This window comes from Pseudomonas sp. RC10, assembly GCF_038397775.1.
Lineage (GTDB): Bacteria > Pseudomonadota > Gammaproteobacteria > Pseudomonadales > Pseudomonadaceae > Aquipseudomonas > Aquipseudomonas bambusae.
In genome coordinates, this window is the sequence record NZ_CP151650.1 from 5590009 (window position 1) to 5704363 (window position 114355).

The following is a 114355-nucleotide window of genomic DNA, read 5'->3' on the forward strand; positions in this document are numbered from 1 at the left end:
GATCACGAATGAGCGCCGCCAACTGGTCGAGTTCGGCGCGGGTGACCAACGCACCGCTCGGGTTGTGCGGGGTATTGATGATGATCATGCGGGTCTTCGGACTCAACGCGGCAGTGAGCTGCTCCCAATCGATGGAGAAGTCACCCGCCTTGAGTTGCACGTGCACGCAACGGCCACCGGCCAGCTCCACCGAAGGCTCGTAGCTGTCGTAACTGGGGTCGAACACGATGACTTCGTCGCCAGCCCGAACCACGGTCTGAATGGCACAAAAGATGGCATGGGTCGCGCCGGGGGTGATGGTCACCTCGGTGTCGACGTTGACGTCACGGCCGTATGCACGCGCGATCTTGGCAGCCACTTGCTGACGTAGCGCGGGCAGGCCCGCCATCGGTGCGTACTGGTTGAAGCCGTCCATGGTGCGGCGACAAAGGGCTTCGCGCAGTGCGTCAGGCCCGTCGAAGTCGGGAAAACCCTGGGAAAGATTGATCGCGCCGGTATCGGCTGCAAGCTGGGACATCACGGTAAAAATGGTGGTGCCAACGTTCGGCAATTTGCTGGTGATCATCGGGTTTTCCTGCTCCACACCCGGCTCCAGAACGGCACGGGGACCCGCAGAATAGCCCATCCTTGACGCATAAAAAAAGGCGCCATTGGCGCCTTTTCGAAGAAAGTCCGTTACCGAATCAACGCTTGTCCTTGCGCTTCTTCTCGGCTTTCTTGTGGTGCGACATCAAGCGACGCTTCTTGTTGACCTGGCGGTCGGTCAGCGTGTTCTTGTTGCCTTCGTACGGGTTATCGCCACCCTTGAACTCGATGCGGATCGGCGTACCGACAAGCTTGAGGACGCGGCGGTAGGTGTTCTCCAGATAGCGCACGTAGGACTTCGGTACGCGCTCAACCTGGTTCCCGTGGATCACGATGATCGGCGGGTTCGCGCCACCCAGGTGAGCATAACGCAGCTTGATCCGACGGCTGTTGACCATTGGCGGCTGGTGCTCGGTGACCGCGTCTTCGAGGATCTGGGTCAGGCGGCTGGTCGGCCAGCGGGTGACCGCCGACTTGAACGAGTTCTGCACCGATTGGTACAGGTTGCCGACGCCCGTGCCATGCAGCGCGGAAATGAAGTGGATGTCCGCGAAGTCGACGAAGAACAACCGGCGCTCCAGCTCGGTCTTCACGTAGTCGCGCTCGCTCGGCACCATGCCATCCCACTTGTTCAGTGCGATGACCAGTGCGCGACCAGCTTCCAGCGCGAAGCCCAGCAGGTTCAGGTCGTGATCGACCACGCCTTCGCGGGCGTCCATGACGAAGATCACCACGTTGGCGTCTTTGATCGCCTGCAGGGTTTTCACCACCGAGAATTTTTCGACTTCTTCGTGGATCTTGCCGCGCTTGCGCACGCCGGCGGTGTCGATCAGCGTGTACTTCTCGTCGTTGCGTTCGAACGGGATATAGATACTGTCGCGGGTGGTGCCGGGCTGGTCGTAGACGATCACGCGGTCTTCACCGAGCATGCGGTTGACCAGCGTCGATTTACCAACGTTCGGACGACCGATGATCGCGATCTTGATGCCGTCCTTCTCGCTAGGACCCGGAATGCGCTTGGCTTCCTCGCCTTCGGCGACGTCTTCCTCTTCGCCCTCTTCCACTTCATCAGCGTCTTTGGGGAATTCGCGCAGGGCGATGTCCAGCATCTGCGTGATGCCGCGACCGTGGGCGCCAGCGATCGGGATCGCGTCGCCCATGCCCAGTGGCGCGAACTCGGCACGTGCCATGTCAGGGTCGATGTTATCGACCTTGTTGGCGATCACGTACGAGGTCTTGTTGCGCTTGCGCAAGTGCTCGCCAATCATTTGGTCGGCAGCGGTGAAGCCGGCCTTGGCGTCCACCAGGAACAGCACGACATCGGCTTCTTCGATGGCCAGCAGCGACTGCTCGGCCATCTTTTCGTCCATGCCGTGTTCATCACCGGAAATACCGCCGGTGTCGATCACAATGTAGGTGCGCCCTTGCCACTTGGCCTCGCCGTACTGGCGATCACGGGTCAGACCGGACAAGTCGCCGACGATGGCGTCGCGACTACGGGTCAGGCGGTTGAACAAGGTGGACTTGCCGACGTTCGGTCGACCCACCAGGGCGATTACGGGAACCATGCGGCTCTCCACTTCGTTATTTCAGAAAATACAAAAGCCGCTGCAAGGCAGCGGCCGGAGTTCGGAGCGGCATTCAACACGCCGCAAGCCCCGTCAACGCGGGGCCGCCAGAGGAAAGCCGCCGAGCGGCCTCCTCTAGCATAGACAGCCACTACTTGATCGTCAGGGCTTCCAGCTTGCCGCTGTTGCCAAAGACGTAAATAGTGTTGCCGGAGACCAGCGGACGCGCACGCAGGCCGTCGCTGTCGATCTTTTCACGCCCGACGAAGTGACCGTCGACCTGGCTGAGCAGATGCAGATAACCTTCGAAGTCACCGACCGCCACGTAGCTGGAAAACACTTCCGGAGAGCCCAGTTGACGACGGGCCAGCGAGTCGTTGCTCCACAGCGCCGTGGAAGAACGCTCATCGACGCCTTCAACGGTGCCGTTGGCCAGCGAAACGTAGACGCTGCCGAAGCCTTGTGCCACGCCGGAGTAGCTCGAGGCATCACGCTGCCACAGCACGCGGCCGCTTTGCAGCTCCAGACCGGCTACACGACCTTGGTAGGTCGCCACGTACAAGGTGCTGCCGGACAACAGCAGGCCGCCGTCGATATCGACCACGCGATCCAGCTCCGAGCGACCTTGGGGAATCGCAACGCGCTGCTCCCAGACCGGTACACCGTTGGTGGTGTCGAGGGCTACGACCTTGCCGGTCGAAAGGCCAGCGACGGCCAACTGGCTGGTCACGATCGGGGCGCCGGTGCCACGCAGCGTCAACACCGCAGGACTGCTTTCGTAAATCCAGCGCTGGTTACCGGTGGCGGCATCGTAACCGATCACTTTGTCGTCCTGAGTCTGGGCGACAACCACATCACCATTGGTGGCCGGAGCGGACAGCACTTCGCTGGTCGCCTTGGCTTTCCACTTCTGCTCGCCGGTGGATTCGTCGAGGACGATCACTTCGCCACGCAGGGTACCGACCATGACCAGACCGGAACCTACGCCGACCGCGCCGGAAACAGGTTGCTCCAGCTCTTTCTTCCAGACCACGTCGCCGTTGCTGCGGTTGATCGCCATGATCAGACCTTTAGCGTCGGCAGCGTAGATGTTGTCGCCGTCGATGGCTGGGACGAGCATGTTGTAGATATCGCCCTGGCCGTCACCGACCGAGCGGCTCCACAACTTCTGCAGGATCACTTCTTCCTTGAAGCTGGTGAGCTCGGCCGGAGGCAATTCCTTTTTGCTGTTGCTGCTGCAACCCGCGGCCAGAACGGCCAGAGCCAGCAATGCTGCATGTTTCCAACGAATCACGTCACGCATCCCCTTTCGCCAGATCGTCGAGCTTCATTTGCAGGCCGCCCACTGCCGATTGCTCGGACAGCGCAGCCTTGGCTTTCTTGTATGCAGCGTACGCATCATCAGTACGACCCAACTGAACCAGCAGGTCGCCACGCAGTTCTTCACGGCTGGCTTCGAAAGACTTGTCGACCTGACCGTCAAGCAGCTTCAACGCATCTTCCGCCTTGTTCTGGGCCGCAAGCACGCGAGCCAGACGTTGACGGGCGATTTCGCCCAAGGTCGGGTTGACCGGTTTGTCGTTGACCGCTTTCAGTTCACTGACCGCATCGTCCAGCTTGCCAGTGTCGACCGCGACCTTGGCCACGAACAGGCTGCCGTACTGAGCGTAGGCCGTGCCACCGAAATCGCTTTTCAGCTTGCCAGCGATGGCCGCCACTTGACCCGCATCCGCCTGGCCACTTGGCGTCAGGGCCGTTTCCAGCAATTGCTGGTACAACGCCGAAGCACCTTGTGCCTGGTTGTTCTGATAGCGATGCCAGGCCTGCCAGCCCAACACCACGATCACCGCGAGCAGACCGCCGGTGACCAAAGGCTTGCCGTTACGCTGCCACCAGTCCTTTACCGCCGCCAGCTGTTCATCATCGGTACTCGACACGCCACTACTCCTATCCAATCCGGCTATTTATTCGCTTCAGCCCTGCACGATGCAGGTGGCCAGGTGCTCGGAAAGAGCATCCCATGCAACAGTTTGTTGTTCGCCTTGACCGCGCAGCGGCTTGACGCCCACTTCCTTGCGGGCCAGTTCTTCGTCTCCCAGGATCAGCGCAAACAATGCGCTGCTCTTGTCAGCCTTCTTGAACTGGCTCTTGAAGCTGCCTGCTCCAGCGTTGACCTGCAGACGCAGGTTCGGCGCCTGATCGCGCAGGCGCTCGGACAAGGCCAGTGCCGCCAGTTCAGCCGCTTCACCGAACGCGCAGACGTAGACGTCAACGGTACGGGAGATTTCTTCCGGGATTTTGTCCAGGGTTTCCAGCAGCAGGACCAGGCGCTCGATCCCCATGGCGAAACCGACGCCCGTGGTGGGCTTGCCGCCCATTTGCTCGACCAGACCGTCGTAACGGCCACCCGCGCAGACGGTGCCCTGAGCCCCGAGCTGATCGGTGACCCATTCGAAAACGGTCTTGCTGTAGTAATCCAGACCACGGACCAGCTTCGGGTTGATCACGTAAGGAATGCCAACAGCATCCAGACGCGCTTTCAGGCCTTCGAAGTGAATCCGCGACTCTTCATCCAGATAATCCGCCAGCTTCGGTGCATCCACCAGAACAGCCTGGGTCTCAGGGTTCTTGGTGTCCAGCACGCGCAGCGGGTTGGTTTTCAGACGGCGTTGGCTGTCTTCGTCCAGTTGGTCGTGACGCGCCGACAGGTACTCGACCAGCGCCTCGCGGTAACGCCCACGGGCTTCGCTGGTGCCTAGACTGTTGAGTTCAAGCTTCACCGCACTGCGAATGCCCAACAATTCCCACAGACGCCACGTCAGCACGATCAGCTCGGCATCGATGTCCGGACCGTCGAGGTTGAACACTTCCAGACCGATCTGGTGGAACTGGCGATAACGGCCTTTTTGTGGACGTTCGTGGCGGAACATCGGGCCGATGTACCAGAGCTTCTGCACTTGGCCACCGCCGGTGATCCCGTGCTCAAGTACCGCGCGCACGCAGGCCGCTGTGCCTTCAGGGCGCAGGGTCAGCGAATCGCCGTTGCGGTCTTCGAAGGTGTACATCTCTTTTTCGACGATGTCGGTGACTTCGCCAATGGAGCGTTTGAACAGATCGGTGAACTCGACGATCGGCATGCGGATCTGGCGATAACCGTAGTTATCCAGCAAACGCGATACGGTGCCTTCGAAGTAGCGCCACAGCGGGGTCTGGTCCGGCAGGATGTCGTTCATGCCACGAATGGCTTGCAGAGACTTACTCACAAAAATTCCTTGGAAAACTGGGTTAGCCGCGAACGATCAGCGCTGCGTCGGCCTCGACCTTTTCGGCCGCTTTCTGACGGATCAGGCGTTCAAGCTCGTCCACCAGATTGTCATTGGTCAGCTTTTGCGATGGCTTGCCATCGATGTAGATCAGGTTCGGCGTGCCGCCCGTCAGGCCGACATGAGCCTCCTTGGCTTCGCCCGGACCGTTAACCACACAACCGATCACCGCCACATCCAGCGGGACCAGCAGGTCTTCAAGTCGCCCTTCCAGTTCGTTCATGGTCTTGACCACATCGAAATTCTGCCGCGAGCAGCTCGGGCAGGCGATGAAGTTGATGCCACGGGAACGCAGGTGCAGCGACTTGAGGATGTCGTAGCCGACTTTCACTTCTTCAACAGGATCGGCGGCCAGCGAGATACGGATGGTATCGCCAATTCCTTCGGCCAGCAGCATACCTAGGCCGACGGCCGATTTCACTGTGCCTGAACGCAAACCACCCGCTTCGGTGATCCCGAGGTGCAGCGGCTGGATGATTTGCTTGGCCAGCAGGCGATAGGCTTCGACGGCCATGAACACGTCCGACGCCTTGACGCTGACCTTGAAGTCCTGGAAATCCAGGCGATCGAGGTGTTCAACGTGGCGCAAGGCCGACTCCACCAGGGCAGCCGGGGTCGGTTCGCCATACTTTTTCTGCAGATCTTTTTCCAACGAACCGGCGTTCACGCCAATACGGATTGGAATGCCCCGGTCGCGTGCTGCATCGACCACCGCGCGTACCCGGTCTTCGCGCCCGATGTTGCCCGGGTTGATGCGCAGGCAATCGACGCCCAGCTCAGCCACGCGCAGCGCAATCTTGTAGTCGAAATGGATGTCGGCCACCAGCGGCACTTTGACCAGCTGTTTGATACGTCCGAACGCTTCGGCGGCGTCCATGTCGGGGACGGACACACGAACGATGTCCACGCCCGCCGCTTCCAGACGATTGATCTGGGCAACGGTTGCGGCGACATCGTTGGTGTCGCTGTTGGTCATGCTCTGTACCGCGATCGGCGCATCACCGCCGACCGGCACGGAGCCGACCCAGATTTTACGAGATTCGCGACGTTTGATCGGAGATTCGCCGTGCATGACTTATTGCCCCAGCTTCATGCGAGCCGTCTGGCCCGATGTGAAAGGTGTGACGTCCACCGGCTGGCCGTTGTAGCTGACCTGTGCGGCACGGGCCACGCCCAGACGGACCGACAAAGGCGGCTTGCCGCTGACGCTGACATTGTCGCCCGAATGCTTGAGGCCGGTGCTGAGCACCTTGCCGTTGGCGTCGGTGATCTGAAACCAGCAATCGGCGGTGAACTGCAACTGTACCTGTCCGAAACCAGCCGGGGTCGGCGCTGTATCGGCAGGATTAGGAGCTGGCGCAGGGACAGCCGCTGTGGCGGGTGCGGAGGTTGCACCTGGCATCGGAACCGTGTGCGCAGGCACAGCAGGCGTCGCAGCAGTGCCGTGAGCTGGAGCGACCGGTGCAGTAGTCACCGGCGCAGGCGTAGTCGGCGCAGCAGCGGTATTCGGTGCGGTGGAGGAAGAATCGGTGTTGTTCAGTGGCAGTGGCGCCGTGTTGTTCTGCCCTTCTGCGACTGCCTGATCTTCTGGCTCGTCCAGCGGGTGAATCTGGGTGGTGCCGTCGGCGCTTTCGACTTCGACGTGCTCCATGCCGAGGCTGGTCGGTTCCTTGCCACGCAAAGTCGCCTGATCCTGCCACCACACGAAACCGCCACCAATCAACGCAACCAGTAATAACAGGCTGACGATACGCAGAATATTGTGGGACAGACGCACAGGCTCTTCGATACGGCCCAAGGCGTGAACGTTGCTGCCCTGTCCGTCGGTGCCGGTGTATTGATCGAACTGAGCGACCAGCGCGGTCTGGTCCAGGCCCATCAATTTCGCGTAGGCACGGATGTAGCCCCGAGCAAACGTGTGGCCCGGAAGCTTCTCAAAATCGCCCGACTCCACATAACCCAAGGAAGTCGCGGTGAGGTTCAACCTCAAAGCCACATCTGGCAGCGACCAGTTTTTACTCTCGCGAGCCTGGCGCAAGGTTTCACCAGGATTCGTACGAGTGGCTGCTACAACTTCGGGATGCGCCGCTTTCATCATTGCTCCGACAGGTATTGCTGATATTCCGGCGTGCCGGGATAGAGTCTTTTTAGTTGCAGGCCATAACTGGCTGCCTTGTTGCGATCGTCATAGATCTTCGCCAGGCGCGTACCCAGCAACAGGCTACGTGCATTCTGCTCGCTCAGTTGGCTGAAACGGTCATAGTAATCACGCGCCGGCACATAATGCCTGTCTTCGTAAGACAACTCAGCCATTTCCAGCAACGCACGTGGCTGTTGGGCGTCGAGCCTGAGGGCCTTGGTGAACTCGTCGAGCGCCTGATCCCGATTGCCCAGCATCACGGAGGTCATGCCGAGGTTCTCGAAGACCCGGGCACGCTCGGCATAGAGATTGTCGTCCGCAGCCTGCTGGAAGCGCTCGTAAGCGGCTTTGTAGCGTTTTTGCTGGTAGAGAAAGCTGCCGTAATTATTGAGGATGCGAGCATCCTTGGGGCGAGAGGACAACGCTTTCTTGTAATACTGATCTGCAAGCTCAGGCTCGGCCTCGGCCTGAAACACCAGCCCCAGCGCAGCATTGGCATCGGGGTCGGAGCTGTCCAGCTCCAGTGCTTTTTTCAATGGCGCCTTCGCACGCTCCATCTGCCCCTGCTGCAGATAGCCGATCCCCAACTGCACATAAGCCTGACGAGCATCTTCACGTCCCTTGCCGGTACTCATCGGATCGACGTTGCCGGTGGAAACACAGCCAGCCAGCAGCGTGACAAAACACAGCAGCAGCGCAGCGGGCAGGGACATAGAGATCCTCTCAGTCAATTTCGCAGTCAGGTGCGAGCCGCAGCGACCTGAGCCCCTTCGGTCTCGGCACTGAGCTCGCGCACAGCAATGTAGCGTTCGCTGCGGCGAGTGCGGTCCATTACCTGCCCGACCAGTTGGCCACAGGCAGCATCGATGTCCTCACCGCGCGTGGTGCGCACAGTGACGTTGAATCCAGCGTGGTGCAGCAGATCCTGAAAACGACGGATCGCGTTGTTGCTCGGACGCTCATAACCAGAATGCGGGAACGGGTTGAATGGAATCAGGTTGATCTTGCACGGCGTGTCCTTGAGCAGCTCGATCATCTCCACGGCATGCTCAGGCTTGTCGTTGACGTCCTTGAGCAGGGTGTATTCGATGGTCAGGACGCGCTTCTCACCCAATGCCGACATGTAGTTGCGGCAGGATTCGAGCAGCATTTTCAACGGGTATTTCTTGTTGATCGGCACCAACTGGTTGCGCAGCGCGTCGTTCGGCGCGTGCAGCGAAAGCGCCAGCGACACGTCAATGTGCTGTGCCAGCACGTCGATCATCGGTACCACGCCAGAGGTGGACAGCGTCACCCGACGTTTGGAGATGCCATAGCCGAAGTCGTCCATCATCAGACGCATGGCGGCAATGACATTGTCGAAGTTCAGCAATGGCTCGCCCATGCCCATCATCACCACGTTGGTGATGGCACGGTCGACGGTCGCCGGGACACTGCCGAAAGATTTGTTGGCAATCCACACCTGACCGATGACTTCGGCGGCGGTGAGGTTGCTGTTGAAGCCTTGCTTGCCGGTGGAGCAGAAACTGCAATCCAGCGCGCAGCCCGCTTGGGAAGAGACACACAAGGTGCCGCGTTTGCCCTGCGGGATGTAAACAGTCTCGACGCAGCTGCCGGACGCCACGCGCACGACCCACTTACGGGTGCCGTCGGTGGAGATGTCCTCGCTGACGACTTCGGGACCCCGAATTTCGGCACGACGCTCAAGCTTTTCGCGCAGCGCCTTGCCGACGTTCGTCATGGCTTCGAAATTATCGACGCCATAGTGGTGAATCCACTTCATGACCTGACCGGCACGGAAGCGTTTCTCCCCGATGGACTCGAAGAATTTTTCCATTTCCTGCAGGGTCAGACCCAACAGGTTGATTTTGCCAGTCGTATCAGTCATGGATTCACCCTCACTCGCAGCAGCAGCTTAGCGAGTGGTTACCTCCGTAGCAGCGAAGAAGTAAGCGATTTCGCGAGCAGCAGCAGCTTCGGAGTCCGAACCGTGAACGGCGTTGGCGTCGATGGACTCGGCGAAGTCAGCGCGAATGGTGCCGGCAGCAGCTTCTTTTGGGTTGGTAGCGCCCATCAGCTCACGGTTTGCCAGGATGGCGTTTTCGCCTTCCAGCACCTGAACAACAACCGGACCGGAAGTCATGAAAGCAACCAGGTCGCCGAAGAAACCACGGGCGCTGTGCTCAGCGTAGAAACCTTCTGCTTCGGCCTTGGACAGTTGCTTCAGTTTCGAAGCGACGACGCGCAGACCGGCTTTTTCGAAGCGGGTGGTGATCTCGCCGATTACGTTTTTAGCAACAGCATCAGGCTTGATGATCGAGAAAGTACGTTGAACAGCCATGGTGTAACTCCAGAAACGGTGATTATTGCGAAAAATTAAACCCGCGAATTATACGCGGGTTCTGGTGTATTGCCTAACGTGCAGAGATGATCAGTCTATTTCATCGGCCCAAAGGGTCTGGACCGCTTCCAGTACCTTCTCGCCAACCCGACCCGACGTGTCATCGAAATCAGGCAATTGCTGGATCATCTGTTGCAGTTTTACGAAGCCTACCGAATAAGGATCGAGCCCCGGATGGGCCTCGGCCAGCTCTTCAGCAATGCGTTGTACGTCATTCCAACCGTAGCTCATGACAATCCCTCAGTCAGTCAGTGCGGCGCTTCGGCGGCATGGTTAAGCGAATATTTCGGAATCTCGACGGTCAGGTCTTCGTTGCCGACCTTGGCCTGACATGCCAGGCGGGAAGTCGCTTCCAGGCCCCACGCACGATCAAGATAGTCTTCTTCCAGCTCGTCGGCCTCTTCCAGCGAATTGAAACCCTCGCGGATGATGCAATGGCACGTGGTGCACGCGCACACACCGCCGCACGCGCTTTCCATCTCGATATGGTGCTCATGAGCCAGTTCGAGGATGGATGTGCCTGGCGCGGCCTCGACCACCAACCCGTCCGGGCAAAACTCCTTGTGGGGGAGAAAAATCACCTGCGGCATCAATTATTCCTCAATCTCATTCAGGTTGCGTCCTGACAGGGCGGCTTTCACCGTCGAGTCCAGGCGGCGGGCGGCGAACGCATCGGTCACCTGCGACAGACGCTTGGTCTGCTGCTCGATGGCCGCACCGTCGGTGCCCTTGATCAATTCGCGGAGTTCGTCGACCTGCATCTCGATGACCATGCGCTCCTCTGCGTCGAGCAAACGCTCACCGTCAGCCTGCAACGCGCCTTCGACGGCCTCGACCAGGCGTTGGGCATCGACCTGCTGCTCGCGCAGCACACGCGCGACTTTGTCGTCACCGGCGTACTGGAACGAATCCTTGAGCATGCGGGTGATTTCACCGTCGGTCAGGCCATAGGAAGGCTTGACCTGAATGCTCGATTCCACGCCCGACGCCAGCTCGCGAGCGGAAACGCTCAGCAGACCATCGGCATCGACCTGGAAGGTGACACGAATTTTCGCCGCGCCCGCGACCATCGCGGGAATGCCGCGAAGATCGAAACGCGCCAGCGAACGACAGTCGCTGATCAGTTCACGCTCACCTTGCAAGACGTGAATCATCATGGCCGACTGGCCGTCTTTATAGGTGGTGAACTCTTGGGCGCGAGCCACCGGAATCGTGGTGTTGCGCGGGATCACCTTCTCCATCAACCCGCCCATGGTCTCAAGACCAAGGGACAGCGGGATCACGTCAAGCAACAACAGTTCGCCGCCGTCACGCTTGTTGCCCGCCAGTGTATCGGCCTGAATCGCCGCGCCGATGGCAACCACTTGATCCGGGTCGATTTCAGTCAACGGCTGACGACCGAACAGCTCGGCGACCGCTTCGCGCACACGCGGCACGCGAGTGGAACCGCCAACCATGACCACCGCTTCCACTTCGTCCAGCTCGATGCCGCAATCGCGTACGGCACGACGGCAGGCTTTGAGGCTGCGGGCAATCATCGGCTCGACAAGGGCGTCGAACGCGGCGCGGGTCAGCACGCCAGTCCAGGCGCCGTGAACGACGTCCACGGAATCGGTATCGGTGAGGGCTTCTTTGGCTGCGCAAGCCGTCTGCATCAGACGGCGCTGGGCCGAAGGGTCGAGGTCGTCGGACAGACCGGCCTCGGCAATGATCCAGCTGGCAATCGCATGGTCGAAATCGTCGCCCCCCAGGGCGCTGTCGCCGCCGGTAGCCATGACCTCGAAAACGCCGCCGGTCAGGCGCAGAATCGAGATATCGAAGGTGCCACCGCCGAGGTCGTAAATGGCGACAACGCCTTCGGCGTTTTGGTCCAGGCCGTAAGCCACTGCCGCCGCCGTGGGCTCATTGAGCAGGCGCAACACGGTCAGGCCCGCCAGCTTGGCGGCGTCTTTGGTGGCTTGCCGCTGTGCGTCATCGAAATACGCAGGCACGGTGATCACCGCGCCCACCAGCTCGCCACCCAATGTCGCTTCCGCGCGCTGACGCAGCACCTTGAGGATGTCAGCGGAGACTTCAACCGGGCTTTTCGCGCCCTGAACGGTCTCGATGAATGGCATGTGCGACTCGCCGCCGATGAAGCGGTAAGGCAGCTGCTCACCCAAATGCTTCACGTCGGAGATGCCGCGCCCCATCAGACGCTTGACCGAGATAATGGTGTTCAGCGGGTCAGAGGCGGCGGCGTCCTTGGCGGACTGGCCGACTTCGACACGATCAGCGTGATAACGCACCGCCGACGGCAGGATGACCTGCCCGTTCTGATCGGGAAGAGGCTCACTGATGCCACTGCGCAGGGCAGCGACCAGCGAGTTGGTGGTGCCGAGATCGATCCCGACGGCCAGACGACGCTGATGAGGTTTTGGACTTTGGCCGGGTTCGGCGATCTGCAGTAGAGCCATTGCTTTTCTGATATCACTGGCGCGCCGCCCAAAAGGCGGCGCGGGGTTAATCGTCGAGGCGCTCTTCCAGCTGGCGCACTTCGTAGGAAAGCTTGTCGAGGAACTGCATGCGACGCATCAGGCGTTCGGCCTGTTCGCGCTGTGCAGCATCGTCCCAACAGGCTGCGAAGCTATCATTCAGTTCTTCCTGCGCCACCTTGAGCCGACGCTTGAAGGTCGCGACACCGTCCAGATCCGCCTCGTCTTGCAGGTCTTCTAGCTCTTCGCGCCATTGCATCTGCTGCATCAGGAACTCGGGGTCGTGAACCGTGACCTCCAGCGGCACCTCACCTTTGAGCGCCAACAGATAACGCGCCCGTTTAGGCGCGCTCTTCAGCGTCTGGTAGGCATCGTTCAAGCTCGCCGAGCGCTCCAGCGCAACGCGCTGCTCACGCTCGGAAGCGTCAGCGAAGCGGTCGGGGTGCACGCCACGGGCAAGCTCGCGATAACGCGTAGCCAACAGGTCAAGATCCAGACGGAAACCCGGCTGCAGATCGAATAGAGCGAAATGACAAGGAGTACCCACGATAAGCCTCAGACGTTGAAGCTTTCGCCGCAGCCACATTCACCGCGCGAGTTGGGGTTGTTGAACTTGAAGCCTTCGTTCAACCCTTCCTTGACGAAATCGAGTTCGGTGCCGTCGAGGTAAACCAGGCTCTTGGGATCGATGATCACCTTGACGCCGTGGTACTCGAAAACGGTGTCTTCGCTTTCCGGTTCGTCGACGAACTCAAGTACGTACGCCAGGCCGGAACAGCCTGTGGTGCGAACGCCCAGACGAATACCATCACCTTTGCCGCGCCCATCAAGGGAACGACGTACGTGATTGGCGGCCGCTTCGGTCATGCTGATAGCCATCGTGACTCCTTACGTGCAAGCGGGATGAAGACTGCTCAGAGCAGGCCTTTCTTCTGCTTGTAATCGCGAACGGCGGCCTTGATGGCGTCTTCGGCGAGTACGGAGCAGTGAATTTTCACCGGCGGCAGGGCCAGTTCTTCAGCCAGCTGAGTGTTCTTGATGGTCTCTGCTTCGTCCAGAGTTTTGCCTTTCATCCACTCGGTCGCCAGGGAGCTGGAGGCGATGGCCGAACCGCAGCCGTAGGTCTTGAACTTGGCGTCTTCGATGATGCCTTGCTCGTTGACCTTGATTTGCAGGCGCATGACGTCACCGCACGCCGGAGCGCCGACCATGCCAGTGCCGACATCAGGGTCTTCCGCGTTCATCTTGCCGACGTTGCGCGGGTTCTCGTAGTGGTCGATGACCTTTTCGCTGTAAGCCATGGTGCAATCCTCATCAGTTTGTCGCTCTGGCGACACTTCAAAAACCCGGTTTTCAAAGCGCCGCATTCATATGGCGACTTTAAATTAGTGTGCGGCCCACTCGATTTTCGAGATGTCGACGCCGTCTTTGAACATGTCCCACAGCGGCGACAGAGCGCGCAGCTTAGTGACGGCTTCACAGACTTTCTGCGCAGCCCAGTCGATCTCTTCTTCGGTGGTGAAGCGGCCGAAGGTGAAACGGATCGAACTGTGTGCCAGTTCGTCGTTGCGACCCAGGGCACGCAGAACGTAGGAAGGCTCCAGGGAAGCCGAGGTGCACGCAGAACCGGACGACACCGCCAGATCCTTGAGCGCCATGATCAGCGACTCGCCTTCGACGTAGTTGAAGCTCAGATTCAGGTTGTGCGGTACGCGGGCTGTCAGGCTGCCGTTGACGTACAGCTCTTCGAGATGCTCGACCTGCTTGTAGAAGCGGTCACTGAGCGCCTTGAGGCGAACGTTTTCAGCAGCCATCTCTTCTTTCGCGATACGGAATGCTTCGCCCATGCCGACGATCTGGTGAGTCGCCAGGGTGCCGGAACGCATGCCGCGCTCGTGACCGCCACCGTGCATGGTCGCTTCGATACGGACGCGAGGCTTGCGGCTGACGTACAGCGCGCCGATGCCTTTAGGACCGTAAGTCTTGTGCGCCGAGAAGGACATCATGTCGACTTTCAGCTTGGAAAGGTCGATCTCGACCTTGCCAGTGGACTGAGCAGCGTCAACATGAAACAGCACGCCGCGCGAACGGGTCAGTTCGCCAATCGCAGCGATGTCGTTGACGGTGCCGATTTCGTTGTTGACGTGCATGATCGAGACCAGAATGGTGTCGTCACGCAGCACGGCTTCGATCATGGACGGCGTGATCAGACCGTCTTCGGTCGGGTCCAGGTAGGTGACTTCGAAACCCTCACGCTCCAGTTGGCGCATGGTGTCGAGGACTGCCTTGTGTTCAATCTTGCTGGTGATCAGGTGCTTGCCTTTGGTCGCATAGAAATGCGCGGCGCCCTTGATGGCCAGGTTGTCGGACTCGGTGGCACCGGAGGTCCAGACGATTTCACGCGGGTCTGCATGAACCAGATCAGCGACCTGACGACGAGCGTTCTCAACCGCCTCCTCGGCTTTCCAGCCAAAGACGTGGGAGCGCGACGCCGGGTTACCGAAGTTGCCATCCACCAGCAGGCAATCGCTCATTTTCTGCGCAACACGCGGGTCGACCGGGGTCGTCGCGGAATAATCGAGGTAAATCGGCAATCTCATTGAATATCTCCTATCGGGCAGGCGCGCCGCGCGTTCATCTGCGTTCACTCAACGGCGGATGTTTCAATCTTGTCCAGAAACTGCGTCTTGGTATTGCAGCGACGCAGGTCCTGACGTTGGGCGACTTCCTGCACTTCACGGCGAGTGACGAGGTCGGCCAGGCTGATACCGCTTAGAAATTCATGAATCTGCTGGCTGAGGTCGCACCACAGATGGTGGGTGAGACAGGTATCGCCAGCATGGCAATCACCGAGCCCCTGACAGCGCGTCGCATCGACCGATTCGTTGACTGCATCGATCACTTGCGCCACCTGGATACCCTGCATGTCGCGGGACAACTGGTAGCCGCCACCTGGACCACGCACGCTGGACACCAGATTGCTGCGACGCAGCTTGGCGAACAGTTGTTCGAGGTAGGAAAGGGAAATCCCTTGCCGCTCGGAGATATCGGCCAGAGACACTGGCCCATGCTGCGCGTGCAACGCCAGATCAAGCATGGCAGTGACGGCGTATCGGCCCTTTGTAGTCAGTCGCATGACGTGTACCGCGGAGGTTCGGAATGAGGGCGAGTATGCTATTCCCGAGTATTTAAGTCAACTATAAGACCTAGCAAAGCAGTCGGGATTACCCGCAAAGAGCGGGCGGCATAATAGCAAGATCAGAGGTCAAATGGCATGTTCCAACGACCCTTTTAGAGTCGTTTGCGTCAAATTCCTTGACCCACTTTGGTCGCGTTGCGCTCTTCAATGCAGTCGAACACGTCTTTTCGCAGCTCCGGCAGCTCCTGTTCGCGGTACTCGCAACCGAGGCTCTTGAGCGCCTTACCCATGTCTTCCATGCGCACGTCGACCGCCTGAAGGTGATCGAGCAACTGGCCGATCGCCTTGGCCACCGGGTCCGGCATGTCCTCACTGACGCCATACGCGTCAAAGCCGATTTTTTCGGCGATCGCCTTGCGCTTGGCATGGGTCTCGTCTTCATCCGCCTTGACGATGATGCGCCCGGGAATACCGACGACCGTCGCACCTGCCGGTACCGGCTTGGTGACGACCGCATTGGAACCGACTTTGGCACCCGCACCGACGGTGAACGGGCCAAGCACCTTCGCGCCCGCCCCCACCACAACACCGGATTCCAGCGTCGGATGGCGCTTGCCTTTATTCCAGCTGGTGCCGCCCAGCGTCACACCCTGATAGAGCGTCACGTCGTCGCCGATTTCAGCGGTCTCGCCAATGACGATCCCCATGCCATGATCGATGAAGAAGCGTCGCCCCACCTTGGCCCCCGGATGAATTTCGATGCCCGTCAACCAGCGCCCGAAGTTCGAGACCATGCGCGCAGGCCATTTCAGGTCCTTGTGCCACAGCCAGCCTGATAACCGATGCAGCCAGATCGCGTGCATGCCGGGGTAGCAGGTCAGCACTTCGAATGCGTTACGGGCTGCCGGGTCACGGTGAAACACGCTTTGAATGTCTTCTCGCAAACGCTCGAACATCACTGATCCTTCCGCTTGTAGGGCTCACCGTTGGCCGTTTTCTGGGTCTCGGTGAGGATGCCACGCAAAATGTTCATTTCGGAACGACTGACAGCAGAGCGACCATAAAGCCGACGCAACCGCGCCATCAGATGACGAGGCTTCTCGGGATCAAGGAAGCCAATGCTGACCAACGTCGCTTCCAGATGCTCATAGAATTTTTCCATCTCATCCATGGTCGCCAGCTCATTACTACGTACGGACGTCACTTCGTATTTCTCGACCTTGCTCGCTTGCCCTTCCGCCGCCAACCACGCCATGCGTGCCTCGTAGCTCAGCACCTGAACAGCGGCCGCCAGGTTGAGCGAGCTGAATTCGGGGTCGGACGGAATGTGCACATGGTAATGACAGCGTTGCAGCTCCTCATTGGTCAGGCCGGCGTATTCACGGCCAAACACCAGAGCGATCTCTTCACCCTGAGCAGCGTGCTCGATGGTCTTGACGCCCGCTTCACGAGGGTCGAGCAAGGGCCAGGGGATACGACGATCCCGTGCACTGGTGCCCATGACCAGATTGCAGCCAACCAGCGCATCTTCGAGTGTCGCGACCACCTGGGCGCTTTCCAGAATGTCGCCGGCCCCGGAGGCACGGGCATCGGCTTCGTGATGGGGAAAATGCGCAGGATCGACCAATACCAGCCGCGACAGCCCCATATTCTTCATGGCACGCGCCGCACCACCGATATTCCCCGGATGACTGGTTCCGACCAGAACGACACGAATGTTTTGCAGCACTGGGGCAGTCTCGCTAGCAGCTGGAAAGGGGGACGAATCTTACAGAAGCGCCCGGCCCAAGGCTATGAACCCTTGCACCAACGCCCCTGGGCATGCCCTGAAACCGACACGAATCCGCAACCGCCCGTCGCGCATGAGGCGACGAGACGCGGAGGAAAGGCCCTCTTCGCGCTGGAAATCATCGACAAGAACCCCTAGAATGCCCGGCTCTCTTTAACGACCTAGGTGATTACATCCATGCAGCCCATGCTGAATATCGCGCTGCGCGCCGCCCGCAGCGCCAGCGAATTGATTTTCCGCTCCATCGAGCGCCTGGATACCATCAAGGTCGACGAAAAAGACGCGAAAGACTACGTAACCGAGATCGATCGCGCCGCTGAAAAAACCATCATTGAGGCGCTGCTGAAGGCTTACCCGAATCACGGCATCCTTGGCGAAGAAAGCGGCCTCAAAGAAGGCACCGGCGAAGGCGCCGATTACCTGTGGGTCATTGACCCGCTGGACGGCACCACCAACTTTGTACGCGGCGTGCCGCATTTCGCAGTCAGCATTGCCTGCAAATATCGCGGTCGCCTGGAACACGCCGTGGTTCTCGACCCGGTTCGCCAGGAAGAATTCACCGCCTCCCGTGGTCGTGGCGCTCAGCTGAACGGCCGCCGCCTGCGTGTCAGCCCGCGCAAGAGCCTGGAGGGCGCCCTGCTCGGCACCGGCTTCCCGTTCCGCGAGAACCAGCTCGACAACCTGGACAACTACCTGAACATGTTCCGCTCGCTGGTCGGCCAGACCGCAGGCATCCGTCGCGCAGGCGCCGCAAGCCTGGACCTGGCTTATGTTGCAGCCGGTCGTTTCGACGCGTTCTGGGAGTCGGGCCTGTCCGAGTGGGACATGGCCGCGGGCGCCCTGCTGATTCAGGAAGCAGGCGGCCTGGTCAGCGATTTCAACGGTGGCCACGAATTCCTTGAGAAAGGCCACATCGTTGCGGGCAACACCAAGTGCTTCAAAGCCGTGCTGACCTCGATCGCACCGTTCGTGCCTGCGTCGCTCAAGCGCTAAGCGTTGATGCTGCAAAAAAACCGGCCATGTGCCGGTTTTTTTATGCCTGTGAATCTCCACGGCGCTAACGGCTACAAACGGACCTGTAGGAGCGAATTCATTCGCGAGACGGCGGTTCAGGCGATAAAAATGTGTCGTCTGCATGGACGCCTCGCAACTGAATTCGCTCCTACAGGTTGATCATCGGCGGTGGCGCCTCCCGCTCAACTCTCGGGACAAACCAATGAAGTTCTGCAGCGGTGGCAGCTGATTGAAGCTGCGACACACCAGCGTGATCGGCGCATGCAGTCGGGGCTTGGCGTCGACGATCGGGCAATAGACAACGCTCTCTTTGTGCACGTCCTTCATCGACGCGGGCACGATGGAAATCCCCGCACCCGCGGCCACCAGACTGACGTTGGTCAGCATTCGCTCAACCTCAAAGGCGATCTTCGGATTGAAGCCCGCGTTCTGGCAGGCCTTGATGAGGTTGGCGTACATCCCCGGCGCTCCGGGACGACGGACGAGAATGAACTGCTCGTCGGCCAGATCGTTGAGCGAAATGGAAGGCGCCCCGTTGCCCGTATCGCGCCCCGCCAATAGACGATGACCCACCGGCAATGTCAGCAACATCTCCTCGTTAAGCAAGCGGTGGAACTCGATGCTTTGATGCCGGCCCACCGGCGCACGCAGAATCCCGACGTCGACGCTGCCCTCAATGGCCGCTTCGGTCAGTTGCTGGGCGCTGCCTTCTTTGAGCATTACGGCAACGCCAGGAAAGCGCTCACGGTAGGCGCGGATGATGCGCGGGATCAATGGGTGGGCTGCGGCCGAACTGGTGAATCCCACCCCCAACTGTCCCTCGATGCCGTGGGCTGCGCGGGAAGCCTTGAGCGATCCTTCTTTGACCCGCGCCAGAATGTCCTGCGCTTCCTGCAGGAAGACCTGCCCGCCCGCCGTAAGATCCACTCCCTTGGGATGGCGTTTGAACAGCTCGAAACCCAACTCCTCTTCCAAAGCCCGGATCTGCTGGCTCAACGGAGGCTGCTGCATGTTCAATCGCGCAGCCGCACGGGTGAAATGCCGCTCTTCGGCCACCATGACGAAATAGCGCAGATGACGAAGCTCCATGGTGGTCTATCCCGCAGCGAGGTTTTATGATTGCCGCCCGGTCATTGCGACAGCAGGCCGGCAAGCGTGCCCAATCGCCATCGTGCTGACAAGCCACGCTCATGACAATAAATACAACATCTCCGGAACGCCGATGCCGACAAGGCTTTTGAGCAGTGCCACGTTGCAACTTCTATTGGCCATCTTCTGTGGCGCGCTGTTGGGTGTCTTAGATCCGAAGCTCGCCGTTGAGATGAAACCGCTAAGCGACGGGTTCATCAGGGTCATTGGCTGGTTAATGCCGTTCATGATGTTCCTGCTGATCGCTTCGGGCGTTGCGGGTCTCAAGGTCAGGCAACGCGGGTTGGCGGGCAAGGTGTGGATTTACTTTCAGGCGATGGCGCTGCTGTCGCTGTGCCTCGGTTGCCTGATCGCGGAACTCACTCATCCCGGCGGGGGCGCCCCGCTTGGCACCTCGAACGCTCCCCTGTACCTCGGACACATTCCTCCAGCGACGTCAGGCTTTTCCTGGTCCGCTGTCGGTTCCATTCTGTTCCGCGCGCTCACTCAAAACCCGATCTTGCAGGTCATGCTCGCGGGCTTGGTGACAGGCTTTTTGATGATGCGCGCCAGAGGCCATCCCCAGGCTGACCGCTTGCACGCATTGCTGGAAAAGCTGGTAGAGCTGCTGTTCAAGGGCTTGAGGATCATTCTGCGTTTCGCACCCCTCGCCGCGTTTGGCGCCATCGCATTTACCCTCGGGAAATTTGGTCCTGCGTCAGCGCTGCCGTTGCTGAAGTTCGTCGCGGTGATGTACTTGGCCAGTGGCGCCTTTGTTGTACTGGTGCTGATACCGGTGGCGCAGTTGTCCGGCGTGTCGCTCTGGTCGCTGGTGAAACACGTCAAAGATGAACTGCTCCTGGTCACCTTCACCGGATCGTCCGTCGCCGCCCTCCCCGGCCTGATCGAGAAAATGCAGACACTGGGTTGCGAGCGACAATTGACTCGACTAGTCCTGACCACGGGTTACACCTTCAACCTGAGCGGCTCGAATATCTACTTGATCACGGCAGTCCTGTTTCTGGCTCAGATGTCGGGCATCGAACTGACAGGTTCGGATCTGCTGACCCTGCTGTTGATTTCGCTGGTGACGTCGCTGGGTTCGACCAGCATGGCAGGCTCGGCGTTCTTTACGCTGATCGCCACGCTCAATATGTTGCACATCGTGCCGGTGGAGGGGGTGGGTTTGCTGCTGGGGGTGGAACGCCTGATGAAGTGCCGCGTACTCACCAACGTGCTGGGCAATTGCGTAGCGTGCCTGGCAATTGCCCGGTGGCAGAATGCACTAAACCTATGGGAGCGAATTCATTCGCGAGACGGCGGCATGGGCGGCAATTCGCTACCGCCCAAGACATCGAATCGCGAATAAATTCGCTCCCACAGGATTTTGGTCAATCTATCAGGCAGTTTTCCAGAGGCTGACCTCAGCCCTTGGACGACAACAGCTTCTCGAAAGCCCGATCCAGATTGCCTTCCGCCTGAGTCAGCTTGTCCCGACGCTCACGCAGCCAGGTCTGATCGCCTTCCAGATTTTTGTGCGCCTCCGCCAGCATGCGCTTGACCTCTTCCGGTTGCGGGCCGCCGGTGCCCTTGCGGGTCTTGACCATGTTTTCCGGTGACAACGACCCGCGGAAAGTCGCTTCATCCAACGGCAGAGTGTTCGGTTTCCACTGGTACTTGTCGGCGGCTTTGGTGTAGAGCTTCTGCGCGTCGGCGTACGGGAAGGTCTTTGATGTCAGCCCCTGATCGCGAGCCTGTTCGACGATCAGCGAAGCGAAGCTGTGGCCGATTCGAAACGGTACTTTCTGCGTGCGCTCCAGCGTGTCCGCAAGCTCCATGGAGGTAGTCCATTCGTTCTCCAGTTCTTCCCGCGCGCGCTGCGGATTGACCTGCAAAGCATCGAGCACGGCGTCCATCGCACCGAACATATCCTTGGTCGAATCAAAAACGCCCAGCGAGTCGAACGCAAACTTGTAGTCGGTCATGCCGGTGGTGACGTTATGGGCGCGCAAGGTCACGGTCTGTGCCAGGCCTACCACATCGGACGCCGTTTCACGCGCACGCATCAGAAGACCCGGATTGCGCTTCTGCGGCATGGCACTGCTGGTGTAGGTCTTTTCCTCGTCCAGCAACAACCAAGGACGAATCTGGTGATATTGGGTGTGAATGTCGCCGATCAGCGCACCGATCCGAATCGCGGATGACGAGGCCACGTTGGCCGCTTCGATGGGAATGTCGTAGGTGGAAACCTGGCTGGAATCCAGCGAGTTTTCACGCACCCCGTCGAAACCCAGCAGCTCGGCCATACGCTCGCGATTCAGTGGATAGGCTGAGTTGGCCAGTACCGCCGTGCCCATCGGGCTCTGGTTCAGGCGCTGGTACAGCTCGCGAATTCGCTGGCCGTCACGGTCGAACGCCGCTTCGTACGCCAACAGGTAATGCGCGTAGGTGATCGGCATCGCCTGCACGCCGTTGGTGTAGGCCGGAATCAGGGTGTCAATGTTCTTGTCTGCCAGATCCAGCAAACGCTTGCGGGTAGCGTTCAGGGCTTCGCTGTAAGCAAGGACGTCGGAGCGCAATTTCGCCAGGCGATACGTGGCGAGCATGTCCTGACGGCTGCGGCCGGAGTGGATCAGCGAGGCTTCCGGCCCAATCTTGTCGGTCATGATTTCTTCAAGCTGAAGCACGTCGCTGGGCCGTTTGCCGTTGGGCTGATCGGCCTGGTCGATGGCGTAACGCACCCCCGTGGCGATCTTCTGGCCCATTTCCGGCTTCACGATGCCCTCTTCGGTCAGCATGACAATAGAGGCCTTGTTGATCCGGTTCAGCCAGGAAAACTGGCTTTCGGTCTTGCTGCCTTTTGTCTTCGACTTGTCGACCGTCGCGCCGATTTTCGCGGCCTGGGCGGCGCATTCTTCAGTGGTTTTGCAGGGCAAGTCAGCCGTGTTGGCGGCGTACGCGCCATAACTGTTGAACAGGGCAAACGCGACAGCCAGGTGGATAAGCGTCTTTCTTGTGGGCATTTCAGGCTCCAGTGCGGCGAGGGCCGGGGGTGAGCGTTGTCGGGATGTTGCTGAAAGCGTTGAGACTCAGAGCAGCGGCAGCGTGTAGCTGACGATCACGCGGTTCTGATCAATGTTGTTGCCGCCGTTGCTGCGGTAGCTGCCGTTGCGCCACTTCAATTCGAGATTCTTTAATGCGCCGCTCTGGAACACGTAGGCGATGTCGGTATTGCGCTCCCATTCGGTGCCTTCCTTGTTGCCACGCGCGAAGTTGTCGCCCTGCAGATAGCGGGTCATGAAGGTCAGGCCCGGCAGGCCGACGGTGGCGAAGTTGTAGTCGTATCGGGCTTGCCAGGAGCGCTCTTCGGGATTGGCGAAATCCGGGGAAATCATCACGTAGTTGACGAGGAACGAATCAGTGCCTGCCAGGTGAGGGAAGCCGGTGTCGCCGCTCATCTTTTGATAGGCGAGGCCAAAACCATGGCCGCCGATGTTGTAGGTGAACCGTGCGCCAATGGCCGTGTTATCGACGTTGGTATTACCGTCCTTCAGCGAGCGCGCGTAACGCAGGTCGCTCTTGATCGACTGCGAATCACTCAGCGGAAAACTGTGCAGCAGCGTGACGATGTGCTGCTTGTAATTGTTCTCAAGGCCGCCGTAGTTGTAGGACGTGGTCAACCCCTTGGTCCAGTTGTAACTGGCGCTGGCAAAGTCGAACTTGTCGCTTGGACGGCCGCCCTTGATGCCCTTGGCTTCGGCGACGATGTCTTCGTGACCACTGTCATTGCGCTCGGTGTTACTGGTCAGACGCCCGACGTTCAGGGTCATGTCGGTGAAGTCTTTGGAGGTGACCTGTGCGCCACGGAAGGTTTGCGGCAGCAGACGTCCATCGTTAGGAACGACCGTTGGCAGTTTGGGAATCAGGGTGCCGACGCGCAGCACGCTCTTGGAGATTCGCGCCTTGGCCGTCACACCGGAACGGCCGTAATCATCGGGCGCTTTTTCATCTCCCACCGGCAATAAACCGGTGTTGCGGCGGTCAGGGCCAGAGTCGAGTTTCAAGCCAAACAGCCCTATGGCATCGACGCCAAAACCGACCGGCCCGTCAGTGAATCCAGATTCAAAGTTGAGAATCAGGCCTTGGGCCCATTCGTCGCGCTTGGATTGGTTCGCGCCTTCCTGACGGAAATCGCTGTTGAAGTAGAAGTTGCGAAATTCAAGATCGGCTTTGCTGTCTTCGAAGAAATCAGCTTCGGCGAAACCTGGGAAGGCCAGGCTCAATCCGAGGGCGGCAGCCGACGTGAGGCTGAGAGATACAGGGCTTTTTTGCATTTTTATTCCCGCATGGCATAGCTGGTTTTTATTAGAGTTGTTCAGGTGAGCCGAGAAATTCGAGCGTTGCTCGGTCACGCCGAAGAGCTTACGCGGCGGGTCTGGCGATTAAAAATATATAGTTACTACCTACTCAAGACTTTGTAGATATGAACTTTGCTGTAGCAGCACGCAAGCACCCATCAATACGAACCTAGAGGAGTCAGCTTCCTCGCGATCAGCATTTCAGCCGAAGCAGATCATCGGCCTAACCCCCTTATCGCGAGCAAGCTCACTCCTACAATCCCTGCGTGACGCGAAAAAAAATGCAAAAAAAACGCCCCTGCGAGAGGGGCGTTTTTCGTGAAGTTCAACAAGACTTACTGCTGACCCGCCTGACTCAACTCCAACTGACCGTCTTTGTTCACCGGAATCTGACTGCCCGGATCGCGGTCCATACGCACCTGACCGACTTTGTCGTTCAGCTTATATTTCACGTTGTAGCCCACGACCTTGTCGCTGATGTCGTTGACCGTATTGCAACGAGTTTGAGTGGTGGTGTAAGTGTCGCGGTTCTGCATGCCTTCCTGAACCTTGTTACCCGCGTAGCCACCACCGACGGCACCTGCGACGGTAGCGACTTTCTTGCCGGTCCCGCCACCGATCTGGTTACCGAGCAGGCCACCTGCCAAGGCTCCCACGACCGTACCGACGATCTGATGCTGGTCCTTGACCGGTGCGCGGTGCGTGACCGCGACGTCCTTGCACACTTCACGAGGGGTCTTGATCTGTTCTTTGACAGGCTCGACGGCGAGTACATCGGCATACTCAGGGCCGTTGTTTTTAACGAGGCTGTAGGTGGCCAAAGCACCACCGGCAGTCACACCGACAGCACCCAACACCGCACCAACAAGCAACGATTTGTTCACGTGAACCTCCTGACCATATTCAGCGCAATTGCTCGCGCTACTCCCAGCCTTGGAGCATGAAAAAAGGCGCGAGTTCACACTCGCGCCTTTTAACGTGATGACCGGTCAGGAAAAATCGTCAGGGACGATCGTCGACCTTTTCTGCAGTCACGGGTGGCAGCAGGTCTTCGGAACGCAGGTTCAGCCAGATCAGCACCACGTTGGCGATGTAGATCGACGAATACGTACCCGCCAGGACACCGATGAACAGCGCTACGGAGAAACCGTGCAGGCTGTCGCCACCGAAGATCCACAACGCAACGATTGCCAGCAGCGTGGAGATCGACGTCGCCATGGTCCGCAGCAGGGTCTGAGTGGTCGAGATGTTGATGTTCTCGATCAGCGAAGCCTTGCGCAGCAGACGGAAGTTCTCGCGAACCCGGTCGAATACGACGATGGTGTCGTTAAGCGAGTAACCGATGATCGCCAAAACGGCGGCCAGTACGGTCAGGTCGAACGTCACCTGGAAGAACGACAGGATACCCATCGTCACTACCACGTCATGGATCAGCGAAACGATGGCACCGACCGCAAATTTCCACTGGAAGCGGAAGGCCAGGTAAATCAGAACGCCGCCCAGTGCCAGCAACATGCCGATGCCGCCCTGGTCGCGCAGCTCTTCACCCACTTGCGGACCGACGAATTCGACGCGTTTGACCGTAACCGGATTGTCCGCGCCGGTCTTGCGCAGCGCCTGGGCTACTTGCGCACCCAGTTGCGGATCTTCACCCGGCATGCGCACCAGCAGGTCGGTGGTGGCACCGAAGCTCTGAACGATAGCTTCGTGATACCCCGAAGAAGCCAGTTCTTCGCGCACCTTGCCGAGATCGGCCGGGTGCTCGTAAGTCAGCTCGATCAGCGTACCGCCGGTGAAGTCCAGCCCAAAGTTGAGCCCTTTATGAAACCAGCTGAACAACGCCAGAATCGTCAGGAGCATGGTGATGCCGAACGCAATGTTGCGAACGCCCATGAAGTTGATCGTACGTTTCATGTCAGCCCCTTAAATCCACAGCTTCTTGACGTCACGGCCGCCATAAATCAGGTTGACCATTGCGCGGGTCACCATGATGGCAGTGAACATCGAGGTAAAGATCCCGAGGGACATGGTCACGGCGAAACCTTTGACCGGCCCTGTGCCCATGGCATACAGGATGCCGCCGACCAGAAGCGATGTCAGGTTGGCGTCGAGAATCGCGGTGTAGGCGCGGTCGAAACCTTCGTTGATCGCACGCTGCACGCTCATGCCGTTGGCCAGTTCCTCGCGAATCCGCGAGAAGATCAGCACGTTGGCGTCCACCGCCATACCCATGGTCAACACGATACCGGCGATGCCTGGCAGGGTCAGCGTTGCACCCAGCAGCGACATCAATGCCAGCAGCATGACCATGTTGAAGGCCAGTGCAACGGTCGCGATCAGGCCGAAGAAACGGTAGATGGCGATGATGAACAACGAAACGAACAGCATGCCCCACAGAGAAGCGTCGATACCTTTGGTGATGTTGTCAGCACCCAGGCTTGGACCGATTGTGCGCTCTTCAGCGAAGTACATCGGCGCGGCCAGACCACCGGCACGCAGCAGCAGCGCGAGTTCGGACGACTCACCCTGGCCGTTCAGGCCGGTGATGCGGAACTGGCTGCCCAACGGCGACTGGATGGTCGCCAGGCTGATGATCTTCTTGTCTTCCTTGAAGGTCTGAACCGGAACGTCTTTCTCGACGCCGTCCACAACCTGCTTGGTGTAGGTGGTCTGCGGACGCTGTTCGATGAAGATCACCGCCATGCTGCGACCGACGTTGGCGCGGGTCGCGCGGCTCATCAGATCGCCACCGTGACCGTCCAGCTTGATATTCACTTGCGGACGACCGTGTTCATCGAAGCCCGCCTTGGCGTCGGTCACCTGGTCACCGGTGATGATCAGGCCACGCTCAACCGGAGCAGCCGGACGACCGCCCTCGCGGAATTCGAACATTTCGGTGGTGGCCTTGGTGTCATCCGGGCCTGCGCCCAGACGGAACTCAAGGTTGGCGGTCTTGCCGAGAATACGTTTGGCTTCGGCGGTGTCCTGCACGCCTGGCAACTCGACCACGATGCGGTTGGCACCCTGACGCTGAACCAGTGGCTCAGCCACACCCAGCTCGTTGACGCGGTTACGTACCGTGGTCAAGTTCTGCTTGATGGAGTATTCGCGGATCTCGGCGACCTTGGCCTGGGTCATGGCCAGACGCAGGATCGGCATCTCGCCACGGTCAGTCGTGGTGATGTCGAAATCGCTGTAATCCTTGCGGATCAGGGCACGGGCCTGTTCGCGGGAATCGGTGTCACTGAAGCCAAGTTGAATGGCGTTGCCATCCTGCGGCAGGCTGCGATAGCGCAGTTTTTCCTTGCGCAGCAGGCTCTTCACTTCGCCTTCATAGACGTTCAGACGGGCGCTCAGAGCCTTGTCCATGTCGACTTCGAGCAGGAAGTGCACACCGCCGGAGAGGTCGAGGCCCAGTTTCATCGGGGTGGCGCCAATACCGCGCAGCCACTTCGGCGTGGTCTGTGCCAGGTTCAACGCAACGACGTAGTCGTCACCCAGCGCCTTGCGCGCGACATCCTTGGCGGGCAGCTGGTCTTCCTGTTTGGTCAGACGCAACAAACCGCCCTTGCCATTCTCGGCAAGAGACGCGCCCTTGACCGCGATGCCAGCATCGGTAAGCGCCTTGCTTACGCGATCCAGATCAGCCTGATTGACCTGCAACGCAGTGCTTGCGCCGCTGACCTGAATAGCCGGGTCATCAGGGTAGAGATTGGGTGCGGAATAAATAAAGCCGATCGCCAGCACTGCCAGGATCAGGATGTATTTCCACAGAGGGTATTTGTTCAACATCACGCCGCCTGCTTATAACGCGGGGCGCCTTGCGCGCCCCGTCGATTGGTAAAAGACTGGAATCAGATGGCTTTCAGAGTGCCTTTAGGCAGGGTGGCAGCGATGGCGCCCTTCTGGATCTTCAGCTCTACGGTGTCGGACACTTCGATGACCACGAAGTCGTCGGTTACTTTGTTGATCTTGCCCGCGATACCACCGGAAGTGACGACTTCGTCGCCCTTCTGCAGGTTGCCCAGCAGATTCTTCTGTTCTTTGGCGCGTTTGGCCTGCGGGCGCCAGATCATCAGGTAGAAGATGACCAGAAAGCCGACCAGGAAGATCCACTCAAAACCCGAACCCGCAGGACCCGCAGCAGCAGGTGCGCCCGCGTCAGCCATGGCGTTGGAAATGAAAAAGCTCATTAAACACTCCAGTTGCATATTTTTAATAATAGGAAGCGGTAAGACCGGCTGTCATTTCAATCCAGCGGCGGCGTCGCAAGCCCGCGTTTGGCATAGAACGTGTCGACAAAGGCGGCCAATGTACCTTGTTGAATAGCCTCGCGCAAACCAGCCATCAGCAGCTGGTAATGCCGCAAATTGTGGATCGTATTGAGCATGCTCCCCAGCATTTCGCCGCACTTGTCCAGGTGATGCAGATAAGCGCGAGAGAAGTTCTTGCAGGTGTAGCAATCACAGGTCGGGTCCAGCGGCGAATCATCATGGCGATGAAACGCGTTACGAATCTTCAGCACACCGGTGTCGATGAACAGATGACCGTTGCGAGCATTGCGCGTCGGCATGACGCAGTCGAACATGTCGACTCCGCGCCGCACACCTTCAACCAGGTCTTCCGGCTTGCCTACACCCATAAGGTAACGAGGTTTTTCAGCCGGCATACGCCCTGGGAGATAGTCCAGCACCTTAATCATCTCGTGCTTGGGCTCACCCACCGACAGACCGCCGATGGCCAGGCCGTCGAAATCAAGCTCGTTCAGACCTTCAAGGGAGCGCATGCGCAGGTTTTCATGCATGCCGCCCTGAACGATGCCGAACAGCGCTGCGGTGTTTTCGCCATGAGCGATCTTGGACCGCTTGGCCCAACGCAGGGACAGTTCCATCGAGGTACGCGCGACGTCTTCATCCGCCGGGTACGGGGTGCACTCGTCGAAAATCATCACGATGTCAGAGCCCAGATCGCGCTGGACCTGCATCGACTCTTCCGGACCCATGAACACTTTTGCGCCATCCACAGGAGAGGCGAAGGTCACGCCCTCTTCCTTGATCTTGCGCATGGCGCCGAGGCTGAACACCTGAAAACCACCGGAGTCGGTCAGAATCGGGCCTTTCCATTGCATGAAGTCGTGCAGGTCGCCGTGGCCCTTGATCACTTCAGTGCCGGGACGCAGCCACAGGTGGAAGGTGTTGCCGAGGATGATCTGCGCACCCGTGGCTTCGATATCACGCGGCAGCATGCCCTTGACCGTGCCATAGGTACCGACTGGCATGAACGCCGGGGTCTCGACCACGCCACGGGGAAAGGTCAGGCGACCACGACGAGCCTTGCCATCGGTGGCCAACAGCTCGAAAGACATACGACAGGTGCGACTCATGCTTGATCCTCTGGGGCCGATTCCTTGGGAGCCGTCGGCGCGGGATTGCGGGTGATGAACATGGCATCCCCGTAACTGAAGAAGCGGTAGCCGTTTTCCACAGCCGCCGCATAGGCCGCCATGGTTTCCGGGTAACCGGCGAAGGCCGAAACCAGCATCAGCAGCGTGGATTCAGGCAAATGGAAATTGGTGACCAGTGCATCGACCACGTGAAACGGTCGGCCTGGATAAATGAAGATGTCGGTGTCGCCGCTGAACGGCTTGAGCACGCCGTCCCGGGCCGCGCTTTCCAGCGAACGCACGCTGGTCGTACCGACGGCGATCACCCGGCCGCCCCGTGCACGGCACGCCGCAACGGCGTCGACCACGTCCTGCGTAACCTCCAGCCATTCGTTGTGCATGTGGTGATCTTCGATCCGCTCCACGCGCACCGGCTGAAAGGTCCCCGCGCCCACGTGCAACGTGACGAACGCCGTCTCAACGCCCTTCTCGGCAATCGCGTCCATCATCGTCTGATCGAAATGCAGCCCCGCCGTCGGCGCCGCCACAGCACCGGCACGCTGCGCGTACACGGTCTGGTACCGCTCGCGGTCAGCGTCTTCGTCCGGCCGGTCTATATAAGGAGGCAACGGCATGTGCCCGACGCGCTCCAGCAGCGGCAGCACGGGTTCGGCAAACCGCAGCTCGAACAACGCATCATGACGCGCCACCATCTCGGCCTCGCCACCGCCATCGATCAGGATCGACGAACCCGCCTTCGGCGACTTGCTCGACCGCACATGGGCCAGCACGCGATGCTGATCCAGCACCCGCTCGACCAGAATTTCGAGCTTGCCGCCCGACGCCTTCTGCCCGAACAAACGCGCGGGAATGACCCGGGTGTTGTTGAAAACCATCAGATCGCCGGGGCGCAAATGCTCCAGCAAATCAGTGAATTGGCGATGAGCCAGTGCACCGCTTGGCCCGTCGAGGGTCAGCAAACGGCTGCCGCGACGCTCCGCCAAAGGGTGGCGAGCGATCAGGGCATCAGGGAGTTCAAAGGTAAAGTCGGCGACACGCATGATGGGGTTCGTCTAGCAGGGCCGGGAAGTTTAGCCGAAAACCTGAAAATTGACTATGAAACATGATTGACCAACGGTAGGCACGTCTCTATACTTCGCCGCCATTGAGCCCTGATGGCGGAATTGGTAGACGCGGCGGATTCAAAATCCGTTTTCGAAAGGAGTGGGAGTTCGAGTCTCCCTCGGGGCACCAGCACAATGAGAAAGGCCTTGATTATCAAGGCCTTTTTTTCGTCTGGCGTAATCCTGGCGTAGTGAGGCGGTATCAATGCAGCAAGGAAGTAGCTTACCGTTAGCTCGTTGCCCACATTGCAACGTCGCAAAACCTCACTTGAGCAGCTTGGGCAGCGCGACCACTTCCGACGATCGGGGGGGAGAGGAACGTCACTGGCGCATGTACGGCTGCAGCATCTGTGGCGGTGTTACTTTGGCTGTCTGTGCTGTAGGAAAGAACCAGCGTGGCTTCGATATTCAGCGGGATATCACTCACATATGGCCGGCCTCCCAGCAGGTAAACGAAGCGGTTCCGGAGCGGGCCCGTAGTTTCTTAGAACAGGCAATTGCCAGTGTCCACGCTCCGGCTGGGGCAGTAATGCTTACTGCTTCCTCGGTTGACGCCATGCTTAAGGAGAAAGGGCTCAAAGATGGAAATCTTTATAAGCGAATAGATACGGCTGCGGCCCAGCATCTCATAACTACCGAAATGGCCACATGGGCTCATGAGATACGTCTTGACGCAAATGACCAGCGCCATGCCGACGAAGACGCAGCTCTTCCCGATGAAGCTGACGCAAGAAAGGCAATTGAGTTCGCTACTGCGCTGGCTCAATTCCTCTTCGTGCTACCAGCTCGAGTCGCGCGAGGGCGGGGGCATAGTGGCTAGGGAAAGCTTTCCAAGCTGATGACGAGGGTTCGATTCCCTTCACCCGCTCCAATGAATTCAAGGCCTCCAGACCCTTCCTACAGTGCGTGTAAGCAATGGGTGACAGTTTTGGTGACAGTATCGCCAGAACGCGTGCCCCGGGCTTCCGCAGCCGCCCCCGACAACGATTCCGGTTTTATGTTGAGCCACGGGGAAGTGGTAATCTTGGTAACCGCCCTTTCAAATGCGTCGAAAAAACTTTTGAGTCAGTAGGTTACGAAGGATTATCAAAAGTAATAATAGGGTAATTGTATAGTAATCAACTTACCTTTTGAGGTGGTTAGATTCTTATCTTATTAAACCCTTTAAAATCAGTCACTTACGGAAAAACTACCTCTTCAATTACCCTAAATTACCTTCTCTGGTAATTGCTCAAAGTCACGTCCTGCAAGGAATACAGCCCTCTCCCGCTCCCTCATTCCCGAAATTACCTTTTCCCCAGTCCTCAATCGGGTATGGCAGCACGCCATCACTTTTTCGGCCTTTTCAAAGACTGGTCGAAAGACCCGAAAGTCAGCCAAATGACCTGCAACGCTGTGCAAGATTGCCCGGCCGTCAAATCCACCAGAGCCCGCGCCAAACATGACGTTCCGGCTGATCGTGCCTCGGCCCGCGACTGCTCGATAAGCGGCTGGGATCAACTGATCGGGATTTTGAAAAAGCACGGATAACACCATTTTTTTATTTTTCGCCCCGGGTAAACCGAGTGGTTCATGATCCGGGTCGCTGACGGCGCACCAGCGCCCGCTGTGTAGCCCCTTTGCAATTCCTGTCAAAACTTTGCAAACCGTGGAATGCCTGATCGCTTGCGAAGCCCCACAGCCGGCGTGGGCTGCAGCGATGTTTGCACTCGAATCGGATTTGCACAAAAAACGGACGCAAAGCCCGTCGGCGAGAGGGGGATAAGTGTTCTTTTGGCCCTTTTTTTTTACCGGCACGACTTCTAGGTGGGGGAAATGTTGCAGCCCTACGGATACCGAGACTACCGCCTTGCAAAGACTGACAGGCTCACGCACAGCCTCAGTGTCTGGGGTGCTCCACGCACAGCACCGATGATGGCGCGTTCCCTGTCAACATCAGATCGCATATACTCGGTGAATAATGTATTTAAGGCTTCAGACAGGAAGCACGGAGCAACAAGATGATCCATGATTTTAAAATAGTGGGGTTCAGACATTTTAGGAATGTGGAGCTCAACCAGCTCAAGCGGGTTAACTTGTTTGTTGGAAAAAACAGCTCAGGCAAAAGTTCCATCCTAGAAGCGTTGGTGCTCTTCTTTAGTGAAATGTCCACTCGATATCTACCAATGATTCAAGCGGCGCGGAATGAAAACTGGGACGCTGCTGATGAAGATACTGCAATTCCTTTGCGGCACCTCTTTCACAATCATGTACTCCCAGAAATAGGCGCACCAGGCATATCACTTTCATCTACTAATGACCCTCGATCCTTTGAGCTCAAGGTGCAGAATTTCAAAGTTGAAACTGACGGCCAGATCACGTCTTACACTGCCACAACGGAAGATATGTTCATTGACCCAGAGTTTCTAGAGCCTTGCATAGTCATCGAACGCCCAGGCTACATTAGGCGCTTCAGTCGACTAGACAAACTGAGCCAGATGCGGCGGATGATCAGCCCCTTTATGAAAGGCACACATCAAGTTTTTTTTGTGCCTACCCGTGGTGTGGGCGATAGAGAACTCGCGAACTTATGGGACTTAGTGAGCCTGACTGACGCGGAAGCGGACGTTATAGCGGGTTTAAAACTCATAGACCCTAATGTGGAAGGTGTTGCATTCGTAGGCTCTCAAACCAGAGAACGCACTGCCCTAGTGCGCCTGCGAAACCATTCAGAACCCGTAGCACTCAAAAGCTTGGGCGATGGTATGAATCGTATCCTTCAAATTATAGTTTCTCTAGTCAACGCCAAAAATAGCGCTTTGATCATCGACGAGTTCGAAAACGGACTTCACTGGAGCGTCCAACAAGAAGTATGGGCTCTAGTATTTAGGCTTGCGCAGCTTCTGAACGTACAAGTTTTTGCGACTACTCATAGCAGAGACTGCATTCAAGGATTCGAGAAGGCTTGGGCTGAAGATACAGCAATTGGATCTTTCGCGAGGGTTCAGAAAATCAACAATGAAGCAAGCGTGCGTGAGTATACATTCGACTTGCTTAAAGACTCTATTGATATGGATGTCGAGGTTCGCTGATCCATGATGGAATTTAAGCACAAAGGCCCGAAAGTTTTGTTGGTAGAGGGCAAAAATGACGCACACTTGGTATGCGCTCTTTGCGTATATTTCAACCTCCCTGAATCATTCGGAATTTATAACTGCGAGTCTGACAATCACGTACTGAGACGACTTAATGTTCTGCTAATTGGCTCGGAGCCCCTAGAGGTGGTAGGGGTGATTCTCGACGCGGACGCCCCGAGCTTGATAAGTAAATGGCGTAGCGTATCTACCCTACTAACGGAAGCCGGGTATGAAGTACCTGCCAATCCGTCGAAAAACGGTACTATCATTACCAAGCCGGGTCGACCTACCATCGGGGTTTGGTTGATGCCCGACAACGAAGTTGATGGCATGCTGGAAGATTTTTGTCTCAAACTAGCGCCACAAGCGGCTGTCGAATACGCCGCGAAGTGCGTGGCTGAAGCCCAACAGAATGGGCTTGCAACCTTCAGCGCTACCCACTCTTCAAAAGCAGCTGTCCATACTTATCTAGCTTGGCAGGATGAGCCCGGAATGCCTCTTGGCCTAGCGGTAAAGGCTAAAGCGCTAGATCCAAGGCAGCCGATTGCAGCCGACTTTAGCGACTTTCTTATGCGCTTGTTTTGAGTATCGACTCGTTCTCAAGCCGACTCTGAACCGTGGTGCAAATTTTTAGCTTTACATCATTCAATCTGGAGTTGAGCATAAATGCTTTATGAAAAAACCAAAAGCGTAAATCAACCGCTGGCCCATCATGCAATCATCTCGATTCCATACGTCCTGACCGCGCTGATTTTTTGTGCTTTGCTATTTGAATACTCCGGCATCATTCTGGGACTTTAAATTCATCGACATAATAAACGCCGCCGCACAACTCGCTACTGCGGCAGCTTTTTATATCGGCTTTAGGCAATACAAAGAAAGCAAACAAAAAGACCGACAAGCAACTCTGGTCGAAGAATGTAAAATCCTATGCGCTAAGCTAACAGCTGGAATACCACGCGTACACAACGACAGCAATCTTAATACCGACAACCTGCGAAACGAAATAAATAAGCTCTGCAATCTAGCCCATGACTTTGACATTATCTTCTCTGCCATGAGCGAAGACACTAACAAAGCCATTGCAAGGATGTACTGGCAGGATATGTATTTTAATACCTTCCAACCTCACTTCAGACATCTTTCTTACATTATATTTTTACTTCACTCAGGAATACCTCGGGAATCTATTGATCGTGCAGTTATGGCTGAACATTCATTACCCAGCGCTATACATGACAACAAAGAGGCCCCGGAAGTAGATCAGATATCCTGGATTCTTCGACATGAGGAAATACGACCTCATCTAAATCCGCTAGCTTGGGACTGGTTGGATCAATTTCAGTGGCACTTCTATAACCACACCCACCTCAACGATGTATTATACGGAGTACTAAATATCGTCAGCATGAAACACCAATCCCCACTTCTCTATGCACTTTATGAGGTTAGGAACGAAACACTAAAAACATCGCCAAGATGCCATTCTGATGATATTTTGACCAATCACTTGCCCATTAGAGTGTTATTGCGTTCAGCGGCCGTGATGTCGCGCTGGCCATCGCTGAATCGGCCGTAAAAGCCGAAGCCTGCGTGGGTATCGGCGACGGTCCGTGAGTATGTGACGCCAGCTCTGAGGCCAGCTCCTGAATCAGATCGAGCGTGTCGGATAGCACCTTGAAGATATTGACCGACTCAGACCCCACGTGGTTTTTCGGTGCCACCAGACGCTGACTGACCTCGCTCACGCTCTCGCGCAGTCCCTGAATCCGCTCCTGCATATCGCCACCTACGGCGGCGTTGTGCTTCTTGCCTACCACCAGGTTCAAGTCCCGCCCAGTCGCCTGGTGCATGTCGTCCAGCGCGGCGAGCGTGGCCGTGTCGACGGAATTCAACTTGAGCGCGCCCAAGCCGTCGATGCGTTTGATCCCACCGACCTGCTCGGTCGAACGGTTCGCCACGCCCTGGGCCTGACTCTGGTACTGCCCCTGGTTCGTACCGCTTTCCACGCGACGATCCAGTGATTGATCGGTGATCTTGCCATAGGTGGTACGCGTCCAATTGCCGTCCGCGTCGCGGCCTCACTGACACCCAGATCGCCAATACGTTGAAGGCCAATCCGCCGACGGTGGAATTGGTCACTGATCACTGGTAGTTCGGTCGACGGGATCAGTCGGCCAGTACCCCGCTAAGCAAAACCCCGACAGGTTGCGCGATCGCAATACGGTTCACTACGATCGGCGGCAGCCACCGCGTCACCCGCCCTGCCTGAGCGATCAGAGCGGGGCTTTTCGTCTCATCTGTCCCAGGGGGTGATGCGAGAGTTCGGAGCCTTAGAGCTCTAGACCACCTGGGCCCCCATTCAGAGTTTTTTTCCTCCCTTACAGTTTTTGTTAAACTGTTAAAGCGTTATGCCGTTTTAACATACGACCTCAACCCATTGGCGTACTTGGGCTGTAGCAAGCCTTTACCACGTTTTTGAGTCTGAAAACTGTTAAAGCTGGAACGCCCTTTAGCATCGATTTGTTAAAGCTTTACCAGCCGCAAAGATCACCAGCGAACGCCATCAAGATATCGCCCTGACATTCGTCATGATCTCTAGCTGCCCGAAGAAATTGCGACAGTCTGAATGGCATTGCGCAAAGACTGCCGGAATTTCTGGTAACGTCAGACCAGCTATCAACCAATTCGGAGTAATGCATGGCTAATGTCGAGGTGTACCTCCCAGCCGTAGATGGATCGGCCTATTGGCCCATTTCGAAAGACGACTCATGCAAGGAAGCAGTGCATGTTCTGTTCACAGACGACCTTGCAGCGCCACCCCATAGGCTTGTGATCGAAGTCACTACCGAGTCGGGGAAAAAGGTGGAAGTGAGCATTCCTTATTCTCATACCGGCAATGCCAGCGTGCGGATCAATGGCGAGTCAGTGTGATACGCAAAAAGCCATCAACCCGGATGTGAGTAGATTTGTGAGTAGAAGACACTGAAGCCCGAATAATCCGCTCTATATACGTCGCCTGTACGAAGGTTTTCGAGTCTCCCTCGGGCACCAAACAGTAGGACCTTCAAGGGGTTACGTGACTTGAAGGGAAAAAAACCGGCCATGTTTGAGCCGGTTTTTTTGTGGGTGGGAATCGATCAGATCGACGGGGCTTGACCCTTTTGGCTTCACTCAGCCTGCCCGTCGGACGAAGCTCACTTCCATGTAGTCCGAGCTTTTCGTTTTATCCACCGCCACACGTCATCTGCAACACAACGACCTTCCTCAGAGCGGCGCTTTCTCGTCATCGACAGCACAGTCAGCAACAGCTCTGACTCCTCGCAATCAAACCGCTCTATTGCGAAAAGCAAGTCGTACCAAGAGAGGATTTCACAAACCGAACCGTCGCCAGCCTCGTCTTTCTCGATAAAAGAAACGATATCCTTCTCTAGCGAGCGAATCGCCAGGTACGATTTTTTCTCCATCCAACAGTCAACAATTTCGTCGAGATTCAGAATGGCAGTGCGTTGATCTTCAGGTAAATACTCCTGAATTCCATCACTGAGCTCTCGCATAAAATCAACAAGCTGCATATATCCGCGCATAAAGCCTCAGAGCACTGGGTACGCCGTCACGATAAAAGCTGGCATGTGGTTAAATTCCGAACATTCCACCACTATTACAATATTTTTCATCCCGACCGGGGTATCCGCCGCTGAGCGTGTAATTCCCCATCCCACGTCTTCTATAAAACTCATTTTTAACGTCAAGCGGTTATTTTTTCGCAAAAAATTTAGCTTCGAGTAACCCAGAATTTTGTACCTGTGCATCTGCAGTGCCTGACTCACCGCCCATTCAGCTTTTTCCAAACTGCTAAACGTAGACATGACATTTGCATTTTGCCTCCGCTTCAATCTTTTCTGAAGAGCCTCTACATCTTTGCCAATATGGCGCTCCTTTGTATGTCCGCCTAAACTTTGCCTTGGTGCATTCGGAAACCTCTCGCTCACGACAATCGTCATTTTCCCCGCTCGCACAGAGGACACCCTGAAAGCGTTATAGAGCGAAGCGGTGGTGAGGGGCACAGCAAACTCCGTCGCCAGACCGACGAGTCGGGCAGTGGTCAGTGACGCTCCCATACCGCCGGCCGCGGACGCGCCGATCTTGAAGGCATAGGAGTCGGTGGCCCTTCCCGTGACGAGTTGATGCATACCCGCCGATGCCTGATCTGAACCGTGCACGCCCACGGCGACACACCCTATTTTGGTGAAAAACGGCTCCGGCGCTTTACAGAGCACTCCCGCTCCCGCCAACTCGACGATGCCACCAACCAGTCGCAGGCTTCCAATTATTCGGTTGGACCTGATTTCGGTTTCGGAGAGAGACTCATGTTCCAGAATGGCCGCCATTTGGGCATAACTCAGAACAACGCGGAATTCTTCCTGATCAGGCATAACGCTTCCCTTTAATTAACGCGCCTCCGAGTTAAAAAGCTGAGTCGCGAGCGGTTGAACCCACGGGAAGCTAGCGAGGCGCATCTTTCATAACAAGCGAGAACGTATTGCAGGTCAGCTTTTCATCCATTTCCTACCTACCTTCGCGATTACTCCTACAAGTGATCCTGCGTCCCGTAGGTTTGAACGAAATGTGGAAGCGAATTCATTCGCGAAAAGCGGAACAGACGGCAGAGATATGCCAGCCGTACGAACCTATCGCGAATGAATTCGCTCCCACAGGAGTTATCCACACGTCTGCCTATTTCGGGTATTTCAGATAATTGAGGAATCGCGGCGGCAAGCACTCCGTCGCAACCCTCTTCATCAACTTAGAAGTCCTGCGCAGTCGGCCGCAGCACAATCTCGTTGATGTCCACATCCCCCGGCTGTTCGATCGCGAAGGCAATCGCCCGCGCTACGGATTGAGCGGGAATCGCCATTTTGTAGAACTCGTTCACGACGTCAGCGCTTGGCTGGTGGCCGCTGCCCAGTTTCAACTCGGAATCCACGGCACCCGGTTCGATGGTGGTGGTGCGGATCTTGCCGCCGACTTCGTGGCGCAGGCCATCGGAGATGGCGCGGACGGCGTATTTGGTGCCGCTGTAGACCGAGCCGCCCGGGCTGAACACTTTGATGCCTGCGACGGACGAGATGTTGATGAAGTGGCCAAAGCCTTGAGCTTCGAACTTGGGCAGCGCCGCGGCGATGCCGTAGAGGACGCCTTTGACGTTGATGTCGATCATGCGGTCCCATTCGTCAACGCGCAGTTCCGAGATGGGAGCGATGGCCATGAAGCCTGCGTTGTTGACGATGACGTCGATTTTGCCGAAATCCTGAACGGCGTGGGCGACGAGGGCTTCGAGGTCTTGGCGACGGGTGACGTCGACGGTGTAGGCCGATGCCTCGCCGCCTGCGGCTTTGATCTCTTGGACGATGACGTCCATCCGTTCCTGGCGACGCGCGCCCAGAACGACTTTGGCGCCGAGTTTCGCCAGATGGCGGGCGGTGGATTCGCCCAGCCCGCTGCTTGCGCCGGTGATGACGACGACTTTGCCCTGGATACCATTGCTCATAACGTTTCTCCTGCACTTGCTGTGGGTTGGTAGTGATTGAGGGCAAGTTTGCAGTGGCTTTCCAATTCATAAAATGGAAGAGTTTGGCTTTGAGAATTCCACTATCTGGAACGCTCTTTTGAAAGGGTCGACCAATGCTCAATCGCATGGAAATGCTTCGCGTCTTTCTGGTGGCCGTTGAATCGCCGACTTTTCGGGAAGCGGCGCAGCGGCTGGGCACATCGCCGCAGAAGGTCACTCGGGCGGTGAAAGAGTTGGAGCGGATGTTCGCCGAGCCCCTGTTTCACCGCAGCACGCGGCAAGCCCATGTCACGGCATTCGGCGCCCAGATCGCGCAGCAAGCGCGGGAGACACTGACTCAGTTCGACAACCTGTTCGTCTCTCACTCGAAAGCAGAGCAAACCACCGTCACCGGGAGGGTCGGCATTACCGCGCCCCATGCCATCGGCAAGCTGTACCTGCCGGGCTTTCTCAAACCGTTGATGCAGGAAAATCCGGGATTGCAGATCGACCTTAGCCTGGACGACGAGTTGACCGATGCGGTGGCCGCGCAGATCGATATTGGCATTCGGGTGGGGACCGTCAAAGACCGACGCTACATTGCCCGCTCAGTGGGCGAAGTACCGTTAAAGGTCGTGGCTGCACCGACGCTGATCGCCGAAACGGGCGCGCCGTCAAGCCTCGAAGCACTGAAATCCATGCCGCTGTCCATGCTGATTGATCGTAAGAACGGCAGGCCCTGGCCGTGGTTTTTTGCCTCCGGGCAAACCTATCTGGCGCCCTTTCCCGCCTTCAGCTGCGACGATCCGGAAACCGAGTTAGAGTTTGTTCTCGCGGGCCTGGCATATGCGCAGATGCCGCATTACCTCGCCGAGCCATGGCTGGCTGAGGGACGGCTGGTAGAAGTGCTGAGTGAAATTGCGCCGCCGCCGATTGATCTGATGATTTACCGGACTCAGTCAGGCCCCGTTCCTCCGCGTGTCAGATGGGTTTACGACCATCTGATGAAATGCCTTTCCGATCCCGCAATGTTTCCCCAAGGATGAAGCTGGGCGGGCGACCCTGCTGATCCGTTGGCCATCAGAACACTTAGCTGCGATGGCCCTTCGACCGGTCCGTTCCCTGCGCCATTTCTCCACAAATCCCCAGTTCTCAACTAGCCTTACCAGTGACTGATCCAAAGCGAATTGGCCGTACGCTCAACCCTCGCTGATCGGATAAAAATAACAATGAAAGATCCCTATGCATTCGGGTTTTACTGCGCGTTGTTTGCGCTGGCAGCGATGACCGGCGCTGTCTTCTACGAGTCCTATACCGGGGCCGGTGTGTCCGGATCGGCCCGCGCCTACGACGTCATCAACTCCTGTTCCGCGCTGGTGCAAGCGCTGGCCGCCATCGGCCTGGTGGGCCTGGCGTTCAAGGCCTATCGGGCGTGGAAAAACGAGATCATCCACAATAAGGCCTTGGGGATCATCTGGGACGCGAACGTGGCGTTTCGTGAGATTGAGCTGAGTTTCAACGAATGGTTCTTCGGACCAAATGCGGTGGACAAGGCCAACAGCGAAGGCTCGCGGATCACGTCGCTGTTAGCCGCGAGTCCGTTCGGCGCCAGCCTGCGCAGCTTCAAGAAGCAGTGCATTCTCATCGACAAGGTGGTGATCAAGGACAACTGGCAATGGGTCAATCATGCGACGGAGCTGGACATGCTGGCGCGTGTGCTGAGCATGGACGCCTTTCGCCCGACCACCCGGACCAAAGAGACCGCGAATATCATAGATTTCCTGTACTCGCGTGAAGGCGAAGCGTTGAAGCGCACCCAGGCAGAATGGGAAATGTTGATGAAGGTCATCGAAAAAGACCTTGCCGCACTGGAGGCCGAGTTCAGCGAATGACCCCCACCGTTCGCCTGCAAAGATGATAGAACTGTTGGCCTCTCGCCTGGGTCGAACGGCATGCCTTCCGCCGGATGCTCCTGCGGCAAGTTTTTGTATTGGGGCTGCAGCTTCCTATGTTCGAACACATCGACATCAATTATCTGCTGGTCAACTACGGCTATTGGGCAGTGTTTATCGGCTGTCTGCTGGAAGGCGAAACCATCCTGATTCTCGGCGGGCTCGCGGCGCACCAGACGTCACTGCGACTGCTCGATGTGATCGCTGTCGCCACGTTGGGGGGCATGTTGGGCGACCAGATTCTATTCTGGACCGGGCGATATTTCGGGCCCCGAATTTTGCCCAAGCTGCATCGACAGCAAGCAACCATCGACCGTGTGTCAGGGCTGATCGAGCGCTACCCCACGGCGTCGATCTTCTCGGTGCGCTTTCTCTACGGCATGCGCCTTGTCGGACCGCTGGTGATTGGTGCAAGCCGCCTGTCACCGATCCGCTTTTCGCTCGTCAACCTGCTCGGCGCTGCGGTCTGGGCGACACTGTTCGTGATGGGCGGATACTGGGCGGGGGAAGCGCTGGAGAACCTGCTCGGCAACCTGAAGCCCTATCGCCTGCCGATCTTCGCCGGCGTCGTCGTGCTTGCGGCGGGCGTGGCGTGGTATCGGCATCATCGGGCTAAGGTTCGGGTGGGGCGGTCATCACCGAAGTCATGACCATCACACTCGGGAGGCTGCCGTAACAGTGCCTGCGACTTTCGCGTGGAGTTCAACACCCAGCGCATGCATGACCCTGACGACAGTATCGAAACGTGGCTTGGCACCGGGTGCCAGCGCTTTATACAAGCTCGCTCGCCCCAAACCCGACGCCTCTGCGATATGAGACATGCCCCGAGCTTTGGCGACGTAACCCACCGCTCTGACGAACTCATCGCAGTCTCCGTCCGTCAGTACCTGAGTCAGGTATTCGCTGATGGCCTCATCAGAGTCCAGAAACGAAGCGACGTCGAACGGGATCAACTGATTACTCATGCTCTAACCTCTTCACCAGTGTTTGCGCGCGTCGTATATCCCTTGATTGGCTGGCCTTATTGCCTCCTGCCAACAAAATGATCAAGGTCCCGTTGCGAAACGTAAGATAGATCCGGTAACCACTCTCAATGTCCAGGCGCATTTCCGAAATGCTACCCCCTATCGACTTGAGGTCACCAAGATTGCCTGCGGCAGCCCGATCAATGCGACGAGCAATCGCTACCTTTGCTCTCGTGCTGCACAGATTGGAATGCCAACTCGCAAACTCATCAGTCTGCAAAACGGTGTACATAGCCGAGTGTATCCGAACGAAGACAAAGCGCAATCCTACCGGCGACGCGCTGTGCGCAAGCACTACATATCTATCGCTTTCCTCGAACGCTATCGGTCTCTATAACGTCAGCGAGGCCAGTCATAACCAAGGGAAATCACAATGAACAAACGCACCACCGCCACCCTGTTGATCACTCTGCTCACCGCCGCTCAGGCCCACGCCGCCGAGCAGGTATCGCATCTGGACGCGATTCAACAGAAAGGCGAGCTGGCGGTCTGCACCACTGGGGATTACAAGCCTTACACGTTTCTCAACGCCGACGGGCAATACGAAGGCATCGACATCGAATTGGTCCAGTCGCTCGCGCAAAGTCTGGGCGTGAAGGTGCAGTGGGTGCCGACGACCTGGAAAACGCTGATGACGGATTTCACGGCGGGCAGGTGCGACGTGGCAGTAGGCGGGATTTCGGTGACGCTGGAGCGGCAGAAAAAAGCGTTTTTCAGTGACACGCTGGATGTAGACGGGAAGGTGCCGCTGGTACGTTGCGAGGACGAGGCGAAGTACCAGACGCTCGATCAGATCAATCAACCCCACGTACGTTTGATCGAGCCTCAAGGGGGGACCAACGAGGCGTTCGCCCACGCGTTTTTGCCCAAGGCCGCGCTGGGGTTCCACGACAACAAGACCATCTTCCAGCAGTTGCTCGACGGCAAGGCCGACGTGATGATCACCGACGCGTCCGAGGCGCTGTATCAGCAGAAGCGCCTGCCGGGGCTGTGCACGGTCAATCCGTCGCGCTATATGCAATACGGCGAGAAGGCGTATCTGTTGCCGCGCGATGACGTCAGCTGGAAGGCCTACGTCGATCAGTGGCTGCATCTGGCCAAGGCGACCGGCACCTACCAGAACGTCGTGGCGCACTGGTTGGCGGTGCCCGCGCCATAGGCGCCAAAGACGCACACTTTCCAATTGCTCACCCTCTGGCGATTCAGCATCATGCCGGAACCCACTTCGGCGAAGGACCCAGCCGCATTCATGAAGCCCAGCAAGAGCATCACCCGCGCGTTTTGCGTCGAGTTGCAGCAGGAGCTGTCCATCGTGGCGGCGCGACGCGAGTATTTTTCTCAGGAAGCGCCTCGGGCGCGCTTCAATTTCCTGTGCTCGTCCGAAGCCTGCCGCGCACAGGGCGTCAAGATCACCGGAGTGCGGTATGACGTGAAACCCCAAGAAAATCCTACGTTCGTCGCCGCGCATTTCAGGGCCAATCCCAACTACGAGCATCACGTCGATTGCGAATGGGTGGGCGAGGCGGATACCGGTGACGATAAACCCGAGGCCTCTGAAACGGAGTCGGAAACGGCCCTGCGCAAGGTCAAGCGTAAGCTGGACGACTACATCGATGTGTTCGATCCCGCACTCAAGGAGCGGGCAAAGTCTGAGGCCGTGTCTGCCAAGCCTGACAAGGCTCTGGGAGAAAACCCTGCTGATCTCGCGCCGGTGTCTGACACGTCGAAAAGCAAACCGCCGACCGAAACCCGCACCAACAACCTGGAGCGTCTGGTAGACAGTTTCCGCCAGGCTCAGGCGCAGCTCACTAAAGAAGAGTTCGCTCTGCTTACCCTGCGTATTCCTGGTCAGGGCGAGGTATCGCTGCGCTCGTATTTCCGCCACATCAAGTTCGCACAACTGGGTGACGAGCGACGGGTGTTGTATGGGGGCGGCCTGGTTGAGCGCTACGGCACAGGGTTCAAGTTCAAATTCTTTGACCGGCTACAAGGCAAGCTCGTCACGCTATACGTGTCGCCCGCGCAGATGCAGGCGTATCGATCCAGCCGTTACATCAGCGAGTTGCTGAGCCACGCTGAGGAGGTGCGATTCTTCACGGTATTCGCGTTGGGCACGCTGGCTGCCAGCCCGTCTGGCAAAAGCGTCAGCGTGGAGATCGACGACTTGCGGCACCTTGCGATCGTGTTGGGTCCCGCGAAAGCGGCCAATGGCGACGAGCGCACGCCTCCCAAACCGGCATGACGTGTCGGCGCTCCCAGATCAGGCGGCGCCGCGGGTGCTGATGTAATCCAGGAACGCATCCAGGTCAGAACCGGACAGCATCCGGGCGACGGACTTCACTTCCTCCATCGGCCAATCCCACCATGCGGCCTGCAAAAGTTGGTCACGAACGCCTTCTTCAAAACGCCAACGGATGAACTTGCACGGGTTGCCCCCGACCACCGCGAAGGGCGGCACGTCGCGCGTAACCACCGCGCCAGCTGCGACGATGGCGCCGTGACCAATGGTGACGCCCGAGAGAATTGTCGCCCCCGCGCAGATCCAGCAGTCACTGCCGATGACCACGTCGCCTTTGCTGGGCGCGTAATCCTTGATGTCTTCCAGACCACTCATCATGGCCGGGAATGGATAGGTGGTCAGCCAATCGGTGCGATGCTCGCCGCCCAGGAGAATCTTCACCCCTGCCGCAATCGAGCTGTACGAGCCAATGCGCAGGATCGTGTCGTCACCGAACTCGAACACCTCCGGAATACCGTACGTTCCCGTGCCCACCACATACTTCGGGTAATGCAGTCGGATTTTTTCAGCGGCACGTTCGAGTTTATCCAGGCTGCGCAGGTGCTTCCTGGTTTTACGGGTCTTGAGCAGTTCGAGGAATTTCATGCGGGGTCCGTGAACGAGAGCAGGCACGCGGGAAAAGGATCAGCTGCTCTGGCGGTGCAGCAACAGGCGCTTGAAGCGGCGAAAGGTGGTCTTGTTGAATTGCCGGAAGGGAATTGAGCGCAACAGGGTCCACGCGTACTTCTTGTCGCTGACCACTGCATATTTCAACGCCTTGTTGATGATCGCAGTCAGGCCCCGGTTGTAAGCGGGATGAGAGCGGTACGGGGCAATGGTGCGCATGTCGGCGTCGAGCAGCACCTTGTAGCGGCGCGACAGGTTGTTAGGATGACGACGATAGCGCGTGACACTGACCGGCAGCACATGAACCTCATAGCCCTTGCTGGCGATTCTGAGGGTCATCTGGAAATCCTGGACCCGAATCTCGGGGTCGTAGAAATCCACGGCCCGGAGGGCGTCCATGCGGTACAGCGACACAGGGGCGCCAACCACGACCGCGTCGCCAAGGATTTCATCGAAGCTGAGTTTCTTGATGCCCGACAACTTTTGCGTCTTGGTGTCGTTGCCGTCCGAATCCATGTAGATGATCAGCGCGCCCACACAACCGACTTCCGGGTGCTGATTCAGGTAGTCGGCGCGCAACCGCACAGACGACGGCAACATGATGTCATCGAGGTCCGGCGTGCACACGTATTCGCCACGGGCGTGGCTGAGGCCGTGATTCAACGCAGCGCTGACGCCCTGATTGGCCTGAGAGTAGAGCTGGAAATCATATCGGGCTTGCAGCGCCTGCAACATGGCAACGCTGTTATCGCTCGAACCGTCATCGACGATGATGACTTCGAAGTTCTGATAATCCTGAGCGAAGATGCTGGCGATGGCGGCGTCCAGATACTTTTCTGCGTTGTAGCAGGGCGCAATGATCGATACCAGGGGCATCGAGTCATTCTTGGGCCGGATTTCTGGAGTGATTTGGTCAGTCATAAGTCTGTTTGTTGTGTCTCTACGACTGGATCGAAGGCATTTCGCTACGATCCTTGTACAAAACAGACACATGATGCGGCAAAGAGAAGGCTTTTGTCATGGCTGAATAGCCTCTGCCTGCGCAAAAAATCGGATTGATCCTACCTTAGTCGGTAATGAATCCCTGACAGCTGCCTTTGATCGCCCAATAAAAAACCCCGTGGTTCTCGCGAAGCACGGGGTCTTTCATAACTGCGGTCGGGCGGCTAAGGAGCTGCGTACGTAATCAGCAATTCCTTAGTTACCTGAAAATCCAGCGACATGGCCACGCTCAGAGCAGTGATCGTGAAGATGGAGAACACGAACAGCTTGCGTGCCCAAACGGTGTCATCCTTGGCCTTGTAACCTGTCCAGGCCATGTACAACCAGTACATGCCCATGGCGGCCGCGACGGCCAGGTAATTGAGCCCGGCGTAACCGCCGAAGGTCAACATCAAGGTCGCCAACAAGAAGGCCAGGATGTAGATCAGGATATGACGCTTGGCCACCCGAATGCCGCGCTTGACCGGCAGAACCGGAATCGAGGCAGCCAGGTAGTCGTTGAAGCGGAAGATCGCGATCGCGTACGAATGAGGCATCTGCCACAGGCTGAACATGACCAGCAAGGTCAGCGCAGCGAGGTCGAAGCTGTTGCTCACGGCGACGTAGCCAATGACCGGTGGCATTGCCCCGGAGAGGCTGCCGACCAGTGTGCCGTGAACGGATTTGCGTTTCAGGTACAGGCTGTAGAAGCCCACATAAATCACGAAACCGATCACGGCGAACAGAGCGGCCAATGCGTTGGCCTTGAAGTACAGCAGGCCAACGCCCACCACACCCAGCACCGTCGCATAGGCCAGGGCGAGCTTCAGCGAAACCAGCCCCTGCACCAGCACACGATTACGGGTGCGCTCCATCTTCAGGTCGATGTCGCGGTCGATGCAGTTGTTGAAAACACAACCGGATGCGACGACCAGCGACGTACCAATCATTGCAACAAGGAACAGGCCGAAATCGACATGCCCCTTTGATGCGAGGAAAAAGCCACCAGCCACCGAAAGCACGTTACCGAAAATGATCCCCGGTTTGGTGATTTGGATAAAGTGCTTCAGTGACATCAGGGTTTCCTCACTTCGCCATCATGAAGGTGTGAATGCTGAACATGATCCAGACACTCAAACCGACCAACAGCAAGATAACCAACGTTGCGAAGGCAAACGCGATCACACTGTTGCGCTGCGCCGCAGAGCGGTCCAGGTGCAGGAAGTACACCAGGTGAACCAGAACCTGCACGACAGCGAAAATCAGTACGACCCACAGGGTGGCGACTTTCGAAATGGTCGGGAACATCACCAGACCGAAAGGAATCGCGGTCAGGATGATCGACAGTACGAAACCGATCATGTACGACTTGAAGCTACCGTGGCTCGCATCGTCGTGAGAATGATGTGAATTAGCCATTTAGATGGTCCCCATCAGATAGACAACGGTGAACACACAGATCCAGACCACGTCCAGGAAGTGCCAGAACAGGCTGAGCATGCTGAGGCGAGTCTGGTTGGTCGACGTCAGGCCGTGCTTGCTGACGTGATACATCATGATCGCCATCCAGATCAGACCGCTGGTCACGTGCAGACCGTGGGTACCGACCAGCGTGAAGAACGCCGACAGGAAACCGCTGCGGTTAGGGCCGTAGCCTTCTTCGATCAGCATGTGGAATTCATTGACTTCCATGCCGATGAAGCCCAGACCGAACAGGAAGGTGATGAACAACCAACCCAGCACGCCAGCCTTGTTACCTTTGTGCATCGCCAGCATGGCGAAGCCGTAGGTGATCGAGCTGAGCAACAGGCAGGCGGTTTCGCCGAGCACATAAGGCAGTTCGAAGATGTCGTGGCCCGAAGGACCGCCGGCAACGTTGTTCACCAGCACTGCATAGATTGCGAAGATCGACGCAAACAGAATGCAGTCGGTCATCAGGTAGATCCAGAAGCCGTAGATCTTCATCTCGCCGGCATCGTGGTGATCATGGGCGTGGTCATGATCGTGATCGTGACCTTTCGCCCCTTCAAATACTAAGTTCGACATTGTTTATGCCTGCTCCAGCTTGTTGACAGGAGAGTTTGCCTGGGCAGCGCGCACCGAGGCCAGGATCTTGTGTTGCTCGCCTTCGACACGTGCCACTTCCGAAGCAGGAACCATGTAGCCCTGATCATCACGTGCAGTGTGGATCACGAGGTAAACGACAGTGCCTACCAGGCTTGCGATTGCCAGCCACCAGATGTGCCAGATCATCGCGAAACCAAAGACGGTCAGCAGACCACCCATGATCATGCCGGTTGCGGTGTTGTGCGGCATGTGGATGTCGTTGTACTTGGCCGGAACCTTGTACGCCTCGCCATCACGCTTGGCAGCATAGAACGCGTCGATCTCGTCAGCCTTTGGCAGCTCTGCGAAGTTGTAGAACGGCGGCGGCGAAGACGTGGACCATTCCAGGGTGTGGCCATTCCATGGGTCACCGGTCAGGTCACGGTTCTGCTCGCGGTCACGGATACTCACGTAGATCTGAATCAGCTGGCAGGCGATACCGACTGCGATCAGCGCAGCGCCCCAGAAGGCAACGTGCAGGTAAGGTGTCCAGTCCGGGTTATCAGTGGTGTTCAGACGACGGGTCATGCCCATGAAGCCCAGAGCGTACAGCGGCATGAATGCCACGTAGAAGCCCGAGATCCAGAACCAGAACGCTGCCTTGCCCCACTTCTCGTTCAGCTTGAAGCCGAACGCTTTAGGGAACCAGAACGCGAAGCCGGCGATGTAACCGAATACCGCACCACCGATGATCACGTTGTGGAAGTGCGCGATCACGAACAGGCTGTTGTGCAGAACGAAGTCAGCACCTGGAATGGCCAGCAGTACGCCGGTCATGCCACCGATGGAGAAGGTGATCATGAAGCCCAGGGTCCAGAGCACTGGCGCGTCGAAGCGCAGACGGCCCTGGTAGATCGTGAACAGCCAGTTGAACAGTTTCACACCCGTCGGGATGGAAATCAGCATCGTCGCCAGACCGAAGAAGGCGTTGACGCTCGCACCCGAACCCATGGTGAAGAAGTGGTGCAGCCATACCATGAAGCCCAGCACCGAGATCGCGCCGGAGGCGTAGATCATCGAGTGGTGGCCGAACAGGCGCTTGCCGGTGAACGTCGAGATGACTTCGGAGAAGACACCGAACGCCGGCAGAATCAGGATGTACACCTCAGGGTGACCCCACGCCCAGAACAGGTTCACGTACATCATCGGGTTACCACCCAATTCGTTCGTGAAGATGTGGAAGTCGAGGTAACGGTCGAGGGTCAGGAATGCCAGGGTGCCGGTCAGGATCGGGAACGAAGCCACGATCAAGACGTTGGCCCAGGTGCAGGTCCAGGTGAAAATCGGCATGTCCATCAGTTTCATGCCTGGGGTGCGCATTTTCAGAACGGTAACCAGGAAGTTTACGCCCGTCAGTGTCGTACCCAGGCCGGATAGCTGTAGCGCCCAGATGTAGTAGTCCACGCCCACGCCAGGGCTATAGCCCAGCTCGGACAGCGGTGGATAGGCAACCCAGCCAGTGCGTGCGAATTCGCCGACACCCAGGGACACGTTGACCAGAACCACGCCGGAGATCAGCAGGTACAGGGACAGCGAGTTCAGGAACGGGAACGCAACGTCGCGAGCGCCGATCTGCAGAGGGAGAACGATGTTCATCAGACCGGTGAAGAATGGCATCGCCATGAAGATGATCATGATCACACCGTGAGCGGTGAAGATCTGGTCGTAGTGTTCAGGCGGCAGGTAGCCAGGCGAACCTTCAGTGGCCAGGGCCAACTGGGAACGCATCATGATGGCGTCGGCGAAACCACGCAGCAGCATGACCATGGCGATGACGATGTACATCACACCGATTTTCTTGTGGTCGACGGAGGTCAGCCACTCGGTGTACAGGTAGGTCCACTTCTTGAAATACGAGATCAGACCGACAACCGCCGCACCGCCGATAGCGATCATCGCGAGCGTGATCATGACTATCGGTTCGTGAAACGGAACCGCGTCTAGAGTTAATTTACCAAACATCGTTTACTCCTCTGCCTCAGCAGCTGAATGCTTACCCATGTCCATCCCTTCCATACCGGCCACTTCTTTCTTCTCGTGGACAATCTTGCCCGGCTTCATACCTTCATACTTGTCGATGATGATCTGAAACAGGTTAGGAGTGACCGTGGAGTAGAGTTCAACGGGGTTACGTTCGCTAGGTTTGGCCAGAGCGGTGTACTCAGCCGTTGCCAGCTGTTTAGGTGAATTCTTGACATCGGCTACCCAGGCGTCGAAACCAGCCTGATCGGTCGCGGTTGCCGTGAATTTCATGCCGGTGAAACCTGCGCCGCTGTAGTTCGCGGAGATGCCGTCGAAATCGCCTTTCTCGTTGGCGATCAAGTGCAGCTTGGTCTGCATGCCGGCCATCGCGTAGATCTGGCCGCCCAGTGCAGGGATGAAGAACGAGTTCATGACCGAATCAGAGGTGATGCGGAAATTGAGCGGAGTATTGGCCGGGAAGACGATCTTGTTGACGGTGGCGATACCCTGGTCCGGGTAGATGAACAGCCATTTCCAGTCAAGCGCGACCACTTCGATGGTCAGGGGCTTCACGTCGGACTCAAGTGGACGGTATGGGTCCAGCGCGTGAGTGGACTTGTAGGTCACATAGCCCAGCACGATGATGATGGCCAGCGGAACCAGCCAGACAACCAGTTCGATCTTGGTCGAATGCGCCCAGTCAGGCGTGTACGTGGCGCTCTTGTTCGTCGCGCGATACTTCCAGGCGAAGATGATGGTCATGAAGATGACCGGCACCACCACCAGCAGCATGAGCAAGGTTGCAGTGATGATCAGATCACGCTCTTGCACGCCGACATGGCCCTTGGGGTCCAGCAGGGTGTAATCGCACCCGCTGAGCAGGAGCATGCTGAAAAGGGCCAAGAAGCCAAAAAACCTGGGGTACCTTTTTTTACTCATCTCACGACCTCTAAAAGCAGCTTTCGCATCGCAGTTGGGTTTCGACCGCCAACACTTCACCCTGCCAGGTGCTGGCAAATTCTTTGGATTGAACAGGGGCCTGTCAGGAAGCGTTTGGCCTCGTAACAAATCCAGGTTTAGCTGTGGTTTCTTATTCGAATGGTGGCAACCGCCGACGCGGTCCAAATCCCTTGGCGCAGACATTCAGAATTTGACTCAAGAGGCCATCCAAACGGCGTCTACAAAAGGGGAAAAACCCCTTCCCGACCTCGATTTACGCCGTCCATACGTGATGGGGGGCGTTAAGTGGGGGCGATTGTAGATACGTAAAGTTTTATTGACTATGAGTTTCTGCGCAACAGTTAATTTCCGGATCTGTAAGAATGCGCGCATATGTCGCACCCTTGGAACCCGGAAAGGCCCCAAATTTCCTAAGGCATTTGAGGCACTCTTTTCCGCAACACTTTGTAATTAACGCGCTTTCATACGGTTCCAAATGATGCCGACCGGTACCAGAATTACGGTGAGAACGAAAGCGATCAATGCCCATTGTGCAAGCGACAGTCCCAAGACTGGCGGATATGGCGTCTCACAGAAGCCTGCCACTTGGAAACCCAGCGGAAACAGTGAGGCCAGGGGCAAACCGTCCACGATCGGTTGCAGTATGTCGATGCCGCAGCTCTCGGTCGGATGGGTCTGAATCCAGACGTGACGTCCCGCAGCGACCACACCGCCGATCGCACTGAGCGTGACCAACACTTCACAGATGCTCAGACCTACGCGTCCACGCATGGCGGCGCCGATGAAGGCAAAAATCGCGATGAACAGCAGCGCATAGCGTTGCAAGATGCACAGCGGACAAGGCGCTTCGCCCAGCACCACCTGCATGTACAGGGCCCCGCCGATCAGCGCCAGGCAAATGATGCCCAGCAAAACCAGAAACTGCTTTTCGCGCCGCAGGTAAAACATCTCGTCAGTCATTCACATACCCTTTGAATGTGGTGTCCATCCAGATCGAAGATCTGCCTTGTTGCGTGCCCCGGGTGCCCGGAAAGCCGGCAATTCTACCATCGTCGCAGCCGCACGCCGGTGCAGATGGTGAACACATCTGCATTAGCCGAACATTAACCCTGGCACGGGTCAGCCAACGGTCACCTTCTCCAGATCCTTCTATATATAGAAGCGTGCGACGCTTTGCCGCAGGGGCAGATCGCCGCACCCTTCCTTATATATAGAAGTCTGCGTCTATTTGTCGCAGCAGCCAAGGGTCATTCGAGAGCTGAAGCCGGACCGAAGAACTCGTAACGCGCCTGGTCATCCGGAACACCTGCCGCCTTCAATTGGCGCTTCACTGCCGCCATGAAACCTTTCGGCCCCAGGAAATACGCATCCAGATCGCGGTCCTCAGGCAACCACTGCTCCAGTTGCGCCTGATCCAGCAAACCCACCGCGTGCGCGGCCGCACTGACACCATCATCTTCGCTGTACAGGTAGAACTGTTTCAATTGAGGGTGCTTGCTGGCCAGCCCCTCGATCCAGTCGCGGAACGCGTGAACCGAGCCATTGCGCGCGCAGTGGATGAAATGGATTGGGCGCTGCGTTTCCAGCGCCGCCTGCAGCATGGCCAGGGTCGGTGTAATGCCCACTCCCCCACTGATCAGCACCAGCGGCTTGTCGCTGTGCGCCAGGGTGAACTCCCCTGAAGGCGGGAAGAGGCTAATGCTGTTCCCCACCTGCACTTTGTCATGCAGGTAGTTGGAGGCACGACCGCCAGGCTCACGCTTCACGCTGATGCGGTACTGATTGTTGCCGGCCCGCGCAGACAATGAGTAGTTACGGCGGATTTCTTCGCCGTTCAGGAACAGCTGCATACCGATGTACTGACCAGGGGTGAAGTCGAGGATCGGCTGGCCATCCGCGGGCGCGAAGTAGAACGATGTAATCTCGGCACTTTCGGCGACTTTGTTGACGACTTTGAACTCACGGGCACCGCGCCAGCCGCCAACGGCCAAGGCTTTTTCCTCGTAGATGTTTTCTTCGGCGCCAATCAGAATGTCAGCCAACTGCCCGTAGGCCCGCCCCCAGGCAGCGATGACCTCGTCCGTCGCGATTTCCGCACCCAGCACTTCACGGATCGCTTCCAGCAGGCACTCGCCGACCAGCGGGTAATGCTCCGGCAGAATTTGCAGCGCGACGTGCTTATTGATGATCTTGGCCACCAACCCACCCAATTGATCGAGTTGGTCGATGTGCCGGGCGTACATCAACACGCCGTTGGCCAGGGCGCGGGGCTGATCGCCACTCGCTTGGTGCGCCTGATTGAACAGCGGGCGGACTTGGGGGTACTTATTGAGCAGCTTTTTGTAAAAATGAGTCGTCAGGGCTTCACCGCCGCTCTCCAGCAGCGGGACGGTGGATTTGACGATGGCACGATCCGAAGCATTCAACATGACGAACTCCTGAGGCTCAATGAAAAGAAGATGCTGTAGTCATATCAGGAACCGTGCCAGTTAAATTTATTAATAAATTCAAATGGTTATACGGAACGTGTCTTTTTGACACGCAAGTGAAAGAAGTCATTACGACACATAATAAGTCATTATGACTACACGAACGGACGTGAGCCGACCCACAGGAAGAGTCAAAAAGTTAAAGCCTGCCTGCACAGGGTCGATACATCGACATCGACAGCTGTTTGCGCGTTAAGGCGCACTCAGACACTGCATGACAGAAGGTTCACATGTCCAAAAACGTCCGTGCGGATTCCCTCTCGCTGCTGCTGTTCACGTTACGCAGCGGAAAGCTGATGGCGATCAACCTGCTCAAAGTCAGTGAAATCATCCCCTGCCCTCCCCTCACTCGCCTTCCGGAATCACACCCCCATGTCAAAGGGGTCGCGACATTGAGGGGCAATTCGCTCTCGGTGATCGACCTGAGTCGTGCCATCGGCGAGCGCCCGCTGCTCGACCCGGACGGCGGCTGCCTGATCGTCACCGACGTCAGCCGCTCCAAGCAGGGGCTTCACGTGCAAGCGGTGAGCAAAATCGTCCACTGCCTGACCACCGATATCCGTCCGCCCCCTTTCGGCTCGGGCAACAAGTCGTTCATCACGGGCGTCACGCAAGTGGATGGCACGCTGGTTCAGGTGCTGGACATCGAAAAGGTCATCCACGGGATCTCGCCGGTGCAAATCGTCGCCCAGGAAGCCGAACTCAGCCCTGAAGAGGTCAAGGTATTGAGTAAGGCGCGTATTTTGGTGGTGGACGACAGCCAGGTCGCGTTGCAACAGTCCGTGATCACGCTGCGCAACCTCGGCATCGAATGCCACACAGCGCGCAGTGCCCGCGAGGCGATCGATCAACTGCTGGACCTGCAAGGTACGGCGCATCAGATCAACGTGGTGGTCTCCGATATCGAGATGTCGGAAATGGACGGATACGCGTTCACCCGCACCCTGCGCGAGACGCCAGACTTCCAGGAGCTTTACGTCCTGTTGCACACTTCGCTGGACAGCGCGATGAACGCCGAGAAAGCCAAAGCGGCTGGCGCCAACGCAGTGCTGACCAAGTTTTCTTCACCCGAGCTGACGCGATGCTTGATCGAAGCCGCCCGTACGGTCGAAGCCCAAGGGATCTGAAACCCGGCGTTCACGACGCCTCGCCAGAGCACTACTGGTTGATGCGTCGCGACCTGAGCCAGATTCATCGCCCGTTGGGCTGGCCTGACTCGTTGCACCGGGTGGATTTCTCCCGCGAAAACGCTGTTGCAGTCCATCGACTGCTCAGGCTCGGTACCGAGCTGGGCGGAGGTCGCGTGCCGGACTTCGAGACATGGCTCGACGGATTCGAGAACGATCCCGAATTCGATCCCGCGTTGTGTTTCGTCCTGGAAGACTCATCCGGTGTCATCGCCGTCGCGCAATGCTGGACCAGCGCATTCATCCGTAATCTTGTGGTTCATCCTCGCCTGCAAGGCCAGGGTGTCGGACTCGCCTTGCTAAACCATGTATTTGAGACATTCGCGGCACGGCACGAGGGGCATGTCGATTTGAAAGTCATGGAAAGCAACCTGACAGCCCGGCGTCTGTATGAGCGCGCTGAAATGTACTACGTGCAACGCTGCGAACTAGAACCCCGCTGAGTCAGTCAAAGCCGCTGTCATTCCGCTGATAAGACAACGATGGAGACTCTCATGAAAAGGACCACCTTGATGTTGCTCGCCCTCACTGCCGTCGCAGGCCAGGCCAGCGCCTCCAGCCCGGACGCCTGGAAAGCTTTCGACAAAACGCTGGTCGACAGCTGCGTCGCGGCCAGCTCCCTGAAAAACGCCAAACCTGCCGGCACCTCCGCGATGTTCGACGACAGCGTGGGATACAGCGCGCTGCTGATCAAAGGCCAGTACAAGCAAACGTTCATGAAAAACAAGACCGGCACCGAGCTGTGCCTGTATGACCGTAAAAACAAGAAAGCGCTGATCACCGAGTGGGATAACGTCACCACACTGCCGAAGAAATGAGCTATATGTTCATCCCTTTGCCGGGCGCCTGAGAGGCTTCGATGAAAAGCGTTGCGATTGTGCTGTTCCCCCATGTTCAGTCCCTGGATGTCGCAGGCCCGCTGGATGTGTTCGCCGAAGCCAATCGCTACGTCGCCAAAGGAGAGGGTTATCAGATCGTGACGATCGGCGCGGCGCCCTACCCCATCCTCGCCTCCAACGGCATGCCCCTCGGCGCGCAGTACGAGCTGGCCGATGCGCCGAAGCAATTCGACATCTTGTTGGTACCAGGCGGGCCGCTGTTACCCGAAAGTGCAGAAATGCCGCACATCACGGCCTGGCTGCATGAGGCAACGCCGCTGGCGGGTCGTTATGGCTCGATCTGCACCGGGGCTTTCATTCTCGGGCACGCCGGGTTGCTGGATGATAAACAGGCCGCGACCCATTGGAGCCATGCGCAGCAATTGGCCGATCTGTTTCCGAAAGCCAGGGTCGAGCCTGACCGGATTTACGTGCGAGACGGCAAGCTGATGACGTCGGCAGGGGTCACGGCGGGGATCGACATGGCGTTGGCGCTGGTGGCCGAAGATCACGGCCCGGCGATTTCGCTGGCGGTCGCCAAACGCTTGCTGGTCGTGGCCCAGCGTCAGGGAGGGCAATCGCAATTCAGCCCCTACCTGAATGCCTCGGCGGACGATGACACGCCGGTGGCGAAGATTCAGCGCTACGTGATGGAACATATCAGCGAACCGTTTTCAGTGGAGCGCTTGGCGGAGGTGGTGTCGATGAGCCCACGCAGCTTCGCTCGGGTGTTCGCCCGAGATGCGAAGGTCACCCCGGCCGAATTCGTGCAACGCGCCCGCATCGACGCCGCCCGGCACCTGCTGGAAGGCAGCGAAATGGTGATCAAGGCCGTGGCGTATCACTGCGGATTCGGCAGCGCTGCCCGCATGCGGTTGATCTTCACCCAACGGTTGGGCGTGACGCCCACGCAGTATCGAGACAGTTTTCGTAAGGAAGGCTAGAGGCATCGTTGGCTAACGGTCGGTACAACCGACACACCTCCAGCGCCTGGCCTATTTTTCGCGAATAAATTCGCTCCTACAGTTAAGCCAGCGTCAAGCGATCAGCGCTTGCCCATCGAGCGACGAGTGCCTGAGGGGGCAGCACCAGGGCGTTTGTCGTGGTTCGATTTGCCCGAGCCTTTGTAGTGCGACGGGTTTTTCTTCGCCTGCAACAGCTCTGCTGGTTTGAACGGAAAGCCGAAGGCAGGAATGGCCGGCTTTTTCTCGCCGGATTCGGCTTGAACATCGACAGATTCGTCAGCGACTTCGGGAGCTGGCGTGTGTTCGGGGGTGGTCATGGAAGCTCCGTGAGCGCTGGACGGTCGATGGGCAAACAGGCGTTGCCCGCAGGCCCCGCAGCATACCTGAATCCCCTTTCGACCGCCCGTGCCAACCGAGCAACGGCTACTTGTAAAACAGGTCCACGAACACCTCTGCAGCGAATGGACCTGGGGTCGGGGTGTTGGTCTGCCATACCAGTTCGGCGTTGAAATCGGCGGTACCGGAATACATACCATCGAGCAGATCGATGATGTGAAACGGCTCGTTGAACCGAATCGGTTGGTGGGCTGGTGCATGGGTCACACGGATTCCAATGCTGTCGTTGCTGACTGGCACCAGCACGTCGCCCGCCAGCGTGCCGGACACAGGGGTGAAGCGCGCATTCAGGCTGAACGGTGAATCGCAGGTGCGGCTCGTCGCCAGCGCAAACCGCTGAAAAGTCGCCACCTCCCCTACACGCACGTTCTTGATGGGCACTGTGCCGAAATCGACGGTTTCCGGCAGCACTCGCAGCTCGGCATCACAGGCCACGAACCGCAGGCCCATCAAATTGTTGATGACGTAATTGAGGTTGTTGTCCGGCACCGGGCTCATGCCATTGCCGCTGTCGACCTGGAACATGCGGTAGTCGAGCAAGTCACTGGCCGATCCGGACGGCGGCGTCGGCCCGTACTTCTGAATGAATACCGAAAACGGCAGATTGAAACTGACCCTTGGACAGGCTGCGACATTCCCCATTCCCTCGGTGCAAGCCGGAAGCACGTGCTGCGTGGGAATTCGCCCGTTGTTTTGCAGGTAATCGATACCGTTGAGGGTCAGCCCCGCACGGATCCCTTCGCCGATCTGAACGTTCTCGGGATTCAGATACAGCACCACGTCTTCCGCAGGGCCGGACGCTTCGCGGGCGCATTCGATTGCTGCGTTCAAGCGCTCCGAACGCCAGACAACGCTGCCATCAGGCAACGTTGCGGGAATGGCAACGCTGCTGCTGAGATCGGCACGTATCACCGTTTCACCCGACCCCTGGGTCTTGCAGGTCATGGCCATGCCGGTCGCAGGCATGAGCAGGACACTCAAAAAAACCGGACACCAGCGTGAGAAAGAAAAAGTCGTCATGTTCAGCATTTCTCGTTGAGTAGAGGGGGCTCAGAGCTGCGACCGGACGTGATATGCAGTCGAGCCATAAACGGTTCCGAGTCCTGCGACAGGGCCGAAAAGTCGCGCTGTCCGCCGTAATCGGTGAGTGCCTTGAAGTGCAGGCAGCCCGTTCCGACAGCCCGTTTCAGCCCCTCCGGCAAGCGAAGTGAACGCTCTGAAAACGGTTCGAGCAGGAGGTCTTCCTGAATCTCGACCCCGCCGAAAGTAATCTTCAGCAGCGCGGCATGGAACGCCGTCGGATTGCGTACGTGAAGGACGTCGGAATCTTGCATGCTCCGTTGCCAGCGAAGGCTTTGCGGCACGTCGGCGGGTTCGCCATCAAGGCCTTTTGGCCGATAGAACACGTTGATGCGCTGACGCACCGCGATGGTCATTTGCTGCGGTGCATGGCTACGACGGGGCACTTCCAGCACATACAGGTGAAGCAGGGATTCGCGATCTTGCGGCATGCCGACACCCTCATAAAGCACCCGAAAAGTCTGTCGCCCTTGCGCAATAATCTGTGCCAGATGGGGGGTCAGTACGAACGGCAGATCCCCGGGTGTTGCCTGATCGGCTTTTGGGTTTTCGATCCAGGCCTGAATCAATACCGGACCGCTGCCGGGATTGCTGACGTCAAGCGTCGCTTCCCGAAACCGGCCATCGAACACCAGCCGCGTCCCGCCCAATGACACGACCGCCTGCGCTTCACGGCCGACCAGCAGTGCGATGAAACAGATCATGGTCGCCCGTTTCATCGGCACGTCACCGTGATGCGGTCGTAGGTGCGCTGAGGGTCTCGCGGCGGCAAATCGAAAGGCGCCCGACAGTGCTGATCGGACCATTTGACCATCAACTCGCCACTGTCCTGCTCGCTCAGCACCAAGGCGCGGCTGGTGGGGTCAACCGCTGCAAGCAGCTTACCGTGGCCGTCTTCAACCACCGCGCCGAGCGGCACGCGGCTGCCGTCTTCGCGCACCAGTTCGAACTGCACCCGTCGCCCGACCTGTGCCTGGAACTTCACCACTGGCACCGCTCCCCGGCGTGGAATGACCTGCGTCACCGGATTTTCGAGTTCCACATCAGCGCCCAACTGTCGCGTATCCAGACTGACCCAATTGGCCCGATACGGCTGGGTGTAAGGCAACACCGCATAGCCATTGCCGGCTGTTTCGATGTGGCTGTAATTGCTCAGCCGCGCGCCCGCGACGTCCTTCACCTGTACCAGCGCGAAGGTTTCACCCAACGGCTGGCCGAGGTTCACGCCACCGGCATGGGCGACCACTGACCCCGCCGCACCGACGTTGAATGCCCGATAGTCGCGCCCTTGGCCGTAGCCAACATCGAAACGGCCGAACGGTGTGGTGGTGTTGATCTTGCCGGACCCGGACGCCCCTGAACGACTGTCTTGCCCGGCCTGTACCGAATAGAACGTGCTGCGATCATCGAAGACTTGGCCATTGAGACCGGCCTGCATGTCGTGGTCGCCGACGCTGTCGCGGACGGCATTGAAAAAAGCCCGCGAAGACGACGGGCCGTTCCCCAACGGCAAGCTGAGCGTCAGGGCAATGCGGTTGTCCGACTGCCGCTGGCCGTCAGTCAGAAAGGTCTGATTGCGTTCTACAGAAATGCCGTAGCTGAGGCTGCGCCAGGCTGCGTTCCATGTCAGGTAAAACTGTCGCGTCTTGCCCGTCGAGTCCCAGTAGCGTTGTTCAGAACCCGTAAAGCTCAACGACGCAGACTGTTCCGGCAGCGCCTGCGTGAGGTTGAATTCAAGACGATCTTTGGCGCGCCCGTACCGCGTACCGTTCAAGGCTTGGCGCTCCTCGACATGCTCGTCAAACGTGCGATACCGGTCGGTGGAATAGCGATAACCGGCGACGGCCAGCGTCGTGTTGGTCAGGTCCAGCGTGTTGGCATAACGCACCCGCACGCTTTGCCCGGTGTGGGTTTCACGCGCCTGCTCGCTGACGGATTGAGTCACGTCCAGCGACACCGCACCGACGCCTGTGTTAACCCCTGCGCCGATGTTTCCTGCCCGAAAATCTTCGGCGACCTGCGTGCCTCCCGCCACCGTCATGCGCTCGGTCAGACCGTAGATCAGCGTCGCGCTGGTGAAGGTCGGTGATTCGCCTGACTCGTCGTGGCTGTCGTAGCTCCCCGCTGCGAGGCTGTAACGCAATGCCCCCTTGGGCACCATAATCGGCAACGACGCATAGGCCTGTACGAAAACGCGCTTGCGCCCGTCGGCCTCAACCACAGTGATTTCCAGATCGCCATTTGAGCCGCTGGGGTAGATATCCGAGATTTCGAACGGCCCCGGCGACACGTTGCCGCTGTAGAGCATGAAGCCGTTCTGGCGCACTTCGACTGTCGCGTTGGTCTCGGCAATGCCCCGAATAACCGGGGCGTACACCCGCTCGCTATCGGGCAGCATGCCGTCATCGGAGGCCAGCATCGCGCCCACGAACCGTACGCTGTCGAAGATCTGGGACTCCGTGAACGTTTCACCCAAGGTCAGTTGACTCTTGAGCGCTGTCACGTCTCGCTGAAGAAAGCTCCGGTTGCTGCGAAAGCGATAAGGCTGAGCATCGCCGTAGACCAGCGATGATTCGTTGCGCAATCGCCAGGCACCCAGGTTCAGCCCATTACGCAGGCCGAGATAATACTGATCCTGCGTCTGACCGCCCCGCGTACGACGGGCGCCGCTGAAGGTGTAATTGACGAACGCTGCCGTCTCGCCCTCGTCCCACAACTCCGGAGCCACATAGCCCCGCACGCTGCGCAACATCATGGCTTGGGGAATGCTGATGTTCAGTCGCAGGCTGGTGGGCTGGTATTCCACATGGGCGAACTGGACCTTGGCAGCCAGATCGAAGCAGCGGTCAGGCGCGTTGTCCGCGCTGCTCAACCCCGAGGTGTCCATGCCGAACTGTTGGAGCATCTCCAAGGTCAGGCAGGCCTCTATCGCGCCGGTTGCCGGATTCGCCACAAAAGGGATGTCGCGCCGCCCACTCAAGGCCCGGTTGACGTAAATGTCGACCCTGTACGTTCCCGGCACCACGCTGTTGCCTTGAAGGAAGGTCTCCAGGTCGGCGGGCTGATCGGTTCCCTGAATGAAAGCCGTGTTGAATTTCACCGTTGACGGGGGCGAAACGGACGTGGCGCTATCGCTGCCGCCTTCAGTCATCGCCACGACACTGGTGCTCACCATCCACGCAAGAGCGGCACTGACGCAAGTCGCCAGTGGAGAGCGCTCCGTCGGGATGCGCAATGTACTGGCAGGCCTTCGTTCGTCGGGTAGAGCGGGTTTCGAACTACGTTTCTGGGTGTTGTTGTCTCGCCGTTCCATTAGCTGATTTCACTCGTACTCTGAGTGTCGATGCACCTGTGGAATCCTTTCTCACAGGCGTGCGACGCTGAAGCCGGATGTGTTTCCGGCTAAAAAGTGGGGCAACGAAAATCCCGACTGGCGTGGCGGTGGCTAGTCGGGCCGTGATTCTGCCTTTGTGGCTTGAGTGTTCCGTTCAGTCGTCACCTGCGCGCGGTAACGCTCTTGTCCACCGAAATCGTTGATGCTGATGAACGCCAGGTCCAACGGGGCCTGCCGACTGATCACCTTCAATGGCCATTGCATATGGGCTTTGGGCGCCAGCATTCGACTGTCCTCCTGAAAGACCACTTGCCCGCGATGGCTCGCCGAGAGCTTGATCATCGACACGTGGTAAGGGCCGGGATTGACGACTTCGAGTTGCCCATCGCGCACCTGCCATTGCAGGGTCTGCGCAGCCTGCAGCGGGTCTTCGGTCAGCCCCTGAGGGCGGTAGAACAGCTTGATTCGCTGCCGAATCGCGATCTGCAATTCGTTTTCGCGCGCAGTCTGTGGAATCTCCTGAACGTTGAGCCACAGCACCGATTCCCGGTCGGTAGGCAGGCCTTCTCCGGCATAGATAATCCGGATCAGCTGCTTGGCATTACCGGCCATTCTGGCCAGCGCAGGGGTGATCGCGAACAAAGGGTGGCTGGCGGCCGGACTCTCGTTGTCAGCCTCAAGCCATGACTGCGCGAGAATTTCTGACGTGCCGGTGTTGTGGACCTGCAAGCTGACTTCTTTGTCTGTCGCCGGATAGATGACGCGCGTGGTGTTCAACACGATGCCAGCCTGTGCCTGAATCGCCAGCGTCATGGTGAACGCCGCGCACAGCCACACTGTGGGACGCCTCAAAAAATAAGAAAACATGAGGGAGCGGTCTCTCAATCGGAGGGTGGCGGGGCCAGCAAAGCTCGCCCCGCCTGTTGCATCACTGATAATCCATCACGAAAGGCAGGAAGCCGTCCGCATTACCAGGGTTGGTGGCCGCACCATTCAGCACGTACACCGCACCGAAGTTGAGTTCGGCAGTAGCGCCGCCCGCACCATCCTGCACCAGCGGTGCATCAATGGTTTCGTTGCCGCTCAGGTCCATCAGTTGATAGGACGAATTCAGCAGACCGATGCCCACACCGTCGGCCGCACCGGTGGCGCGCAGCAGTTTCTGATCGAGGTTATCCAGGCCGCTGCCTTGCCGAGCGACGAAGCGCATGTCCACGGTGTTGTATTGCGCGGCGCCGCCGGTGCAATTGACCAGCAATTGAATCGGCGACGCGGTTTCCAGTTTGTTGTCGGCGAACCGGCCGATTTCGGAGAACGAGACGTTGCCCATATCGACATTGATTTCGCCCGGATTGGTGCCAGGGCTTGCGCCCGTGCCAGCACCGACGTCACAGGTGATGTCGGTGAGGGTGCCGCTGAACACCAGCTTGCCATTGTTCGCTGCGTTTGCACTGCCCACAGCGCCCAAGCCCATTGCGGCCACGATAGCCAGAGAAAGAGAGATCTTTTTCATGTTAACGACGTTCCTTGTGTCAATTCGTGTGTGCCCAAGAGGACGACGAGAACTATAAGGGCGTCGCTCAAAGCCGGATGTCAGGTTATCTACCTCGAACTTGCAGAAATGACAGTGCAGCGTGCCAGACATTTCTGTAGGACATGACAGATAGAACGTACAGCCCCCGGACGGCGTGGCCTGTAGCGAAGTCGCGCTAAAAAAAGGTGGGCCGATCTTTGCAGGAGGGTTGTAAGGAAATGTCGTCATTGGCAACGGACAGACATAAAAAACCGCCCCGAGCCGGATTGACTGGGACGGTCGTTTGCGCTCGACGCGGAGCGAGGTCGGGGCGCTATTGGTAGGTCAGGGTCACGATGCCGCTGTGTGCGCCGACCAACACCGAGGTGCGTTCGGCATACGCCAGAGACACGGGCACTGCAGAGCCTTCGCAGGCATCATCGTGGTCGGCCAGGCCCAATGTCAGGCTGGCGTTCACTTTCAAGGACTTCAGGCCATGCAATTGGCCCGGAACGGTGAACACTTTGGCGTCACATCCTGCGTTAACGAGTTGTCCGTGAAACATGAGGGCACTTCCTTGTGCCGAGGCTGCCGACCCTGTCAGCAAGGAAACCCCGATCAATGCGATTGAAAAAAACGTCGAAACTGTCTTTTTACCTTTCATCGCCACACTCCGAAGTGATGTCCCACCTATCACAGTTAAGTCGAGTCAGAGACAATCGACCAACGTTAGGGCACTTGTTTGTAGGAATTTTCGCATCCCTCTCCATGGTATCGCCAGGTTGCGCCCTTTCTTGACGCCACTTCATGCTCCGCCCTTATTTAGCTGACAATATTGACAGGTAGCAGTCATTTTGCTGACCGGGTCGAAGGTTTATAAGGAAGCTGTCAATTGTCCGCCCCTCACCTTTTCGCTGGCGTTATATCTGTATGCCCAAAAACAAGAAATCTGTGCTAGCCGTTGCTGCTCTTGCTGTCGTGATTGCGGCTGGCGTCTGGGTGGTCAAGCGTCCCACAGAGAAAAAAGTCAGCGCGCCCGCCGCAGTGCCTGTTCAAGTCATCCACGTGGTCAAGCAGGATGTGCCGCGCTACGTCACTGGCATCGGGTCGGTACTCTCGCTGCAGAGCGTGGTGATTCGCACTCAGGTGGACGGCATCCTGACCCGGCTGGCCGTGAAGGAAGGGCAACAGGTCAAGACCGGCGACTTGCTGGCGACCATCGACGACCGATCCATCCGCGCGGCCCTCGAACAGGCCAAGGCGCAGTTGGCCCAAGGCCAGGCGCAGCTGGACGTCGCTGAAGTAGACCTCAAGCGCTACAAGCTGCTCACCGTTGATAACAGCATTTCCAAGCAGCAATTCGATCAGCAGCAGGCGTTGGTCAACCAGCTGAAAGCGACGGTTCAGGGGAATCAGGCCTCGATCAACGCCTCGCAGGTTCAACTGTCTTACACGCAGATTCGCTCCCCGGTGACCGGCCGCGTCGGCATTCGCAACGTCGATGAAGGCAATTTCCTGCGCGTCAGTGACGCCGTCGGTCTGTTCTCGGTGACCCAGATCGATCCGGTGTCGGTGGAGTTCTCATTGCCCCAACAAATGCTCCCGACCCTGCACGACTTGCTGGCGTCCGCCGACCCGGCCAAGGTCAACGCCTACATGGGGGAAGGCGCGACCGGTACTTTGCTCGGTGAGGGCAAGCTCACGTTGATTGACAACCAAGTCGCTGCCACGACGGGCACCATTCGCGCCAAGGCCGTCTTCGAGAACGGGGCCGAAAAACTGTGGCCCGGCCAGTTGGTCACTGTGCGCATTCAGACTGCGATCGATCGCGACGCGTTGAAAGTCCCGCCACAAGTGGTGCAGCGCGGCATCGACCAGCATTATGTCTACCGGGTCAAGGGCGATACCGTCGAAGTGATCCCGGTTAAAGTGCTGTATCAAGACAGCGACCTGACCTTGATCAGCGGTGTGAGCGCCGGTGACGTGCTGATCAGCGACGGCCAGTCGCGGCTCAAGAACGGTTCGCACATTGAAATCGTCAAAGCACAAGCGGTGGACACCTTGGCCGACGCCGCCACAGGCGCGTCTGGAGCCGCGAAATGAATGGCCACGGTTCGATCTCCGCCTGGTGCGTAAATCACCCGATTGCCACGGTTTTGCTGACGTTCGCGCTGGTCCTGCTCGGCTGCATCGCCTTCCCTCGCCTGCCCGTGGCGCCGTTGCCGGAAGCCGAATTCCCGACGATCCAGGTCTCGGCCACGCTGCCCGGCGCCAGCCCGGAAACCATGGCGTCGTCAGTCGCCACGCCTCTCGAAGTGCAGTTCAGCGCCATCCCGGGCATGACGCAAATGACGTCGAGCAGCGCTTTGGGCTCCACCAACCTGACCCTGCAATTCGTGCTGAACAAGAGCATCGACACCGCCGCACAGGAAGTACAAGCCGCGATCAATACCGCATCGGGCCGGTTGCCCAAGGACCTGCCCACCGCCCCGACCTGGCGTAAGGTCAACCCGGCGGACAGCCCGGTGCTGATCCTGAGCGTCAGTTCAAATCTGATGCCTGCCACTGAGCTGAGCGACGTCACCGAATCCCTTCTCGCCCGTCAGTTGAGTCAGATCAACGGCGTAGGCCAAGTCGCGATCACCGGCCAGCGTCGCCCCGCGATTCGCGTACAGGCGTCTTCCGACAAGCTCGCTTCCATCGGCCTGACCCTGGCCGACCTGCGCGGTGCGCTGCAACAGACCAGCCTGAACCTGGCGAAAGGCGCGCTGTACGGCAAGGACAACGTGTCGACCCTTGCGTCCAACGACCAGCTGTTTCGGGCCAAGGATTACGACCAACTGATCGTTTCCTACAAGGACGGCGCCCCAGTTCACCTGCGAGACGTGGCAAAAGTCATCGACGGTTCGGAAAACGCTTACGTCAACGCGTGGTCCGGGGATCAGCAAGGCGTGAACATCGTGGTCTTCCGCCAGCCCGGCGCCAACATCGTCGAGACCGTAGACCGGGTGTTGGGCGAGTTGCCGCGCTTGCAGGAAATGCTCCCGGCGTCGGTGGATGTCACCGTACTCAGCGACCGCACCAAGACCATCCGCGCCTCGCTGCACGAAGTGGAAATGACCCTGCTGATCGCCATCGTGTTGGTGATCGCGGTGATGGCGCTGTTCCTGCGCCAACTCTCGGCGACGCTGATCGTCACCGCTGTGCTCGGCGTGTCGCTGGTCGCCAGTTTTGCCCTGATGTACGTCCTGGGCTTCAGCCTTAACAACCTGACACTGGTGGCGATTGTGGTGGCCGTGGGGTTTGTAGTGGACGACGCCATCGTGGTGGTGGAGAACATTCACCGACACCTCGAAGCGGGCGAAAGCATGCGCGAGGCGGCGATCAAAGGCGCGGGCGAGATCGGCTTTACCGTCGTGTCGATCAGCTTCTCGCTGATTGCGGCGTTCATCCCGCTGCTGTTCATGGGCGGTGTGGTCGGGCGGCTGTTCAAGGAGTTCGCACTGACGGCGACGTCGACCATTCTGATTTCGGTGATGGTCTCGCTGACGCTGGCTCCCACACTGGCTGCGTTGTTCATGCGCGCCCCGAAACACGACGCTCACGCCAACCCCGGTTTCGGCGAGCGCCTGCTGGCGCATTATGCGCGTGGCGTGCGTTATGCCCTCGCCCACCAGCGCCTGATGCTGAGCATCTTCGGCCTGACCCTGGGCTTGGCCGTCGCCGGTTATGTGCTGATTCCCAAGGGCTTCTTTCCGGTACAGGACACCGGCATGGTGCTCGGTACCAGTGAGGCGGCGGCGGACATTTCTTACCCGGATATGGTGGAGAAACATAAACAGCTGGCGAAAATCATCGGCGCAGACCCAGCGGTCAAAGCCTTCTCGCACTCGGTCGGGGTGAGCGGCAGCAACCAGACCATCGCCAACGGTCGGGTCTGGATCGCGTTGAAAGACCGTGAAGACCGCGATGTGTCCGCCAGTGAGTTCATCGACCGCATCCGACCGAAACTGGCGAAGATCCCGGGGATCGTGCTTTACCTGCGCGCAGGCCAGGACATCAACCTCAGCTCAGGTCCGAGCCGGGCGCAGTACCAATACGTCCTCAAGAGCAACAATGGCGCGCTGCTGAACGAGTGGACGCAAAAGCTCACTGAAAAGCTGAAAACGATCCCGGCCTTCCGCGACCTGTCCAACGACTTGCAATTGGGCGGTAGCGTCACCCATCTGGACATCGACCGCAGCGCCGCCGCGCGTTTCGGGCTGACCACGGCGGACGTCGACCAGGCGCTGTACGACGCGTTCGGTCAGCGACAGATCAACGAATACCAGACTGACATCAACCAATACAAAGTCATTCTCGAACTCGACCCGTCGCAGCGCGGCAAAGCCGAGAGCCTGAATTACTTTTACCTGCGCTCGCCGCTGACCAACGAGATGGTGCCGCTGTCGGCGCTGGCCAAGGTGGGCGCGCCGAAGATGGGCCCGCTGTCGATCAGCCACGACGGCATGTTCCCGGCGGCGAACCTGTCGTTCAACCTGTCGGCGGGCGTCGCCTTGGGTGATGCCGTGCAGTTGCTCGACCAGGCGAAAAACGAGATCGGCATGCCGTCTTCGATCATCGGCAATTTCCAGGGCGCGGCTCAGGCGTTCCAGAGTTCGCTGGCCAACCAGCCGTGGCTGATTCTGGCGGCGCTGGTCGCGGTGTACATCATTCTTGGCGTGCTGTACGAGAGCTTCGTCCACCCGTTGACGATCATTTCCACCCTGCCTTCGGCGGGGATTGGCGCGCTGTTGCTACTGTGGCTGATGGGTCAGGACTTCTCGATCATGGGCTTGATCGGCATCGTCCTGCTGATCGGCATCGTCAAGAAAAACGGCATTCTGCTGGTGGACTTCGCGCTGGAGGGGCAACGTCATCGTGGCCTGTCGCCTGAAGACGCAATCTATGAAGCCTGCGTGACGCGTTTCCGGCCCATCATCATGACCACGTTGGCGGCGCTGCTCGGTGCCCTGCCGCTGATGCTCGGCTATGGTGTGGGTGCAGAACTGCGTCAGCCGTTGGGCATCGCGGTTGTCGGCGGTTTGCTGGTGAGCCAGGCGCTGACGCTGTTCACCACGCCAGTCATTTACCTGCAACTGGAACGAATCTTTCATCGCAGGCATCCGACCGTGACACCGACTGCACCCGTAACGAACAAGAAAACTGCGGCCCTACTCGCTACTGAAAAGTAAGCACACAAGAAGTGAGAGTGGACCATGCGTGTCCTGATTATCGAAGACGAAGAAAAAACCGCCGACTACCTGCATCGGGGCCTGACCGAACAGGGCTACACCACCGACGTTGCCCGGGAGGGCATCGAGGGTCTGCATCTGGCGCTGGAGAGCGATTACGCGGTCATCATTCTCGACGTCATGTTGCCGGGGCTGGACGGCTATGGCGTGCTGCGGGCGTTGCGGGCGCGCAAGCAGACGCCGGTGATCATGCTCACGGCCCGGGAAAACGTCGACGACCGTATTCGTGGCCTGCGCGAAGGGGCTGATGACTATCTGGGCAAACCCTTTTCCTTTCTGGAACTGGTAGCGCGCCTGCAGGCCCTGACCCGTCGCAGTGGCGGCCATGAGCCGGTGCAGATCAGCATCGCCGACCTGTGGATCGACTTGATCAGCCGCAAGGCCACACGTTCCGGCTCACGGCTGGACCTGACCGCCAAGGAATTCTCGCTGCTGAGCGTGCTGGCTCGCCGCCAGGGGCAAATCCTCTCCAAGACCTCAATTGCGGAGATGGTCTGGGACATCAATTTCGACAGCGACGCCAACGTTGTCGAAGTCGCGATCAAACGCCTGCGTGCCAAGCTCGACGGGTCGTTCGAACAGAAACTGCTGCACACCATTCGTGGCATGGGTTATGTCTTGGAGAGCCGTCGTGGCGAGTAACTCCATCGCCCTGCGCCTGAGCGGCATGTTCGCGCTAGTGGCGCTATTGGTGTTTCTACTCATCGGCTGGGCGTTGTACCTGCAAGTGGACAAGGGCCTGGGCCTGTTGCCCGAAGCCGAGGTGGATGCGCGCTACAGCGTTCTGGAATCGGCGGTTCAGCGCTACGGCACGCCTGAGCACTGGGTGAAGATCAACGCCAAACTCAAACTGCTCAGTGAAGAAGACAAACGCCTGCGTTTCTGGGTCGTCAGCGACAACCCCACCTACGAATTCGGCAACCCCGACGCCGAGATTCGCGCCTTCGCCAAAGGGCCGTTGGGCATGCGCGACCTGAACCTGGGCGGCCACGACTACCCGTTCAAAGTCCTCGTCAGCGAATTTCCCGCCAAGGACCAACGCCCTCCCCTGCGCTTTTTGACCGCCATCGACACCGAGACGTTTTGGCAGACTCAGCATTCGCTGCTGATCGCCTTGATCAGCCTTGCCGCCATCGGCATTGTCCTGGCTTCGGCGCTGGGTTATTGGGTGGCGCGCATTGGCCTGAAACCTTTGCTCAATCTGTCGCTGGAAGCCCGAAAACTCGCGCCGCCCCGGCTGTCTGGTCGTCTGCAACTCTCATCACTTCCCCCAGAGTTGGACCAATTCGTGGCCTCGTTCAACTCGACGCTGGAACGGGTCGAGCAGGCGTATTCGCGACTGGAATCCTTCAACGCTGACGTGGCCCATGAACTGCGTTCACCGCTGACCAACCTGATTGGCCAGACCCAAGTGGCGCTGACCCGTGGGCGATCCGCCGAGCATTACTTCGAAGTGCTGCAATCCAACCTCGAAGAACTGGAGCGGCTGCGTTCGATCATCAACGACATGCTGTTCCTCGCCAGTGCCGATCAGGGCAGCAGGGCCACCGAACTGACCGAAGCGTCGCTGGCGGAAGAAGTGGCGACGACGCTGGATTATCTGGACTTCATCCTCGAAGACGCCCAGGTGCAGGTTCAGGTCCGTGGTGACGCCAGCGCCCCCATCGAAAAAGCCCATCTGCGCCGCGCGATGATCAACCTGCTGCACAACGCCGTGCAACACACCTCACCGGGGCACGTCATTCACGTGGACATTCTGGATGAGGGCGATCACGTCAGCATCGGCGTGACCAACCCTGGCGCGCAGATTTCAGGGGAGCATTTGCCGAAACTGTTCGAGCGTTTTTACCGGGTCGATGCGTCACGCAGCAACAGCGGCGCGAATCATGGATTGGGGCTGGCCATCGTCAAAGCCATTGCGTTGATGCATGGCGGCACCGTGTTCGCACGCAGTGAGCGAGGCGAGAATACGTTCGGGATAAATTTGCCGTGCTGAGGACCGGGCGCGTCACGGCCTGAAGTGCATCTCTGTGGGAGCGAATTCATTGGATACGGTGGAGCAATGGACACATCTCCATCGCCAGAACCCTTCTTCGCGAATGAATTAGCTCCCACAGAGTTAAACGTCGGCCGAGAGGTCAGCCTTTTTGCCGCACCTGGATTGTTTGCATCGGCTCAACTCACGCTTGATACGGAAATTATCTCGTGCCAACAACACGATCATGACCGCGCTTAGCACGTGAATAGCCTCCTGTCCCAGGTAATGCCAGAACCCCCACGCAGCCAATGCGATGACAGCTGCAGCGATCGGCAGCGCGAATGACCGGATCACGCCACACGCCCGCGAAACCGGTACTGATTCCTTTCAGGAACATCGGATCGGTAGATGCCTGGATAGGTATATAGGCACTGTCTCAACCAGTCGACTTGGAGGTTGTGGCGTTGGGCAGTGAAAAGCACATCCGTCATTGTCGCACCGTTGCCAAGTACTCTGCCGGTGGCAACGGCAATGCTGCCAATGACCGTTCCCACGTAAAAGGCAGCTGAACATGCACCTACGATCGCAAGTTGCTCCAGCTTGGTTCCCGCTCGCAGTAGTTCTCCAATCGTCACGTGTTTCCCAAATTTGTCTATCTGGCTGAGAAGCGTAGTGGCCGTTGCGACCGCGCTTGTGACCGAACTGAAAAGGGTCTGAGGTGCAGGCAGCCCCATGCTCTCCATGTTCTCCTTGAAGTACTGATAAAAACTCGACATGAAAAAAAACCATCACCATAAACGCCAATCCAGTGCTAAAGACTGCACTCGTTTTTTGGGCACTTGTCTGGGAACGGTCTGTTGGATCTGTGGGAAATATCTGAAAAGAAGAGAGGTTATTGCGCTCATGCATGGCGGCACGGTGTTCGCACGCAGTGAGCGGGGAGAGAATACGTTCGGGATGAATTTGCCGTGCTGAGGACCGGGTGCATCACGGCCTGAGGTGCATCTCTGTGGGAGCGAATTCATTCGCGGTACGGTGGAACAACCGACACATCTGTATCGCCTGAACCCTTCTTCGCGAATGAATTCGCTCCCACAGAGTTAAACGTCGGCCGAGAGGTCAGCCTTTCTTGACGAACTCCGACTTCAGCTTCATCGCGCCGATGCCGTCGATCTTGCAATCGATGTCGTGGTCGCCGTCCACGAGGCGGATGTTCTTGACCTTGGTGCCGACCTTGACCACCAGCGACGAGCCTTTGACTTTCAGGTCCTTGATCACCGTGACGGTGTCGCCGTCCTGCAGCGTGTTGCCGACCGCATCCTTGATGATCTTCACGTCATCGCTCGCCTCAGCCGCGCCATCGGCGGACCACTCGTGAGCGCATTCCGGGCAGACGAGCTGGGTGCCGTCTTCGTAGGTGTATTCGGAATTGCATTTGGGGCACGGCGGTAAGCTCACGACGGTTCTCGCATCAGGAAAAATAGGCGCAGGATTATAAGGGTTTTTATTCACCTGCGGACAGTGGGGTTTTAATCGCCCGGAACCTTGCGCCTCACCGCAGTCATAAAGGTTATGCGCTGCCACCGGCGGCGCATCTGTTGCAGGAGGCTTCAACATGAACGACGAATACGATCTGCAGCGTTTTCTCGACGCACAGGAACCCCTTTTCGAGCGCGCTCTGTCGGAGCTGCGCAACGGGCGCAAGCGCAGTCACTGGATGTGGTTCATCTTTCCCCAATTGAAAGGGCTGGGTCACAGCGAGATGGCCCAGCGCTACGGCATTTCAGGGCGCGAAGAGGCGCTGGCGTATCTGCATCACCCTTGCCTGGGGGCACGTCTGGAAAGCTGCAGCCGCGCGGTGTTGCAGTGGAAGCACCGCAGTGCCACGGAGATCATGGGATCGCCGGATGACCTGAAACTGCGTTCGAGCATGTCGCTGTTTGCCAGCGTGGCGCCTGAGTACGGGGTGTTTCAGGAGGTGATCGAGGCGTTTTTTGGGGGTAAAGCGGATACAGCGACGGTGTCGCGACTTAACCCAGATTGACGCATGGCAATCACATTCCCCTGTGGGAGCGAATTCATTCGCGATACGTTGTTTCAGGCCCAACATTTCCATCGCCTCACAGATCATTCGCGAATGAGTTCGCCCCTACAGGAAGGCCGCGCGATGTTGACTCGTCGCTACGCCAACGCGTGTCCATCACCATCATCAGACAAAACCCGACCAGCAGCCCGAGGCTGGCGATTTTATCGTGTCCGTTGCGACGGGACTCGGGGATGATTTCGTGGGTCACCACCAGCAGCATCGCCCCGGCTGCCAAGGCCAGACCGATGGGCAGGAGCAACGCGGCGATTTCTACCAGCCACGCGCAGAGCACGGCGAACACCGGTTCGACCAGCCCCGACGCAGCGCCGATCAGAAAGGCATTCAAACGGGACATGCCCGCTGCTGCCAGAACCAGTGCGATGACCAGCCCTTCCGGGACGTCCTGCAAGGCGATGCCCATTGCCAGGCTGTCCGCGTGCGCCAGTCCGCCGCCCGCCGACACGCCCACCGCCATGCCTTCCGGGATGTTGTGGGCGATGATCGCAATGACGAACAGCCAGATGTTTGACGGGATGGCCGGTTTGTCCGCGACCTCCGACAGCTGCGGGCCGCGCGAGACCAGCGTGTCGACGATGAAAAGCCCGACCGCTCCGGCCAGAATCCCGCCGCTGACCAAAGCGCCCGCGCCCCACTGCGAAAACCCGAGACCTTGCGCCGCGCTCAAGCCCGGCACAATCAACGAAAAAGCGGTCGCCGCGAGCATGATGCCCGCGCCGAAACCGAGCAATCCGTCGGACACCGCCACCGGCATTCCACGAATCACCAACACTGGTACCGCACCGAGGGCGGTGCCCAGTGCGCACAGCGCCCCACCTTCCAGCGCCCTCAGCATGCGTGGTTCAAGGCTCAACCAGCTCAGTCCCTGGGCGATGAGCAGCCCTGTGCCGACCAGCAGCAACACCGAACCGATGGCCAGACGAAACAACCGTCCGCTGCTGAGGGTGAGTAAATCAGAAGGCATAGATCGTCTACTTCTCGTTATGGGAGTCAGGCCAAAGCCTGGGCGTAACGCTTGGCGACTTCGTCCCAATTCACGACGTTGTAAAACGCTGCGATGTATTCCGGGCGACGGTTCTGGTAACGCAGGTAGTAGGCGTGTTCCCAGACGTCCAGACCGAGGATCGGCGTGTTGCCGTTCATCAGTGGGCTGTCCTGGTTGCCACTGCTCTCAACGATCAGCTTCTTCTCCGGCGTGACGCTCAGCCAGGCCCAGCCGCTGCCGAAGCGGGTCAGTGCGGCTTTGGTGAAGGCTTCCTTGAAGGCGTCGATGCCGCCCAGTTGCTCATCGATGGCTTTGGCCAGCGCGCCACTTGGCAGACCGCCGCCTTTGGGGCTCATGACCTCCCAGAACAGCGAATGGTTCGCGTGACCGCCGCCCTGATTGATCACCGCCGGACGCAGTTTTTCCGGCAGTTGGCCGACGCTGGCGACCAGTTTCTCAATCGGCCATTCAGCGTATTCGGTGCCTTCGACGGCGGCGTTGAGGTTGTTGATGTAGGTCTGATGGTGCTTGGTGTAGTGGATTTCCATGGTTTGCGCATCGATGTGCGGCTCAAGGGCATCGTAGGCGTATGGCAAGGCAGGCAAGGTATACGGCATATCAATGGACTCCAAAAGACAAAGTGCCGGCGGCAGCGGCGTTGCGCTGTAGCGCCGAGCGTGAGTGTTCGCCGCTGCTGTTGAGCAGTCGGTGGGTGCGTGGGTATTCACCGTGTTCGCTGATGAAGCCCAACAGTTCGCTGTAGGTCTTGTTGCTGTGTCGGAACGCGGCCTGGCGCAATGCAGGCGTCAGGCGCGGGTTCTGGATTACGTGCAGCAAGCGTTGATGGGCCGAGCACAGGTATTCGGCGCTTTCTTCCGGCTGATTCAGGCTCAGGTGCAGATCGGCCAGGTTGTGATGGGAAATCACGAACGCGGCAACCGCCTCGTCAGGGTCTTTCCAGCGCTCCAGCAGCACTTGCGCCAGGGCCAGGGCTTGCAGATAGAGTTCGCGGGCGTCGACCAGATCGCCACGGTTGAAGCAGCTATTGCCTTTCAGAATGGTGCTTTTCCAATGCTCCATGGCGCGTCTCCTCGATCGCTGACGTGGGTGGTCGCAGGTCAGATGCCGCCTGCAGTGAGTTTTTCCGGGTTGAGCAGGGTTTCCAGCCGCGAGCGATCCAGATCGGTGTGCTCAAGCGCCACATCGATGATCGGACGGCCTTCCTTGTAGGCGGTCTTGGCGATTTCGGCGGCCTTCTGGTAACCGATGATCGGGTTCAGCGCGGTCACCAGAATCGGGTTGCGCGACAAGGCTTCCTTGAGCTTGGCCTCGTTGACCTTGAAGGTCGCGATGGCCTTGTCGGCCAACACGCGGCTGGCGTTGGCGAGCAGCTCAATACTTTCGAGCAAGTTGTGGGCGATGATCGGCAGCATCACGTTGAGCTCGAAGTTGCCCGACTGACCCGCCACAGTGATGGCCGCGTCGTTGCCAATCACTTGGGCAGCGACCATCGCGGTGGCTTCTGGAATCACCGGATTAACCTTGCCCGGCATGATCGACGACCCCGGCTGCAGCGCCTCCAATTCGATTTCGCCCAAGCCTGCAAGGGGGCCTGAGTTCATCCAGCGCAGGTCGTTGGCGATTTTCATCAGCGACACGGCGGTAGCTTTCAACTGGCCAGAGACCGCGACGGCGGTGTCCTGCGAGCCGATCAACGCGAACAGGTCCTTGCCCGGCACGAAACCGACGTTGCTCAGCCGGCTCAATTGCGTGGCGAAACGCGAGGCGAACTCCGGGTGCGCATTGATTCCGGTCCCCACGGCTGTGCCGCCCTGGGCCAGCGCTTGCAGGCTCGGCAGCAGGTTTTCGATGTGCTCGACGTTGGCCTTGATCTGCTGCGACCAGCCGTTCAGCACCTGGCTCATGCGCACGGGCATGGCGTCCATCAGGTGGGTGCGGCCGGTTTTGACGAACGGATGAACCTGCAGCGCTTTCTGTTCGGTGACCTGCACCAGATGCGCCAGTGCAGGCAGCAGCTGTTCGTGGATCGCCAACGCCGCGCTGACGTGGATGGTGGTCGGAATGATGTCGTTGCTGCTCTGACCACAGTTGACGTGGTCGTTGGCGTTCACCGGTTCGCCCAGCACACGGCTGGCGAGGGTCGCGATCACCTCGTTGGCATTCATGTTGGTGCTGGTGCCAGAGCCGGTCTGGAACACGTCCACCGGGAAATGCGCCATGAAGTCGCCCGCCAGCAGTTCTTGGCAAGCGGTGACGATGGCCTTGCTCTGGCCTTCGGAGATTTGCTTCAGCTCAAGGTTGGCCTGCGCGGCAGCGGCTTTGGCCAGCAGCAGCGCACGGACAAACTGGCGAGGCATGCGCAACTGACTGATCGGGAAGTTGTTCACCGCACGCTGGGTTTGCGCGCCATAGAGGGCGTCAGTCGGGACCTGCAACTCGCCCATGCTGTCGCGTTCAATACGGGTATTGCTCATCGGTAGATCCTTGCATCAGTTCAGCGAGAGAAATCGAGGGCTGCAACACGCAGGTCGCCAGTTGATGGGCGAACGCCTGCCAGCGTTGGCGTTGCGAGGAGGAATGCGCGAGGGCCTGCAAATCCCGCAACGGACGCCAAGCCTGATCCAGACACAGGCAGCGCCAGTGCCAAGGAAGAACCGTGTCGCGAGCAGTGTCGATCAGCAGTCGAAAGGCGCTTTCGGCGATCAGTACGCGTGGGGTGGCCGTGAAACGCGCGAGGTAGCGGCCTTCGGCGAGGTAATGCTCAATGGCCCGCGGCTCGTCGGGATGCAAGGCACAGCGAATCCGCAGACTCAGCGCACGCCAGTTTTCCAGATAGGGGGACTCGTGCAGAACTGTCGCCATGACCTCAGACCCGTTTAACGAATGAGATTCATTATTAAATGAGTTTAAGAATCAAAACAACCCCGACATTGGAGGGGGGTCCAGTCATGAAAGTCGAGTACGCGCCCTGTAGGAGTGAGCTTGCTCGCGATAGCGGCGTATCAGCCACGCATGCAGCGATTGGCACACCGAATCGCGAGCAAGCTCACTCCTACAGGGATGGAGGGATTTCAAAAATGCCGGGCCAAAAAAAGGCCTGCGCGTGGCAGGCCTTGGTAATCGCTCAACGCTGGGGAAATCAGCTCCCCGCCACCATCATCTTCTCGATCAACACCGACCCCGTACGGATGTTGCTGCGCATCTCAAGATCGCTGCCAACGGCGACGATCTGCTTGAACATGTCACGCATGTTGCCGGCAATGGTCACTTCCTGAACCGGGAATTGAATTTCGCCGTTCTCGACCCAGAAGCCCGCCGCGCCGCGCGAATAATCGCCGGTGACCATGTTCAGGCCGCTGCCCATCAGTTCGGTGACCAACAGGCCGCGTCCCATGCGACGGATCAGTGCGGCCTGGTCTTCAGTCCCGTGGGAAACGAACAGGTTGTGCACGCCGCCCGCGTTGGCGGTGCTTGGCAGACCCAGTTTGCGGCCCGAATACGTGCTGAGAATGTAGGACACCAGGTCCCCGTTCTCGACGAACGGTTTGGCATAGGTTGCCAGGCCATCGCCGTCGAACGCCGAACTGCCCATGGCGCGCATCAAGTGTGGACGTTCGTCGATGGTCATCCACTCGGGGAACAGGCGCTGACCGATAGCGCCTTCGAGGAAGGACGATTTGCGGTACAGGTTGCCGCCGGAAATAGCCCCCAGGAAACTGCCGAACAGACCGCCCGCCAATTCCGCCGAAAACAGCACCGGCACTTCACAGGTCGGCACCGGACGGGCGCCCAGACGGCTCGCGGCGCGCTCGGCAGCTTTTTGGCCAATGAGTCTTGCGTCCATCAGCAGCTCGCCCTGACGGTTCACGTCGTACCAGTAATCACGCTGCATCTGGCCGTCTTTTTCAGCGATCATCACGCAACTGAGGCTGTGGCGGGTGGATGCGTAGCCGCCAATGAAGCCGTGACTGTTGCCGTAGACGCGGCAGCCCTGATGCACGTTCAAGGTCGTGCCATCGGCGTTTTTGATCAGGCTGTTGGCATCGAACGCCGCGGCTTCGCAAATCAACGCGCGCTCGATCGCCTCTTCCGGGGTGATCGCCCACGGGTGAAACAGGTCGAAATCCGGCTGCTCCCGGGCCATCAGCGCGGCATCGGCGAGGCCCGAGCTTTCGTCTTCCGAGGTGTGTTTGGCGATGGCGAGTGCCGCCGCGACAGTTTCGCGAATGGCGTCCGGGCCGCTGGCCGAGGTGCTGGCCGAGCCTTTGCGGTGGCCGACATACAGGGTGATGCCGAAGCCCTGATCGCGGTTGAACTCGACGGTTTCGACTTCGCGCTGGCGAACCGACGTCGACAGCCCCTGATCCACAGACACTGCCACTTCGCACGCGGTCGCGCCTTGGCGTTTGGCTTCGGCGACGATCTGCTCGACCTGCTGTTGCAGTGCCGGGAGGGCCTGTGGGCCGACGCTTTCTGATGCACTCATGACTTACTCCATCAAATTCCGATTTCGGCAGCCAGGCCGGACATTTGGTCCCTGACTGGTTATCATGGCGGCGTTTATTTGCGGACTGCCCCCATGGTTGATTCTTACGACGACTCCTTCGACGGAGAGAAAAGCAAAACCCAGATCAAGAAAGAGCTTCACGCTCTGGTAGACCTGGGCGAACGCTTGACGACATTCAAGCCCGATGTGCTGGCCAAGCTGCCGCTGACCGACGAATTGCGTCGGGCACTGGCCGATGCGCCCAAGCACACCGCGCACATTGCGCGCAAGCGCCACATCTCGTTCATTGGCCGGCTGATGCGCGACCAGAACCTGGACGAAATCCTGGTTCTGCTCGATCAACTCGACGCCTCCACGCGCCAGTACAACGAGCGCTTTCACAATCTGGAACGCTGGCGCGACCGGTTGGTGGGCGGCACTGACGACGTGCTCGAACAGTTCGTCAATGAATACCCGGAAGCCGACCGTCAGCAACTGCGTTCGCTGATCCGTCAGGCTCAGCACGAGGCCAAGCAAAACAAGGCCCCGACCGCGACCCGCAAAATCTTCAAATACATCCGCGAACTGGACGAAACCAAGCGCGGATTGCGTTAAATCCGCTGCTCACCTGCTACACGCTGCTCCTGTAGGAGTGAGCTTGCTCGCGATTACGGTGTGTCATTTTCAAATTAAGCGTCTGACATTCCGCAATCGCGAGCAAGCTCACTCCTACAGTGCTTCATTCCCCGCTTACGACCCTGTGCCACCAACGGTGATCGCGTCGATCTTCAGCGTTGGCTGACCGACGCCCACGGGCACCGATTGCCCGTCCTTGCCGCACGTGCCCACGCCACTGTCCAGCGACAGGTCGTTGCCGACCATCGACACCCGGCTCATGCATTCCGGACCGTTACCGATCAGCGTCGCGCCTTTGACCGGCGCCGTGATTTTGCCGTCTTCGATCAAATAGGCTTCGCTGGTGGAGAACACGAACTTGCCGCTGGTGATGTCCACCTGACCGCCGCCGAGGTTGGCGCAGTAGATGCCCTTCTTCACCGAAGCGATGATTTCTGCCGGATCGCTCTGGCCGCCGAGCATGTAGGTGTTGGTCATGCGCGGCATCGGCAGGTGCGCGTAGGACTCGCGACGACCGTTACCGGTACGGGCGACGCCCATCAGCCGTGCGTTGAGTTTGTCCTGCATGTAACCCTTGAGCACGCCATTCTCGATCAGCGTGGTGCATTCGGTCTGGGTGCCCTCGTCGTCCACGCTCAGCGAGCCGCGACGCCCTGCGAGGGTCCCGTCATCGACAATGGTGCAGAGTTTGGACGCGACCATTTCGCCCATGCGACCGCTGTAGGCCGAACTGCCCTTACGGTTGAAGTCGCCTTCCAGACCGTGGCCCACTGCTTCGTGCAGCAGCACGCCGGACCAGCCGGAACCCAGTACGACTGGCAGCGTACCCGCTGGCGCAGGAATCGCTTCCAGGTTGACCAGCGCCTGACGCAACGCCTCGCGGGCGTAGCCCATGGCGCGGTCTTCCTGAAGGAAATAGCGGTAGTCGGTACGCCCGCCACCGCCATGGCCGCCGCGCTCGCGGCGACCGTTCTGTTCGACGATCACGCTGACGTTGAAACGCACCAGAGGGCGCACGTCCGCCGCCAGACCGCCATCGGTCGACGCCACCAGAATGCGCTCCCAGACCCCGGCCATGCTCACGGTGACTTGCTGAATGCGCGGGTCCAGCGCACGGGTGGCCACGTCGATGCGCTTGAGCAACTCGACCTTTTCGGCGCGGGTGAGGACTTCCAGGGGATTATCAGGCGCGTAGAGCTGGGCGACGTCCTGGGTGGTGAAGGCTTGCACGCGGCCATTCTGACCGGCGCGGGAAATCGACCGAGCGGCGCGGGCAGCCTGGCTCAGCGCCTCCGGGGTGATCGCGTTGCTGTAGGCAAAACCGGTTTTTTCACCGGACTGCGCACGCACGCCGACGCCTTGGTCGAGATTGAAGCTGCCTTCCTTGACGATGCCGTCTTCCAGCGCCCAGGACTCGGAAATCTGGCCCTGGAAATACAGGTCAGCGGCGTCGATTCCGGGACCGGCCAGCTCACCCAGCACCGATTGCAGGCTGTCGATGCTCAGGCCGCCGGGGGCCAGAAGGTGTTCGCTGACAGAGGACAAGTCGCTCATATTCACTCCGGGGTGTTGGCAGGCCGCAAGGCGTCCTGCGAAAAAAATCGCCGATGATTCGTCACCGGCATTCGCGTCCGTATGGACGCTTGTTCTTCACTGTCTCGTTCGGCCAGCAGCACGGCTTCACCCTGTGCCTGCTCGGCCAGCACGCGGCCCCATGGATCTATGATCGCCGCGTGTCCAAATGTTTCCCTTGGCCCCGGATGCACCCCGCCCTGCGCGGCCGCCAGCACGTAGCACTGGGTTTCGATGGCACGCGCGCGCAGCAGGATTTCCCAGTGCGCCGCGCCGGTCACGGCGGTAAAGGCCGACGGCGCGGTAATCAATTCGGCGCCCGCGTCTCGCAACGCGGTGTACAGCTCGGGGAAGCGCAGGTCGTAACAGACCGTTAGCCCCAGTTTTCCAACGGGTGTATCAGCGACCACGACGTTGTTGCCATGAGCATAGTCGTCGGATTCGCGATAACGCCCGCGCGCATCCGCTACGTCCACGTCGAACAGGTGCAGCTTGTCGTAGCGCGCCACCTGTTCGCCCTGATCGTCGATCAACAGTGAACACGCCGTGACTTTGCCTTCTGGCCGGTCTTTCGGCGGCAGCGGCAATGTCCCGGCGACAATCCATAACTTGAGGTCGCGAGCGGCGAGTTTCAACCACGGCAGGATCGGACCTTCGCCAAACGCTTCGGCGCGACCAATGGCAGCGATGTCACGACGGCCCATGGCGGCGAAGTTTTCGGGCAGCACGGCCAGCCTGGCGCCCGAGGCAGCAGCCTGTTCTAGCAGCTTGCGCGCTTGAACGAGATTGCCCGCGACATCGCTCTGACTGACCATCTGAATCACTGCGAAGGACATGAAACGCTCCTTGATCGGTAGAACTGCACTGTACTCCAACGCGAAGCACGGTGTTCCCTGTAGGAGTGAGCTTGCTCGCGATCCGATGTCTCTGTGACGATTACGTCGACTGATGCGACGCTATCGCGAGCAAGCTCACTCCTACAGCCCATGTATCAGCCCAATTCATGATGGACGCCAATGGCTTCTGCCTACTGCGGCTTTTCAAACGGCTTGTCGAAGGTGATTTTAGGCTCTTTCCACGGGCCTTCGACCTTGTATTGCACACTCGCGAAACGCGCGACGCGGTCGCCCAGCAACTTGTCGACCAGAAACAACGCCCCGCCAATCGCAGGGGCGCCGACTATCAGCGCGGCAATCGGCAGGTTGTTGGTCACCGGCAGGGTCACGAGCAGTTTGGCATCGACCCGGTCACGCACCATGTCCAGCGTGCCGTTAAGCTCCAGATTGCTCGACGGGCCAATCATGGTGATCGGGTCGCGGGTCACGTACACGCCGTCGCTGGCCACCAGCAAGCCTTTGACACGGTCGTAACTCAGCCCTTTGTTCAGCAAGTCCGAGAAATCCAGGCGCAGACGACGACCGATGGAGTTGAAGTTGAGCAGGCCGAACACCCGCAACGCCTGCGCCCCACCTTCCACTTCAACGAACTGGCCATTTTTGAGCGTGGCGTCGAGGCTGCCGGAATACCGCTTGAGCCCCACCCACGCGGGCGAACCCGGCCAGCGGCCATCGGCATTCATCTCGAATTCCTGACTGGTCACCGTCGGCGCAAAACCCCATGCCTTCAGCACATCGGCGAGGTTTTTCCCCGCCACCTGGCCTTTGAACCAACTGCTCGTCGAACCCGGCGTGCCTTCCCAGCCGCCGTTGCCCACCAGCGAAATGCCCTTCAGACCCAGGTCCATGTCATTCAGTTGAAGGCCTGCGGGGGTGGGCCGAGCCTTCAATGTCCAGGCCCCCACCAGTTGATCCCCCTGAAACAGCTGGGTGACCTTGATGTTCATCGCCGGAATATTGTGCGGATCGACGTCCGCCAACGGGTCAGGCGCGTTTTCCACCACGGCGGCGTTCGGGTCCGGCGCAGGCAAACGGACGTACAGCAGGTTGATGTCAGCGGGTGTTGTCTTGTCGTCTGGCAGCGTCGCCGTGCCCTTGATCTTCGCGCTGTCCAGCGACAGACCCCAACTCGCGTCATTGCGCTTGAGCTGCACGTTGGCTTGATCCAGCGTCGTGCCCATGGCGGTCAGCTTGCCAATCTGCAGATCAACGCTGTTGACCAACTGTTTGGCGCTGCCCCCCGGATCGTTACCCGCATAGCGCTGAACCATCGCCTGCCACGGCGCGATGTCCAGTTCGGGCAGCGAGCCGCGTACACGCAGGCCCTTGCTGTCCGGAATGATCGCCCCGCCCTCGCCAATGAACAGCTCACCACGGCCGTCCTCGAACTTGCCGCCGGGGGCCGCGAAGGCAAAATTGGCCAAGCTGCCATAGCCCACGCCGATGCGCCGTTCGGCCCCTTGCAGATTCATACGAAAATCGGTGTCGCGGGTCTCATCGGCCGTTTTGCCGAACGGCGCAGGCAAGTCAATGGCCACGCCCTTGAGGTTGGAATTGATCAGCAGCGGGCTGTCGGCGCCATTCAGCGTCAGTTGCAACTGGTACGGCAGATCCCCGGACACTGGCAGCGGTTGAGTGACGTTCAGCCAGTCCGTCAGGCGTTTGGTCGCGATCTGGCTGCTGGCCGTGATGCGCGTAAGCGGCGCCCCCGGCTTGCCTTCGGCGAATATTTCGGCATTGACGGGCTTGTCGAACGCCATGGCCTTGATGTTCTTGCCGCTCAGGCCTTTGGCGTAATCGAAACGGAAATTGCCCTTGAGCTGGGTCAGATCAAGCACCGGGTCAGGCAACCGCAAACGGGCACTGTCGGTGTTGAAATCCACAGCGACCTTGGGCTCCTGGCCCTTGACCAGCGGGATATCCAGATTGATATGCCCTTGCAGCGGCCCTTCCGCTTGCCAGCCGTTGAAGGTCTGGGCGGTGCCGATGGGCGCTTCCTGCAGAATCTTCATGCCGTCTTGCAGACTGCCGTTGAAGTCACCGTCCACCAGCAGATGACTCGATTGCCCCAACGGCACGTGAGGCACGTCCACCGCCACGTTGCTCACCTGAGTGCCGAGCAACTGGCCTTTGGTGGCTCGAATACGCACCCCGCTGTTCTCGACGAACACGTTGCCATCGACACCGGTCATCTGCGGCCAGCCGGGCTGGAAAGCAAGATTGGCGTTCCGCACCTTGAAGAACAGGCTGATGACCCGCGCCACGTCCTGCGCATCGTGATTCAGCGAGCCCTGATACTGGAAGAAGCTCTGTTCGACGTTGCCGCTGAGAATGGCCGTGCGCAGCCAATGATCAAGCGACGGGCTGAGCACGGCAGGCAGGTATTTGGACGTGTAGCGACCGTGGGCATCCACCAGCCCGACGCGCAGGTCCATGTAGTCTTCTTGAGCCTGATCGAAATGCAGGCGAATCAGGAAATCGCTGGCGATCTTGCCCTCGTCACCGACCACCTTGATGTACGGGGCGATCAGCGTGAAACCCTGATCGTCCAACGCCCAGGTCAGGCGTGCATCGGCGTGGTGATAATTCCATTCGTTCTTGAAGATCGGGTCCAGATGCAGCATGAAATCGTCGGTGTTCAGGCGCAGTTCACCCTGCCCCAAGTCGCCACTGATGGCGCCGCTGACATTTCCGGCCGCAGGCGCGCCGTGATAGGCGTCGAAACCGACCTTGTCCAGATTGGCAGCAAAGCTCAGGCGCTTGGCGCCCTCGGCCTGCGGACGATAATCGACCAGCACGTTGCGCAGGCCGCCGGTGACGTTCAGGTGATCGAGCACCACCATCAGCTTGTCAGGCAACGGTGCGAGCGAGTCGAGCAGCGGCGTCACCGGCGTCAGATCCAGACGATCAGCCTGTACGTTCCATAGCTCTTGTGCGTCGGAGGTCGCCGCCGTCTGCTTGAGCTGGAGTCGGCTTTCCCAGCGCTTGCCGCCAAGGTCCATGGCCAGGGAACTCACCGACACACTGAAACCAGCGTCATCGCGCTGGAGCCATGCGTTGAGGGCCAGGTTGTCGATCTTCGTGGCCTTGCGGGCGGCATACGCCCCTTTGAACTGTGGCGCATTGAGTCGGACCACGGCGGATTGCAGCGTGCCCTTGCCCCACGTCAACCAGAACTCGCCACCGGCCTTGAGGGTCTTGATCTTCCAGTCCCGTGTCAGGCTTTTTGGCAGCCACTTGGACCACTCGCTCTGAGGCAGGCTCAGGTAAGCCTCGGCCTCCGCGTCCCGCCACGCGCTGGCGCGGATTTTAGAGCGTACGTTCAGCGACAGTGGCTGGCCGTCCGGCAGCGTCACCTTAGCGTCGAGACGCTGATGGAAGCGCCCGGTCTTGAGGGTCATGCTGGCGTAAGTCAAGGTCAGCGGGGCTTGCTCATAAGGCTGCAAGGTGATCTGACTGTCGAACAGCGACAGGGTCGAGATCATCTGCATCTGCGTCAGCACCTGTTCAGGGTCGAACGGCTTGTCATCCTGCACCGGTAAGCCCTGGAGAGCCCAGTGCCCGTCCTTGTCTTCTTTGAGCCCCACTTGCAGCCCATCGAGCTCAAGCCGCGCAATACGCACCTGCCGCGCCTTGAGGCTGGCCCACAGGTCCGGCACCGCACGCACATGGTCCAGACGCACCGAGGCAGAACCCTGTCCTACCATGACGTCCCGCGCTGTGAAAATCGGCGCAAAGCCGCTCCAACTGCCTTCGAGACGTCCAATGCTGACCGGCATACCCACCGCCGCCTGCGCCTTGACCTCAACATCTGTACGGTACTCGGCGACCATCGGCACCAATTGGCGGCCGAGGCTGACGTACAGCGCGATCAACACCAAAACCAGCGCGCACACGCTCAGCCCCCAACGCGTCAGGGTCGCGAGGAAACGTGTCAGACGCTCCATGTCGCCGAGCCTCCAGGCAGCGCGCCCTTCAATGGCATCCGGCTCAGTCGTGCGGTTACGGGTAGGTCCGGGAAGTGCTCATTCGCCACGCAAAATTCTCTTTGAAAGGCATCCTTGCCATCGGCCCGTCAATAGGCTCGGTTGTCTGGTCAACGACCGCGCGGCGCAAGGCGCGGCGGTTCAAGCGGTGTTTTGAGCCCAATCAGAGCAGCACAACGTCATATTGTTCCTGGGAATACATGGTTTCGACCTGAAAACGAATGGTCCGGCCAATGAACACTTCCAGCTCAGCGACGTTGCCAGACTCCTCGTCAAGCAGCCGATCCACCACTTTCTGGTTCGCCAGCACCCGATACCCCAACGCCTGATAGGCCCGCGCTTCGCGCAAGATTTCGCGGAAAATCTCGTAGCAGATGGTTTCGGGCGTTTTCAGCTTGCCGCGCCCCTGACAGCTGCTGCACGGCTCGCACAACACCTGCTCCAGACTCTCGCGGGTACGCTTGCGGGTCATCTGCACCAGGCCCAGCTCGGTGATGCCGATGATGTTGGTTTTCGCGTGATCGCGCTCCAGTTGCTTCTCCAGCGTGCGCAACACCTGACGCTGATGTTCACCGTCTTCCATGTCGATGAAATCGATGATGATGATCCCGCCGATATTGCGCAGGCGCAGTTGCCGGGCGATCGCCGTAGCCGCTTCCAGGTTGGTCTTGAAAATCGTCTCTTCGAGATTGCGATGGCCGACGAACGCGCCCGTATTGACGTCGATGGTGGTCATCGCTTCGGCGGGGTCGATCACCAGATAGCCACCGGACTTCAGCGGCACCTTGCGCTCCAGCGCTTTCTGGATTTCGTCTTCGACGCCATACAGGTCGAAAATTGGCCGCTCGCCGGGGTAGTGTTCGAGACGGTCGGCAATTTCCGGCATCAGCTCGGCCACGAACTGCGTGGTCTTCTGGAAGGTTTCCCGGGAGTCGATGCGGATTTTTTCAATTCGCGGGCTGACCAGATCGCGCAACGTGCGCAGGGCCAGGCCCAAATCTTCGTAAATGACGCTGGCCGGGCCGATGGTCTTGATCTGCTCGCCGATCTGGTCCCAGAGGCGGCGCAGATAGCGGATGTCCATCATGATCTCATCGGCCCCGGCGCCCTCGGCTGCCGTGCGCAGGATGAAACCGCCCTTCTCCTTGATCCCTTCCTTGGCCACGCAATCGCTGACGACCTGTTTGAGGCGCTCGCGCTCGACTTCGTCTTCGATCTTCAGGGAAATCCCGACGTGGGCCGTGCGCGGCATGTACACCAGATAGCGGGAGGGAATCGACAGCTGAGTGGTCAGGCGTGCGCCCTTGCTGCCGATCGGGTCTTTGGTGACCTGCACCACCAGGCTCTGGCCTTCGTGGACCAGCGAACTGATGGTTTCCACCGCCGGGCCTTCGCGCATGGAGATTTCCGAGGCGTGAATGAACGCCGCGCGGTCCAGGCCAATGTCGATGAACGCCGCCTGCATTCCCGGCAGCACACGCACAACTTTGCCTTTGTAAATGTTGCCGACGATCCCGCGACGCTGGGTGCGCTCGACATGGACTTCCTGCAAAACCCCGTTCTCAACGACGGCCACGCGCGACTCCATCGGCGTGATGTTGATCAGAATCTCTTCACTCATGGTTTTTCACCTTCCAGGCATTGCCAGCAGGGTATGCCAAAACGCTGGAGGATTTCTGCGGTTTCGCACAAGGGCAGGCCGACAACGGCGGAATAACTGCCACTGAGGTTTTCCACGAACACGGCGCCCAGCCCTTGAATGCCGTAACTGCCGGCTTTGTCCCGTGGCTCACCACTGGCCCAGTAGGCACGGGCCTCTTCGGGGGAAATCGGACGAAAACGCACGCGACTGCTGACGACACGTGTTTCACAGTGCTGCTCATCGACCACCGCAATGGCGGTCAACACCTCGTGTTCGCGATTGGACAGCGCAGCGAGCATGGCCAGAGATTCGGCTTCGTCAGCAGGTTTGCCGAGAATGCGACCGTCGAGAACCACTGCCGTGTCAGCGCCGAGAACGCAGGCGGTGGGGTAGGCGGGGTCGTTGGCCAGTTGCAGCAAACCGGCGTCAGCCTTGCCACGGGCCAAGCGCTCGACATAAGCCGTCGGGGTTTCGTTGGGGAGCGGGGTTTCGTCGATGTCGGCGCTGAGCGTGGTGAACGGCACGCCGATCTGCGTCAGCAATTCACGACGGCGCGGGGAGCCGGAGGCGAGAAGAAGTTGGGGCATGGGACGTCTCCGTGTCAGTGATCTTCAGCTTAGCCAGCGCCACTCCTGTGGGAGCGGATTCATTCTGGGCGGCATTCCGACGAAACGCCGGTACAGCCGATAGAGATGTGTCGCCGGACAAATCGCATCGCGAATGAATTCGCTCCCTCAGGGTCCTGCCCGCAGCCTGCTATTTCAATTAATCTTCAAACGCAACCGCAAACCGCGCAGGCCGTAGCTCACCCACGGCCAGAGCAACGCGCTGACCAGCGCAGGCAACACCAACGCCAGGGTCGGCTGGCGGTTGCCGGTCAGGGCGCTGAGCCACAGCTGCACCAACTGCGCCAGGCCGAAGATCACCAGAATCACCAGGCATTGCTGCCACATCGGGAACATCCGCAAGCGTTGTTGCAACGACAGGACGAGGAAGGTGATCAGCGTCAGGATCAACGCGTTTTGCCCCAGCAACGTCCCGTAGAGTACGTCTTCAGCGAGGCCGAGCATCCACGCGGTAACCATGCCGATCTTGTGCGGCAAGGCCAGGGCCCAGAACGCCAGCAGCAACGCGAGCCACAGCGGGCGAAAGATTTCCATGAATTGCGGCAGCGGCGAAACGCTGAGCAGCAGGCCGATGGCGAAGGTCAGCCAGACCACCCAGCCGTTTCGTGCAGGGGCATGACGCGCCATTATTCTTCCCTCTCATGCGTCGCCGCAGGGGCAGCCGCTGGCGTGGCTGGTTTGGTCACCGCAGGCTTGGCGGGCGGCTTGGCCGGTGGTTTGCTCGCGGGCTTCGCCGGAGTGGCGGCAGCGGGCGTCGTTGCAGGCGCAGCGGCAGGGGCTGACGAGGTGCTGTGGCCGGTCGCAGCGGGCTTCGGCACGGTCGCAGGGACCACCGGTTTATTCGGTGTCGCCGCAGGCGCAACGCCTGGCACAGTGGCAGACGGCACGGCAGACGGATCAGCGGCCTGACGGTCCAGTGATTCCTGCTGTTGCGCAGCGTCGGCAGCGCGCTCTTCCGGCGAACGGCCATCGGAGAACACCAGCAGCAGGTAACGGCTGCGGTTCAGCGCAGCAGTCGGCACGGCGCGCACGATTGCGAACGGCTGACCGGAGTCGTGAATCACTTCCTTGACCGTCGCCACCGGGTAACCCGCCGGGAAGCGCTGACCCAGACCGGAACTCACCAGCAGATCGCCTTCCTTGATGTCGGCGGTGTCCGCCACGTGCCGCAGCTCAAGGCGCTCCGGGTTGCCGGTGCCGCTGGCAATCGCTCGCAGGCCGTTGCGGTTCACTTGCACCGGAATACTGTGGGTGGTGTCGGTCAGCAGCAACACGCGGGAGGTGTAAGGCATCAACTCGACCACCTGCCCCATCAGGCCACGGGCATCGAGCACCGGTTGACCCAGCACCACGCCGTCGCGCTCACCCTTGTTGATGATGATGCGATGGGTGAAGGGGTTCGGGTCCATACCGATCAGCTCGGCGACCTCGACCTTCTCGTTGACCAACGCGGACGAGTTCAGCAACTCGCGCAGCCGAACGTTCTGCTCGGTCAGTGCTGCCAGCTTCTGCAGACGCCCCTGGAGCAGCAGGTTTTCAGTCTTGAGTTTTTCGTTTTCGGCAGCGAGTTCGGTGCGGCTGCCAAACTGGCTGGCAACGCCTTGATACAAACGTTCAGGCAGGTCGGCGATCCAGTAGGACTGCATCAGCACCAGCGACATCTGGCTGCGAACAGGTTTGAGCAGGGTGAAACGCGCGTCCACGACCATGACGGCCACGGAGAGGACGACCAGCACCAACAGACGAACGCCCAGCGACGGGCCCTTTGAGAAAAGCGGTTTAATGGGCCGCTCCTTCCAGGGATGCTTGTGTTTGGCTGTGCTTATTCATGCGACATGAAACCGGCCTGGTGCGGATTGACGGAAAGAAGGTGTGCCAGCCTTGCAGCGTCAAGAGAAGACGTCAACAGGTCAGGCACAAACGGGCAGCGCCGGAAGCGCCACCCGTTCGACAGCATGGAGCCATCCGGCGAGTTATTCGCTGGAGAGCAGGTCCATGGTGTGCTTGTCCATCATTTCCAGCGCACGACCACCGCCACGAGCGACGCAGGTCAGCGGGTCTTCGGCGACGATCACCGGCAGACCGGTTTCCTGGGCCAGCAGTTTGTCCAGGTCACGCAGCAACGCGCCACCACCGGTCAGCACCAGGCCGCGCTCGGCTATGTCCGAGGCCAATTCCGGCGGGGACTGCTCCAGGGCGCTTTTCACGGCCTGAACGATGGTTGCCAGGGATTCCTGCAACGCTTCCAGCACTTCGTTGGAGTTCAGGGTGAAGGCACGTGGCACGCCTTCAGCCAGGTTACGGCCGCGCACGTCGACTTCACGCACTTCGCCACCCGGGTAGGCGGTGCCGATTTCCTGTTTGATGCGCTCTGCGGTGGACTCACCGATCAGGCTGCCGTAGTTACGGCGCACGTAAGTGATGATCGCTTCGTCGAAACGGTCGCCGCCCACGCGTACGGATTCGGCGTAAACCACACCATTGAGCGAGATCAAGGCGATTTCAGTGGTACCACCACCGATGTCGACGACCATCGAGCCGCGGGCTTCTTCGACGGGCAGACCGGCACCGATGGCAGCGGCCATTGGCTCTTCGATCAGGAACACTTCACGTGCGCCAGCGCCCAGGGCCGACTCGCGAATGGCGCGGCGCTCTACCTGGGTGGACTTGCAGGGTACGCAGATCAGCACGCGAGGGCTTGGCTGCAGGAAGCTGTTTTCGTGCACTTTGTTGATGAAATACTGGAGCATCTTCTCGCACACGCTGAAATCTGCGATGACGCCGTCTTTCATCGGACGAATGGCAGCGATATTGCCCGGGGTACGGCCCAGCATACGCTTGGCTTCCATCCCGACAGCAACGACGCTCTTCTGATTTCCGTGGGTCCGAATGGCCACAACCGATGGCTCGTTCAGGACAATACCGCGCTCACGCACGTAAATAAGGGTGTTGGCAGTGCCCAGGTCGATGGAAAGATCGCTGGAAAACATGCCACGCAGTTTCTTGAACATGGGAAAGGGACCCTAGGGAACGCGTGGGTAAAAAAGTGCGGCAAACTCTAACAACGACAGGGATTTTGGGCAAGGAGCCAATATGCTAAATTGGCTGTTTTTCCGAGCACTACCCTCGACGATCGCGGCCTTATGACCGTCAAAATCGCGTAGTGTTCCGCAATCTGACGTACGGCTCATTCCGTGCGCCTTCCACTGGAGAACCCCATGGCGCTTGATCGCTCCGACGTGGAAAAAATCGCTCATCTGGCCCGACTGGGGCTCAATGACGCCGATATCCCGCGTACTACCGAAGCACTGAACAGCATTCTTGGGCTGGTTGACCAGATGCAAGCGGTGGACACCACCGGCATCGAACCACTGGCGCACCCGCTCGAAGCCTCGCAACGCCTGCGTGTAGACGCGGTCACCGAGGTCAATCACCGCGACGCCTATCAAGCCATCGCACCAGCGGTCGAAGACGGCCTTTATCTGGTTCCGAAAGTCATCGACTAAGGGAATGAGCCTGCAATGCATCATATGACTCTGGCCGAGATCGCTCGCGGACTCGCCGACAAACAGTTTTCTTCCGAAGAACTGACCCGCTCCCTGCTGGCGCGTATCGCCCAGCTGGACCCGCAGATCAATAGCTTCATTACCGTCACCGAAGACCTGGCCATCACTCAGGCACAGGCCGCTGACGCCCGCCGTGCCGCTGGCGAGAATGGCGCGCTGCTGGGCGCCCCACTGGCGCACAAAGACCTGTTCTGCACCCAGGGCATCCGCACCAGCTGCGCCTCGAAGATGCTCGACAATTTCAAGGCCCCGTACGATGCCACCATTGTCGCCAAGCTGGCGGCGGCGGGCACCGTGACCCTGGGCAAGACCAACATGGACGAATTCGCCATGGGGTCGGCCAACGAATCCAGCCACTACGGCGCGGTGAAGAACCCGTGGAACCTCGAACACGTGCCGGGCGGTTCGTCCGGCGGTTCGGCGGCTGCGGTGGCTGCACGTCTGTTGCCTGCCGCTACCGGCACCGACACGGGCGGTTCGATCCGCCAGCCTGCCGCGCTGACCAACCTGACCGGCCTGAAACCGACCTACGGTCGCGTGTCGCGCTGGGGCATGATCGCCTACGCGTCGAGCCTGGATCAGGCCGGCCCGATGGCGCGCACGGCCGAAGACTGCGCCCTGCTGCTGCAAGGGATGGCCGGTTTCGACATCAATGACTCCACCAGCATCGACGAACCCGTGCCGGATTACAGCGCCAGTCTGAATGGCTCGCTGCAAGGCCTGCGCATTGGCGTGCCGAAGGAATACTTCAGCGCGGGCCTCGACTCGCGCATCGCTGACCTGGTCATGGCCAGCGTCGACGAGCTGAAAAAGCTCGGTGCCGTGGTCAAGGAAGTCAGCCTGCCAAACCTGCAACACGCGATCCCTGCTTACTACGTGATCGCCCCGGCAGAAGCTTCTTCCAACCTGTCGCGTTTCGACGGCGTGCGCTTCGGCTATCGCTGCGAAGACCCGAAAGACCTCACCGACCTGTACAAACGCTCCCGTGGCGAAGGCTTCGGCCCGGAAGTGCAGCGCCGGATCATGGTCGGTGCGTACGCGCTGTCCGCCGGTTACTACGACGCTTACTACCTGCAAGCGCAGAAGATCCGTCGCCTGATCAAGAACGACTTCATGAACGCATTCAAGGACGTTGACGTGATCCTCGGCCCGACCACGCCAAACCCGGCCTGGAAAATCGGTGCCAAGAACGCCGACCCGATTTCCGCGTACCTGGAAGACTTCTACACCATCACCGCCAACCTCGCGGGCCTGCCGGGCCTGTCGATGCCAGCCGGTTTCGCCGACGGCTTGCCGGTGGGCGTGCAACTGCTCGCGCCGTACTTCCAGGAAGGCCGCTTGCTGAACGTTGCTCATCAGTACCAACAGGTCACTGACTGGCACACCCGTACACCAGCAGGCTTCTAAGGAGAAAACACATGCAATGGGAAGTCGTCATCGGGCTGGAGATTCACACCCAGCTCACCACCCAATCGAAGATTTTCTCCGGTAGCGCCACCACGTTCGGCTCCGAGCCCAACACGCAGGCGAGCCTGGTCGACCTGGGCATGCCCGGTACTCTGCCGGTCCTGAACAAGGAAGCCGTGCAAATGGCGGTCAAGTTCGGCCTGGCCATCGACGCCGAAATCGGCCAGCACAACGTGTTCGCCCGCAAGAACTACTTCTACCCGGACCTGCCGAAGGGCTATCAGATCAGCCAGATGGAATTGCCGATCGTCGGCAAGGGCCACCTGGACATCACCCTTGAAGACGGGACCATCAAGCGTATCGGTGTGACCCGTGCCCACCTGGAAGAAGATGCGGGCAAAAGCCTGCACGAAGATTTCAGCGGCATGACCGGCATCGACCTGAACCGTGCGGGCACCCCGCTGCTGGAGATCGTGTCCGAGCCGGACATGCGTTCGGCGAAGGAAGCGGTGGCCTACGTCAAGGCGATGCACGCGCTGGTTCGCTACCTCGGCATCTGCGACGGCAACATGGCGGAAGGCTCGCTGCGTTGCGACTGCAACGTGTCGATTCGCCCGAAAGGCCAAGTCGAGTTCGGTACTCGCTGCGAGATCAAGAACGTCAACTCGTTCCGTTTCATCGAGAAGGCGATCAACAGCGAAATCGAACGCCAGATCGAGCTGATCGAGGACGGTGGCAAGGTCATTCAGCAAACGCGCCTGTACGACCCGAACACCAACGAAACCCGCGCCATGCGCAGCAAGGAAGAAGCCAACGACTACCGTTACTTCCCCGACCCTGACCTGCTGCCGGTGATCATCGAGGACGCGTTCCTCGAACAAACCCGCGCCACGCTGCCGGAACTTCCGCCGCAGAAACGCGAGCGCTTCCAGTCGCAGTTCGGCCTGTCGCTGTACGACGCCAGCGTGCTGGCCTCCAGCCGCGAACAAGCGGACTACTTCGAGAAGGTCGTAAGCATTGCGGGCGACGCGAAACTGGCTGCCAACTGGGTCATGGTCGAGCTGGGTTCGCTGCTGAACAAGCAAGGCGTGGAAATCGACGAGTCGCCGGTCAGCGCCGAGCAACTGGGCGGCATGCTGCAACGCATCACCGACAACACTATCTCGGGCAAGATCGCCAAGATGGTCTTCGAGGCCATGGCCAATGGTGAAGGCAGCGCGGACGAGATCATCGAGAAGCGCGGCCTGAAGCAAGTGACCGACAGCGGTGCTATCGAGTCGATCCTCGACGACATGCTGGCGGCCAATGCCGAGCAGGTCGAACAGTACCGCGCGGCGGATGAAGCCAAACGCGGCAAAATGTTCGGTTTCTTCGTCGGGCAGGCCATGAAAGCGTCGAAAGGCAAGGCCAATCCGGGTCAGGTCAACGAGCTGCTCAAACGCAAGCTGGAAGGTTGATGCAAAGGCGCTGATCCGGAACTTTCGACATCAGGGCCGGCCAAATCGCGAGCAAGCTCACTCCTACAATGGAATACGTTGCCCTTGTAGGAGTGAGCTTGCTCGCGATGACGCTTGAGTGTTCTCACGCTTTGCGTGGGAGCACATTTCAGGAAGCTTTGCGTCGATTTCTGTGACGCGGAGCGTCACGAGCTGCATTTCCACGCAAAGCGTGGGGACGATCAGGACTGAAGGATTGCGAACCATGTGGCGGCTCCTCAGCGCTTGCGCGCTGCTCTCCCTGCTGGCCGGTTGTGCCAGCGAAGGCGTCATCGATCCCCACGGCTATAACGCCACCGGCGGAGCCTCGTATTACGGCGCGCGCCACCAAGGCAAGCGTACCGCCAGCGGTGAACGCTTCGACCAGAATTCCCTGACCGCTGCGCATCGCCAACTGCCGTTCGGCACCCGCGTGCAAGTCACCAACCTCGACAACGACCGCAAGGTCATCGTCCGCATCAACGATCGCGGGCCGCATACCCGTGGCCGATTAATCGACGTATCGCGCGCTGCCGCTGAACAATTGGGTATGCTGCGCAGCGGAACCGCCCAAGTGCGGGTGCAAGCCCTCGACGACTGACTCAGTGGTGCCCTGAATTCTCGCCCTCTCGACCCTACCGCTGCCCACGCTGATCGAATTGATCGGTGGCCTGCTGATGATGATTGTCGGCGCCGAACTGTCGGTGCGCGCGGCGGTGGCCCTGGCTGCCCTGCTGAAAACCCGGCCGCTGTTTCTCGGCCTCACCGTCGTCGCCCTCGGCAGCAGCGCGCCGCAAATGGCCGTAGGCTTGCAAGCTGCGCTGACTGACAGCACCGACATCGCGGTGGGCAGCGTCATCGGCAGCAACATCTTCAACATTCTGGTGACCCTCGGCCTGTCGGCATTGATCATCCCGTTGCGGGTGGCCCGGCAGTTGGTGCGCGTGGACCTGCCGCTGATGATCGGCGCCACGGCGTTGGTTGCCGGGCTGGCGTGGAATGGGGTGTTGAGCGGACTGGACGGCGCGGTGCTGTTGATCGCCATGGCCGGTTATCTGGCCGTGGTCGTGCGCCAGTTCGCCCACGGCGCCCGGCATTTCAACCCCACTGACGAAACACCAAAACGCAAAGTCTGGCCAATCCTTGGGCGCCTGGCGCTGATGTCCTGCGGGTTGGCGTTGATGATTTTTGGCAGTCACCTGCTGGTGGGCGCAGCGGTTGTTGTCGCCCAGGACCTGGGATTGTCGGAACGGGTGATCGGCCTGACCGTGATCGCCGTCGCCACGTCCCTTCCCGCCTTGATGACTTCGCTGATCGCGGCCCTGCGTGGCGAACGTGACATCGCGGTGGGCAACATCATCGGCAGCAACCTGTTCAACCTGCTGGGCGTGCTGGGGATCACCTCGCTGATCGCCTCAACGCCGCTGTCGATTTCACCGAACGCCCTGGATTTCGACCTGCCCGTGATGCTCGGCGTCGCGGTCCTGTGCCTGCCGCTGTTCTACTCCGGCTATCGCATCACCCGGCTGGAAGGCCTATTGCTGTTGGTGCTTTACGCGGTGTACGGGCTGCACATCGTGTCGTTCACCACCGGTATGCCGCTGGCGGATCGGCTCGAACGGCTGATGATTCATTACGCGTTGCCGGTGTTGGGCATGGCGGTATTGCTCAGCACGGTTCGCGCATGGCGTCGACAACACTGAGGGAAACGCCTGCACGTCTGCGGTCAGATCCATCCGCCCCACTGCAAAATGAAGATCCCGAGGTTGGTCGTCACCGCTGCTGCCAAGGTGGTCATGACGATGATCGACGCCGCCAGCTCATGATTGCCCTCGGCCGCGCGTGCCATGACGAAGCTGACGGAGGCCGTGGGCGCGCCGAAGTAAAGAAACAGAATCCCCAGTTCCGCGTGACGAAAGCCCAGCAACCATGCGCCCGCGGTGCAGATCAGTGGCAACCACACCATTTTCATCAGGCCCGCGCTGACCGCCAGGCTGCCGCTCTCGCGCAACGATTTCAGCGACAAAGTCCCCCCGATGCACATCAACGCCAGCGGCAAGGTCATCTGCGCCAGGTAGCTGCCGGAGGTGTCGAGCCATTTCGGCAAGCTGATGCCGAAGTACGCGAAGGGGGTCGCGGCAATGATGCTGATGATCAGCGGGTTGGCGAAAACGCTTTTGCAGATACTCCACGGGTCGGATTTGATCACCGGGCTGTAGACCGCCAGCACCACGGTCGAGAGCGTGTTGTAGAAAAGGATGACCAGCGCGGCGAGGATCGCGCCCAGTGAGATGCCGTAATCGCCATACATGCTGGCCGCCAGCGCGAGGCCAATCACACCGTTGTTACCGCGAAACGCCCCTTGCACGTAAATGCCGCGCTCAATGAAGGGTACGCGATAGATCGCCCAGCCCCAGACCAGCGCGAAACCCATCAGGGTGGCGACGATGAAGTAGATCAGCACACCTGGTTGCAGCGCGGCGTGCAGGTCCGCGTGGATGATGCCGAGGAACAGCAACGCGGGCATGGTGCAGTTGAACACCAGCGAAGACGCAGTGTGAATGAAGCCGTCGTTGATCCAGCCGATCCGCTTGAGCAACACGCCGAGAAACAGCATGGCGAAGACCGGTGCGGTGATGTTCAGGGTTTCCCAAAAAATTGCCAGCATGCACACCAAACCCTGAGATGTCGTTAGGTGGCTAATGATAGGCGAGTGGCGAGCTAAGTGTTACCGGGATTTGCATAGAGGTCGTACAACCGTAACAGGTGGGGCTTCCCTGGGGGACCCCTCTGGCACCAAGGAACCTGTAGGAGCCGGCTTGCTGGCGAATGGGTTGTATCAGGCAATCAATGTGTCGCTGACCCACCGCATTCGCCAGCAAGCCGGCTCCTACAGGTTTTACGGTGTTTTACATCAAGACGGAATCATAGGCGCCAGCTTCTTCTCGAACACCGACACCCCGTCCAGATCCCGCAGCGTCACCGTCATCTCGCCGCTCTGCCCTTCGATGTTCACTTCGCCGAAAAACTGAAACCCGGCGAAGGGCGAGGTGTTCTGCGCAGGCGGGGCTTTCTGGAACACCAGCTCCGGGCCAAACGTCTTATCCAGTGTGTTCGGCCCAAAGCTCCCTGCATTCAACGGGCCGGCGACGAACTCCCAAAACGGGTCGAAATCCTGGAATACCGCCTGATCGGGGTGATAGTGATGGGCCGCGCAGTAATGCACGTCGGCGGTCAGCCACACGGTGTTGCGCACCTTGCGCTGACGCAGGAAACCCAGCAGTTCGGCCACCTCCAGCTCACGCCCTTTCGGCGCGCCGTTGTCAGTGTTGGCAATCGCCTCCCAACGCATCACGCCGGGGCTGACCTCGCCGTCCGGCACACCGAGACCGATGGGCATGTCCGCCGCGATCACCTTCCACTGCGCGTTCGACGCCTGCAATTCGCGCTTGAGCCAGTCCAATTGCTGGCGCCCCAAAAATGCCGTGGTCGGCCCCGGTTTGTCTGCCAGGTTGGCGTCGTTGCCGTCGCGGTAGCTGCGCATGTCGAGGACGAGCACGTCGAGCATCGGCCCGTAACTGAGCTTGCGGTACACCCGCCCGCCATTGTCGGCGCTCTGCAAACGCATCGGCGCGTATTCCAGAAACGCCTGACGTCCCCGCGAGGCCAGCAATTGAATGTCTTTGACTTTGTAGCGCTCGTCGAGCTGTTTGCTTGGCGACCAGTTGTTGGTGACTTCGTGGTCGTCCCACTGCCAGATCTGCGGCACCTCGGCATTGAACCGTCGCAGGTTCTCGTCCATCAGATTGTAGCGATAGGCGCCGCGGTATTCGTCAAGGGTCTCGGCGACCTTGCTCTTGGCTTCGGTGGTGAGGTTGCGCCAGATCCGCCCGCCTTCCGTGACCACCTCGGCGGGCACCGGGCCGTCTGCATAAATGGTGTCGCCGCTGTGGATAAAGAAATCGGGCAGACGCAAGCGCATCGCTTCGTAGATGCGCATGCCGCCGATGTCTGGATTGATGCCGAAACCCTGTCCCACGGTGTCGCCGCTCCAGACAAAACGGATGTCGCGGCGGGTCTGCGGCACGCTCCGCAGGTGACCGAACCACGGCTCGCCGGCGACACCGGTTTGCGCGTCTTCGAAGAACACGCGGTAGAAAATGGCTTGATCGGTGGGCAGGCCGGTCAGTTCGACGCGAGCGGTGAAGTCAGTGCGCTGATCAGCCAGCAGCGAGACAGCCCGGCGCGGATTAGTGAACATGCTGCGCGTGTCCCACTCCACGACCATGCGCGAAGGGCGGTCGCTGCGGCTCCAGACCATCGCGCGATCACCCATCAGATCGCCAGCCTGCACGCCGTCGGTCATCTTCGGGCGGTCCTTGATCGAGGCAATGACCGCTGGGGCCAGGCCCGGCAAGAGCAATCCGGCGCCAGCGGCTTGAATGATGCGTCGGCGTGTCAGGTCGAACTGAGTCATGTTTCATCCCTCTCCAGCGAATGCCAAAGACAGGAACCTAACAACCGAATGTTGGGTGAATATTACAGAGGACACAGAACCTGTAGGAGTGAGCTTGCTCGCGATTGCTGGCTGCCGGTCACCACATATGGCATAGGCAGGCGGCTATCGCGAGCAAGCTCACTCCTACAAAGGTATTCAGCGCTTGTGAATCAAGCGCCAGCAGGCACCGCATCCAGTTCCACCACTTCCGGCCGTTTCAACACGGCATACAACACGCCCGTCACCACGCTGCCGACCACAATCGCCAGCAGGTACAGCAACGCATGGTTGATTGCATTCGGAATCAGCAGCACGAACAACCCGCCATGGGGCGCCATGAGTTTGCAGCCGAAAAACATCGACAACGCCCCGGTCAGTGCGCCACCGACGATGCTCGCCGGGATCACCCGCAGCGGGTCTTTGGCCGCAAAGGGAATGGCGCCTTCGGAGATGAAGCACAGCCCCAGCACAAACGCTGCCTTGCCCGCTTCGCGCTCGCTTTGCGCGAATTTGTGACGGGCGATGAGGCTGGCGATGCCCATGCCGATCGGCGGCACCATGCCCGCCGCCATTGCTGCCGCCATCGGTGCGTAGCTCTGGGACGCCAGCAGCCCCACCGAAAACGCATAAGACGCCTTGTTGATCGGCCCGCCGAGGTCTACGCACATCATGGCGCCCAGCAACACGCCCAGCAGAATCGCGTTGGTGGTGCCCATGCTGTCGAGGAAGTGCGTCAGCCCTTCGAGCATGCCCGCCACCGGCTTGCCGACCACGTAGATCATCACCAGCCCCGTCACCAGACTGGCCAGCAGCGGAATGATCAGGATCGGCTTCAACGCCTCGACGCTGGCGGGCAGCCTTGCATAACGATTGATCGCCGCAGCGGTGTACCCAGCGATGAAGCCCGCGATAATGCCGCCGATGAACCCTGCGCCCAGCGTGCTGGCCAGCAGCCCGCCGATCATGCCCGGCGCCAGACCCGGCCGATCCGCGATGGAATAGGCGATGTAACCCGCCAGCAGAGGCACCATCAGCTTGAACGCCGCATCACCGCCGATCTGCATCAACGCAGCGGCCAGCGTGCCTTGTTCCTTGAACGCCGTGATACCGAACACGAACGACAGCGCGATCAGCAAACCGCCCGCCACCACCATCGGCAGCATGAACGACACGCCTGTCAGCAGGTGTTTGTAGACACCGGTTTTCTCTTTTTTGGCAGGGGCTTTCGAGGTCGACGCAGAAGACTCGATTTCGGCTTCAGCCAAGGCTTTTTTTAGCGTCGCCTCGGACTGCTTGAGCGCGATGCCGGTGCCGCAGCGGTAGATTCGTTTGCCTGCGAAACGCTCGGTGGCCACTTCGATATCGGCCGCCAGCAACACCACGTCGGCCTCGGCAATCGCCTGAGCGCTTAACGGATTGCGCGCACCGACCGAGCCTTGGGTTTCCACTTGCAGGTCGTAGCCCAGTTTTTTCGCCGCCTGCTGAATGGCCTCGGCGGCCATGAAGGTGTGGGCAACGCCGGTCGGGCAAGCGGTCACGGCCACCAGTGTCGGGATTTTGCCCGAGCTGGCAGCGGCGACAGACTCGACGCGCTCGCTGGGCACATACACCTTCGCCAGTTCCTGGGCTGAATGCATGAAACCGTCGATGTCCTGCAACGCTCGGGAGGGCGTCGACTGATGCAGACGCTTGCCCGCAAACCGGCTCAAATCCAGAGGGCCGGTGTTGACGACCAACACCCAGTCGGCGCTTTGGATCTGATCAGCGGTGAGCTGTTTTTCAGGGTGACGCGGGTCGTGCACTTCGACACACGTCGTCCAGCCCTGACGCTGCGCCGCTGCATCGAGCAGACGGGCGCTGAGGACGCTGCTGATCTTGCCGTTCGGGCAGGCCGTGACAATGGCTAACTTCATCACTCTTCCTCTTTTCTTGTTCTGTCGAGGTTATTCGCCATGGCGCGAACGTTGACCCCGCCTTCCAGCCGTTTGAGTTGCACGGTGTCCGTGATACCGAACCCGATCTGGGTCACCGCCATCGCGGCAATCGCCGTCGCCGTGCGCAACGTCCGCTCGGGCGCGTGGCCGCTCAACAGACCGTGAACCATGCCCGCCAACAGCGAATCCCCCGCCCCGACCGTACTGGCAACCGTGACCTTCGGCGGCATCGCTTGCAACGCCACATCGGCGCTGAACCAGTGCACGCCTTCCGAGCCTTGGGAAATCACCACATGCTCAATGCCGCGCTGCCGCAAGGCTTCGGCAGCCTCGGCTTGCGCGGCGATGGAAATGATCGGTGCATCCAGCGCGTCGGCCAGCTCTTCGGTGTTGGGCTTGATCAGCCACGGTGACGCCTCAAGGCCTGCACGCAAGGCTTCGCCGCTCGTGTCCAGAGCAACCTTCAGACCCTTTTTGTCGAGCATCAGCAGCAAGGCTTTCAGCCACTGCGCATCGACGCCACGGGGCAGACTGCCCGCCACGATCACCGCATCAAAGTCACTGGCGATCTGGTCGACGCGGGCCGCGAGCGCCTGTTGCGCCTGGGCGCTGACTTCAGGGCCCGGCCCGTTCAAGTCAGTGATGCGCCCGCTGCTTTCGGCGAGCTTGATGTTGCTGCGGGTCTCGCCCGGCACACGCACGAACTCATCGACGAAACCGCGTTTGACGAACAGCGATTCGAACGGCAATTGATTATCGACGCCGAGAAAACCCGCGACGGTCAGTGTGTGCCCCAAATCCGCCAGCACCTGCGCGACGTTGAGGCCCTTGCCTGCCGCGTGGGTGAGCATGCATTCGCTGCGGTTGACCTGGCCGACCTGCAACGGGCCCAACTGCACGGTCAGGTCCAGCGCCGGGTTCATGGTCAATGTCAAAATGTTCGCCATTACAGCCCCTCCACGAGGGCACGCACTTCAGCGGCGCTGCCGACGGCCAGCGCGTGTTGCGCCAACTGCCGGGCACCGATCAGATTCAATTCACGGACGCAGGCTTTGACTTCGCCCACACTGCGCGCCGCGACACTCAATTCATCGACGCCCAGCCCGACCAGCACCGGCACCGCCAGCGGGTCCGCTGCCAACTCGCCGCACACGCCGACCCATTTGCCATGGGCATGGGCGGCGCGAACGGTGATGTCGATCAGTTGCAGTACGGCGGGATGCAGACCATCCGCCTGGGCAGACAAGGTTGGATGGCCCCGGTCGATGGCCAGGGTGTATTGGGTAAGGTCGTTGGTGCCGACGCTGAAGAAGTCCACCTCTTTGGCCAGCATCGGCGCCAACAGCGCCGCCGATGGCACCTCGATCATGATGCCCAGTTGCAAGTCGGCCACCGGAATTTCCAGACGCAGTCGCTCGGTCATGTCACGCGCCTGACGCCACTCTTCAACGGTCCCGACCATCGGGAACATGATGCGCAATGGACGGTTGTCAGCGGACCGCAGCAAGGCGCGAAGCTGGCTTTCCATCACGTCAGGACGCTGCAAGGTCAGACGAATGCCGCGCAGGCCGAGGAATGGGTTTTCTTCCTTGTCGATTGGCCAGTACGGCAGGGGTTTATCGCCACCGACGTCGAGGGTACGAACCACCAATGGTCGGCCTTTGAGGTCGTCAAGCACGCGACGGTATTCAGCTTCCTGAGTGGCTTCGTCCGGCGCGGAGCTGTGGGCCATGAACAGCAATTCGGTGCGCAACAGGCCGATGCCTTCGGCGCCCTGTTCTACCGCAGCGGGCGTACCGGCGCTGTCGCCAATGTTGGCGAACACCTCGACCGCGTGGCCGTCCTGGGTGATTGCAGGCTCCAAGCGCAACGCGGCAGCGGCTTTCAGACGTGTCTCGCGAGTGTCGCGGTCAAGCAAGGCGCGCTCCAAGGTCGCGTCGTCCGGCGCCACATCCAAGCGTCCGCGCTGACCGTCGATCAGCAAAACGGTGCCGGATTTGATCAGCAACACCGCGTCCCCGGCACCGACCAGCGCCGGAATACCCAATGCGCGAGCAACGATGGCGCTGTGGGCCGTGGCACCGCCGCGCGCCGTGAGAATCCCGGCGACGCGTACGGGATCGAGCCGCGCCACGTCGGACGGGCCGACTTCATCCATCACCAGAATGTACGGTTCTTGCGGTTCCACCAGATCCTGCACGCCGCACAGCTGCGCCAGTACGCGACGGCCTACATCGCGCAGGTCCGCCGCACGTTCGGCGAGCAACGCATCTTTAAGCTGCTCCTGCTGGTGTGCCGCCGCGTCGATCACATGCGTCCAGGCGGCAGCGGCACTTTCACCACTTTTGAGACGCAGGGCGACCTCGTCCACTAGTTCGGGGTCGTCGAGCATTTCTTGGTGGGTGATGAAAATCTCGCGAATGGCCTTGGCGGTGCTGCGTTGGATCAGCCCTTCGATGTCGCTTCGGACCAAGCCCAACGCCGAGTGCAGACGCTCATGCTCGGCGTGATACGACTCGCCGCGCAGCGGGTAATCAAATACCGGCAACACGTGCACATGGGCAGGCCCCGTGGCGATGCCGGGGGCGGCGGGAACGGCCTGAATCTGGGAACCGGCGGAGGGGGCGCTCAGGTGTTTTTCCATCATGGCCGCAATCGGGCTTGGCGCGGACTCGGTCGGCAGCGGCTCGATCTCCTCGCCCAAGCCTTCGCGGACGGCAGCGATCAGAGCAGGCAAGGCATCGCTGGCAATGGTCGGCTCGGCGATGAATTCCAGCACCTGCCCCCGACGCACGCCGAGGCTCAGCAGTTTGCTCAGACTTTTGACCGACACAGGATTTTCGGCGCTGTCGAGAATGCGCACGCGCACCTCGCCTTCAAAATTTTTCGCCAGTTGCGCGAGGATCTTTGCCGGGCGCGCATGCAGGCCATGAGCGTTGGCAAGGGCGACACGCTCGCTCGGCCAGTCGGGCGGCACGTCACCGCCCAGGGCTTGCAGCACGGCGCGGCTGCTGGTGGCCTGACCCAATTCTTGCCCACGGCCTTCGATCAACAGTGCGCACAGTCTTTCGAGCAACGCTTGATGGGACTCCCCCAGGCTGGCGAGGCAGAACAGGCCGTTCAACGGTTGCCCCAGATGACGCATGGGCTTGTCCGGCGTGACAAACGCCAGCCCCGGTTTGTTGACCATCTGCTCGCTGTGCAGCCACCAGAGGCCGTCGCCCAACGGCAGCGGCTCGACCTGTTGCAGCACGGCGGCAAAGCCGTTGTTCACGCATTCGGCACGACGCAGCAACCGGGCACCGCGCCAGACCAGCTCTTCGAAGTCATCGACTGACGCACCGAGGCTGATCATTTGTGCATCCAGCGCCAGTTCCTGCGGAGCGCCTTGCAGCAGTTTGAGCAGCGCCTTTGGACTCGTGGCCTGACGCAACGCTTCGCCCAGATCGGTCTCGCCGAGGGCACGGGTCAGGAGTTGGAGGAGACGCAAGTGTTCGTCGGATTTGGCGGCAATGCCGATGGCCAGATAGACGATCTGCCCGTCGCCCCAATCCACGCCCTCTGGAAACTGCATCAAACGCACACCGGTGGCGTACACCTGATCGCGGGTTTGCGGCGTGCCATGGGGAATCGCGATGCCTTGGCCGAGAAAGGTCGAACCCTGTTGCTCGCGGGCTTGCAGCCCTTGCAAATAACCCGGCGCGACGAGCCCGTCAGCCACGAGCAGATCGGCGAGCAGTTGCAGCGCTGCGGATTTATCCACAGCCGTTTGGCCCATGGAAATTTGCTCAACGGTCAGTTCGAGCATCGCGGTCTCCTGTGATTATTGTTTTAGGGCCTGAGGCACGTGGATGACACGGCATCAGACCAGCGTTCTTGCACGATTACGGCAATAAATGCGCTTGCTGAATCGTTTAATCTAGATTGCCGGGCACGTTACTCGATATCTTGCGCAGATTGAAGCGCATCCTGCTGACCGGCGCAGAAAGCATTCTGAAAACGTAATCGATAATGCTCTGCTGTAATGATGACTCTGAATCGGTGAAAATCCCGACCGCATTCCGTCCGTGCCAAAGAATAAAAGGAAGGTCCGCTTGAAACTCAGTGATATTGCGCGTCTGGCCGGCGTCTCCGTCACCACCGCCAGCTACGTGATCAACGGCAAGGCCGAGCAGCAACGCATCAGCAACGCGACCGTTGAACGTGTGCGGGCGGTGGTCGAGGCCCATGGATTTCGCCCCAATCCACAGGCTGCGGGGCTGCGCAGCCGCCACACCCGGACGTTGGGTTTCATTTTGCCGGACCTCGAAAACCCGAGTTACGCCCGTATCGCCAAGCAACTCGAACAAGGCGCCCGTGCCCGAGGCTATCAACTCCTGATCGCCAGTTCCGACGACGATCCCATCAGCGAGCTGCAATTGTTGCAGTTGTTTCGCGCCCGCCGTTGCGATGCCCTCTTCGTTGCCAGTTGCCTGCCTGCCAGCGATGACAGCTACCGCGACCTGCAAAAACATGGCATTCCCGTCATCGCCATCGACCGGGAAATGGACCCCGCGCATTTCTGCTCGGTGGTCAGCGACGACCACGACGCCAGCCAGCAACTGACGCGCAGCCTGCTGGAAACCAGACCCCGGCACGTTGCCCTCATCGGCGCCCGCCCTGAACTCAGCGTCAGTAAAGCCCGTGCCAGTGGCTTCGAAGACGCACTGGAAGGCTTCAAAGGCTCGGTGATCGTCGAGCATGGCGAAGCGTTCAGTCGCGATTGCGGCCTGCACATCGCGGGCGAGATGCTTGATCGCCTCGGCTATTTTCCCGACGCGCTGATTACCACGTCCTATGTTCTATTGCAGGGCGTTTTCGACCTGCTCCACGCGCGCCGTCTCAATCCTGATCAACTGCACCTCGGCACTTTCGGCGACACGCAACTGCTCGACTTTCTGCCGTTGCCGGTCAACGCCATGGCCCAGCAGCACCAATTGATCGCTGAAAAAGCACTGGCACTGGCCCTATCGGCCGTGGAACAGGATCTGTACGAGCCCGGCGTTCACGCCATCGTGCGCACGTTCAAACAGCGCATTCACGAGGCCTGACGTGCGGCTGATCGACACCCACACGCATCTGGACTTCGATGATTTCGACGCTGACCGAGACGCCGTTCTCAGCCATTGTCGACAGCTGCAAGTAGACCGGATCGTGGTGTTGGGGGTCTATCAGCGCAATCTGCAGCGGGTGTGGGATCTGGCCCTCAATGAGCCTTCCATTTACGCAGCATTGGGCTTACACCCGATTTATCTTAATGAACACCGCCCCGAGCACCTTCATGAATTGCGCGAGCGACTGGCCGAATTGGCGGGCCATCCAAAACTCTGCGCAGTGGGCGAAATCGGGCTGGATTACTACGTCGAATCGCTGGATCGGGATCGACAAAAAACCGTTTTCGAGCAACAGCTACAAATGGCCGCTGACTTCAATCTGCCCGCCCTGCTCCACGTACGCCGCAGTCACGCCGATACCATTGCCACACTCAAACGCTTCAAGCTCAAACGCGCTGGCATCGTTCACGCCTTCGCAGGGAGCCGAGAGGAAGCGAAGGAATACATCAAGCTCGGTTTCAAACTCGGCCTTGGCGGCGCGGCGACCTGGCCGCAAGCGCTGCGCATGCACCGGGTGATTGCCGACCTGCCGCTGGACAGCGTAGTGCTGGAAACCGATTCCCCCGACATGGCCCCGGCAATGTACCCCGGCCAGCGCAACAGCCCTGCGCACTTGCCGGATATTTGCGTAGCCTTGGCCGGGCTGATGAATACCACGCCCGACACCCTCGCCAACGCCAGTACCGAGAACGCCTGCCAGGTCTTCGGCTGGGCATGAATCACGCCTGACTCACCACTCGCCCGATTTCATTTTGTAAAAAGAAATTTCAAACGCGACCAGCGGTCCTTTGCATACCTCCCCCCGATCGCTAAGGACACCGGTAATGAAATTCTCCAAGTTCGCGCAGGCGCTGTCGAAATGGACCGGCAACCCGAAGACCTTTGTCGTGGCCGTTCTGTTGATCTGCGTGTGGGCCGTGACAGGTCCTTTCTTCCATTACAACGACACGTGGCAGCTGATCATCAACACCTCCACGACGATCATCACGTTCCTGATGGTCTTCCTCGTGCAGAACACCCAGAACCGCGACACGGACGAATTGCACATCAAGATCGACGAGCTGTTGCGGGTCACCAAGGATGCCCAGAACGCGGTGTTGAGTCTGGACAACCTGGACCAGAAAGAACTGCACGCGCTGCGCAAGAAATACAAGGCCATGGGCGATCGTGAAGACACCGACCACACCCAGCCGTTTCCCGCGTGCGATGCCGATGTCGTCATGGACAAGTCCGAGTCGGCCACCGACCATTGATCAGAGGGCGAGGAACTACACGGCGTCGGGTTTTTCTCAAATGGATGTGTCGTCTGTGCTGACGACTCGCGAATGAATTCGTTCCTACAAGTGATTTGGCGTACGCCTGAAACGGTTGGACGGACACAGCAGCTGTGGGAGCGAATTCATTCGCGAAAGATGTATCAGACTACAGAGATGTATTGCGAAACACTTCGGCCTCAACAGGGAGTTCGCCCATGAGCGGATCACGCAGCACTGCAAAGTCTGAAGTCGTTCTGCTGGCCACCCACAAGCGCTTGGCGACTCATGAAACGGTGGTTCAGCAGGCTCTGGCCGAACGGATCGCAGGTGTCTTGGGAGCGAAATTCGTCGGGGCGTATGACCCGGCGCTGCACCAAGGTCATGCGCTGTATTACATCCCGTCCGACACGCTTATCGGAAAAGAGGATGGCAACGCGCTGAATATTCGCAGCGTCGATGACTTCTTTGGCGGGCTTATCGACCATCCCTTCATGGCCACCAAAGCCATTTCCCATCCTCTCCTCAAAGACGCAACCGCGAAACCGGCAGGCTGGTCTGATCGCTTTTTCGAAGATGCAGCCGATGCGGTGCTCGCAGGTTTCAGCGTGTTCAACGAGGCCGATGCCAGGCGCGCCGGGGTGCAGTTGCTCAAAGACGGCCCGGTGCGGGTGAAGCCGGTCCTGGCCACAGCAGGTCGCGGACAGTTAGTGGTGACGACGGAAGCTGAGCTCGACAGCGCCCTCGCTCAGCAAGACATGGCCGAGGTCGAGGAATGGGGGCTGGTGCTGGAGGAGGATTTGCACGACGTCATCACCTACAGCGTGGGCCAGATTCAGGTGGCGGGCATCACGATCAGCTACCACGGCACGCAAAGCCTCACCGAGGACAACAACGGCGAAACCGTCTACGGCGGCTCGCAATTATGGCTGGTGCGCGGCGATTACAACGCGTTGCTCAAGCTCGATCTTGACGACGATGTGCGGCGTTCGGTCACTCAAGCGATGATTTACGAAAACGCCGCGCTGGATTGCTTCCCGGATTTCCTCGCCTCGCGGCGCAATTACGACATTGCCCATGGCACCAATTCGCGAGGGAAAGTCTGCTCGGGCGTTTTGGAACAATCCTGGCGCATCGGTGGCGCCAGCCCTGCCGAGATTGAAGCGCTGGTAGCGTTTGCCGCCGACCCGACCTTGCAACGAATTCGCGCGTCCAGCCACGAAATCTACGGGCCGACTACCTTGCCGGCCGATGCCCACCTTCTCTACGAGGGCGACGACCCTGACGTCGGCCTTATCAGCAAATTCACACAGGTCCAGCCTTATGACCGTACGCAGTGAAACCATCGACATCAGCGTCAGCGACGACACCATCTCAGGCACCATCCTGGCGCCCGGCGCGAAGATGCCGGGCATTCTGTTCGTGCACGGGTGGGGCGGCAGTCAGCAGCGCGACCTCGCTCGGGCCAAGAACATCACCGGCCTGGGTTGCGTGTGCCTGACCTTCGACTTGCGCGGCCATGAACGCACCCATGAAATGCGCGCCTCGGTGTCCCGCGAACACAGCATGGAAGACCTGCTTGCCGCGTACGACCGACTGGCGAGTCACCCCGCTGTAGATAACAACGCGATTGCGGTGATCGGCAGCAGTTACGGCGGCTATCTGGCGACGATTCTCAGCGGGATGCGCCCGGTCAAATGGCTGGCCTTGCGCGTTCCGGCACTGTATTGGGATGCCGACTGGGACATGCCGAAACAGGCGCTGGACCGGGACAAGCTTGCGCATTACCGCCGCTCGGCCGTGACCGCCGCTGATAATCGCGCGTTGGCGGCGTGCAAGGATTTCAAAGGGGATGTGTTGCTGGTCGAGTCTGAGCAGGACGATTACGTGCCCCACGCGACGTTGATGAGTTATCGCACAGCGTTCGATCTGGCGCATTCGTTGACCTATCGCCTGCTGGACGGCGCGGACCATGGATTGAGCAGCGACACCAGCCAGCATGCGTACACGACGCTGTTGACCGACTGGATCAGCGAAATGGTCATCGGCTCGCGACTGGTCGATTACCCGCATCATTCGGCGGCTTACTCGTGATCCTGGAGGCGCCGCTCGCTTAGTGGGCGTCGGCTCCCACCCTGTCAACGGCGCCTAAACGTCAGGTACCCGACAAATCCACATCGTTGGCCGATACATCCACCCGGCTGTCGAACCCCGGCGTGAGGATGATCTTGCGGCAGTCTTCCTCGCGTTTATCGAAGATTCTGTAGCCGTCCGCCGCCTCCTCCAAAGACAACCGGTGGGTGATGATTGCCTCCGGCGTCAGCGCGCCCTCTTCGATCAGTTTCAACAGTTCTGGCAGGTAGCGGTGCACGTGGGTCTGGCCCATCTTGAACGTCAGCCCCTTGTCGAACGCATCGCCGAACATGAAGCCGTGAATGAAACCCGCGTAAACCCCCGGCACGCTGAGGGTCCCGCCTCTGCGCACGGCCGCGATGCATTGGCGCAACGCCTTGCCGCTGCTGCCTTCCAGTTTGAGGGTCGCGAGGATGGTTTCGGTGGTACTGCCCTTGGCCTCGAACCCTACCGCGTCGATCACCGCATCGACGCCGCGCATGCCCGAGGTCTGACGGACGATGGTGTCCGCCGGGTCGTCGTCCTCATCGAAGTTGATCGGAATCACGCCGTAGGTGAACTGCGCGTAGGCAAGGCGGTAGGCGTGATGATCGACCATGAAAATCTTCTCGGCCCCGAGCATTTTCGCGCACGCCGCGCTCAGCAGTCCGACAGGTCCGGCGCCGTAAATCGCCACGCTTGAGCCCTGTTTCACACCCGCGTTGAGTACGGCCTGCCACGCCGTGGGCAGGATGTCCGAGAGGAACAAGACCTTCTCATCCGCTAACGTTCCCGGCACCTTGAACGGCCCGACATTACCCTTCGGAACGCGCACGTATTCGGCCTGCCCACCGGGCACCCCGCCGTACAAATGGCTGTAGCCAAACAACGCCGCACCGGGCGCAATCGACTTTTTATTCAGAATCGCCCCGCGTCCCGTGTTAGTGGTTTCGCAGGCGGCAAATGCATCCATCTGACAGAAAAAACAGCTGCCACAAGCGATGACGAAAGGGATGACCACACGGTCGCCGGGCTTGACGGCGGTGACTTGCGGCCCGACTTCTTCGACGATGCCCATGAACTCGTGACCAAAAATGTCGCCTTGTTCGGTGGCGGGAATCTTGCCGCGATACAGGTGCAGGTCCGAGCCGCAAATGGCCGTGGCGGTGACTTTCAAGATCACATCATCGGCTTCCTGGATGACGGGGTCGGCGACGGTTTCCACGCGTACGTCGTGGGCGCCGTGATACGTCAGTGCACGCATGAACTTCTCCTTGGCCCGCAGGCCAGAGCGTTTTGCAGAGGCATACAACAAGGATAGGTGCAGGGGCGATGAAGTTCAGGGAACGACCCCATAGCCGACCAATGGGTGCGCGCCGTTGTAGGAGTGAGCTTGCTCGCGATAGCGTCATGCAGGTCCCTGCAACGGCGACTGATGCACCTCCATCGCGAGCAAGCTCACGCCTACAAAGAAATGCGCGAGGATTGGTGTAAATTGCGTAATGCCTTGAAACATTCCCCCAGCCGGAGCCACCATGAGTTCTTCCCCCTTGCGCATTTGCATTGCTGGCGCTGGCGCCATTGGTTGTACGCTGGCGGCGCGCATCGCGTTGACGGGGCACCCGGTGAACGTCTTCGCCCGTGGCCGCACCCTGGCCGCGCTGCAACGCAACGGCATTCACCTGCAGGACTTGCAAGGCCGTCATCACGTGAAGGTCAACGCCAGCGACAGCGCCGAAACCCTTGGCGAGCAGGACATCGTTTTTCTGTGCACCAAAGCCCCTTCACTGAGCGGTCTCTTGCCGAACATCAGCCCTTTGATCGGTCCGGACACGGTTGTAGTGCCCGTGATCAACGGCGTGCCGTGGTGGTACTTCCATGGCGAAGGGGGTCAGTTCGAAGGCGAGCGCATCAACACCGTCGATCCCGACGGGCGCATCACTGACACGCTGGATCTGCACAAGGTCATCGGCTGCGTCGTCTTCATCACGGCGCAAAGTTCTGCCCCTGCTGTCGTAAAAACCCACAACCCGTATCGCATTATCTTCGGCGAATTGAACAATGAGCTGACATCGCGTCTGGAACGACTGGTGTCGCTGATTCAGGGCGCAGGGATCGAAGCCCAAGGCACTGACCGGATTCGCGATCAGCTGTGGACCAAGATCATCGCCAACCTCACGTCCAACCCGGTTTCAGTGGTGACCGGCGCAACGCTGGAGCAAATCTACGGCCTGCCGGACATGCGCGAGCTGGCGCTGGCGACCTTCAACGAGGCGGTGCAAGTGGCGGCCGCTTATGACGCGAAGCTGAGCATGGAGCCGACGACTTTCATGCAGTTCGGCGCCAGCATGGGGCCGGTGCGCACGTCAATGCTGCAGGATTTTGATAAGGGCTTGCCGCTGGAACTGTCGGCGATCGGCGATGCGGTGGTGGAGTTGGCGGCGAAAGTGAACATCCCGATGCCGATCACCAAAAGCGTGCTGACGTTGGCGCGGTTTTGCGGGGAGCATGCGCACCATAAGGAGCATGGGCGGCATTGAGATAGGGAATTGAGGGCCTGATGCCCACCCTGTGGGAGCGAATTCATTCGCGAGTGGCCGGTACATCCCACACATGTTTGCCGGATGTACCACCGTATCGCGAATGAATTCGCTCCCACAGGTTGAGACCCATGCCGATCTCGCGGCGCTTGTGATCAGGTAATCGGCGCCGGGTTGAACAGGGTGATGTCGTTGTGCAAGCGGTAATGCTCGGTCCAGGTCTTCTTCTTGCCGCTGGCGACATCGAGATAGAAATGGAACAGCTCCCAGCCCAAGTCCTCAATGCTGGCACGACCGGTGGCGATACGCCCCGCATCAATGTCGATCAAGTCCGGCCAGCGTTGCGCCAGCTCGGTCCGGGTCGACACCTTCACCACCGGTGACATCGCCAGACCATAAGGCGTACCACGCCCGGTGGTGAACACGTGCAGGTTCATCCCGGCCGCCAGTTGCAGCGTACCGCAGACAAAGTCACTGGCAGGCGTTGCGCAAAAGATCAGCCCTTTGCGATTGACCCGCTCGCCAGGGCCCAGCACCCCGTTGATCGCGCTGTTGCCGGATTTGACGATCGACCCGAGGGACTTCTCGACGATGTTCGACAACCCGCCCTTCTTGTTGCCCGGCGTGGTATTGGCGCTGCGGTCGGCCTCGCCCTTGGCCAGGTAACGGTCGTACCAGTCCATCTCGCGCACCAGTTCCTCGGCCACTTCCATGGTTTCAGCGCGGGAGGTCAGCAGGTAGATGGCGTCGCGCACTTCGGTCACTTCCGAGAACATCACGGTCGCGCCTGCGCGCAGCAACAGGTCGGAGGCGTAGCCCAGCGCCGGGTTGGCGGTGATGCCGGAAAACGCATCACTGCCGCCGCACTGCATGCCCAGAATCAACTCAGACGCGGGCACGGTTTCGCGACGACGTTCATCGAGCTTCTTCAGACGCACTTCGGCCAGCGCCATGATCTGCTCGATCATTTCGTTGAAGCCGTGTTTGGAGTCCTGCAAGCGGTACATCCACTCATCGCTCAGGTCGACCGACGGGTCGTTCTGATGCATGACCTGCTCGGCCTGCAATTTCTCGCAGCCCAGACCGATCACCAACGCTTCGCCACCCAGGTTCGGGTTGCGCGCCAGGTTGCGCACGGTGCGAATCGGGATGTACGCGTCCTTGGCCGTGATCGCCACGCCGCAGCCGTAGGTGTGGGTGATGGCCACCACGTCATCGACGTTCGGGTACTTGGGCAGCAGCTCCTCGCGGATGCGCTTGACCGCAAAGTCCAGCACGCCGGTCACGCACTGCACGGTGGTGGTAATCCCGAGAATGTTGCGTGTGCCGACGGTGCCGTCAGCGTTGCGATAGCCCTCGAAAGTGAAGCCTTCCAGCGGCTCGCCCCGGCCTGGCACATCGGTGGACAGCGGCAGGCTGTCCAGCGGTGGCGCGCTCGGCATGCGCAGTTGATCTTCCTTGACCCAACTGCCGCGCGGAATCGGTTGCAGCGCATACCCGATGGTCTGCCCGTAACGGATCACCGCCCCGCCTTCGGGAATGTCCACGGTGTTGACCTTGTGGCTTTGCGGCACGTTGTCGAGGGTCACCAGACCATTATCGAATTCAGTCCCCGCCGGTACGCCCTGGTCATTGACCACGACGACGACGTTATCGCGCTCGTGCAAACGGATGTAACGCGGCGAGTCGGCATGTTGAATCAAGTTCATCACGGTATTCCTCAGTTTTTTGCTTGCGCTCAGCTTTTGGCTTGGGAAACTTCGCCAAGGTCGCTGGCCCGCACATCACCCTGCGTTGGGGTGTCTTTCAATTCCACGCGTTTGATTTCGCCCACGATGAACACATAGCTGATCACCGCCACCAGCGCGTTGGCGCCGACGAACACCAGCGCCCATTTGAACGAGCCGGTAGAACTGATGATGTAGCCGATGACGATCGGGGTGGTGATCGACGCGATGTTACCGAACATGTTGAACAGACCGCCGCTCAGACCGGCGATTTGTTTCGGCGAGGCGTCGGACATCACCGCCCAACCCAGTGCGCCCACGCCCTTGCCGAAGAAGGCCAGCGCCATGAAGCCCACGACGACCCATTCGATGTCCACGTAGTTGCAGGTCACGATGGAGGTCGAAAGCAACAGACCGCCAATGATCGGCGCCTTGCGAGCGAAGGTCAGGGATTTGCCGCGACGTAGCAGCCAGTCGGAAATGATCCCGCCGAGCACGCCACCGATGAAGCCGCAGACCGCAGGCAAGGAGGCGATGAAACCGGCTTTGAGAATGGTCATACCGCGCTCCTGCACCAGGTACACCGGGAACCAGGTCAGGAAGAAATAGGTGATGCCGTTGATGCAGTATTGGGCCAGATAAATGCCCAGCATCATGCGGTTAGTCAGCAGCTGCTTCACATAGTCCCATTTCGGGCCGCCGCTCTTGCCTTTGCCCTGCTCTTGGTCCATGTCGATCATGCCGCCGTTATTGGCGATGTGGTCGAGTTCGGCCTTGTTGATCATCGGGTGGTTGCGAGGGCTGTGGATGATTTTCAGCCAGATCAGCGAGAACACGATCCCGACGCCGCCCATGACCACGAACACATGCTGCCAGCCGAAGGTGAAGACGATCCAGCCCATGATCGGTGCGAACAACACAGTGGCGAAGTATTGCGCCGAGTTGAAAATCGCCGACGCGGTGCCGCGCTCGGACGTCGGGAACCAGGCCGCGACAATACGTGCGTTGCCCGGAAAGGATGGCGCTTCCGCCAGACCCACCAGGAACCGCAGCATGAACAGCGCGACGATGGCGGTGGAGAGGCCGAACTCACCGACATAGCCTTGCAGCACGGTGAACAGCGACCAGGTGAAGATGCTCAGGGCGTAAATCTTTTTCGAGCCGAAACGGTCGAGCAGCCAACCGCCCGGAATCTGTCCGGCCACGTAGGCCCAACCGAATGCGGAGAAGATATAACCGAGGGTAACGGCGTCGATGCCGAGGCTTTTTTGCAGACTGGAGCCAGCGATGGCGATGGTGGCACGGTCGGCGTAGTTGATCGTGGTCACCAGAAACAGCATGAGCAAGATCAAATAGCGGACGTGTGTCGGCTTGGTTTTTTGCATGTTCGAAAACTCCCACTCATTATTTTTTTACGCGGGTTAAACGATTTTTTATGTGTGTGTGCTGCTCGCCTCTGCCCCTAAAATCCAGATGCGATTGAAGCCGTGTTTCAAAGGTGCAGCTTCACGCTGAAGCCACGGTGACGCCTAGGGTCAACTCACGCGCAAGCGACCTTGCTTACGCGAATGGCATGAAACGGAAAATGGGAAAACGTCTGCCCTTATTCCAGAACCTCGACGGCAAAAAACCGCTGAT

The 114355-nt window shown here is 59.2% G+C and carries 106 protein-coding genes, 1 tRNA gene and 2 pseudogenes (1 of these 109 cut by a window edge); 33 read left to right on the top strand and 76 right to left on the bottom strand.

Features of this window, described 5'->3' with window-relative positions:
* From AAEO81_RS25245 to trmJ, 20 genes are all read right to left on the bottom strand, one after another.
* Positions 1-565, bottom strand: partial view of a pyridoxal phosphate-dependent aminotransferase gene (locus AAEO81_RS25245; RefSeq protein ID WP_341959690.1) — the beginning only. The gene continues 584 nt to the left of window position 1, outside the view; the window shows 565 of its 1149 coding nt (coding positions 1-565); it begins with the start codon at positions 563-565; its stop codon lies beyond the left edge, outside the window.
* Positions 566-683: 118 nt separating this feature from the next.
* Positions 684-2153, bottom strand: a complete 1470-nt coding sequence (der, locus tag AAEO81_RS25250; RefSeq protein ID WP_166593648.1) for a ribosome biogenesis GTPase Der — start codon at positions 2151-2153, stop codon at positions 684-686.
* Between the two features lie 151 nt (positions 2154-2304).
* Positions 2305-3456: an outer membrane protein assembly factor BamB gene (gene bamB / locus AAEO81_RS25255; protein WP_166593649.1), complete on the bottom strand. Its 1152-nt coding sequence runs from the start codon at positions 3454-3456 to the stop codon at positions 2305-2307.
* Positions 3449-4090, bottom strand: coding sequence for a YfgM family protein (locus AAEO81_RS25260; protein WP_166593650.1), 642 nt, complete (start codon positions 4088-4090; stop codon positions 3449-3451). Before AAEO81_RS25260 ends, bamB begins: the two co-directional genes overlap by 8 nt.
* Positions 4091-4126: 36 nt before the next feature.
* Positions 4127-5416 (bottom strand): histidine--tRNA ligase, encoded by a 1290-nt coding sequence (gene hisS, locus AAEO81_RS25265; RefSeq protein WP_341959692.1) that lies wholly within the window; start codon positions 5414-5416, stop codon positions 4127-4129.
* Between the two features lie 22 nt (positions 5417-5438).
* A complete protein-coding gene (gene ispG, locus AAEO81_RS25270; RefSeq protein WP_341959694.1) occupies positions 5439-6548 on the bottom strand; it encodes a flavodoxin-dependent (E)-4-hydroxy-3-methylbut-2-enyl-diphosphate synthase in 1110 nt (369 codons plus the stop codon).
* A gap of 3 nt (positions 6549-6551) precedes the next feature.
* On the bottom strand, positions 6552-7571 hold the full coding sequence (locus tag AAEO81_RS25275; protein WP_341959696.1) for a RodZ family helix-turn-helix domain-containing protein: 1020 nt from the start codon (positions 7569-7571) through the stop codon (positions 6552-6554).
* Positions 7571-8329, bottom strand: a complete 759-nt coding sequence (gene pilW, locus AAEO81_RS25280) for a type IV pilus biogenesis/stability protein PilW (RefSeq protein ID WP_341959698.1) — start codon at positions 8327-8329, stop codon at positions 7571-7573. The genes AAEO81_RS25275 and pilW overlap by 1 nt, the downstream gene beginning before the upstream one ends.
* 26 nt (positions 8330-8355) lie before the next feature.
* On the bottom strand, positions 8356-9504 hold the full coding sequence (gene rlmN, locus AAEO81_RS25285; protein WP_341959699.1) for a 23S rRNA (adenine(2503)-C(2))-methyltransferase RlmN: 1149 nt from the start codon (positions 9502-9504) through the stop codon (positions 8356-8358).
* Between the two features lie 27 nt (positions 9505-9531).
* Positions 9532-9957 (bottom strand): nucleoside-diphosphate kinase, encoded by a 426-nt coding sequence (gene ndk, locus AAEO81_RS25290; RefSeq protein ID WP_081565735.1) that lies wholly within the window; start codon positions 9955-9957, stop codon positions 9532-9534.
* 90 nt (positions 9958-10047) lie between these two features.
* Positions 10048-10248 carry a Fe-S cluster assembly protein IscX gene (gene iscX, locus AAEO81_RS25295; protein WP_166593656.1) on the bottom strand — a complete coding sequence of 67 codons (201 nt, stop codon included), beginning with the start codon at positions 10246-10248 and terminating at the stop codon, positions 10048-10050.
* A 17-nt stretch (positions 10249-10265) separates the two neighbouring features.
* Entirely contained in the window at positions 10266-10607 is a 342-nt protein-coding gene (fdx, locus tag AAEO81_RS25300; RefSeq protein ID WP_341959701.1) for an ISC system 2Fe-2S type ferredoxin, read from the bottom strand.
* Between the two features lie 3 nt (positions 10608-10610).
* Positions 10611-12473 (bottom strand): Fe-S protein assembly chaperone HscA, encoded by a 1863-nt coding sequence (gene hscA / locus AAEO81_RS25305; protein ID WP_341959702.1) that lies wholly within the window; start codon positions 12471-12473, stop codon positions 10611-10613.
* A gap of 46 nt (positions 12474-12519) precedes the next feature.
* Positions 12520-13038 (bottom strand): co-chaperone HscB, encoded by a 519-nt coding sequence (hscB, locus tag AAEO81_RS25310; protein WP_166593659.1) that lies wholly within the window; start codon positions 13036-13038, stop codon positions 12520-12522.
* An 8-nt stretch (positions 13039-13046) separates the two neighbouring features.
* The gene (gene iscA / locus AAEO81_RS25315; RefSeq protein ID WP_065990022.1) at positions 13047-13370 is read right to left on the bottom strand and encodes an iron-sulfur cluster assembly protein IscA; all 324 of its coding nucleotides are present in this window, start codon (positions 13368-13370) and stop codon (positions 13047-13049) included.
* A 35-nt stretch (positions 13371-13405) separates the two neighbouring features.
* Positions 13406-13792, bottom strand: a complete 387-nt coding sequence (gene iscU / locus AAEO81_RS25320; RefSeq protein WP_062383507.1) for a Fe-S cluster assembly scaffold IscU — start codon at positions 13790-13792, stop codon at positions 13406-13408.
* A gap of 84 nt (positions 13793-13876) precedes the next feature.
* Positions 13877-15091 carry an IscS subfamily cysteine desulfurase gene (locus AAEO81_RS25325; RefSeq protein ID WP_341959706.1) on the bottom strand — a complete coding sequence of 405 codons (1215 nt, stop codon included), beginning with the start codon at positions 15089-15091 and terminating at the stop codon, positions 13877-13879.
* Between the two features lie 44 nt (positions 15092-15135).
* Positions 15136-15627 (bottom strand): Fe-S cluster assembly transcriptional regulator IscR, encoded by a 492-nt coding sequence (gene iscR / locus AAEO81_RS25330; protein ID WP_166593661.1) that lies wholly within the window; start codon positions 15625-15627, stop codon positions 15136-15138.
* Between the two features lie 170 nt (positions 15628-15797).
* Positions 15798-16586, bottom strand: coding sequence for a serine O-acetyltransferase (cysE, locus tag AAEO81_RS25335; RefSeq protein ID WP_341959708.1), 789 nt, complete (start codon positions 16584-16586; stop codon positions 15798-15800).
* Positions 16586-17359, bottom strand: a complete 774-nt coding sequence (gene trmJ, locus AAEO81_RS25340) for a tRNA (cytosine(32)/uridine(32)-2'-O)-methyltransferase TrmJ (protein ID WP_341959710.1) — start codon at positions 17357-17359, stop codon at positions 16586-16588. The genes cysE and trmJ overlap by 1 nt, the downstream gene beginning before the upstream one ends.
* A gap of 237 nt (positions 17360-17596) precedes the next feature.
* On the opposite strand from trmJ, the gene suhB reads away from it, so the two are divergent.
* Positions 17597-18412: an inositol-phosphate phosphatase gene (gene suhB, locus AAEO81_RS25345; protein ID WP_166593664.1), complete on the top strand. Its 816-nt coding sequence runs from the start codon at positions 17597-17599 to the stop codon at positions 18410-18412.
* Between the two features lie 180 nt (positions 18413-18592).
* Here suhB and AAEO81_RS25350 read toward each other — a convergent pair whose 3' ends face one another.
* Positions 18593-19522 (bottom strand): LysR family transcriptional regulator, encoded by a 930-nt coding sequence (locus AAEO81_RS25350; protein WP_341959713.1) that lies wholly within the window; start codon positions 19520-19522, stop codon positions 18593-18595.
* A gap of 133 nt (positions 19523-19655) precedes the next feature.
* Between AAEO81_RS25350 and AAEO81_RS25355 the strand changes: the two genes are divergently transcribed.
* Positions 19656-20930: a cation:dicarboxylase symporter family transporter gene (locus AAEO81_RS25355; protein ID WP_341959714.1), complete on the top strand. Its 1275-nt coding sequence runs from the start codon at positions 19656-19658 to the stop codon at positions 20928-20930.
* A gap of 55 nt (positions 20931-20985) precedes the next feature.
* On the opposite strand, the gene AAEO81_RS25360 is transcribed toward AAEO81_RS25355, so the two are convergent.
* From AAEO81_RS25360 to queA, 8 genes are all read right to left on the bottom strand, one after another.
* Complete coding sequence (locus AAEO81_RS25360; RefSeq protein WP_341959716.1) at positions 20986-22584, bottom strand: argininosuccinate lyase; 1599 nt, start codon at positions 22582-22584, stop codon at positions 20986-20988.
* A 66-nt stretch (positions 22585-22650) separates the two neighbouring features.
* Positions 22651-23895 (bottom strand): OprD family porin, encoded by a 1245-nt coding sequence (locus tag AAEO81_RS25365; protein ID WP_341959718.1) that lies wholly within the window; start codon positions 23893-23895, stop codon positions 22651-22653.
* A gap of 359 nt (positions 23896-24254) precedes the next feature.
* Complete coding sequence (locus AAEO81_RS25370; RefSeq protein ID WP_166593669.1) at positions 24255-24803, bottom strand: glycine zipper 2TM domain-containing protein; 549 nt, start codon at positions 24801-24803, stop codon at positions 24255-24257.
* 118 nt (positions 24804-24921) lie between these two features.
* Positions 24922-25833, bottom strand: coding sequence for a protein translocase subunit SecF (gene secF / locus AAEO81_RS25375; RefSeq protein WP_341959720.1), 912 nt, complete (start codon positions 25831-25833; stop codon positions 24922-24924).
* Between the two features lie 9 nt (positions 25834-25842).
* Positions 25843-27711 (bottom strand): protein translocase subunit SecD, encoded by a 1869-nt coding sequence (gene secD, locus AAEO81_RS25380; RefSeq protein WP_341959722.1) that lies wholly within the window; start codon positions 27709-27711, stop codon positions 25843-25845.
* A 62-nt stretch (positions 27712-27773) separates the two neighbouring features.
* A complete protein-coding gene (gene yajC, locus AAEO81_RS25385) occupies positions 27774-28112 on the bottom strand; it encodes a preprotein translocase subunit YajC (protein WP_296178196.1) in 339 nt (112 codons plus the stop codon).
* 56 nt (positions 28113-28168) lie between these two features.
* Positions 28169-29284: a tRNA guanosine(34) transglycosylase Tgt gene (gene tgt / locus AAEO81_RS25390; RefSeq protein WP_166593815.1), complete on the bottom strand. Its 1116-nt coding sequence runs from the start codon at positions 29282-29284 to the stop codon at positions 28169-28171.
* 14 nt (positions 29285-29298) lie between these two features.
* Complete coding sequence (queA, locus tag AAEO81_RS25395; RefSeq protein WP_341959724.1) at positions 29299-30363, bottom strand: tRNA preQ1(34) S-adenosylmethionine ribosyltransferase-isomerase QueA; 1065 nt, start codon at positions 30361-30363, stop codon at positions 29299-29301.
* 108 nt (positions 30364-30471) lie between these two features.
* Between queA and AAEO81_RS25400 the strand changes: the two genes are divergently transcribed.
* Positions 30472-30556 (top strand) — tRNA-Leu (locus AAEO81_RS25400).
* Positions 30557-30982: 426 nt separating this feature from the next.
* Entirely contained in the window at positions 30983-31246 is a 264-nt protein-coding gene (locus AAEO81_RS25405; protein ID WP_341964617.1) for a DUF4145 domain-containing protein, read from the top strand.
* 386 nt (positions 31247-31632) lie between these two features.
* On the opposite strand, the gene AAEO81_RS25410 is transcribed toward AAEO81_RS25405, so the two are convergent.
* The gene (locus AAEO81_RS25410) at positions 31633-32301 is read right to left on the bottom strand and encodes a hypothetical protein (RefSeq protein WP_341959725.1); all 669 of its coding nucleotides are present in this window, start codon (positions 32299-32301) and stop codon (positions 31633-31635) included.
* Between the two features lie 125 nt (positions 32302-32426).
* On the opposite strand from AAEO81_RS25410, the gene AAEO81_RS25415 reads away from it, so the two are divergent.
* Both AAEO81_RS25415 and AAEO81_RS25420 read left to right on the top strand, forming a co-directional pair.
* On the top strand, positions 32427-33497 hold the full coding sequence (locus tag AAEO81_RS25415; protein ID WP_341959727.1) for an AAA family ATPase: 1071 nt from the start codon (positions 32427-32429) through the stop codon (positions 33495-33497).
* 3 nt (positions 33498-33500) lie between these two features.
* Positions 33501-34127, top strand: coding sequence for a DUF3226 domain-containing protein (locus AAEO81_RS25420; protein WP_341959729.1), 627 nt, complete (start codon positions 33501-33503; stop codon positions 34125-34127).
* Between the two features lie 932 nt (positions 34128-35059).
* Here AAEO81_RS25420 and AAEO81_RS25425 read toward each other — a convergent pair.
* A pseudogene (locus tag AAEO81_RS25425) lies at positions 35060-35617 on the bottom strand (hypothetical protein); the annotation flags it as partial.
* A 625-nt stretch (positions 35618-36242) separates the two neighbouring features.
* Here AAEO81_RS25425 and AAEO81_RS25430 point away from each other — a divergent pair.
* On the top strand, positions 36243-36476 hold the full coding sequence (locus tag AAEO81_RS25430) for a hypothetical protein (protein ID WP_341959730.1): 234 nt from the start codon (positions 36243-36245) through the stop codon (positions 36474-36476).
* 263 nt (positions 36477-36739) lie between these two features.
* On the opposite strand, the gene AAEO81_RS25435 is transcribed toward AAEO81_RS25430, so the two are convergent.
* From AAEO81_RS25435 to AAEO81_RS25445, 3 genes are all read right to left on the bottom strand, one after another.
* Positions 36740-37117: a hypothetical protein gene (locus AAEO81_RS25435; protein WP_341959732.1), complete on the bottom strand. Its 378-nt coding sequence runs from the start codon at positions 37115-37117 to the stop codon at positions 36740-36742.
* A gap of 18 nt (positions 37118-37135) precedes the next feature.
* Positions 37136-37978: an RNase A-like domain-containing protein gene (locus AAEO81_RS25440; protein WP_341959733.1), complete on the bottom strand. Its 843-nt coding sequence runs from the start codon at positions 37976-37978 to the stop codon at positions 37136-37138.
* A gap of 371 nt (positions 37979-38349) precedes the next feature.
* A complete protein-coding gene (locus AAEO81_RS25445) occupies positions 38350-39093 on the bottom strand; it encodes an SDR family oxidoreductase (protein WP_341959734.1) in 744 nt (247 codons plus the stop codon).
* 134 nt (positions 39094-39227) lie between these two features.
* Between AAEO81_RS25445 and AAEO81_RS25450 the strand changes: the two genes are divergently transcribed.
* The 3 genes from AAEO81_RS25450 to AAEO81_RS25460 all read left to right on the top strand — a co-directional run bounded on the left by AAEO81_RS25450 (position 39228) and on the right by AAEO81_RS25460 (position 41695).
* Positions 39228-40139 (top strand): LysR family transcriptional regulator, encoded by a 912-nt coding sequence (locus tag AAEO81_RS25450; protein WP_341959735.1) that lies wholly within the window; start codon positions 39228-39230, stop codon positions 40137-40139.
* 183 nt (positions 40140-40322) lie between these two features.
* Positions 40323-40985 carry a hypothetical protein gene (locus AAEO81_RS25455; protein ID WP_341959736.1) on the top strand — a complete coding sequence of 221 codons (663 nt, stop codon included), beginning with the start codon at positions 40323-40325 and terminating at the stop codon, positions 40983-40985.
* Positions 40986-41101: 116 nt separating this feature from the next.
* Positions 41102-41695: a DedA family protein gene (locus AAEO81_RS25460; protein ID WP_341959737.1), complete on the top strand. Its 594-nt coding sequence runs from the start codon at positions 41102-41104 to the stop codon at positions 41693-41695.
* Positions 41696-41698: 3 nt separating this feature from the next.
* On the opposite strand, the gene AAEO81_RS25465 is transcribed toward AAEO81_RS25460, so the two are convergent.
* Complete coding sequence (locus AAEO81_RS25465; RefSeq protein WP_341959738.1) at positions 41699-42010, bottom strand: addiction module antidote protein; 312 nt, start codon at positions 42008-42010, stop codon at positions 41699-41701.
* Entirely contained in the window at positions 42003-42302 is a 300-nt protein-coding gene (locus AAEO81_RS25470; RefSeq protein WP_341959740.1) for a type II toxin-antitoxin system RelE/ParE family toxin, read from the bottom strand. The genes AAEO81_RS25465 and AAEO81_RS25470 overlap by 8 nt, the downstream gene beginning before the upstream one ends.
* Before the next feature lie 141 nt (positions 42303-42443).
* On the opposite strand from AAEO81_RS25470, the gene AAEO81_RS25475 reads away from it, so the two are divergent.
* Entirely contained in the window at positions 42444-43229 is a 786-nt protein-coding gene (locus AAEO81_RS25475; RefSeq protein WP_341959742.1) for a transporter substrate-binding domain-containing protein, read from the top strand.
* Positions 43230-43319: 90 nt separating this feature from the next.
* Positions 43320-44312 (top strand): ATPase, encoded by a 993-nt coding sequence (locus AAEO81_RS25480; RefSeq protein ID WP_341959744.1) that lies wholly within the window; start codon positions 43320-43322, stop codon positions 44310-44312.
* Between the two features lie 18 nt (positions 44313-44330).
* Here AAEO81_RS25480 and AAEO81_RS25485 read toward each other — a convergent pair whose 3' ends face one another.
* From AAEO81_RS25485 to hmpA, 9 genes are all read right to left on the bottom strand, one after another.
* Positions 44331-44954: a CatB-related O-acetyltransferase gene (locus tag AAEO81_RS25485; protein WP_341959746.1), complete on the bottom strand. Its 624-nt coding sequence runs from the start codon at positions 44952-44954 to the stop codon at positions 44331-44333.
* Between the two features lie 39 nt (positions 44955-44993).
* Entirely contained in the window at positions 44994-45851 is an 858-nt protein-coding gene (locus AAEO81_RS25490; protein WP_341959747.1) for a glycosyltransferase family 2 protein, read from the bottom strand.
* Positions 45852-46141: 290 nt separating this feature from the next.
* Positions 46142-47032 (bottom strand): heme o synthase, encoded by an 891-nt coding sequence (gene cyoE, locus AAEO81_RS25495; RefSeq protein ID WP_166593687.1) that lies wholly within the window; start codon positions 47030-47032, stop codon positions 46142-46144.
* Positions 47033-47042: 10 nt separating this feature from the next.
* A complete protein-coding gene (cyoD, locus tag AAEO81_RS25500; protein WP_166593688.1) occupies positions 47043-47375 on the bottom strand; it encodes a cytochrome o ubiquinol oxidase subunit IV in 333 nt (110 codons plus the stop codon).
* Positions 47376-48002 (bottom strand): cytochrome o ubiquinol oxidase subunit III, encoded by a 627-nt coding sequence (locus tag AAEO81_RS25505; RefSeq protein ID WP_166593689.1) that lies wholly within the window; start codon positions 48000-48002, stop codon positions 47376-47378.
* Between the two features lie 3 nt (positions 48003-48005).
* Positions 48006-50024 (bottom strand): cytochrome o ubiquinol oxidase subunit I, encoded by a 2019-nt coding sequence (cyoB, locus tag AAEO81_RS25510; protein ID WP_166593690.1) that lies wholly within the window; start codon positions 50022-50024, stop codon positions 48006-48008.
* 3 nt (positions 50025-50027) lie between these two features.
* A complete protein-coding gene (gene cyoA, locus AAEO81_RS25515; protein ID WP_166593691.1) occupies positions 50028-50963 on the bottom strand; it encodes a ubiquinol oxidase subunit II in 936 nt (311 codons plus the stop codon).
* Positions 50964-51434: 471 nt separating this feature from the next.
* Positions 51435-51944, bottom strand: a complete 510-nt coding sequence (locus AAEO81_RS25520; RefSeq protein ID WP_341959751.1) for a disulfide bond formation protein B — start codon at positions 51942-51944, stop codon at positions 51435-51437.
* A gap of 287 nt (positions 51945-52231) precedes the next feature.
* Positions 52232-53413, bottom strand: a complete 1182-nt coding sequence (gene hmpA / locus AAEO81_RS25525) for an NO-inducible flavohemoprotein (RefSeq protein ID WP_341959753.1) — start codon at positions 53411-53413, stop codon at positions 52232-52234.
* Between the two features lie 290 nt (positions 53414-53703).
* Between hmpA and AAEO81_RS25530 the strand changes: the two genes are divergently transcribed.
* The 4 genes from AAEO81_RS25530 to AAEO81_RS25545 are packed head-to-tail and all read left to right on the top strand — an operon-like array spanning position 53704 to position 56482.
* The gene (locus AAEO81_RS25530; protein ID WP_341959755.1) at positions 53704-54600 is read left to right on the top strand and encodes a chemotaxis protein; all 897 of its coding nucleotides are present in this window, start codon (positions 53704-53706) and stop codon (positions 54598-54600) included.
* A complete protein-coding gene (locus AAEO81_RS25535) occupies positions 54555-55103 on the top strand; it encodes a GNAT family N-acetyltransferase (RefSeq protein ID WP_341959757.1) in 549 nt (182 codons plus the stop codon). The genes AAEO81_RS25530 and AAEO81_RS25535 overlap by 46 nt, the downstream gene beginning before the upstream one ends.
* Before the next feature lie 51 nt (positions 55104-55154).
* Positions 55155-55478, top strand: a complete 324-nt coding sequence (locus AAEO81_RS25540; protein ID WP_341959759.1) for a hypothetical protein — start codon at positions 55155-55157, stop codon at positions 55476-55478.
* A 41-nt stretch (positions 55479-55519) separates the two neighbouring features.
* Positions 55520-56482 (top strand): GlxA family transcriptional regulator, encoded by a 963-nt coding sequence (locus AAEO81_RS25545; RefSeq protein ID WP_166593696.1) that lies wholly within the window; start codon positions 55520-55522, stop codon positions 56480-56482.
* Between the two features lie 101 nt (positions 56483-56583).
* Here AAEO81_RS25545 and AAEO81_RS25550 read toward each other — a convergent pair whose 3' ends face one another.
* The 7 genes from AAEO81_RS25550 to AAEO81_RS25580 form a co-directional block, all read right to left on the bottom strand.
* Complete coding sequence (locus tag AAEO81_RS25550) at positions 56584-56820, bottom strand: hypothetical protein (protein WP_166593697.1); 237 nt, start codon at positions 56818-56820, stop codon at positions 56584-56586.
* 106 nt (positions 56821-56926) lie between these two features.
* A complete protein-coding gene (locus AAEO81_RS25555; protein ID WP_341959761.1) occupies positions 56927-57928 on the bottom strand; it encodes a fimbrial protein in 1002 nt (333 codons plus the stop codon).
* Positions 57922-58698, bottom strand: a complete 777-nt coding sequence (locus AAEO81_RS25560; RefSeq protein WP_341959763.1) for a molecular chaperone — start codon at positions 58696-58698, stop codon at positions 57922-57924. The genes AAEO81_RS25555 and AAEO81_RS25560 overlap by 7 nt, the downstream gene beginning before the upstream one ends.
* On the bottom strand, positions 58695-61130 hold the full coding sequence (locus AAEO81_RS25565; protein WP_341964618.1) for a fimbria/pilus outer membrane usher protein: 2436 nt from the start codon (positions 61128-61130) through the stop codon (positions 58695-58697). Before AAEO81_RS25565 ends, AAEO81_RS25560 begins: the two co-directional genes overlap by 4 nt.
* Positions 61131-61424: 294 nt before the next feature.
* Positions 61425-62126, bottom strand: a complete 702-nt coding sequence (locus tag AAEO81_RS25570) for a molecular chaperone (RefSeq protein WP_341959764.1) — start codon at positions 62124-62126, stop codon at positions 61425-61427.
* A 115-nt stretch (positions 62127-62241) separates the two neighbouring features.
* Entirely contained in the window at positions 62242-62826 is a 585-nt protein-coding gene (locus AAEO81_RS25575; RefSeq protein ID WP_341959765.1) for a fimbrial protein, read from the bottom strand.
* 334 nt (positions 62827-63160) lie between these two features.
* Positions 63161-63391, bottom strand: a complete 231-nt coding sequence (locus AAEO81_RS25580) for a hypothetical protein (RefSeq protein ID WP_341959767.1) — start codon at positions 63389-63391, stop codon at positions 63161-63163.
* Positions 63392-63756: 365 nt separating this feature from the next.
* On the opposite strand from AAEO81_RS25580, the gene AAEO81_RS25585 reads away from it, so the two are divergent.
* From AAEO81_RS25585 to AAEO81_RS25600, 4 genes are read left to right on the top strand one after another with little or no spacing between them, the layout of a single operon-like run.
* Complete coding sequence (locus tag AAEO81_RS25585) at positions 63757-64929, top strand: efflux RND transporter periplasmic adaptor subunit (RefSeq protein ID WP_341959769.1); 1173 nt, start codon at positions 63757-63759, stop codon at positions 64927-64929.
* The gene (locus tag AAEO81_RS25590) at positions 64926-68060 is read left to right on the top strand and encodes a multidrug efflux RND transporter permease subunit (protein ID WP_341959770.1); all 3135 of its coding nucleotides are present in this window, start codon (positions 64926-64928) and stop codon (positions 68058-68060) included. The genes AAEO81_RS25585 and AAEO81_RS25590 overlap by 4 nt, the downstream gene beginning before the upstream one ends.
* A 24-nt stretch (positions 68061-68084) precedes the next feature.
* Positions 68085-68762 carry a heavy metal response regulator transcription factor gene (locus AAEO81_RS25595; RefSeq protein ID WP_341959771.1) on the top strand — a complete coding sequence of 226 codons (678 nt, stop codon included), beginning with the start codon at positions 68085-68087 and terminating at the stop codon, positions 68760-68762.
* Complete coding sequence (locus AAEO81_RS25600; RefSeq protein WP_341959772.1) at positions 68752-70116, top strand: heavy metal sensor histidine kinase; 1365 nt, start codon at positions 68752-68754, stop codon at positions 70114-70116. Before AAEO81_RS25595 ends, AAEO81_RS25600 begins: the two co-directional genes overlap by 11 nt.
* 332 nt (positions 70117-70448) lie before the next feature.
* On the opposite strand, the gene AAEO81_RS25605 is transcribed toward AAEO81_RS25600, so the two are convergent.
* Both AAEO81_RS25605 and AAEO81_RS25610 read right to left on the bottom strand, forming a co-directional pair.
* Positions 70449-70874: a hypothetical protein gene (locus AAEO81_RS25605; RefSeq protein WP_341959773.1), complete on the bottom strand. Its 426-nt coding sequence runs from the start codon at positions 70872-70874 to the stop codon at positions 70449-70451.
* A 343-nt stretch (positions 70875-71217) separates the two neighbouring features.
* Positions 71218-71580 carry a zinc ribbon domain-containing protein YjdM gene (locus tag AAEO81_RS25610; protein WP_166593818.1) on the bottom strand — a complete coding sequence of 121 codons (363 nt, stop codon included), beginning with the start codon at positions 71578-71580 and terminating at the stop codon, positions 71218-71220.
* Positions 71581-71713: 133 nt separating this feature from the next.
* Here AAEO81_RS25610 and AAEO81_RS25615 point away from each other — a divergent pair, with 133 nt between their 5' ends.
* On the top strand, positions 71714-72142 hold the full coding sequence (locus AAEO81_RS25615; RefSeq protein ID WP_341959775.1) for a DUF1810 domain-containing protein: 429 nt from the start codon (positions 71714-71716) through the stop codon (positions 72140-72142).
* Positions 72143-72290: 148 nt separating this feature from the next.
* On the opposite strand, the pseudogene AAEO81_RS25620 reads toward AAEO81_RS25615, so the two are convergent.
* The 6 genes and pseudogenes from AAEO81_RS25620 to pmbA form a co-directional block, all read right to left on the bottom strand.
* Positions 72291-73166: pseudogene (locus tag AAEO81_RS25620) on the bottom strand (ZIP family metal transporter); the annotation flags it as partial.
* Positions 73167-73192: 26 nt separating this feature from the next.
* Positions 73193-73804, bottom strand: coding sequence for a superoxide dismutase (locus AAEO81_RS25625; RefSeq protein ID WP_341959777.1), 612 nt, complete (start codon positions 73802-73804; stop codon positions 73193-73195).
* A 1-nt stretch (position 73805) separates the two neighbouring features.
* Positions 73806-74267, bottom strand: a complete 462-nt coding sequence (locus AAEO81_RS25630) for a hypothetical protein (protein WP_166593710.1) — start codon at positions 74265-74267, stop codon at positions 73806-73808.
* A 38-nt stretch (positions 74268-74305) separates the two neighbouring features.
* Entirely contained in the window at positions 74306-75682 is a 1377-nt protein-coding gene (locus AAEO81_RS25635) for a class II fumarate hydratase (protein WP_341959779.1), read from the bottom strand.
* Entirely contained in the window at positions 75663-76070 is a 408-nt protein-coding gene (locus tag AAEO81_RS25640; RefSeq protein ID WP_341959781.1) for a FagA protein, read from the bottom strand. Before AAEO81_RS25640 ends, AAEO81_RS25635 begins: the two co-directional genes overlap by 20 nt.
* Before the next feature lie 277 nt (positions 76071-76347).
* Entirely contained in the window at positions 76348-77694 is a 1347-nt protein-coding gene (gene pmbA / locus AAEO81_RS25645; protein WP_341959782.1) for a metalloprotease PmbA, read from the bottom strand.
* A gap of 93 nt (positions 77695-77787) precedes the next feature.
* Here pmbA and yjgA point away from each other — a divergent pair, with 93 nt between their 5' ends.
* Complete coding sequence (gene yjgA, locus AAEO81_RS25650; RefSeq protein ID WP_166593714.1) at positions 77788-78309, top strand: ribosome biogenesis factor YjgA; 522 nt, start codon at positions 77788-77790, stop codon at positions 78307-78309.
* A 135-nt stretch (positions 78310-78444) separates the two neighbouring features.
* Here the strand turns inward: yjgA and tldD are convergent, their stop codons facing one another.
* The 8 genes from tldD to mreB all read right to left on the bottom strand — a co-directional run bounded on the left by tldD (position 78445) and on the right by mreB (position 90063).
* Complete coding sequence (tldD, locus tag AAEO81_RS25655) at positions 78445-79884, bottom strand: metalloprotease TldD (protein WP_166593715.1); 1440 nt, start codon at positions 79882-79884, stop codon at positions 78445-78447.
* Between the two features lie 2 nt (positions 79885-79886).
* Positions 79887-80738 carry a carbon-nitrogen hydrolase family protein gene (locus tag AAEO81_RS25660; RefSeq protein WP_341959785.1) on the bottom strand — a complete coding sequence of 284 codons (852 nt, stop codon included), beginning with the start codon at positions 80736-80738 and terminating at the stop codon, positions 79887-79889.
* A gap of 191 nt (positions 80739-80929) precedes the next feature.
* On the bottom strand, positions 80930-84745 hold the full coding sequence (locus AAEO81_RS25665; RefSeq protein WP_341959787.1) for a YhdP family protein: 3816 nt from the start codon (positions 84743-84745) through the stop codon (positions 80930-80932).
* Between the two features lie 202 nt (positions 84746-84947).
* On the bottom strand, positions 84948-86405 hold the full coding sequence (gene rng / locus AAEO81_RS25670; protein ID WP_166593718.1) for a ribonuclease G: 1458 nt from the start codon (positions 86403-86405) through the stop codon (positions 84948-84950).
* Positions 86402-87013, bottom strand: coding sequence for a nucleoside triphosphate pyrophosphatase (locus tag AAEO81_RS25675; protein WP_341959789.1), 612 nt, complete (start codon positions 87011-87013; stop codon positions 86402-86404). The genes rng and AAEO81_RS25675 overlap by 4 nt, the downstream gene beginning before the upstream one ends.
* Before the next feature lie 174 nt (positions 87014-87187).
* On the bottom strand, positions 87188-87679 hold the full coding sequence (gene mreD, locus AAEO81_RS25680) for a rod shape-determining protein MreD (RefSeq protein WP_065990112.1): 492 nt from the start codon (positions 87677-87679) through the stop codon (positions 87188-87190).
* Positions 87679-88836, bottom strand: coding sequence for a rod shape-determining protein MreC (mreC, locus tag AAEO81_RS25685; RefSeq protein ID WP_341964619.1), 1158 nt, complete (start codon positions 88834-88836; stop codon positions 87679-87681). The genes mreD and mreC overlap by 1 nt, the downstream gene beginning before the upstream one ends.
* Before the next feature lie 189 nt (positions 88837-89025).
* Positions 89026-90063, bottom strand: coding sequence for a rod shape-determining protein MreB (gene mreB / locus AAEO81_RS25690; protein WP_020292894.1), 1038 nt, complete (start codon positions 90061-90063; stop codon positions 89026-89028).
* 207 nt (positions 90064-90270) lie between these two features.
* Here mreB and gatC point away from each other — a divergent pair, with 207 nt between their 5' ends.
* The 5 genes from gatC (at position 90271) to AAEO81_RS25715 (ending at position 95203) form a co-directional block, all read left to right on the top strand.
* Positions 90271-90558, top strand: coding sequence for an Asp-tRNA(Asn)/Glu-tRNA(Gln) amidotransferase subunit GatC (gatC, locus tag AAEO81_RS25695; protein ID WP_166593720.1), 288 nt, complete (start codon positions 90271-90273; stop codon positions 90556-90558).
* 15 nt (positions 90559-90573) lie between these two features.
* Positions 90574-92025, top strand: coding sequence for an Asp-tRNA(Asn)/Glu-tRNA(Gln) amidotransferase subunit GatA (gene gatA, locus AAEO81_RS25700; RefSeq protein ID WP_341959796.1), 1452 nt, complete (start codon positions 90574-90576; stop codon positions 92023-92025).
* Positions 92026-92036: 11 nt separating this feature from the next.
* Positions 92037-93482 carry an Asp-tRNA(Asn)/Glu-tRNA(Gln) amidotransferase subunit GatB gene (gene gatB, locus AAEO81_RS25705; RefSeq protein ID WP_256665045.1) on the top strand — a complete coding sequence of 482 codons (1446 nt, stop codon included), beginning with the start codon at positions 92037-92039 and terminating at the stop codon, positions 93480-93482.
* Between the two features lie 244 nt (positions 93483-93726).
* Entirely contained in the window at positions 93727-94101 is a 375-nt protein-coding gene (locus AAEO81_RS25710; protein ID WP_341959797.1) for a septal ring lytic transglycosylase RlpA family protein, read from the top strand.
* Positions 94102-94150: 49 nt separating this feature from the next.
* Positions 94151-95203 carry a calcium/sodium antiporter gene (locus AAEO81_RS25715; protein ID WP_341964620.1) on the top strand — a complete coding sequence of 351 codons (1053 nt, stop codon included), beginning with the start codon at positions 94151-94153 and terminating at the stop codon, positions 95201-95203.
* A gap of 23 nt (positions 95204-95226) precedes the next feature.
* Here the strand turns inward: AAEO81_RS25715 and AAEO81_RS25720 are convergent, their stop codons facing one another.
* From AAEO81_RS25720 to ptsP, 5 genes are all read right to left on the bottom strand, one after another.
* Positions 95227-96168 (bottom strand): AEC family transporter, encoded by a 942-nt coding sequence (locus tag AAEO81_RS25720; protein WP_341959798.1) that lies wholly within the window; start codon positions 96166-96168, stop codon positions 95227-95229.
* 246 nt (positions 96169-96414) lie between these two features.
* Complete coding sequence (locus AAEO81_RS25725) at positions 96415-97977, bottom strand: alkaline phosphatase D family protein (RefSeq protein ID WP_341959799.1); 1563 nt, start codon at positions 97975-97977, stop codon at positions 96415-96417.
* Between the two features lie 191 nt (positions 97978-98168).
* A complete protein-coding gene (locus AAEO81_RS25730) occupies positions 98169-99911 on the bottom strand; it encodes a PTS fructose-like transporter subunit IIB (protein ID WP_166593726.1) in 1743 nt (580 codons plus the stop codon).
* Positions 99911-100879, bottom strand: a complete 969-nt coding sequence (gene pfkB, locus AAEO81_RS25735; RefSeq protein WP_341959800.1) for a 1-phosphofructokinase — start codon at positions 100877-100879, stop codon at positions 99911-99913. The genes AAEO81_RS25730 and pfkB overlap by 1 nt, the downstream gene beginning before the upstream one ends.
* Positions 100879-103740, bottom strand: coding sequence for a phosphoenolpyruvate--protein phosphotransferase (ptsP, locus tag AAEO81_RS25740; RefSeq protein WP_341959801.1), 2862 nt, complete (start codon positions 103738-103740; stop codon positions 100879-100881). Before ptsP ends, pfkB begins: the two co-directional genes overlap by 1 nt.
* A gap of 286 nt (positions 103741-104026) precedes the next feature.
* On the opposite strand from ptsP, the gene cra reads away from it, so the two are divergent.
* From cra to AAEO81_RS25765, 5 genes are all read left to right on the top strand, one after another.
* On the top strand, positions 104027-105022 hold the full coding sequence (gene cra / locus AAEO81_RS25745) for a catabolite repressor/activator (protein WP_166593729.1): 996 nt from the start codon (positions 104027-104029) through the stop codon (positions 105020-105022).
* 1 nt (position 105023) lies between these two features.
* Positions 105024-105803 (top strand): TatD family hydrolase, encoded by a 780-nt coding sequence (locus AAEO81_RS25750; RefSeq protein WP_341959803.1) that lies wholly within the window; start codon positions 105024-105026, stop codon positions 105801-105803.
* Positions 105804-105909: 106 nt separating this feature from the next.
* The gene (locus AAEO81_RS25755; RefSeq protein ID WP_341959804.1) at positions 105910-106338 is read left to right on the top strand and encodes a low affinity iron permease family protein; all 429 of its coding nucleotides are present in this window, start codon (positions 105910-105912) and stop codon (positions 106336-106338) included.
* Positions 106339-106556: 218 nt separating this feature from the next.
* Complete coding sequence (locus tag AAEO81_RS25760) at positions 106557-107678, top strand: DUF3182 family protein (RefSeq protein ID WP_341959806.1); 1122 nt, start codon at positions 106557-106559, stop codon at positions 107676-107678.
* Positions 107662-108432, top strand: coding sequence for an alpha/beta fold hydrolase (locus AAEO81_RS25765; RefSeq protein WP_341959808.1), 771 nt, complete (start codon positions 107662-107664; stop codon positions 108430-108432). The genes AAEO81_RS25760 and AAEO81_RS25765 overlap by 17 nt, the downstream gene beginning before the upstream one ends.
* A 61-nt stretch (positions 108433-108493) precedes the next feature.
* Here the strand turns inward: AAEO81_RS25765 and AAEO81_RS25770 are convergent, their stop codons facing one another.
* Complete coding sequence (locus tag AAEO81_RS25770) at positions 108494-109714, bottom strand: zinc-dependent alcohol dehydrogenase (protein ID WP_341959809.1); 1221 nt, start codon at positions 109712-109714, stop codon at positions 108494-108496.
* A gap of 271 nt (positions 109715-109985) precedes the next feature.
* Here AAEO81_RS25770 and AAEO81_RS25775 point away from each other — a divergent pair, with 271 nt between their 5' ends.
* A complete protein-coding gene (locus tag AAEO81_RS25775; protein ID WP_341959811.1) occupies positions 109986-110990 on the top strand; it encodes a 2-dehydropantoate 2-reductase in 1005 nt (334 codons plus the stop codon).
* A gap of 155 nt (positions 110991-111145) precedes the next feature.
* Here AAEO81_RS25775 and garD read toward each other — a convergent pair whose 3' ends face one another.
* Both garD and AAEO81_RS25785 read right to left on the bottom strand, forming a co-directional pair.
* Positions 111146-112699 (bottom strand): galactarate dehydratase, encoded by a 1554-nt coding sequence (gene garD / locus AAEO81_RS25780; protein ID WP_341959813.1) that lies wholly within the window; start codon positions 112697-112699, stop codon positions 111146-111148.
* Positions 112700-112728: 29 nt separating this feature from the next.
* A complete protein-coding gene (locus tag AAEO81_RS25785) occupies positions 112729-114102 on the bottom strand; it encodes an MFS transporter (protein WP_341959815.1) in 1374 nt (457 codons plus the stop codon).
* Positions 114103-114355: the final 253 nt, after the last annotated feature.

Coding starts and splice junctions, on each gene's coding strand:
- der (WP_166593648.1), bottom strand. CDS start 2,153: ATGGTTCCCGTAATCGCCCTGGTGGGTCGACCGAACGTCGGCAAGTCC.
- bamB (WP_166593649.1), bottom strand. CDS start 3,456: ATGCGTGACGTGATTCGTTGGAAACATGCAGCATTGCTGGCTCTGGCC.
- ispG (WP_341959694.1), bottom strand. CDS start 6,548: ATGCACGGCGAATCTCCGATCAAACGTCGCGAATCTCGTAAAATCTGG.
- AAEO81_RS25275 (WP_341959696.1), bottom strand. CDS start 7,571: ATGAAAGCGGCGCATCCCGAAGTTGTAGCAGCCACTCGTACGAATCCT.
- pilW (WP_341959698.1), bottom strand. CDS start 8,329: ATGTCCCTGCCCGCTGCGCTGCTGCTGTGTTTTGTCACGCTGCTGGCT.
- rlmN (WP_341959699.1), bottom strand. CDS start 9,504: ATGACTGATACGACTGGCAAAATCAACCTGTTGGGTCTGACCCTGCAG.
- ndk (WP_081565735.1), bottom strand. CDS start 9,957: ATGGCTGTTCAACGTACTTTCTCGATCATCAAGCCTGATGCTGTTGCT.
- iscX (WP_166593656.1), bottom strand. CDS start 10,248: ATGAGCTACGGTTGGAATGACGTACAACGCATTGCTGAAGAGCTGGCC.
- fdx (WP_341959701.1), bottom strand. CDS start 10,607: ATGCCGCAGGTGATTTTTCTCCCCCACAAGGAGTTTTGCCCGGACGGG.
- hscA (WP_341959702.1), bottom strand. CDS start 12,473: ATGGCTCTACTGCAGATCGCCGAACCCGGCCAAAGTCCAAAACCTCAT.
- iscA (WP_065990022.1), bottom strand. CDS start 13,370: ATGGCTATCAGCATGACCGAAGCGGCCGCCAATCACGTACGTCGTTCC.
- iscU (WP_062383507.1), bottom strand. CDS start 13,792: ATGGCTTACAGCGAAAAGGTCATCGACCACTACGAGAACCCGCGCAAC.
- AAEO81_RS25325 (WP_341959706.1), bottom strand. CDS start 15,091: ATGAGATTGCCGATTTACCTCGATTATTCCGCGACGACCCCGGTCGAC.
- iscR (WP_166593661.1), bottom strand. CDS start 15,627: ATGCGACTGACTACAAAGGGCCGATACGCCGTCACTGCCATGCTTGAT.
- cysE (WP_341959708.1), bottom strand. CDS start 16,586: ATGTTCGAGCGTTTGCGAGAAGACATTCAAAGCGTGTTTCACCGTGAC.
- suhB (WP_166593664.1), top strand. CDS start 17,597: ATGCAGCCCATGCTGAATATCGCGCTGCGCGCCGCCCGCAGCGCCAGC.
- AAEO81_RS25350 (WP_341959713.1), bottom strand. CDS start 19,522: ATGGAGCTTCGTCATCTGCGCTATTTCGTCATGGTGGCCGAAGAGCGG.
- AAEO81_RS25355 (WP_341959714.1), top strand. CDS start 19,656: ATGCCGACAAGGCTTTTGAGCAGTGCCACGTTGCAACTTCTATTGGCC.
- AAEO81_RS25360 (WP_341959716.1), bottom strand. CDS start 22,584: ATGCCCACAAGAAAGACGCTTATCCACCTGGCTGTCGCGTTTGCCCTG.
- AAEO81_RS25365 (WP_341959718.1), bottom strand. CDS start 23,895: ATGCAAAAAAGCCCTGTATCTCTCAGCCTCACGTCGGCTGCCGCCCTC.
- secF (WP_341959720.1), bottom strand. CDS start 25,833: ATGAAACGTACGATCAACTTCATGGGCGTTCGCAACATTGCGTTCGGC.
- secD (WP_341959722.1), bottom strand. CDS start 27,711: ATGTTGAACAAATACCCTCTGTGGAAATACATCCTGATCCTGGCAGTG.
- yajC (WP_296178196.1), bottom strand. CDS start 28,112: ATGAGCTTTTTCATTTCCAACGCCATGGCTGACGCGGGCGCACCTGCT.
- tgt (WP_166593815.1), bottom strand. CDS start 29,284: ATGTCTTTCGAGCTGTTGGCCACCGATGGCAAGGCTCGTCGTGGTCGC.
- queA (WP_341959724.1), bottom strand. CDS start 30,363: ATGCGTGTCGCCGACTTTACCTTTGAACTCCCTGATGCCCTGATCGCT.
- AAEO81_RS25405 (WP_341964617.1), top strand. CDS start 30,983: ATGCTTAAGGAGAAAGGGCTCAAAGATGGAAATCTTTATAAGCGAATA.
- AAEO81_RS25415 (WP_341959727.1), top strand. CDS start 32,427: ATGATCCATGATTTTAAAATAGTGGGGTTCAGACATTTTAGGAATGTG.
- AAEO81_RS25420 (WP_341959729.1), top strand. CDS start 33,501: ATGATGGAATTTAAGCACAAAGGCCCGAAAGTTTTGTTGGTAGAGGGC.
- AAEO81_RS25430 (WP_341959730.1), top strand. CDS start 36,243: ATGGCTAATGTCGAGGTGTACCTCCCAGCCGTAGATGGATCGGCCTAT.
- AAEO81_RS25435 (WP_341959732.1), bottom strand. CDS start 37,117: ATGCAGCTTGTTGATTTTATGCGAGAGCTCAGTGATGGAATTCAGGAG.
- AAEO81_RS25440 (WP_341959733.1), bottom strand. CDS start 37,978: ATGCCTGATCAGGAAGAATTCCGCGTTGTTCTGAGTTATGCCCAAATG.
- AAEO81_RS25445 (WP_341959734.1), bottom strand. CDS start 39,093: ATGAGCAATGGTATCCAGGGCAAAGTCGTCGTCATCACCGGCGCAAGC.
- AAEO81_RS25450 (WP_341959735.1), top strand. CDS start 39,228: ATGCTCAATCGCATGGAAATGCTTCGCGTCTTTCTGGTGGCCGTTGAA.
- AAEO81_RS25455 (WP_341959736.1), top strand. CDS start 40,323: ATGAAAGATCCCTATGCATTCGGGTTTTACTGCGCGTTGTTTGCGCTG.
- AAEO81_RS25460 (WP_341959737.1), top strand. CDS start 41,102: ATGTTCGAACACATCGACATCAATTATCTGCTGGTCAACTACGGCTAT.
- AAEO81_RS25465 (WP_341959738.1), bottom strand. CDS start 42,010: ATGAGTAATCAGTTGATCCCGTTCGACGTCGCTTCGTTTCTGGACTCT.
- AAEO81_RS25470 (WP_341959740.1), bottom strand. CDS start 42,302: ATGTACACCGTTTTGCAGACTGATGAGTTTGCGAGTTGGCATTCCAAT.
- AAEO81_RS25475 (WP_341959742.1), top strand. CDS start 42,444: ATGAACAAACGCACCACCGCCACCCTGTTGATCACTCTGCTCACCGCC.
- AAEO81_RS25480 (WP_341959744.1), top strand. CDS start 43,320: ATGAAGCCCAGCAAGAGCATCACCCGCGCGTTTTGCGTCGAGTTGCAG.
- AAEO81_RS25485 (WP_341959746.1), bottom strand. CDS start 44,954: ATGAAATTCCTCGAACTGCTCAAGACCCGTAAAACCAGGAAGCACCTG.
- AAEO81_RS25490 (WP_341959747.1), bottom strand. CDS start 45,851: ATGCCCCTGGTATCGATCATTGCGCCCTGCTACAACGCAGAAAAGTAT.
- cyoE (WP_166593687.1), bottom strand. CDS start 47,032: ATGTCACTGAAGCACTTTATCCAAATCACCAAACCGGGGATCATTTTC.
- cyoD (WP_166593688.1), bottom strand. CDS start 47,375: ATGGCTAATTCACATCATTCTCACGACGATGCGAGCCACGGTAGCTTC.
- AAEO81_RS25505 (WP_166593689.1), bottom strand. CDS start 48,002: ATGTCGAACTTAGTATTTGAAGGGGCGAAAGGTCACGATCACGATCAT.
- cyoB (WP_166593690.1), bottom strand. CDS start 50,024: ATGTTTGGTAAATTAACTCTAGACGCGGTTCCGTTTCACGAACCGATA.
- cyoA (WP_166593691.1), bottom strand. CDS start 50,963: ATGAGTAAAAAAAGGTACCCCAGGTTTTTTGGCTTCTTGGCCCTTTTC.
- AAEO81_RS25520 (WP_341959751.1), bottom strand. CDS start 51,944: ATGACTGACGAGATGTTTTACCTGCGGCGCGAAAAGCAGTTTCTGGTT.
- hmpA (WP_341959753.1), bottom strand. CDS start 53,413: ATGTTGAATGCTTCGGATCGTGCCATCGTCAAATCCACCGTCCCGCTG.
- AAEO81_RS25530 (WP_341959755.1), top strand. CDS start 53,704: ATGTCCAAAAACGTCCGTGCGGATTCCCTCTCGCTGCTGCTGTTCACG.
- AAEO81_RS25535 (WP_341959757.1), top strand. CDS start 54,555: ATGCTTGATCGAAGCCGCCCGTACGGTCGAAGCCCAAGGGATCTGAAA.
- AAEO81_RS25540 (WP_341959759.1), top strand. CDS start 55,155: ATGAAAAGGACCACCTTGATGTTGCTCGCCCTCACTGCCGTCGCAGGC.
- AAEO81_RS25545 (WP_166593696.1), top strand. CDS start 55,520: ATGAAAAGCGTTGCGATTGTGCTGTTCCCCCATGTTCAGTCCCTGGAT.
- AAEO81_RS25550 (WP_166593697.1), bottom strand. CDS start 56,820: ATGACCACCCCCGAACACACGCCAGCTCCCGAAGTCGCTGACGAATCT.
- AAEO81_RS25555 (WP_341959761.1), bottom strand. CDS start 57,928: ATGCTGAACATGACGACTTTTTCTTTCTCACGCTGGTGTCCGGTTTTT.
- AAEO81_RS25560 (WP_341959763.1), bottom strand. CDS start 58,698: ATGAAACGGGCGACCATGATCTGTTTCATCGCACTGCTGGTCGGCCGT.
- AAEO81_RS25565 (WP_341964618.1), bottom strand. CDS start 61,130: ATGACTGAAGGCGGCAGCGATAGCGCCACGTCCGTTTCGCCCCCGTCA.
- AAEO81_RS25570 (WP_341959764.1), bottom strand. CDS start 62,126: ATGACGCTGGCGATTCAGGCACAGGCTGGCATCGTGTTGAACACCACG.
- AAEO81_RS25575 (WP_341959765.1), bottom strand. CDS start 62,826: ATGAAAAAGATCTCTCTTTCTCTGGCTATCGTGGCCGCAATGGGCTTG.
- AAEO81_RS25580 (WP_341959767.1), bottom strand. CDS start 63,391: ATGTTTCACGGACAACTCGTTAACGCAGGATGTGACGCCAAAGTGTTC.
- AAEO81_RS25585 (WP_341959769.1), top strand. CDS start 63,757: ATGCCCAAAAACAAGAAATCTGTGCTAGCCGTTGCTGCTCTTGCTGTC.
- AAEO81_RS25590 (WP_341959770.1), top strand. CDS start 64,926: ATGAATGGCCACGGTTCGATCTCCGCCTGGTGCGTAAATCACCCGATT.
- AAEO81_RS25595 (WP_341959771.1), top strand. CDS start 68,085: ATGCGTGTCCTGATTATCGAAGACGAAGAAAAAACCGCCGACTACCTG.
- AAEO81_RS25605 (WP_341959773.1), bottom strand. CDS start 70,874: ATGTCGAGTTTTTATCAGTACTTCAAGGAGAACATGGAGAGCATGGGG.
- AAEO81_RS25615 (WP_341959775.1), top strand. CDS start 71,714: ATGAACGACGAATACGATCTGCAGCGTTTTCTCGACGCACAGGAACCC.
- AAEO81_RS25625 (WP_341959777.1), bottom strand. CDS start 73,804: ATGCCGTATACCTTGCCTGCCTTGCCATACGCCTACGATGCCCTTGAG.
- AAEO81_RS25630 (WP_166593710.1), bottom strand. CDS start 74,267: ATGGAGCATTGGAAAAGCACCATTCTGAAAGGCAATAGCTGCTTCAAC.
- AAEO81_RS25635 (WP_341959779.1), bottom strand. CDS start 75,682: ATGAGCAATACCCGTATTGAACGCGACAGCATGGGCGAGTTGCAGGTC.
- AAEO81_RS25640 (WP_341959781.1), bottom strand. CDS start 76,070: ATGGCGACAGTTCTGCACGAGTCCCCCTATCTGGAAAACTGGCGTGCG.
- pmbA (WP_341959782.1), bottom strand. CDS start 77,694: ATGAGTGCATCAGAAAGCGTCGGCCCACAGGCCCTCCCGGCACTGCAA.
- yjgA (WP_166593714.1), top strand. CDS start 77,788: ATGGTTGATTCTTACGACGACTCCTTCGACGGAGAGAAAAGCAAAACC.
- tldD (WP_166593715.1), bottom strand. CDS start 79,884: ATGAGCGACTTGTCCTCTGTCAGCGAACACCTTCTGGCCCCCGGCGGC.
- AAEO81_RS25660 (WP_341959785.1), bottom strand. CDS start 80,738: ATGTCCTTCGCAGTGATTCAGATGGTCAGTCAGAGCGATGTCGCGGGC.
- AAEO81_RS25665 (WP_341959787.1), bottom strand. CDS start 84,745: ATGGAGCGTCTGACACGTTTCCTCGCGACCCTGACGCGTTGGGGGCTG.
- rng (WP_166593718.1), bottom strand. CDS start 86,405: ATGAGTGAAGAGATTCTGATCAACATCACGCCGATGGAGTCGCGCGTG.
- AAEO81_RS25675 (WP_341959789.1), bottom strand. CDS start 87,013: ATGCCCCAACTTCTTCTCGCCTCCGGCTCCCCGCGCCGTCGTGAATTG.
- mreD (WP_065990112.1), bottom strand. CDS start 87,679: ATGGCGCGTCATGCCCCTGCACGAAACGGCTGGGTGGTCTGGCTGACC.
- mreB (WP_020292894.1), bottom strand. CDS start 90,063: ATGTTCAAGAAACTGCGTGGCATGTTTTCCAGCGATCTTTCCATCGAC.
- gatC (WP_166593720.1), top strand. CDS start 90,271: ATGGCGCTTGATCGCTCCGACGTGGAAAAAATCGCTCATCTGGCCCGA.
- gatA (WP_341959796.1), top strand. CDS start 90,574: ATGCATCATATGACTCTGGCCGAGATCGCTCGCGGACTCGCCGACAAA.
- gatB (WP_256665045.1), top strand. CDS start 92,037: ATGCAATGGGAAGTCGTCATCGGGCTGGAGATTCACACCCAGCTCACC.
- AAEO81_RS25710 (WP_341959797.1), top strand. CDS start 93,727: ATGTGGCGGCTCCTCAGCGCTTGCGCGCTGCTCTCCCTGCTGGCCGGT.
- AAEO81_RS25720 (WP_341959798.1), bottom strand. CDS start 96,168: ATGCTGGCAATTTTTTGGGAAACCCTGAACATCACCGCACCGGTCTTC.
- AAEO81_RS25725 (WP_341959799.1), bottom strand. CDS start 97,977: ATGACTCAGTTCGACCTGACACGCCGACGCATCATTCAAGCCGCTGGC.
- AAEO81_RS25730 (WP_166593726.1), bottom strand. CDS start 99,911: ATGAAGTTAGCCATTGTCACGGCCTGCCCGAACGGCAAGATCAGCAGC.
- pfkB (WP_341959800.1), bottom strand. CDS start 100,879: ATGGCGAACATTTTGACATTGACCATGAACCCGGCGCTGGACCTGACC.
- ptsP (WP_341959801.1), bottom strand. CDS start 103,740: ATGCTCGAACTGACCGTTGAGCAAATTTCCATGGGCCAAACGGCTGTG.
- AAEO81_RS25755 (WP_341959804.1), top strand. CDS start 105,910: ATGAAATTCTCCAAGTTCGCGCAGGCGCTGTCGAAATGGACCGGCAAC.
- AAEO81_RS25760 (WP_341959806.1), top strand. CDS start 106,557: ATGAGCGGATCACGCAGCACTGCAAAGTCTGAAGTCGTTCTGCTGGCC.
- AAEO81_RS25765 (WP_341959808.1), top strand. CDS start 107,662: ATGACCGTACGCAGTGAAACCATCGACATCAGCGTCAGCGACGACACC.
- AAEO81_RS25770 (WP_341959809.1), bottom strand. CDS start 109,714: ATGCGTGCACTGACGTATCACGGCGCCCACGACGTACGCGTGGAAACC.
- AAEO81_RS25775 (WP_341959811.1), top strand. CDS start 109,986: ATGAGTTCTTCCCCCTTGCGCATTTGCATTGCTGGCGCTGGCGCCATT.
- garD (WP_341959813.1), bottom strand. CDS start 112,699: ATGAACTTGATTCAACATGCCGACTCGCCGCGTTACATCCGTTTGCAC.
- AAEO81_RS25785 (WP_341959815.1), bottom strand. CDS start 114,102: ATGCAAAAAACCAAGCCGACACACGTCCGCTATTTGATCTTGCTCATG.